The 111681-nt window shown below is 72.3% G+C and carries 109 protein-coding genes and 2 riboswitches (1 of these 111 only partly in view); of the genes, 56 read left to right on the top strand and 53 right to left on the bottom strand.

Annotation, left to right across the window (positions count from 1 at the left end):
- From ACFYZA_RS27840 to ACFYZA_RS27825, 4 genes are all read left to right on the top strand, one after another.
- Positions 1–378, top strand: partial view of a fumarate reductase/succinate dehydrogenase flavoprotein subunit gene (locus tag ACFYZA_RS27840; protein WP_388493335.1) — the 3' end only. It extends 2346 nt beyond the left edge of the window; 378 of the gene's 2724 nt are visible here — the last part of the coding sequence; its start codon lies beyond the left edge, outside the window; it ends in the stop codon at positions 376–378.
- 145 nt (positions 379–523) lie between these two features.
- A riboswitch (cobalamin riboswitch) is annotated at positions 524–579 on the top strand.
- Positions 580–659: 80 nt separating this feature from the next.
- Entirely contained in the window at positions 660–881 is a 222-nt protein-coding gene (locus ACFYZA_RS27835; RefSeq protein WP_161255878.1) for a CbtB-domain containing protein, read from the top strand.
- A 21-nt stretch (positions 882–902) separates the two neighbouring features.
- Positions 903–1658: a CbtA family protein gene (locus ACFYZA_RS27830; protein ID WP_388493333.1), complete on the top strand. Its 756-nt coding sequence runs from the start codon at positions 903–905 to the stop codon at positions 1656–1658.
- 245 nt (positions 1659–1903) lie between these two features.
- Positions 1904–3055 (top strand): hypothetical protein, encoded by a 1152-nt coding sequence (locus tag ACFYZA_RS27825; RefSeq protein WP_388493331.1) that lies wholly within the window; start codon positions 1904–1906, stop codon positions 3053–3055.
- An 18-nt stretch (positions 3056–3073) separates the two neighbouring features.
- Here the strand turns inward: ACFYZA_RS27825 and ACFYZA_RS27820 are convergent, their stop codons facing one another.
- The 4 genes from ACFYZA_RS27820 to ACFYZA_RS27805 form a co-directional block, all read right to left on the bottom strand.
- A complete protein-coding gene (locus ACFYZA_RS27820; protein ID WP_388493330.1) occupies positions 3074–3781 on the bottom strand; it encodes a M24 family metallopeptidase in 708 nt (235 codons plus the stop codon).
- Positions 3782–3835: 54 nt separating this feature from the next.
- Positions 3836–4612, bottom strand: a complete 777-nt coding sequence (locus ACFYZA_RS27815) for a class I SAM-dependent methyltransferase (protein WP_388493328.1) — start codon at positions 4610–4612, stop codon at positions 3836–3838.
- A 91-nt stretch (positions 4613–4703) separates the two neighbouring features.
- Positions 4704–5375 carry a pyridoxal 5'-phosphate synthase gene (locus ACFYZA_RS27810; protein WP_388493327.1) on the bottom strand — a complete coding sequence of 224 codons (672 nt, stop codon included), beginning with the start codon at positions 5373–5375 and terminating at the stop codon, positions 4704–4706.
- 175 nt (positions 5376–5550) lie between these two features.
- Positions 5551–6642, bottom strand: a complete 1092-nt coding sequence (locus ACFYZA_RS27805; protein WP_388493326.1) for a class I SAM-dependent methyltransferase — start codon at positions 6640–6642, stop codon at positions 5551–5553.
- A gap of 417 nt (positions 6643–7059) precedes the next feature.
- On the opposite strand from ACFYZA_RS27805, the gene ACFYZA_RS27800 reads away from it, so the two are divergent.
- Positions 7060–7653: a molybdopterin-dependent oxidoreductase gene (locus ACFYZA_RS27800; RefSeq protein ID WP_388493324.1), complete on the top strand. Its 594-nt coding sequence runs from the start codon at positions 7060–7062 to the stop codon at positions 7651–7653.
- A gap of 27 nt (positions 7654–7680) precedes the next feature.
- On the opposite strand, the gene ACFYZA_RS27795 is transcribed toward ACFYZA_RS27800, so the two are convergent.
- From ACFYZA_RS27795 to ACFYZA_RS27785, 3 genes are all read right to left on the bottom strand, one after another.
- Positions 7681–10482, bottom strand: coding sequence for a molybdopterin-dependent oxidoreductase (locus tag ACFYZA_RS27795; RefSeq protein ID WP_388493322.1), 2802 nt, complete (start codon positions 10480–10482; stop codon positions 7681–7683).
- A complete protein-coding gene (locus tag ACFYZA_RS27790; protein WP_382591334.1) occupies positions 10479–11312 on the bottom strand; it encodes an FAD binding domain-containing protein in 834 nt (277 codons plus the stop codon). The genes ACFYZA_RS27795 and ACFYZA_RS27790 overlap by 4 nt, the downstream gene beginning before the upstream one ends.
- A 209-nt stretch (positions 11313–11521) precedes the next feature.
- Positions 11522–12154 (bottom strand): SRPBCC family protein, encoded by a 633-nt coding sequence (locus tag ACFYZA_RS27785; protein WP_382591331.1) that lies wholly within the window; start codon positions 12152–12154, stop codon positions 11522–11524.
- 147 nt (positions 12155–12301) lie between these two features.
- On the opposite strand from ACFYZA_RS27785, the gene ACFYZA_RS27780 reads away from it, so the two are divergent.
- The 8 genes from ACFYZA_RS27780 (at position 12302) to ACFYZA_RS27745 (ending at position 20438) form a co-directional block, all read left to right on the top strand.
- Positions 12302–13438 carry a diaminopropionate ammonia-lyase gene (locus tag ACFYZA_RS27780; RefSeq protein ID WP_388493321.1) on the top strand — a complete coding sequence of 379 codons (1137 nt, stop codon included), beginning with the start codon at positions 12302–12304 and terminating at the stop codon, positions 13436–13438.
- Between the two features lie 267 nt (positions 13439–13705).
- On the top strand, positions 13706–14941 hold the full coding sequence (locus ACFYZA_RS27775) for an ROK family protein (RefSeq protein ID WP_388493320.1): 1236 nt from the start codon (positions 13706–13708) through the stop codon (positions 14939–14941).
- 54 nt (positions 14942–14995) lie between these two features.
- Positions 14996–15151 (top strand): hypothetical protein, encoded by a 156-nt coding sequence (locus ACFYZA_RS27770; protein WP_382591321.1) that lies wholly within the window; start codon positions 14996–14998, stop codon positions 15149–15151.
- 325 nt (positions 15152–15476) lie between these two features.
- Positions 15477–16550, top strand: coding sequence for an ABC transporter substrate-binding protein (locus ACFYZA_RS27765; protein ID WP_388493318.1), 1074 nt, complete (start codon positions 15477–15479; stop codon positions 16548–16550).
- A 5-nt stretch (positions 16551–16555) separates the two neighbouring features.
- Positions 16556–17404, top strand: coding sequence for an ABC transporter permease (locus ACFYZA_RS27760; RefSeq protein WP_388493316.1), 849 nt, complete (start codon positions 16556–16558; stop codon positions 17402–17404).
- Positions 17380–18177 (top strand): ABC transporter ATP-binding protein, encoded by a 798-nt coding sequence (locus tag ACFYZA_RS27755; protein WP_388493314.1) that lies wholly within the window; start codon positions 17380–17382, stop codon positions 18175–18177. The genes ACFYZA_RS27760 and ACFYZA_RS27755 overlap by 25 nt, the downstream gene beginning before the upstream one ends.
- Positions 18174–19517 (top strand): LLM class flavin-dependent oxidoreductase, encoded by a 1344-nt coding sequence (locus tag ACFYZA_RS27750; protein ID WP_388493313.1) that lies wholly within the window; start codon positions 18174–18176, stop codon positions 19515–19517. Before ACFYZA_RS27755 ends, ACFYZA_RS27750 begins: the two co-directional genes overlap by 4 nt.
- A 24-nt stretch (positions 19518–19541) precedes the next feature.
- A complete protein-coding gene (locus tag ACFYZA_RS27745) occupies positions 19542–20438 on the top strand; it encodes a TauD/TfdA dioxygenase family protein (protein ID WP_388493311.1) in 897 nt (298 codons plus the stop codon).
- A 90-nt stretch (positions 20439–20528) separates the two neighbouring features.
- Here ACFYZA_RS27745 and metE read toward each other — a convergent pair whose 3' ends face one another.
- Both metE and ACFYZA_RS27735 read right to left on the bottom strand, forming a co-directional pair.
- Positions 20529–22847: a 5-methyltetrahydropteroyltriglutamate--homocysteine S-methyltransferase gene (gene metE / locus ACFYZA_RS27740; protein ID WP_388493310.1), complete on the bottom strand. Its 2319-nt coding sequence runs from the start codon at positions 22845–22847 to the stop codon at positions 20529–20531.
- Positions 22848–22995: 148 nt separating this feature from the next.
- A riboswitch (cobalamin riboswitch) is annotated at positions 22996–23216 on the bottom strand.
- A gap of 61 nt (positions 23217–23277) precedes the next feature.
- Entirely contained in the window at positions 23278–24696 is a 1419-nt protein-coding gene (locus tag ACFYZA_RS27735) for a S41 family peptidase (protein ID WP_388493308.1), read from the bottom strand.
- Between the two features lie 188 nt (positions 24697–24884).
- On the opposite strand from ACFYZA_RS27735, the gene ACFYZA_RS27730 reads away from it, so the two are divergent.
- The 4 genes from ACFYZA_RS27730 (at position 24885) to ACFYZA_RS27715 (ending at position 28586) form a co-directional block, all read left to right on the top strand.
- Positions 24885–25427, top strand: a complete 543-nt coding sequence (locus ACFYZA_RS27730; protein WP_388493307.1) for an FABP family protein — start codon at positions 24885–24887, stop codon at positions 25425–25427.
- 167 nt (positions 25428–25594) lie between these two features.
- Positions 25595–26269 carry a DNA primase gene (locus tag ACFYZA_RS27725; protein WP_388493305.1) on the top strand — a complete coding sequence of 225 codons (675 nt, stop codon included), beginning with the start codon at positions 25595–25597 and terminating at the stop codon, positions 26267–26269.
- Positions 26262–27473 (top strand): SRPBCC family protein, encoded by a 1212-nt coding sequence (locus ACFYZA_RS27720; protein ID WP_388493303.1) that lies wholly within the window; start codon positions 26262–26264, stop codon positions 27471–27473. Before ACFYZA_RS27725 ends, ACFYZA_RS27720 begins: the two co-directional genes overlap by 8 nt.
- A 132-nt stretch (positions 27474–27605) precedes the next feature.
- Complete coding sequence (locus ACFYZA_RS27715; RefSeq protein ID WP_388493301.1) at positions 27606–28586, top strand: cation diffusion facilitator family transporter; 981 nt, start codon at positions 27606–27608, stop codon at positions 28584–28586.
- Positions 28587–28696: 110 nt separating this feature from the next.
- Here ACFYZA_RS27715 and ACFYZA_RS27710 read toward each other — a convergent pair whose 3' ends face one another.
- Positions 28697–29044 (bottom strand): PRC-barrel domain-containing protein, encoded by a 348-nt coding sequence (locus ACFYZA_RS27710; protein ID WP_161244365.1) that lies wholly within the window; start codon positions 29042–29044, stop codon positions 28697–28699.
- A 244-nt stretch (positions 29045–29288) separates the two neighbouring features.
- Here ACFYZA_RS27710 and ACFYZA_RS27705 point away from each other — a divergent pair, with 244 nt between their 5' ends.
- Positions 29289–29771, top strand: a complete 483-nt coding sequence (locus tag ACFYZA_RS27705) for a flavin reductase family protein (protein WP_382591286.1) — start codon at positions 29289–29291, stop codon at positions 29769–29771.
- A 57-nt stretch (positions 29772–29828) separates the two neighbouring features.
- Here ACFYZA_RS27705 and ACFYZA_RS27700 read toward each other — a convergent pair whose 3' ends face one another.
- From ACFYZA_RS27700 to ACFYZA_RS27690, 3 genes are all read right to left on the bottom strand, one after another.
- Positions 29829–30419, bottom strand: a complete 591-nt coding sequence (locus ACFYZA_RS27700) for a hydrolase (protein WP_388493299.1) — start codon at positions 30417–30419, stop codon at positions 29829–29831.
- Between the two features lie 174 nt (positions 30420–30593).
- Complete coding sequence (locus ACFYZA_RS27695; RefSeq protein WP_382591280.1) at positions 30594–31043, bottom strand: MarR family winged helix-turn-helix transcriptional regulator; 450 nt, start codon at positions 31041–31043, stop codon at positions 30594–30596.
- 197 nt (positions 31044–31240) lie between these two features.
- Positions 31241–31648 carry a DUF5997 family protein gene (locus ACFYZA_RS27690; protein WP_382591277.1) on the bottom strand — a complete coding sequence of 136 codons (408 nt, stop codon included), beginning with the start codon at positions 31646–31648 and terminating at the stop codon, positions 31241–31243.
- A 58-nt stretch (positions 31649–31706) separates the two neighbouring features.
- Here ACFYZA_RS27690 and ACFYZA_RS27685 point away from each other — a divergent pair, with 58 nt between their 5' ends.
- The 4 genes from ACFYZA_RS27685 to ACFYZA_RS27670 all read left to right on the top strand — a co-directional run bounded on the left by ACFYZA_RS27685 (position 31707) and on the right by ACFYZA_RS27670 (position 36532).
- A complete protein-coding gene (locus ACFYZA_RS27685; RefSeq protein ID WP_388493296.1) occupies positions 31707–32495 on the top strand; it encodes a LysR family transcriptional regulator substrate-binding protein in 789 nt (262 codons plus the stop codon).
- Positions 32496–32610: 115 nt separating this feature from the next.
- Positions 32611–33627, top strand: a complete 1017-nt coding sequence (locus tag ACFYZA_RS27680) for an NAD(P)/FAD-dependent oxidoreductase (protein ID WP_388493295.1) — start codon at positions 32611–32613, stop codon at positions 33625–33627.
- Positions 33628–33687: 60 nt separating this feature from the next.
- Positions 33688–34794, top strand: a complete 1107-nt coding sequence (locus tag ACFYZA_RS27675; RefSeq protein ID WP_388493293.1) for a hypothetical protein — start codon at positions 33688–33690, stop codon at positions 34792–34794.
- A 91-nt stretch (positions 34795–34885) separates the two neighbouring features.
- Positions 34886–36532, top strand: a complete 1647-nt coding sequence (locus tag ACFYZA_RS27670; protein WP_388493291.1) for a GMC oxidoreductase — start codon at positions 34886–34888, stop codon at positions 36530–36532.
- A 42-nt stretch (positions 36533–36574) separates the two neighbouring features.
- Here ACFYZA_RS27670 and ACFYZA_RS27665 read toward each other — a convergent pair whose 3' ends face one another.
- The 4 genes from ACFYZA_RS27665 to ACFYZA_RS27650 form a co-directional block, all read right to left on the bottom strand.
- Complete coding sequence (locus ACFYZA_RS27665) at positions 36575–37054, bottom strand: carboxymuconolactone decarboxylase family protein (protein WP_382591262.1); 480 nt, start codon at positions 37052–37054, stop codon at positions 36575–36577.
- On the bottom strand, positions 37051–38133 hold the full coding sequence (locus tag ACFYZA_RS27660; protein WP_388493290.1) for a dihydrodipicolinate reductase: 1083 nt from the start codon (positions 38131–38133) through the stop codon (positions 37051–37053). The genes ACFYZA_RS27665 and ACFYZA_RS27660 overlap by 4 nt, the downstream gene beginning before the upstream one ends.
- Before the next feature lie 89 nt (positions 38134–38222).
- A complete protein-coding gene (locus ACFYZA_RS27655) occupies positions 38223–38945 on the bottom strand; it encodes a class F sortase (protein WP_388493288.1) in 723 nt (240 codons plus the stop codon).
- Complete coding sequence (locus ACFYZA_RS27650) at positions 38932–39537, bottom strand: hypothetical protein (RefSeq protein ID WP_388493287.1); 606 nt, start codon at positions 39535–39537, stop codon at positions 38932–38934. The genes ACFYZA_RS27655 and ACFYZA_RS27650 overlap by 14 nt, the downstream gene beginning before the upstream one ends.
- Positions 39538–39924: 387 nt before the next feature.
- On the opposite strand from ACFYZA_RS27650, the gene ACFYZA_RS27645 reads away from it, so the two are divergent.
- From ACFYZA_RS27645 to ACFYZA_RS27625, 5 genes are all read left to right on the top strand, one after another.
- Positions 39925–40305 (top strand): peptidase inhibitor family I36 protein, encoded by a 381-nt coding sequence (locus tag ACFYZA_RS27645; RefSeq protein WP_382591251.1) that lies wholly within the window; start codon positions 39925–39927, stop codon positions 40303–40305.
- Between the two features lie 202 nt (positions 40306–40507).
- A complete protein-coding gene (locus tag ACFYZA_RS27640) occupies positions 40508–43696 on the top strand; it encodes an amidohydrolase family protein (RefSeq protein ID WP_388493285.1) in 3189 nt (1062 codons plus the stop codon).
- Between the two features lie 224 nt (positions 43697–43920).
- A complete protein-coding gene (locus tag ACFYZA_RS27635) occupies positions 43921–44601 on the top strand; it encodes an ABC transporter permease (RefSeq protein WP_382591245.1) in 681 nt (226 codons plus the stop codon).
- On the top strand, positions 44598–45272 hold the full coding sequence (locus tag ACFYZA_RS27630) for an ABC transporter permease (protein WP_382591242.1): 675 nt from the start codon (positions 44598–44600) through the stop codon (positions 45270–45272). The genes ACFYZA_RS27635 and ACFYZA_RS27630 overlap by 4 nt, the downstream gene beginning before the upstream one ends.
- Positions 45269–46207: an ABC transporter substrate-binding protein gene (locus ACFYZA_RS27625; protein WP_388493282.1), complete on the top strand. Its 939-nt coding sequence runs from the start codon at positions 45269–45271 to the stop codon at positions 46205–46207. The genes ACFYZA_RS27630 and ACFYZA_RS27625 overlap by 4 nt, the downstream gene beginning before the upstream one ends.
- Before the next feature lie 17 nt (positions 46208–46224).
- Here ACFYZA_RS27625 and ACFYZA_RS27620 read toward each other — a convergent pair whose 3' ends face one another.
- The 8 genes from ACFYZA_RS27620 to ACFYZA_RS27585 all read right to left on the bottom strand — a co-directional run bounded on the left by ACFYZA_RS27620 (position 46225) and on the right by ACFYZA_RS27585 (position 54659).
- Positions 46225–46917: an esterase/lipase family protein gene (locus ACFYZA_RS27620; protein ID WP_388493280.1), complete on the bottom strand. Its 693-nt coding sequence runs from the start codon at positions 46915–46917 to the stop codon at positions 46225–46227.
- 143 nt (positions 46918–47060) lie between these two features.
- Positions 47061–48221 (bottom strand): ABC transporter ATP-binding protein, encoded by a 1161-nt coding sequence (locus tag ACFYZA_RS27615; protein WP_382591233.1) that lies wholly within the window; start codon positions 48219–48221, stop codon positions 47061–47063.
- A gap of 95 nt (positions 48222–48316) precedes the next feature.
- Positions 48317–49813, bottom strand: a complete 1497-nt coding sequence (locus ACFYZA_RS27610; protein ID WP_388493277.1) for a sensor histidine kinase — start codon at positions 49811–49813, stop codon at positions 48317–48319.
- A 12-nt stretch (positions 49814–49825) separates the two neighbouring features.
- Positions 49826–50560, bottom strand: coding sequence for a response regulator transcription factor (locus tag ACFYZA_RS27605; protein WP_382591227.1), 735 nt, complete (start codon positions 50558–50560; stop codon positions 49826–49828).
- Positions 50561–50600: 40 nt separating this feature from the next.
- A complete protein-coding gene (locus tag ACFYZA_RS27600; protein ID WP_388493275.1) occupies positions 50601–51212 on the bottom strand; it encodes a hypothetical protein in 612 nt (203 codons plus the stop codon).
- 26 nt (positions 51213–51238) lie between these two features.
- Entirely contained in the window at positions 51239–52450 is a 1212-nt protein-coding gene (locus ACFYZA_RS27595) for an ABC transporter permease (RefSeq protein ID WP_388493273.1), read from the bottom strand.
- Positions 52447–53298: an ABC transporter ATP-binding protein gene (locus tag ACFYZA_RS27590; protein WP_382591218.1), complete on the bottom strand. Its 852-nt coding sequence runs from the start codon at positions 53296–53298 to the stop codon at positions 52447–52449. Before ACFYZA_RS27590 ends, ACFYZA_RS27595 begins: the two co-directional genes overlap by 4 nt.
- Positions 53295–54659: an efflux RND transporter periplasmic adaptor subunit gene (locus tag ACFYZA_RS27585; RefSeq protein ID WP_388493271.1), complete on the bottom strand. Its 1365-nt coding sequence runs from the start codon at positions 54657–54659 to the stop codon at positions 53295–53297. The genes ACFYZA_RS27590 and ACFYZA_RS27585 overlap by 4 nt, the downstream gene beginning before the upstream one ends.
- 277 nt (positions 54660–54936) lie before the next feature.
- Between ACFYZA_RS27585 and ACFYZA_RS27580 the strand changes: the two genes are divergently transcribed.
- Positions 54937–55557: a hypothetical protein gene (locus ACFYZA_RS27580; protein WP_388493269.1), complete on the top strand. Its 621-nt coding sequence runs from the start codon at positions 54937–54939 to the stop codon at positions 55555–55557.
- Between the two features lie 151 nt (positions 55558–55708).
- Here ACFYZA_RS27580 and ACFYZA_RS27575 read toward each other — a convergent pair whose 3' ends face one another.
- Together ACFYZA_RS27575 and ACFYZA_RS27570 are read right to left on the bottom strand one after the other, a co-directional pair.
- The gene (locus ACFYZA_RS27575; RefSeq protein ID WP_382591210.1) at positions 55709–57136 is read right to left on the bottom strand and encodes an alkaline phosphatase family protein; all 1428 of its coding nucleotides are present in this window, start codon (positions 57134–57136) and stop codon (positions 55709–55711) included.
- A gap of 198 nt (positions 57137–57334) precedes the next feature.
- Positions 57335–57820, bottom strand: coding sequence for an SRPBCC domain-containing protein (locus tag ACFYZA_RS27570; RefSeq protein ID WP_382591207.1), 486 nt, complete (start codon positions 57818–57820; stop codon positions 57335–57337).
- 165 nt (positions 57821–57985) lie between these two features.
- Between ACFYZA_RS27570 and ACFYZA_RS27565 the strand changes: the two genes are divergently transcribed.
- Positions 57986–58822 (top strand): enoyl-CoA hydratase/isomerase family protein, encoded by an 837-nt coding sequence (locus tag ACFYZA_RS27565; RefSeq protein ID WP_388493267.1) that lies wholly within the window; start codon positions 57986–57988, stop codon positions 58820–58822.
- A 13-nt stretch (positions 58823–58835) separates the two neighbouring features.
- On the opposite strand, the gene ACFYZA_RS27560 is transcribed toward ACFYZA_RS27565, so the two are convergent.
- Positions 58836–59750: an SDR family oxidoreductase gene (locus ACFYZA_RS27560; protein ID WP_388493265.1), complete on the bottom strand. Its 915-nt coding sequence runs from the start codon at positions 59748–59750 to the stop codon at positions 58836–58838.
- 239 nt (positions 59751–59989) lie between these two features.
- Between ACFYZA_RS27560 and ACFYZA_RS27555 the strand changes: the two genes are divergently transcribed.
- The 12 genes from ACFYZA_RS27555 (at position 59990) to ACFYZA_RS27500 (ending at position 72763) form a co-directional block, all read left to right on the top strand.
- Complete coding sequence (locus ACFYZA_RS27555; RefSeq protein ID WP_382591199.1) at positions 59990–60958, top strand: NADPH:quinone oxidoreductase family protein; 969 nt, start codon at positions 59990–59992, stop codon at positions 60956–60958.
- Complete coding sequence (locus ACFYZA_RS27550) at positions 60955–62136, top strand: acyl-CoA dehydrogenase family protein (RefSeq protein WP_388493262.1); 1182 nt, start codon at positions 60955–60957, stop codon at positions 62134–62136. Before ACFYZA_RS27555 ends, ACFYZA_RS27550 begins: the two co-directional genes overlap by 4 nt.
- Positions 62133–63233, top strand: a complete 1101-nt coding sequence (locus tag ACFYZA_RS27545; protein ID WP_388493261.1) for an acyl-CoA dehydrogenase family protein — start codon at positions 62133–62135, stop codon at positions 63231–63233. Before ACFYZA_RS27550 ends, ACFYZA_RS27545 begins: the two co-directional genes overlap by 4 nt.
- A 205-nt stretch (positions 63234–63438) precedes the next feature.
- On the top strand, positions 63439–65034 hold the full coding sequence (locus tag ACFYZA_RS27540) for an ABC transporter substrate-binding protein (protein WP_388493260.1): 1596 nt from the start codon (positions 63439–63441) through the stop codon (positions 65032–65034).
- Positions 65035–65057: 23 nt separating this feature from the next.
- Complete coding sequence (locus ACFYZA_RS27535) at positions 65058–66023, top strand: ABC transporter permease (RefSeq protein WP_382591390.1); 966 nt, start codon at positions 65058–65060, stop codon at positions 66021–66023.
- Positions 66016–66864: an ABC transporter permease gene (locus tag ACFYZA_RS27530; protein WP_388493257.1), complete on the top strand. Its 849-nt coding sequence runs from the start codon at positions 66016–66018 to the stop codon at positions 66862–66864. Before ACFYZA_RS27535 ends, ACFYZA_RS27530 begins: the two co-directional genes overlap by 8 nt.
- 38 nt (positions 66865–66902) lie before the next feature.
- On the top strand, positions 66903–67811 hold the full coding sequence (locus ACFYZA_RS27525) for an ABC transporter ATP-binding protein (protein WP_388493529.1): 909 nt from the start codon (positions 66903–66905) through the stop codon (positions 67809–67811).
- Positions 67804–68463, top strand: coding sequence for an ABC transporter ATP-binding protein (locus ACFYZA_RS27520; protein WP_382591184.1), 660 nt, complete (start codon positions 67804–67806; stop codon positions 68461–68463). The genes ACFYZA_RS27525 and ACFYZA_RS27520 overlap by 8 nt, the downstream gene beginning before the upstream one ends.
- 235 nt (positions 68464–68698) lie before the next feature.
- The gene (locus ACFYZA_RS27515; protein ID WP_388493255.1) at positions 68699–69556 is read left to right on the top strand and encodes a phosphatidylinositol-specific phospholipase C/glycerophosphodiester phosphodiesterase family protein; all 858 of its coding nucleotides are present in this window, start codon (positions 68699–68701) and stop codon (positions 69554–69556) included.
- 118 nt (positions 69557–69674) lie between these two features.
- Positions 69675–69869, top strand: a complete 195-nt coding sequence (locus ACFYZA_RS27510; RefSeq protein ID WP_382591178.1) for a hypothetical protein — start codon at positions 69675–69677, stop codon at positions 69867–69869.
- On the top strand, positions 69866–71041 hold the full coding sequence (locus ACFYZA_RS27505) for a winged helix DNA-binding domain-containing protein (RefSeq protein WP_382591175.1): 1176 nt from the start codon (positions 69866–69868) through the stop codon (positions 71039–71041). The genes ACFYZA_RS27510 and ACFYZA_RS27505 overlap by 4 nt, the downstream gene beginning before the upstream one ends.
- Before the next feature lie 150 nt (positions 71042–71191).
- Positions 71192–72763, top strand: a complete 1572-nt coding sequence (locus ACFYZA_RS27500) for a hypothetical protein (protein ID WP_388493252.1) — start codon at positions 71192–71194, stop codon at positions 72761–72763.
- A 17-nt stretch (positions 72764–72780) separates the two neighbouring features.
- On the opposite strand, the gene ACFYZA_RS27495 is transcribed toward ACFYZA_RS27500, so the two are convergent.
- The 3 genes from ACFYZA_RS27495 to ACFYZA_RS27485 form a co-directional block, all read right to left on the bottom strand.
- A complete protein-coding gene (locus ACFYZA_RS27495) occupies positions 72781–73173 on the bottom strand; it encodes a DUF779 domain-containing protein (protein ID WP_388493250.1) in 393 nt (130 codons plus the stop codon).
- Between the two features lie 104 nt (positions 73174–73277).
- Complete coding sequence (locus ACFYZA_RS27490) at positions 73278–74729, bottom strand: amino acid permease (RefSeq protein ID WP_382591166.1); 1452 nt, start codon at positions 74727–74729, stop codon at positions 73278–73280.
- Between the two features lie 158 nt (positions 74730–74887).
- Positions 74888–75844 carry a hypothetical protein gene (locus ACFYZA_RS27485; protein ID WP_382591163.1) on the bottom strand — a complete coding sequence of 319 codons (957 nt, stop codon included), beginning with the start codon at positions 75842–75844 and terminating at the stop codon, positions 74888–74890.
- Positions 75845–76315: 471 nt separating this feature from the next.
- Between ACFYZA_RS27485 and ACFYZA_RS27480 the strand changes: the two genes are divergently transcribed.
- From ACFYZA_RS27480 to ACFYZA_RS27470, 3 genes are all read left to right on the top strand, one after another.
- On the top strand, positions 76316–78520 hold the full coding sequence (locus ACFYZA_RS27480; protein ID WP_388493248.1) for an RICIN domain-containing protein: 2205 nt from the start codon (positions 76316–76318) through the stop codon (positions 78518–78520).
- Between the two features lie 87 nt (positions 78521–78607).
- On the top strand, positions 78608–80053 hold the full coding sequence (locus tag ACFYZA_RS27475) for a glyceraldehyde-3-phosphate dehydrogenase (RefSeq protein WP_382591157.1): 1446 nt from the start codon (positions 78608–78610) through the stop codon (positions 80051–80053).
- A 153-nt stretch (positions 80054–80206) separates the two neighbouring features.
- The gene (locus ACFYZA_RS27470) at positions 80207–81442 is read left to right on the top strand and encodes a PP2C family protein-serine/threonine phosphatase (RefSeq protein WP_388493245.1); all 1236 of its coding nucleotides are present in this window, start codon (positions 80207–80209) and stop codon (positions 81440–81442) included.
- Positions 81443–81565: 123 nt separating this feature from the next.
- Here ACFYZA_RS27470 and ACFYZA_RS27465 read toward each other — a convergent pair whose 3' ends face one another.
- The 4 genes from ACFYZA_RS27465 to ACFYZA_RS27450 form a co-directional block, all read right to left on the bottom strand.
- Positions 81566–81721: a DUF6131 family protein gene (locus ACFYZA_RS27465; RefSeq protein WP_388493243.1), complete on the bottom strand. Its 156-nt coding sequence runs from the start codon at positions 81719–81721 to the stop codon at positions 81566–81568.
- A gap of 119 nt (positions 81722–81840) precedes the next feature.
- On the bottom strand, positions 81841–82233 hold the full coding sequence (locus ACFYZA_RS27460; RefSeq protein WP_388493242.1) for a hypothetical protein: 393 nt from the start codon (positions 82231–82233) through the stop codon (positions 81841–81843).
- Between the two features lie 92 nt (positions 82234–82325).
- On the bottom strand, positions 82326–82697 hold the full coding sequence (locus ACFYZA_RS27455; protein WP_388493240.1) for a VOC family protein: 372 nt from the start codon (positions 82695–82697) through the stop codon (positions 82326–82328).
- Between the two features lie 47 nt (positions 82698–82744).
- On the bottom strand, positions 82745–83710 hold the full coding sequence (locus ACFYZA_RS27450) for an LLM class F420-dependent oxidoreductase (protein ID WP_388493238.1): 966 nt from the start codon (positions 83708–83710) through the stop codon (positions 82745–82747).
- 192 nt (positions 83711–83902) lie between these two features.
- Between ACFYZA_RS27450 and ACFYZA_RS27445 the strand changes: the two genes are divergently transcribed.
- Together ACFYZA_RS27445 and ACFYZA_RS27440 are read left to right on the top strand one after the other, a co-directional pair.
- The gene (locus ACFYZA_RS27445) at positions 83903–84124 is read left to right on the top strand and encodes a hypothetical protein (RefSeq protein WP_382591141.1); all 222 of its coding nucleotides are present in this window, start codon (positions 83903–83905) and stop codon (positions 84122–84124) included.
- Positions 84125–84282: 158 nt separating this feature from the next.
- A complete protein-coding gene (locus ACFYZA_RS27440; protein WP_388493237.1) occupies positions 84283–84963 on the top strand; it encodes an HAD family hydrolase in 681 nt (226 codons plus the stop codon).
- A gap of 121 nt (positions 84964–85084) precedes the next feature.
- On the opposite strand, the gene ACFYZA_RS27435 is transcribed toward ACFYZA_RS27440, so the two are convergent.
- On the bottom strand, positions 85085–86038 hold the full coding sequence (locus tag ACFYZA_RS27435; RefSeq protein ID WP_382591135.1) for an LLM class F420-dependent oxidoreductase: 954 nt from the start codon (positions 86036–86038) through the stop codon (positions 85085–85087).
- 323 nt (positions 86039–86361) lie between these two features.
- Here ACFYZA_RS27435 and ACFYZA_RS27430 point away from each other — a divergent pair, with 323 nt between their 5' ends.
- Positions 86362–86895 carry a type 1 glutamine amidotransferase domain-containing protein gene (locus ACFYZA_RS27430; RefSeq protein ID WP_388493235.1) on the top strand — a complete coding sequence of 178 codons (534 nt, stop codon included), beginning with the start codon at positions 86362–86364 and terminating at the stop codon, positions 86893–86895.
- 184 nt (positions 86896–87079) lie between these two features.
- Here the strand turns inward: ACFYZA_RS27430 and ACFYZA_RS27425 are convergent, their stop codons facing one another.
- Positions 87080–88174 (bottom strand): glutamate--cysteine ligase, encoded by a 1095-nt coding sequence (locus ACFYZA_RS27425; protein WP_382591129.1) that lies wholly within the window; start codon positions 88172–88174, stop codon positions 87080–87082.
- Positions 88175–88277: 103 nt separating this feature from the next.
- The gene (locus ACFYZA_RS27420; protein ID WP_382591126.1) at positions 88278–88823 is read right to left on the bottom strand and encodes an ATP-binding protein; all 546 of its coding nucleotides are present in this window, start codon (positions 88821–88823) and stop codon (positions 88278–88280) included.
- A 368-nt stretch (positions 88824–89191) separates the two neighbouring features.
- Between ACFYZA_RS27420 and ACFYZA_RS27415 the strand changes: the two genes are divergently transcribed.
- Complete coding sequence (locus tag ACFYZA_RS27415; protein WP_382591123.1) at positions 89192–89914, top strand: VOC family protein; 723 nt, start codon at positions 89192–89194, stop codon at positions 89912–89914.
- A gap of 90 nt (positions 89915–90004) precedes the next feature.
- Positions 90005–90877: a class II glutamine amidotransferase gene (locus tag ACFYZA_RS27410; protein ID WP_382591120.1), complete on the top strand. Its 873-nt coding sequence runs from the start codon at positions 90005–90007 to the stop codon at positions 90875–90877.
- A gap of 7 nt (positions 90878–90884) precedes the next feature.
- Here ACFYZA_RS27410 and ACFYZA_RS27405 read toward each other — a convergent pair whose 3' ends face one another.
- Both ACFYZA_RS27405 and ACFYZA_RS27400 read right to left on the bottom strand, forming a co-directional pair.
- On the bottom strand, positions 90885–91211 hold the full coding sequence (locus ACFYZA_RS27405; protein ID WP_382591117.1) for a plasmid stabilization protein: 327 nt from the start codon (positions 91209–91211) through the stop codon (positions 90885–90887).
- Positions 91212–91375: 164 nt separating this feature from the next.
- Complete coding sequence (locus ACFYZA_RS27400) at positions 91376–91606, bottom strand: DUF6479 family protein (RefSeq protein ID WP_382591114.1); 231 nt, start codon at positions 91604–91606, stop codon at positions 91376–91378.
- A 171-nt stretch (positions 91607–91777) separates the two neighbouring features.
- On the opposite strand from ACFYZA_RS27400, the gene ACFYZA_RS27395 reads away from it, so the two are divergent.
- The gene (locus ACFYZA_RS27395) at positions 91778–91960 is read left to right on the top strand and encodes a DUF6381 family protein (RefSeq protein ID WP_382591111.1); all 183 of its coding nucleotides are present in this window, start codon (positions 91778–91780) and stop codon (positions 91958–91960) included.
- Between the two features lie 69 nt (positions 91961–92029).
- Here ACFYZA_RS27395 and ACFYZA_RS27390 read toward each other — a convergent pair whose 3' ends face one another.
- The 6 genes from ACFYZA_RS27390 to ACFYZA_RS27365 are packed head-to-tail and all read right to left on the bottom strand — an operon-like array spanning position 92030 to position 95784.
- Positions 92030–93778, bottom strand: a complete 1749-nt coding sequence (locus ACFYZA_RS27390; protein WP_388493232.1) for a complex I subunit 5 family protein — start codon at positions 93776–93778, stop codon at positions 92030–92032.
- The gene (locus ACFYZA_RS27385; RefSeq protein WP_382591106.1) at positions 93775–94122 is read right to left on the bottom strand and encodes a sodium:proton antiporter; all 348 of its coding nucleotides are present in this window, start codon (positions 94120–94122) and stop codon (positions 93775–93777) included. Before ACFYZA_RS27385 ends, ACFYZA_RS27390 begins: the two co-directional genes overlap by 4 nt.
- Positions 94123–94144: 22 nt before the next feature.
- Entirely contained in the window at positions 94145–94900 is a 756-nt protein-coding gene (locus ACFYZA_RS27380; protein WP_388493231.1) for an MnhB domain-containing protein, read from the bottom strand.
- Positions 94897–95157 (bottom strand): Na(+)/H(+) antiporter subunit B, encoded by a 261-nt coding sequence (locus ACFYZA_RS27375; protein WP_388493229.1) that lies wholly within the window; start codon positions 95155–95157, stop codon positions 94897–94899. Before ACFYZA_RS27375 ends, ACFYZA_RS27380 begins: the two co-directional genes overlap by 4 nt.
- Positions 95150–95611 (bottom strand): monovalent cation/H+ antiporter complex subunit F, encoded by a 462-nt coding sequence (locus tag ACFYZA_RS27370; RefSeq protein ID WP_388493228.1) that lies wholly within the window; start codon positions 95609–95611, stop codon positions 95150–95152. Before ACFYZA_RS27370 ends, ACFYZA_RS27375 begins: the two co-directional genes overlap by 8 nt.
- The gene (locus ACFYZA_RS27365) at positions 95608–95784 is read right to left on the bottom strand and encodes a hypothetical protein (RefSeq protein WP_382591093.1); all 177 of its coding nucleotides are present in this window, start codon (positions 95782–95784) and stop codon (positions 95608–95610) included. Before ACFYZA_RS27365 ends, ACFYZA_RS27370 begins: the two co-directional genes overlap by 4 nt.
- Positions 95785–96221: 437 nt before the next feature.
- On the opposite strand from ACFYZA_RS27365, the gene ACFYZA_RS27360 reads away from it, so the two are divergent.
- Positions 96222–97349: an AI-2E family transporter gene (locus tag ACFYZA_RS27360; RefSeq protein ID WP_388493225.1), complete on the top strand. Its 1128-nt coding sequence runs from the start codon at positions 96222–96224 to the stop codon at positions 97347–97349.
- 136 nt (positions 97350–97485) lie between these two features.
- Here ACFYZA_RS27360 and ACFYZA_RS27355 read toward each other — a convergent pair whose 3' ends face one another.
- On the bottom strand, positions 97486–97890 hold the full coding sequence (locus ACFYZA_RS27355; RefSeq protein ID WP_382591087.1) for a hypothetical protein: 405 nt from the start codon (positions 97888–97890) through the stop codon (positions 97486–97488).
- Between the two features lie 267 nt (positions 97891–98157).
- Here ACFYZA_RS27355 and ACFYZA_RS27350 point away from each other — a divergent pair, with 267 nt between their 5' ends.
- Positions 98158–99258, top strand: a complete 1101-nt coding sequence (locus ACFYZA_RS27350) for a M20 family metallopeptidase (protein ID WP_388493224.1) — start codon at positions 98158–98160, stop codon at positions 99256–99258.
- 16 nt (positions 99259–99274) lie between these two features.
- On the opposite strand, the gene ACFYZA_RS27345 is transcribed toward ACFYZA_RS27350, so the two are convergent.
- Both ACFYZA_RS27345 and xylB read right to left on the bottom strand, forming a co-directional pair.
- On the bottom strand, positions 99275–99652 hold the full coding sequence (locus ACFYZA_RS27345) for an STAS domain-containing protein (RefSeq protein WP_388493222.1): 378 nt from the start codon (positions 99650–99652) through the stop codon (positions 99275–99277).
- Positions 99653–99955: 303 nt separating this feature from the next.
- Positions 99956–101437, bottom strand: coding sequence for a xylulokinase (gene xylB / locus ACFYZA_RS27340; protein ID WP_388493220.1), 1482 nt, complete (start codon positions 101435–101437; stop codon positions 99956–99958).
- Positions 101438–101668: 231 nt separating this feature from the next.
- Between xylB and xylA the strand changes: the two genes are divergently transcribed.
- Positions 101669–102838, top strand: a complete 1170-nt coding sequence (gene xylA / locus ACFYZA_RS27335) for a xylose isomerase (protein WP_388493219.1) — start codon at positions 101669–101671, stop codon at positions 102836–102838.
- Between the two features lie 86 nt (positions 102839–102924).
- Here the strand turns inward: xylA and ACFYZA_RS27330 are convergent, their stop codons facing one another.
- Together ACFYZA_RS27330 and thpR are read right to left on the bottom strand one after the other, a co-directional pair.
- Positions 102925–103746 carry a helix-turn-helix transcriptional regulator gene (locus ACFYZA_RS27330; RefSeq protein WP_388493218.1) on the bottom strand — a complete coding sequence of 274 codons (822 nt, stop codon included), beginning with the start codon at positions 103744–103746 and terminating at the stop codon, positions 102925–102927.
- Between the two features lie 63 nt (positions 103747–103809).
- Entirely contained in the window at positions 103810–104406 is a 597-nt protein-coding gene (thpR, locus tag ACFYZA_RS27325) for an RNA 2',3'-cyclic phosphodiesterase (RefSeq protein ID WP_388493217.1), read from the bottom strand.
- 152 nt (positions 104407–104558) lie between these two features.
- Between thpR and ACFYZA_RS27320 the strand changes: the two genes are divergently transcribed.
- From ACFYZA_RS27320 to ACFYZA_RS27310, 3 genes are all read left to right on the top strand, one after another.
- Complete coding sequence (locus ACFYZA_RS27320) at positions 104559–105872, top strand: alpha/beta fold hydrolase (protein ID WP_388493215.1); 1314 nt, start codon at positions 104559–104561, stop codon at positions 105870–105872.
- Between the two features lie 99 nt (positions 105873–105971).
- Complete coding sequence (gene ligA, locus ACFYZA_RS27315) at positions 105972–108059, top strand: NAD-dependent DNA ligase LigA (protein ID WP_388493527.1); 2088 nt, start codon at positions 105972–105974, stop codon at positions 108057–108059.
- A 360-nt stretch (positions 108060–108419) separates the two neighbouring features.
- Positions 108420–108998, top strand: a complete 579-nt coding sequence (locus ACFYZA_RS27310; RefSeq protein ID WP_382591065.1) for a hypothetical protein — start codon at positions 108420–108422, stop codon at positions 108996–108998.
- On the opposite strand, the gene ACFYZA_RS27305 is transcribed toward ACFYZA_RS27310, so the two are convergent.
- Both ACFYZA_RS27305 and ACFYZA_RS27300 read right to left on the bottom strand, forming a co-directional pair.
- Complete coding sequence (locus ACFYZA_RS27305; protein WP_388493214.1) at positions 108995–111070, bottom strand: phosphocholine-specific phospholipase C; 2076 nt, start codon at positions 111068–111070, stop codon at positions 108995–108997. The two genes, ACFYZA_RS27310 and ACFYZA_RS27305, sit on opposite strands and share 4 nt — an antisense overlap.
- A gap of 212 nt (positions 111071–111282) precedes the next feature.
- On the bottom strand, positions 111283–111444 hold the full coding sequence (locus ACFYZA_RS27300) for a hydrophobic protein (RefSeq protein WP_100576273.1): 162 nt from the start codon (positions 111442–111444) through the stop codon (positions 111283–111285).
- Between the last annotated feature and the right edge of the window lie 237 nt (positions 111445–111681).

The raw sequence follows: 111681 nt of genomic DNA, 5'->3' as shown, positions 1-111681 counted from the left end.
GCCGTGCGCGCCCCGGCCCCGGCACCGCTCGCCCCGCTGCTCGTCGACCCCGATCCGCTGGTCAAGGCGGCCGCGTTCGCCGCGCTCGCGTCGACCGGCTGCCCGCCCGCCTGCACCGGCCCTGCCACGCGCGCGCTCACCGATACCGCCTGGCAGGTCAGGGCCGGGGCCGCCGCGGCGCTGCGGGCGGCCGCTCCCGCCGAGGCCGTACCCGCCCTGGCGACGGCTCTGGCCGACCTCAACGCGGACGTCCGCAAGGCCGCCGTCCTGTCCCTGCTCGCCCATCGCGCCCATCCCGGGGCGCGCGGCGCACTGGCGACCGCGACCACGGACAACGACGCCGACGTCCGCGCGTACGCGGCCCGCGCGACCTCTTGACCCGATGAGGACCCACATGGCCGAAATGGGCCTTTCCGAGGGCGAGTTCCCGCCCGGCGCGAGAGGAAGATCACCCCGCCTGGCACGGTCTTGGCCAGTTCCCGGCCGCGCGGTACCTTCAGTCCGATACGACGACGCCAGAACGGAAGCCGGTGGAAATCCGGCACGGTCGCGCCACTGTGAACGAGTCGCCCCAGGAGAGGCGGATCGGAGTCAGACCCGTAGCCGTCGTCATGTGCACCACCGAGATGGGACGCGAACTCCCAGAGGAGGCCTCTGCCATGGCCCAGCACGTCGCCCAGCCGACTGCCACCACCCCCGCCCTTCCCGCGAAGCTGCCCCTGAGCGCCGTTGCCCCGTGGGCCGCGTTCTTCGGCATCCTGATGCTGGTCCTGCTGTACTTCGTCGGCGCCGAACAGGGCGCCACCTCCGTGGTCAACGGCGCGGGCGTCCACGAGTGGGTCCACGACGCCCGTCACCTGCTCGGCTTCCCCTGCCACTGACCCGAGGGACGCCGAACAGCCATGAACTCCGCAACTGTCAGAAACCTCCTCGTCCGGGGCATGCTCGCAGGCCTCGGGGCCGGCCTGCTCGCCCTCGTCGTGGCCTATTTCCTCGGTGAGCCCGGCGTCGACAGCGCCATCGGCTTCGAGGAGGCGCACGCCCCGGCCCACGAACACGAGGTCGAGATCGTCTCGCGGTCCCTGCAGTCCACCGCCGGTCTCGCCACCGGTGTCCTGGTCTACGGGATCGCCTTCGGCGGCATCGCCGCGCTCGCGTTCTGCTTCGCGCTCGGCCGGGTCGGCCGCTTCTCCCCGCGCGCCACGGCCCTGCTCCTGGCGGGGGCGGCGCTGCTCGCGGTGTACGTTGTGCCGTTCCTGAAGTACCCCGCGAACCCGCCGTCGGTCGGCGACCCCGACACCATCGGCAAGCGGACCTCCCTGTACTTCCTGATGATGGTGCTCAGCGTGCTGCTCGCGATCGCCGCGACCATCCTGGGCAAGCGCCTCGCACCGCACCTCGGCACCTGGTACGCCACGGTCGTCGCGCTGGCCGCCTTCGCCGTCGTGATCGGCCTCGCGTACGCGTTCCTGCCGGTCATCAACGAGGTGCCCGGCGACTTCCCGGCCACCCTGCTGTGGCGGTTCCGGCTCTCCGCGCTGGCCATCCAGGCCACGCTGTGGGGCGGACTCGGCCTCATCTTCGGCGAGTTGGCCGAGCGCCTGCTCAACCCGAAGCCGGCGGCCGCGCCCGCGGGGGCGGTACCGGCCGGCAACTGAGTCCGCGCGGGACACACAGGCGACAACCGAGAGGGCCCCCGAGCGATTCGGGGGCCCTCTCGGTTTCAGAGGGTGCCTGGCCGGCTCCGGGACCCCTTCCCCCGGCCCCGACCGGTAAATGTCGACTCGACCGGTATGTGTGGACAGGAAGCCGGAGGCGGCACGGCGGGCGGACGTGGTGCCGCTTGCATCGAGAGAGCCACGGAGCATACTGGTCGGGCCCCGATCACTCACAGAACGACTCCATGGCCAAAAACAGCACCTCCTCGACCACCGTCCCCGACACCGCGTGGCTGGGGCGCGGGCGCCACCTCGGGCCCGAGCCCGAGCGGGACGTCCGGCGCAACCTGATCGCCCTCAAGGCGGCCGGGGTGCTGGACGACTTCCTGGACCTCGACCCCGTCGAGGCGGCACGCCCCACCGTCCTGTATCCACGGGACGAGTCCGCCGACCCCGGCCCGTCGGCCCGTCGCCTCTTCGAGGCCCGCTGGCGGGTGGCCGACGACGTCACCGTGCGCGCACAGCTGACCACGTACGAACCCGAGAGCCGGCGCAAGGCCGACGAGGGCGTCACCTGGGTCCTGGCCGCCGAGGCCGACCGGGCGTGGGACGCGCACTGGCCCTCGCCCGCGACGATGTTCTGGCCGGACAGCGACCAGATCGACTGGGACCACGACACGGTGGCGAACCTGCGGCTGCGGACCACGAACCATCTGCCGAAGGACGACGACGAGCTGCGCCACCTGCTGCGGGACTGCACCCGCCAGAGCTGGTACATCCACGTCGTGGTGCACGAGGCGATGACGCCGGACGCGCGCGGACAGCGCCCGATCTCGGCCTTCCTGCCGTCGAGCCTGCGCCATCGGGTGATCGAGCACCGGGGCACACCGGAGCAGGCGCAGATCGCCGACCACGCGATGAAGCGCGAGCTGGGCGTACGGATGCCGCGCGGCGGCGCCGCCGTCCTGCCCACGGCGCCCCAGAGCCCCTGGTACGACGCGGACCGCTTCACCGTCCCCACCGTCTTCCTGGACGGCTCCGAACCGACCGAACTCCTCGACAGGATCCGGGAGTTCGCGGCCCTGCCGCAGCCCCTCGCGGCCGACGCGGAGCAGGCGCTGACCCGCCTGCGCAGGGGCTGGCACCTGCTCGACGCGCAGGAGGAGCTGGTCCACGCCCAGACCATGGTCGCCCAGTACGCCGAGGCGCTCGACGCCATGACCCACCAGCGCGACCTCTACCGCGAGGCGGCGGAGGCGGCCAACGCCGCCCTCGCCGAGGCGCCCGGCGCCGACAGTGCCCCCCGCCTCCCGGGCCCGAGGCCGGTCAAGACCGAGGCCTCGCCCCTGAGCGGCCTGACGAAGGCGTTCGGCCGCCTGCGGGGGCCGAACAAGTAAACCGGGGGCGGAGGCGGCTCACGCCAGGTCGAGCAGCTCCGTGTGCGAGCCGCCGAACCCCTGGTGCTCGTCGACCAGGTGGATCTCCAGGATCCAGTGGGCCTGCCCGCCCTCGTCGGCGGTCCGGCGCAGGGGCAGGTCGTTGCCCGGGGCGAGGTAGGCCTCGGGCCGGTCGGTGTCGGCGTTCGCCGGCGGGGTGACGTCCGCCAGATGGCCGGTGTGCCAACCGCCCAGTACCCAGCCCGCCTTGGTGGCCAGGGTCTGGGCCACGGTGTACAACTGGCTTCCGGTCATGGGCAGTTCGGCGTGGAAGGCCTCTCGGACCGCCGCGCTGATCTTCGGCAGATCGCCGAGGAGCCGGAGCCGGGCGGGATCCCGGCCGACAACTGCCGTACGGATGAAGCCGGTTCCGTAACCGGCGAACATCGGGCCGAGGTCGGTGATCACCATGTCGTCGGCCTCGATGACCCGGTCGTCCCCGGGCCGCTCGCCGCCGGACAGCACGCACCGCGGGCCCGACCAAACCAGCGGACGCGGCCGGTGCGGGAGCCGGGGGGACATCTCGCGCGCCAACTCCCCGATCCGGTCCGCCACTTCGCTCTCGAGCCACCCGGGAGCGATCAGCCCCCGCGCGGTCACCTCGGCGAACAGGGCCCGTGCGGCGCGCTGCCCCTCCACGAGCCCGAGAGCGCGCAGCCGCTGGTCCATCCGGTCGGGTACTGCCACGGTGCCGGTCCTCCGCTTCCTCTGCTCCTCGTACGGTTGCTCCTCGTACGGTGCTTACGGCATGGCCCGCACGATCACGAGCGAGCCCTCGTAGGCCGGCTGGTGGCGCAGGTGGCCGAACTCCTCGTCCCAGGCGCCGGAGGCCAGGTCGCGGCGCAGATCGGTGTCGAAGCGTTCGCGGGCCAGGTCGTCGACGAAGCTCCAGGCGGAGCAGGCCTGGCGGGCGGCCGGGTCGAGCAGTTTCTCGGGGCGGCCGTAGTAGGCCTCGTTGAAGCCGTCCGTGCAGTCGAGGGGGATGGGCACGGTCTGGACGGTGCAGTCGCCGCCGAGCGCGGCGGCCACCTCCTCGACGGCCGGGTAGCGGCGGGCCTCGGTGTCGAGGACCTCGGGCGCGTACCGGTACAGCCAGAAGTTCCGTACCAGCGCCGGGTCGCAGGTGAGGACGACCGCGGGGCCGCGGGTCACCCGTCGCATCTCGCGCAGCCCGGCCCGGACGTCCGACCACTGGTGCACGCTGAACAGCGTCATCGCCGCGTCGAACTCCCCGTCCGTGAACGGCAGGTTCTCGGCCACGGCGTCTATGGCGCGCACCAGCCGTGCGGGCCGCTGGGCCCGCATCGACTCCGAGGGCTCGACCGCCGTCACGGCGTGCGCCGCGTTCTCGTACGAACCCGCGCCGGCGCCGACGTTGAGGACGGTCCGGGCGTTGCCGAGCGCCTCGGCGATGCGCCGGGCGATCCGTTCGTCGGGGCGGCGGTAGGAGGAGTATCCGGATCCGATGGCGCCGTAGTCGACGTCTCCGGCGCTGCCGTCCTCGGTGCGTGTGGTCATGGGCTTGCCTCGCTTCGTGAGCAGGAACCGTGGAAGGGGTCCCGCGCGCCCCTCGGTTGTGCCGGGCGGGAGCGGGGGACCGACAGGGGTACTACGACCAGAGCCGGAAGCGCTCCCAGCCGTGCTCGGTCCGCTCGTACCGCAGCCGGGTGTGGACGCGGCTCTTGGCCGCCTGCCAGAACTCCACCTCCGTCGGAGCGAGGGTGTAGAGCGTCCAGGCGGAGTCGACGAGAGCCGGCTCGCCCTCGATCAGGGCGAGGGACTTCTCCAGGGCCTGGTCCCGTTCGACGGTGTCCGCGAGGTACTGGCTCTGCCGGCCGATGAGCGACTCGGCGCGGGCGGTCGTCGAGCGGCTCAGGAAGTCGGCCGCGTTGTCCTCGGCCGATCCGGGCGCCACGGCCCCGCGCAGCCGGATCTGCCGGCCGTGCTCGGGCCAGTAGAAGGTGAGCGCGGCCCGCGCGTGGACCGCCAGCTGGCGCCCCTTGGGGCTGAAGCCGTGCCCGGCGAACTGCCAGCCGCGGGCGTCGACTCCCTTGAGGATCAGGACGCGCGCGTCCGGGTCGCCCGCCTCGTCGACCGTGGACAGGGTCATCGCGTGCGGATCGCGCAGCCCGTCCCTCACGGCCTCGGCGAGCCAGCTGACGAACAGCCTCGTGGGGTCGGCCGGTGCCCGCTCGGGGTCGAACTCGGGAAGCGGCCCCGCGAACACCTCGATGCCCCGCAGCCACGCGCGGACGGTAGTGCCGTGATCCCCGTCGTCCATCTGTTGCCTCCTCCACGGGACACCTTCGAGGACCATCCTGCATCTGCGGCCGAAATTCGACAATTATCTGGCAGATGCTTGGGCGAAGGCCCAATGCGCGTGGCACATGCACCGTTGGATTTGGAGGTAGGGACAAGTGGCCGAGGGCATTTACGTGGCTTGTTCTCTCCCTCGGTCAGCCGACGAGGGTCGCGTGGGCCAGGAAGTGGCCGGTGGCGTCCTCGTACTCGTCCAGGCGCCAGCCCGTCGACGTGAGCGCCGGGCGCAGGTTGTGCTCGGCGAGCAGGTCCTCGGGGTCGAGGGGCCGGCCGTGCCGGGCCGCCCGCTCCGCGCGGCCGGAGGGGTGGAACAGCAGGAGCACGCCGTCGCGAGCGGCGACGCGGGCCCACTCGGCGAGGGCGGCGCGCGAGTCGGGGAGGTGGTCCAGGAGTCCCGCCGAGAAGATTCCGTGCACCGAGCTTCGCGGCACGGGAAGCCGGGTGCAGTCGGCGGCCAGCAGATGTCCGTGGTGGGTGCGGCCGTGCCGGGCGGCGGCGCAGAGCATGGCCGGTGTGACATCGACGCCGAGCACCCGGCCGTGCGGCCCGACCAGCTCCCGGAGCGCGGGCATCGCCCGCCCGGTGCCGCAGCCCAGGTCCATCGCCGTGGCGCCGGGTCGCAGCCGCATGCGGGTGACGGCGGCCGCGTAGGCGGGGGCCTGGTAGGCGAACCGCTCCTCCCAGGCGTCGGCCCGCTGGGTGAAGAAGGCGCGGGTGGTGGTGTGCTGGGCCCGCGCGGCCACCAACTGGGCGTAACGGAACAGGAGTTGCTCGGTCCGTTCGTCGAACGGGCCGCCCGGTGCGTGGTCCGGTCCGCCGGCGGGCCGCACGACCCACGCGCTGCCGCCGAGCCGGAAGGTGTGGGGCGGCGGCTCGGATCCGGCGAAGAGGGGGTCGGTGGCGGCGGCCGGGGTCGGCTCCATGCGTACGTCAAGGGTCTCCGTGGCCGCCGCCCGCGCCGCGAGGCCGGTCAGCAGCCCGGCGCCGGCGCCCAGGGCCAGGACCGGAACCTGCGCGGCGAGCGCCGCCCGCACCAGCGCCGGTGCCAGGGCGTCGGCCGCATCGGGGGCGTCCAGCAGGATCAGGCCTTCGGCGTCGCCGAGGCCGAGGGGCGCCGCCCCGCCCTCTGCGGACGGCACGCGCCGCAGGGTGAGGCCCGCCGCGACGAGCGCCCCGCTCACCGCCGCCGGGGTCTCTGCGGACGCCCGCTGCACGACGACCACGGCCATGGCCCACTCCTCACATTCGAGCCCATCCGGCCACACCGGTTGGCATCTACGCAAGGATGCGCCCACTCGATCCGCATATGCCAGACCATCTCTGGTGCTGAGATGTCGTGTCATGCCGGGGGCGGGAGCCGGGAAAACCGGGGGAGGGATCCTTAGGAGGCCCCGCGCCGAACCGCGAACGGCGTGGGGCCTCCTGCCGGGTGTCCCGCAGCGGCGAGAGCCACTCAACCGCCCCGTCCCGGTGGCTCAAGTGAATCAAGGCGCGGATCGGCTGGACTACTGGAGCAGGACACAGAAACAAGCCCCTGTGGCCGGGATGCGTACGGTCAATCATCCAAGAGGTGAACATGGCGTTCGAGGTAGCATTTGCGAGGCTCAGGGCTGCTTTGCTCTTGCTGTTGCCGGTGTGGAGGAAGGGTGAGGTGCGTGGCGGGGAGTGAATCGGTGCCCCCGGGACAGCGGGTGGTGAAGGGGTGGCCGGTTTCGCACTACGGGCCCGTGCCCCGGTTCCGTGCCGAGCGGTGGAACCTCCAGGTCTTCGGATCCACCGCGACGGGGGAGAAGTACACCTGGGACTTCGACGAGGTGATGGCGTTTCCCGCGGCCACGGTCACCACGGACCTGCACTGCGCGTCGGGCACCACGACCCTGGGCCACGAGTTCTACGGCGTACCCGCGTCCGTCCTGCTGGAACTCGCGCCGCCCGGCCCGGGGGTCACCCACGTCATGGCCTGGGCGGAGTACGGATACAACGCCAATCTGCGCCTCGCGGACTTCGCCTCGGAGCGGACCCTGATGGCCACCCACCACGACGGAGAGACGCTCACCGTCGAGCACGGCTTCCCGCTGCGGCTCGTCGTGCCGCACCTGTACGGCTACAAGGGGCCGAAGTGGCTGCGCGCCATCGAGTACATGACCCAGGACCGGCGCGGGTTCTGGGAGGAGCGGGGCTATCACAACCTGGCCGACCCCTGGACGGAACAGCGCCACTCGTACCAGGAGGACGAGTAGCGCTGCCGCACGGCCACCGGGCGGTGATCAGGCGCCGGCCGGCGCCCCCTCGAAGGCCGCGCGCCGCCGCTGGTCCATGGCGAGCCAGACCCGGTCCCGGGTGACCGGCAGCTCGGTGAACCGGACGCCGGTGGCGTCGCGCAGCGCGTTGGCGAACGCCGGGCCCACCGGGTTGAAGGGGCTCTCGCTCATCGACTTGGCGCCGAGCGGGCCGATGGCGTCGGTGGTCTCCATGAAGTGCACCTCGGTGCGCGGCACGTCCGCGTACTGAGGCAGGCGGTAGCGGCGGAACGCGGCGGTGGTGACCTCGCCCCGGTCGTCCACGCGCACGGTCTCGAAGAGCGTCGCGCCGAGGGCCTGGGCGACGCCGCCCTCGACCTGGCCGCGGCACTGCATCGGGTTCATGACCTTGCCCGCGTCGGCGGCGTGGACGCTGCGCAGGATCCGGATCTCGCCGGTGTCGGGGTCCACGGCGAGCCGGAACCACTGGGCGTTGAAGGCGACGGAGCGGGGCGTGCCGCCCCAGTGTCCGTCGGCGGCGATCTCCTCCTCGGCACCGGCCGCGACGGCCGCCTCGTGCAGCTCCTTGAGCGTCACCACGCGGCCCGCGCAGTCGAAGGCCTCCGCGCCGAGCACGCACAGATGACGGGCCACCCCGGTGTGCCGGGCGGCGAACGTCCGCAGCCGTTCGGCCAGCGAACCCGCGGCGAGCAGCACGGCCTTGCCGGCCACGACCGTGCCCGCCGAACCGAAGGCTCCGGTGTCGTGGCGGACGACGTCCGTGTCGGACTGCCGGACCGTGAGCCGGTCCTCGGTGGTGTTCAGGGCGCCCGCGGTGATCTGCTTGTGGACGGTGGTGGTGCCGTTGCCGAACTCGGCCGTGCCGACCGCGATGTCGTACGTCCCGTCGGAGAGCAGGGACACCCGGGCGTCGGCGTAGTGGCCGCCGGGCGGGCCGGTCGCGATCATCGCCATCGCCGTGCCCTGTCCGACCAGCCAGCCCTCGGGCGCCTTCGCCGCACTCTCGTCCTCGGCGAGTGCCTCGCGCACCACGTTCAGGCACTGGTCGAGCCCGTACGAGGCGATGTGCAGGTCCTCCTCCTCGCCGATCGGGCTGTGCATGGGCTCGCCGGGCCCGATGATGTTCTTCTCCCGGAAGACCAGCGGATCCATGCCGAGCCGGCGGGCCAGTTCGTCCATCACCGACTCCACGGCGAGGGTGACCTGGCCGAGGCCGTAGCCCCGGAAGGCGCCCGCCGGAACGACGTTGGTGTAGACCGAGAACGCGTCCACCTTCTTGTGCGGGGCGCGGTAGACGGCGAACGACTCGCCCACGCTGTGGAACATCACGGCGGGCCCGTGGTTGCCGTACGCCCCGGTGTTGGAGACCACGCGCATCTGGATCGCGGTCAGGACGCCGTCGGCGCGGGCGCCCACCTTGATGCCGATGGTGAAGGGGTGGCGGGTGGTCGCCCCGTAGAACTGCTCGGCCCGCGTGTACTCCAGCTTCACCGGGCGCCGCAGCTTCAGCGCGGCCAGCGTCACGATGTCCTCGGTCAGCATCTCCTGCTTGCCGCCGAAACCGCCGCCCACCCGTCCCGCCACGACCCGGACCTCGTCCTCGGGCAGGCCGTACAGGGCGCACAGGGCGCGACGGGTCAGGAACGGGGTCTGGGTGGAGGAGCGGACCGTGAGGCGCTCGCCGCTGCCGTCCTCCTTCGGTTCGAAGTACGCGACACAGCCGTGGGTCTCCAGGCTGGCGTGCTGGACGCGCTGGGTGCGGAAGGTCTCCTCGTAGATCACGTCGGCCTGGGCGAAGCCGTCCTCGGCGCAGCCGATCTCGCCGTGCACCTCGCCCGCCACGTTGTTCTCCACCCGGGCGATCCGGACCTCGGGTCCCTTGCCCTCGTGGATCACGGGGGCGCCCGGAGCCATCGCCTCCTCCGGGTCGATGACGTAAGGGAGTTGCTCGTAGACCACCTCCACCCGGCGGCAGCCCTCCTCGGCGGCCTGCTCGCTGTCGGCGACCACGGCGGCCACGCGCTGACCGACGTGGCGGACGGTGTCGTCCAGGACGCGGGTGTCGTCGGGGTCCTCGGTGGGGTGCTCGTGGCGGGCGGAGGAGTACAGGGTGTCGGGCGCGTCGTGGTGGGTGAGCACGGCGTGCACCCCGGGCACGCGGAGCGCCTCGGTGGTGTCGATGGAGGTGATGCGGGCGTGCGGGTGCGGGGAGCGCAGCAGCTTCATGTGCAGGAGGCCGGGCACCTCGACGTCGAAGGTGTACCGGGCGGTGCCGGTCACCACCTGGGGGCCCGCCGGCGCGCCGAGACTCTTGCCGACTGCCTTGCCCGCACAGGGGCGTTCGGTGTGCCGCACGCCGCGCACCGCGTCCTCGATGGCCCGGTAGCCGGTGCACCGGCAGATGTTGCCCTTGAACGCGCGGGGCAGGTCGGCGAGTTTGCCGTCGTCGTGCTCGGTGCCCTGTTCGGCTTCGAGGGCGGCCGTCGTCATCAGGAATCCGGCGGTGCAGAAGCCGCACTGGAAGCCCTGCGCGTCGAGGAACTTCTGTTGCACCGGGTGGAGTTCGCCCTCCGGCGAGGCGAGGCCTTCGACCGTGGTGACGCTGCGGCCCTCGGCCCGCACCGCCGGATACAGGCAGCTGTGGACCGGTTCGCCGTCCACATGCACGGTGCAGGCCCCGCAGTCGCCCTGGTCGCACCCCTTCTTCACGCCGAACCAGCCGCGCTCGCGCAGATAGGTGCGCAGGCACTGGCCGGCGCGCGGCTCGGTGTCGAAGCGCTGGTTGTTGACCTCGATGTCGAAGCTCATCGCACACCGTCCCTGGAGAGCTGAGTCAGTTCGTGGCGCACTTCCTCGGCGAGGCGCAGCCCCATGTGGTGCCGCCACTCGGGCAGTCCGTGGATGTCGTCGTACCAGTCGTCCTCGCGGACGGTCGCCTCGATCACCCGCCGCAGCTCCGCCTTGTCCGGCGGCAGCGGGAACCAGAAGCGGAACGGCCGTACGGTCGCCGCGCTGATCGTCACCGCCATCGACCCGTCGACCGGGTCGAGCGTTCCGATGACCAGGGCGCCCGAGCGGCCGAGCCCGTAGAGGGAGGCCTGCCGGAAGGCGGTGCGGCAGCCGAGGGCCCGCGCGGGCAGGGTGATCGAGCGGAACAGCTCGCCCTCCTGGAGGACCTTGCGGCCCGCGCCGGTGATGAAGTCGACGATCTTCACCGTGCGGGTCGCGCCGGTCTGCGACTGGAGCAGGCACGCGCCGTCGAGTCCGGCGGCCAGCGAGATCATGGGCCCGGCGGGCAGCCCGTTGCACAGGTTCCCGCCGACGGTCGCCATGTTCCAGATCTTGAACGAGGCGAGGAAGGCGCGGCAGCACTGCGCGAACAGGGGAGCGGCCCCGGCGGAGAACGTCCGCCCGAACCGGTACAGCTGGGCGATGGTGCAGGTCGCCGCGATCTCAAGGGATCCGTCCGGATCGAGGGTCAGCGGCTCCCAGCCCATCCGACTCAGATCGACCAGCCGCCGCAGGTGCGGCTGCGGCTCGGAGAACAGGTAGGTACCGCCGCCCAGCCATGCGTCCCCCGGCTGCCAGGGCTCGCGGAGCCGTGCGTCCCGCACGTCCGCCACCGTGTTCAGATCCATGTCTCCCCAACGCCCTTCGGCCGTGCCATCCAGGCCAGTGAAGCCCGGCGGTAAGGCCTAAAACGACTGGTTCAGCACACGGAAAACCCCTCTGTGGTGGGCGGCGTACTGGATGAATCACCAGGGAGGCGGGCGGCGCCTGGCCGAAAGGCGACGGCCGTTCGGCCGCCGCGCCCCAGGGGTGCGGCGGCCGGGTCCCGGCCGGTGGTTCAGCGGGGGCCCTCACCGCGGCGGGCCTCTGCGGCGGTCTTCAAGTCACGGAGCCAGCCTTCGAGGCCACCGCTGAGGAGCTCGGTCGCGGCGGGCACGTTGGCGTCGACCTGAGGACCGGTGTGGGTCTCCTCGGTGCGTACGAGGACGCCGCCCTTGACCTTGGTGAAGTTCCATACGTGGACGCCGTCGATGTGCAGGCCCTGGGCGTCCGCCGGGCCGGTCCAGCGGATGCAGGCGTTGTGCTTCATCTGCTGGACGGTCGAGGTGATCGTCAGGGTGGTGGCGGGAGTCGCGGGGTTGGCGGGCACGGGGGTGGTCCACCGGAAGGCCGCGCCCGGGCGCAGCGGCCCGTGGTAGAGCCGCTCCACGGTGGCGACGGGGGCCTGCCAGGACGGCCAGCGCCGCACGTCGGTCTGGAGCTTCCAGATGGTGCTGAGCGGTGCGTGGATCACGGTTTCGGTCCGGTAGCGGACGGCGGCCTCGGGGTCGACGCCTTTCCCTTGACAGGTAAGGGACTTGGCGGGCTGGGAGGCGGCTCCCGCGGGGGCCGAGGCGGCGCCGAGCACGGCGAGAGTGAGCGGGAGGGCGAAGAGGGCGGCGCGGGCGCCGACGCGGCGGGTGCTGGACATGTCGTATCCCCTTGGATTTAGAAGCTTTGTTGTTCGTTAGAAGTTCTAACACCCGCACGAAGACATCGTCAATAACCTTGGTGAGACCCTCTAACTGGTCGAGGCGGGCGCTGGACTGATCACGCGGTGGCACCGCACCCTGGTCGGGTGCCCGAGATCGCCTCCACCCTCCGCGTCCTGCCCCCCTCGCCCTGGACCGCGCGGCCCGGCGCCCGAACCGCCTGGCGCTGCGAACCCGCACCCGCCGAGGTGCGTGCCTTCCATGCCACGCTGCCGGACTACGCGCCCACTCCGCTGACCGAACTGCCCGCGCTGGCAGCCGAGTTGGAGGTCGGCCGGGTCTTCGTCAAGGACGAGTCCGCTCGCCTTGGACTGCCCGCGTTCAAGGCGCTCGGCGCGTCCTGGGCGGTCCACCGCATCCTCGCCGAACGGGCTGCCGGGGCCCGCCCGGGCCCGGTCACCCTGGTGACCGCCACCGACGGCAACCACGGGCGCGCGGTCGCCCGCGTGGCGCGCCTGCTCGGGCAGCGCGCCCACGTCTTCGTCCCCCGGGGCGTGCACCCACGGGCGGTGTCGGCCATCACCGCCGAGCGGGCGAAGGTCACCGAAGTCCCCGGGCCCTACGACGAGGCCGTACGGCTCGCGGCCGAGGCGGCCCGGGAGGCGGACGCGGTCCTGGTCCAGGACACCGCCTGGCCGGGTTACGAACGGATCCCGGGGTGGATCGTCGAGGGCTACTCCACCCTCTGCGCCGAGATCGACGAGCAGTTGACGGCCGCGGGCGCCGTCGCGGGACCCGGCCTCGTCGCCGTACCGGTGGGCGTGGGGTCCCTGGCCCAGGCCGTCGTGACGCACTACCGAAGCCGTCCCCGCGCGCAGGCGCCGGCGCTGCTCGCGGTGGAGCCGCAGGCCGCCGCCTGCGTTCTGGAGAGCCTCACCCGGGACGCGCCCGTCAGCATCACCACCGGCGAGACCAGCATGGCCGGGCTCAACTGCGGCACCCCGTCCAGCATCGCCTGGCCCCATCTGCGCAACGGCCTCGACGCCGCCGTCGCCGTGTCCGACGCCGACGCCGCCCGCGCCGCCGCGCGCCTCGCCGGACTCGGCGTCTCCTCGGGCCCCTGCGGCGCCGCCGGGCTCGCCGGCTCGCGGGCCGCGCTCATCGGACCCGGGAGCGGCCCACGCCGTACGGCACTCGGAATCGGTCCGTCCTCGGTGGTCGTACTCCTCAGCACCGAGGGCGCGGACGCCAACCCGCACTCCGCGCACGTGACGGCGGGCTGAGCGGGGGATCCGGCCGGCGCGCCTTCCGTCGGTGCCGGGCGCGGGGCGTCCGTACCGTGGGCGGCCTCTGGGCAGCGGCGGCCCGGTTTGCTAGCTTCGGGCCATGGTCCCGCAGGCTGAGAACTTCGCGTCGCGTCGCTATGTCGACCTGCGGCGCCAGGGCACGGCCACCTGTCGCCCCAGCTGAGGCGGCCGGGAGCAGCGAGTCCGGATCCGCCGAGTACGAGACGGCGCGGTGTCGGACCAGCTCCCCGAGGAAGTACCCCCATGTCCCGTTCAGCGGCCCCCCTTTCCCCGCTCGCCCCACCCCCCGGCCCGACACGGCGGGCCGCGGACGGCGCCCGGCGCAGGACCAGCGCCAGCGCGGTCCTGCGTTCCGTCCTGGAGCACGGGCCCGTCGCCCGCAGCACCATCGCCCGGCTGACCGGCCTCTCCCCGGCGTCGGTGACCGACCACTGTGCGCGCCTGGACGCGCTCGGCCTGATCCGCGAGACCGCCGCACCCCGGCGGTCGAAGGGCGCCGGGCGCCCCCATGTGCCGGTGGATCTGGACGCCGACCGGTTCGTGGCCTGCGGGGTGCACGTGGCGGTGCCGTACACCAGCGTCGCCCTGCTCGACCTGCGCGGCCGCGTGGTCGCCGAGCGGCGGCTCCCGCACGCCGCCGGCACCGATCCGGAGCGCATCCTGGCCAGCGCCGCCGAAGGCCTCGGCTCGCTCCTGACGGAAGCCGAGGGCCGGATACCGCTCGGCGTCGGGGTGGCGGCGGGCGGCTGGGTGGACCGGGACTCCGGGACGGTCGTGGAGCACGCCCTCCTCGGCTGGCGGGACGTCGCGGTACGCGACGTGATCGGCGAACGCACCGGCCTGCCGGTCCAAGTGGACGGCCACGCAAGGGCGTTGGTGAACGCGGAGAGGCTGTTCGGGCGGGCCCGGGGGAGCCGGAGCATGCTGCACCTGTTCGTCGGCAACGTCGTGGACGCCGCCTTCGCCACCCACGACGAGGTGCACCACGGCCCCCGTTCGCAGGCGGGCGCCATCGCCCATCTGCCGCTCGCGGGCGGTACCGAACCGTGCGAGTGCGGCCGGACGGGCTGCCTCCAGGCCGAGTTGAGCGAACGCACCCTGTGCCGCCGGGCCCGCGAGCACCACGTCATCCGCACCGCGAACCCCGTGCACGTGGTGCGGGCGGCGGCCGGCGGCGACCCGGTCGCCGTACGGCTCCTGGTGGAGCGGGCCGCCATGGTCGGAGCCGCGGCCCGGCTGCTGCTCGACGTCCTCAACCCGGAGGCCGTCGTCGTCACCGAGGTCGGCGTGATGCACCGGCAGGACTGCCTCGCCGCGCTGCGCGAGGCGGTGGGACGCCGGGACGCGCTGGTCGTGCCGAGCAGCTTCCCGGACTCGGTGCTCGCCGTGGCGGGCGGTTCGGTGGCGCTCGACGTGCTGTACCGGGACCCGCTGAGCGTGCTTCCGGTACCGGCCGGGAAATCGGGGGAGCCGAATTAATTCAGAAACTCCGAATGTTGACAGGGATTACGCGTGAACGCGAGGATTCTCGGCATGAGCAGCGCGCAGGAATTCTCCCCGGTGATCACCCGGTCGCGGCAGGTCCGCGACCGGAGCGCCGGTGTCGCGCCGACGCCATCGCGACCGGTCCTCCTGACCAGGTGCCGTTTCATCGACCTGATGCGGATCGGCCGCACCCTGTGTTGCTGATGTGCCGCTGTCGCTGACGCGCCCATGAATTGACGCGCTGAAGAAGGCGATTGAGCACGCCCACAGCTTCACGCGTCACGGACCTTCACGCGCGCCCACCCGCATGCTCCCCGTGTGCTCCCCGTGTGCACGCGTCGGCGTCCCGGCATCGCCGGATCCCGATGTCTCCGCGTCGTGCTCATGGACGGCTCGTGCGCATTCCGCCTTCTTCGCCGCGTCCGGCCTTTCGTGCGTCCGTTCCGCATTTCCCGCGCCCATTCCGTCCCCGCCCCGCCCGCGCGCGATTCCGCGCGCCTTCTTCCTCCTGCCATCACGGAGTCCTTCCATGCCACCAGTGTCCCCAGCCGTGCCCGGTGTCGACCGGCGGCTGTTCCTGTCCTCACTGCTCGGCGTCGTCGCCGCCGCCGGTCTCAGCGGCTGCGCGGGCGCCCACGCCGCCGACACCGTGACCAAGGGGGCCGCGTCCGCCCCGCTGTCCACCACCGTCCCCTCCGGTACCAGCCTGAAGGTCGCCTCGTACCAGGGCGTACAGCAACTCCAGTTCAAACTGGCCGGGTTGGACGATCTACCGTTCACCGTGTCGGACTGGGTGAACACCGGCGCCGGTCCCGACGTCATCAACGCCTTCCGCGCCAAGTCCCTCGACATCGCCAACAACGCGGGGATCCCGCCCATCCAGGCGCACTTCCAGGGCTACGACGCGAAGATCGTCGCGATCGGCATCACCCGCAAGCCCACCTACGTCTTCGCCACCAAGCCCGGCAGCGACATCAGGGACGTTCGGGGTTTCCGGGGCAAGAAGCTGGCCTTCTCGCAGGGGCAGGCGCAGGGCGTCGTCCTGCTACGGGCCCTGAAGCAGGCCGGGTTGACGCACGACGACGTGAAGCTGGTGCCGCTGACCAGCAATCAGTTCTTCACCGCGCTCCAGGCCGGCCAGGTCGACATCGCCCCGCTCGCCAACAGCCAGGCCCCCGCCTACCTCAAGCAGTACGGGCCCAAGGGCGCCCACACCATCACGACCGGCGTCGTCGACCTGCTCAACCTGCTGTGGGCCCCCGCCTCCGTGCTCGCCGACCCCGCGAAGGCGGCCGCGGTCGCCGCGTACGTCCCGCGCTGGGCCAAGGGCCAGGTCTGGGCCTACGAACACCCGGACGTCTGGAACGAGGAGTTCTACGTCAAGACCCAGAACCTCACGCTCGCACAGGCCCGGTCGATCACCGCACTCGCCAACAAGCCGCTCTTCCCGCCCAGTTGGGACGAGGCGGTGCGGTGGGAGCAGGAGACCGCGGACCTGCTCGCCGAGGGCGGCTTCGTCAAGAAGTTCCAGGTCGACTCGCTCTTCGACCGCCGCTTCGAGGGCCTCGCGGCCAAGGCCGTTCCGGCCGAGTACCAGAGGTGACGGCCATGACCACCACCGCGACGACACCCCTCGTGTCCCCGCCCGCCGAAGCGCCGGCGCCCCTCCGGGGACCAAGGCGCCGCGCACTCGCGCCCGGCAAACGGCTGCCCGCCGCGCGGCTGATCGGACCCGGACTCGTCCTCGTCCTGTGGGCCGCCGCGTCCGCCGCCGGGCAGCTGGACCCCGCCGCGATCCCGGCACCCTGGACGGTCCTGCGCACCGCCGGCCATCTGTGGAGCGACGGCACCCTCTCCACCGACGTACTCACCTCGCTGGAACGCGCCGGATACGGCTTCGCCCTCGGCCTGACCGCCGGAGTGGTCCTGGCCCTCGCGGCCGGGCTCAGCCGGGTCGGCGAGGCGCTGATCGACGGGACGGTCCAGCTCAACCGGGCGATCCCCACCCTCGGCCTGATCCCGCTGTTCATCCTCTGGCTCGGCATCGGCGAGACCTTCAAGATCGCGATCATCGCCATCGTCGTCTACATCCCGATCTACCTGAACCTGCACGCGGCGCTGTCCGGCATCGACCACCGCTATGTCGAACTGGCCGAAGTCCAGGGCCTGTCCAGGGTCCGCTTCATCCGGCAGATCGTCGTCCCCGGCGCGCTGCCCGGCTTCTTCGTGGGGCTCCGGCTCGGCGTGACCGGGTCCTGGCTCTCGCTGGTCGTCCTGGAGCAGATCAACGCCACCAGCGGCCTCGGCTACCTGATGTTCCAGGCCCAGAACTACGGCCGCACCGACATCATCCTCGTCGGCCTGCTGATCTACGGCGTCTTCGGTCTCATCTCCGACAGCGCGGTCCGCCTCGTCGAACGGAGGGTGCTGTCATGGCGACGCACACTGAGCAACTGACCACCGTCCAGGCCCCCGCGGTCCGGCTCGCCGGGCTCACCCGGTCCTTCGACGGCCGCACCGTCCTCGACGGCATCGACCTCGACATCCCGGCCGGCCAGTTCACCGCCCTGCTCGGCCACAGCGGCTCCGGCAAGAGCACCCTCTTGCGCGCCATCGCCGGACTCGACCACCAGGTCACCGGAAGCGGTGAACTGGCCGCCCCCGAGCGGGTGTCCGTGGTCTTCCAGGACTCCCGGCTGCTGCCCTGGCGCCGCGTGCTCGACAACGTCCTGCTCGGCACGGACGGCAAGGAGGCCGCCGAGCAGGGCCGGGCCGCCCTCGCCGAAGTGGGTCTCGCGGGCCGCGAGCGGGCCTGGCCCAACGAGCTGTCCGGCGGGGAGGCGCAACGCGCGGCCCTGGCCCGCTCCCTGGTGCGCCGGCCCGAACTGCTCCTCGCCGACGAGCCGTTCGGCGCCCTGGACGCCCTCACCCGCATCCGCATGCACGTGCTCCTGCGCGAGCTGTGGCAACGCCACCGGCCGTCCGTCCTGCTCGTCACCCACGACGTGGACGAGGCCATCGTCCTCGCCGACCGGGTCCTGGTGCTCGACCGGGGCCGCATCGGCCTCGACCTCACCATCGACCGCCCGCACCCGCGCTCGTACCGCGATCCGCTCCTCGGCGAATACCGCGAACGCCTGCTTGCCGCACTCGGCGTGACGGCACACGAGGAACGACACCACGACCGCACCCGTCAAGAGCGTGCCCACCACCAGGAGGACCCCCAGTGACCCGGCGCCAACTCCACCTCAACGCCTTCCTCATGAGCACCGGGCACCACGAGGCGTCCTGGCGGCTGCCCGAGAGCGACCCGTACGCGAGCGTCGACCTGAACCACTACCGCGAGCTCGCCCGCATCGCCGAGCGCGGCACCTTCGACTCGCTCTTCCTCGCCGACGGGCCGGTCCTGTTCAGCCACGTCGGCCAGCGCCCCGCCGGCGTTCTGGAACCGCTGACCCTGCTCACCGCGCTGGCGGTGGCGACCGAGCACATCGGCCTGATCGCCACCGCCTCCACCTCGTACAACTCGCCCTACAACCTGGCCCGCAGGTTCGCCTCCCTCGACCACGTCAGCGGCGGCCGGGCCGGCTGGAACATCGTCACCACAGCGGGCGCCGAGGCCGCCCGCAACTTCGGGCTCGACGACGAACCCGCCCACGCCACCCGCTACGAACGCGCCGCCGAATTCCTCGACGTGGCGCTCAAGCTCTGGGACAGCTGGGAGGACGACGTCGTCGTCGCGGACAAGGCGGCCGGTGTCTGGGGCGACGACGGCAAGATCCACCCGCCGCGCCACCAGGGGACGTACTTCAGCGTCGAAGGCGCGCTCAACGTGCCCCGCAGCCCGCAGGGTTACCCCCTGCTCGTGCAGGCGGGCTCCTCGCGGGACGGCAAGCACTTCGCCGCCCGCTACGCGGAGGCCGTCTTCACCGCCCAGCAGACGCTGGGGGACGCGCAGGCCTTCTACGGCGACCTCAAGTCCCGGGCCCGCGCGGCCGGCCGGAACCCCGACCACCTCAAGATCCTGCCCGGCATCGTGCCGGTCATCGGCTCCACCGAGGCCGAGGCGCGCGCCCACGAGCAGGTCCTGGAGGACCACATCGTCCACGAGCACGGCCTCCACCGCCTCGAACGGCTGCTGCACCTGGAGCCCGGAGTCCTCCAGCTGGACGCCCAACTGCCCGCCGGGCTGCCGCCGGAGAGCGCGATCGAGGGCGCGAAGAGCCGCTACACCCTGGTCGTGGAACTCGCCCGGCGCGAACATCTGACCGTACGTCAGCTCATCGGCCGCCTCGGCGGCGGGCGCGGCCATCTGACCTTCGCCGGCACGCCCGAGCAGGTGGCCGACGCGATCGAGAGCTGGTTCACCCTGGGCGCCGCCGACGGCTTCAACATCATGCCCGCAGTCCTGCCGTCCGGACTCGAAGCCTTCGTGGACCACGTCGTTCCCATCCTGCGCGCCCGTGGCCTGTTCCGCACGGAGTACGGCCCCCGGGGGACCCTGCGCGACCGCTACGGCCTGCCCCGCCCCGCCAACCAGCACACCCTCCCGGCCCTCAGCCGGGTCTGACCCACGCCCGAAAGGACCCCGCACATGTCCGGAATCGAGATCCGCAAGGTCACCGCGCACATCGGCGCCCAGGTGTCCGGCGTCGACATCGCCAAGCCGCTCGACGGGGAGAGCGTCGCCGCCCTGCGCGCCGCCCTCAACGAGCACAAGGCGCTGGTCTTCGACGACGTCGACCTGGACGACGAGGGCCAGCAGGCTTTCGCCCGCCACTTCGGCGACCTCACCACCGCCCACCCCACGGTGGCCGCCGTCGCCGGCGCGCCCCATGTGCTCCCCGTGGACAGCGAGCGCGGCCGCGCCAACCACTGGCACACCGACGTCACCTTCGTCCTCAACCCGCCGCAGGTCAGCACCCTGCGCAGCATCACCGTCCCGCCGTACGGAGGTGAGACGCTGATCGCCAACTCGGCGGCCGGGTACCGCGGTCTGCCCCAGCCGCTGCGGCTGCTCGCGGACAATCTGTGGGCCGAGCACACCAACGACTACGACTACGCGGTGCCGGACGAGGACGTCGACGACAAGAAGGCCGAGCAGCGCGCCCAGTTCACCTCGATCAACTTCCGCACCGCCCACCCGGTGGTCCGCGTGCACCCCCTGACCGGCGAACGCGGCCTGTTCATCGGCGGGTTCGCACAACGGATCGTCGGCCTTTCGGTCGGTGAGTCGCGCAAGGTCCTCGACCTGCTCCAGGCGTACGTCGTCCGGCCGGAGAACATCCTGCGCTGGCGCTGGTCGCCCAACCAGCTGGTCCTGTTCGACAACCGGATCACCCAGCACTACGCCATCGACAACTACGACGGGCTGCCGCGCCGCCTGAACCGCGTCACGGTCGCCGGTGACGTGCCGGTCGGCATCGAGGGCAAGGAGAGCTACTCGATCGCCGGTGACGCCTCGCACTACACGTCCGTCACGTCCGTATAGGGGAGCCGGCGGCGGGCGGGGCCAGGGCGGGGGCGACGTTCGGCGCCCCCGCCCCTCGGTCAGCCCGTGGCCGGGCGGTCAGCGGTCCCTTCAGCGCGGGGCCGGGAGCCGCCGGCGGGCCTCGCGGGCCGCCGCCGTCATCCGTTCGAGGGCCGGACGGACCTCGGCCCAGGAGCGGGTCTTGAGCCCGCAGTCCGGGTTGATCCACAGCCGGTCGGCGGGCACCGAGCGCAGGGCCCGGGTGATGAGGCGGGCCGTCTCGTCCTCGGGCGGGACGCGGGGCGAGTGAATGTCGTACACCCCCGGCCCGACCTCGCGCGGATAGCCCGCCGCCGCCAGCTCGTCCGCTACCCGCATGTGCGAGCGGGCCGCCTCCAGGCTGATCACATCGGCGTCCAGGTCGTCGATGGCGGCCAGGATCTCGCCGAACTCGGCGTAGCACATGTGGGTGTGGATCTGCGTGTCCGGCCGCACCCCGCAGGTCGTCAGACGGAACGCCTCGGTGGCCCAGGCGAGGTACGCGGGCCGGTCGGCCGCGCGCAGCGGCAAGGTCTCCCGCAGCGCCGGCTCATCGACCTGGATGACCGAAGTCCCGTTCCGCTCAAGGTCGTTGACCTCGTCCCGCAGGGCGAGGGCGACCTGGCGGGCGGTCTCGCCGAGCGGCTGGTCGTCCCGCACGAAGGACCAGGCGAGCATGGTGACGGGCCCGGTGAGCATGCCCTTGACCGGGCGGTCGGTGAGCGCCTGCGCGTACGCCGTCCAGCGGACCGTCATCGCCTCGGGTCGGGAGATGTCCCCGGCGAGGACCGGCGGGCGGACATAGCGGGTGCCGTACGACTGCACCCAGCCGTGCTGGGTCGCGAGGTAGCCGGTGAGCTGCTCGGCGAAGTACTGGACCATGTCGTTGCGCTCGGGTTCACCGTGCACCAGGACGTCGATGCCCGTCTTCTCCTGGAAGGAGATCACCTCGCGGATCTCGGCCTCGATCCGCTCCTCGTACGCCGCCTCGGCGATCCGCCCGGCGCGCAAGTCGGCCCGGGCGGTGCGCAGTTCACCGGTCTGCGGGAACGAGCCGATCGTCGTGGTGGGCAGCGCGGGCAGGCGCAGCTGGGCCCGCTGGGCGGCGGCCCGCTCGGGGTACGGCTGGGCGCGGCGGGAGTCGGCCTCGGTGACGGCGGCGGCCCTGGCGCGCACGGCCGGATCATGGGTGATCGCGGAGCTCGCGCGCGAGGCCAGGTCGGCCCGGTTGGCGGCCAGTTCGGCCGTGATGGTGCCGGTGCCCCCGGACAGGGCGCGGGCCAGCGTGGTGACCTCGGTCGTCTTCTGGCGGGCGAACGCGAGCCAGCGGGCGATCTGCGGATCGATGCCGCGCTCGGCGGCCGCGTCGAGGGGCACATGGAGCAGCGAGCAGGAGGGAGCCACGTCCACGCGGTCGGCCAGGCCGAGCAGGGTGGCCAGGGTGGAGAGCGACCTCTCCAGGTCGTTGATCCACACGTTGCGCCCGTCCACGACACCCGCGACGAGCCGCTTGCCGGGCAGCCCGCCCGCCGCCGCGAGGTCCGCCAGGTTGCCCGCGGCGGGCCCGGTGAAGTCCAGGGCGAGCCCGTCGACCGGAGCCTTCGCGAGCACCGGCAGGGCCTCGCCGAGCCGGTCGAAGTAGGAGGCGACCAGGAGCTTGGGGCGGTCGGTGAGGGCGCCGAGCTCGCGGTAGGCGCGGGCCGCCGCGTTGAGTTCGGCGGGGGTGCGGTCCTGGACGAGCGCGGGCTCGTCGAGCTGCACCCACTGGGCGCCGGCCGCGCGCAGATCGGCGAGCACCCGCGCGTACACCGGCAGCAGACGGTCGAGCAGGGTCAGCGGTTCGAAGTCGGCCGCCACACCGGGCGCGGGCTTGGCGAGCAGCAGATAGGTCACCGGGCCCACGAGCACGGGCCGCGCGGACAGACCGAGCACGAGCGCCTCCTTCAGCTGCCCGACCTGCTGGGAGGAGTCGGGGGTGAAGACCGTGTCGGGCCCCAACTCCGGCACCAGATAGTGGTAGTTGGTGTCGAACCACTTGGTCATTTCGAGCGGCGCCACGTCCTGGGTGCCGCGCGCCATGGCGAAGTACCCGTCCAGGGCGTCGGCCGCGAAGGCCGCCCGGTGCCGCTCGGGGACCGCGCCGACCATGACGCTGGTGTCCAGGACGTGGTCGTAGTACGAGAAGTCACCGGTCGGGACCTCGTGGATGCCGGCGTGGGTGAGCTGTTGCCAGACCGCCGAGCGCAGTTGGGCGGCGGTCCGCCTGAGCCCGGCGGCGTCGACGCGGCCCTTCCAGTAGCCCTCGATCGCCTTCTTCAGTTCCCGGTTCGGGCCTTGGCGGGGGTAGCCGTACAGGGTGGCGTGTGCCGCGGCTGCGGACTTCGTGGTCACGAGACTCTCCTTCGCGAGCTCTTCCATGGAGCGATCCCGGGACGGGACGAAGGACACGAAGGGACGACGACCGGGAGCACGGCCGGGGGGCCGCCTGCGGTGCGTACGCCGACCCGCCCTCGAGGTCACCGGAATCTCCGGGGGCGAACGGTCACCCACGGGCAGTGGCAGGTCTTCGGACTCGCGGGCGCGCCTCGTCACTGACGGGGCACCTACTGGCCGTCGCTTCCCGGACCCGGTCGGATCCAGTGCGTATGACGGCGGTCGTTCCCACTCACCGCTGCGGGGCAGTCCCGGATTCCCACCGGGTTCCCTCTTACGACGCATCCCGTCTGGCGGACGGGGCGAACCAGCTGCACCGCCAGCCTAGATCCTCGACCGCCGCCCCGGAAACCGCGTTCTCGCCCACCGGACGGTGAGGTGCGGCACGTCACGACGGGGTGAGCACCTGCCGGGCCAGGGTCAGCGCGGAGTCGCGCCCGTGGGCGAGGTCGTCCTCGGTGAAGACGGGGGTGCGCAGCCGGGGCGGGACGCCGGAGCCGTCGAAGGTGCGGCCGTGCTCGTCGAGGTACTTCTCGTTGGGCAGGATCACCGCCCAGTCCTTGGCCAGTGGCCGGAACATCACGTCGGAGAAGACCCCCTGGGTGTTCTCGCCGATGCGCGTCACCTCGGGGGCGCGGCCCATGAGCGCCTGCGCGAACGTCTCGGCCGCGCTGACCGAGCTGCCACTGGTGAGCAGCGCGACCGGCCCGGTCCAGCGCGGTGCCGCCGCCGGGTGGACGACGATCGGCTGGGGCCGGGTGAAGCGGGCCGGGTCGTCGGGGTCGTCGCGGGCCACCTTGCGGTACGCGGTGTACGCCCGGTCGGTGAGGCGCGAGGCGATCCGCAGCCCGAGCGCGTCGGACCCGCCGCCGTTGAGCCGGACGTCGATCACCAGGCCGCGCAGCGGACCGGCGCCCCGCGCCGCGTCGCGGGGGAGCAGCGCGTCCAGGGCACGGTCGAGCTCGGCCACCTGGTCCTGGAAGCTGCCGCTCTCCACGTACCCGTCGAAGGAGTCGACCCTCAAATAGCCGACGCCGCCCGGCAGTTCACCCACCACCAGCTTGCCCTGCCCGAAGGTCCTTGCCGGGGCGACGAGTTGGCGTTCGACGTTCGCCGCGGCGCGGGTGCGCAGGTCCGCGGTGGGCACCCGGGTGCCGGGCCGCAGGCCGAAGTAGACGGTCCTGCCCTGGTGGACGAGCGCCGTGTGGGCGTCGTGGAGCGGACGCATCATGTCGGTGAGGATCTGCTGGAGCCGGGCATCGGTGGTGTCCGGCGTGATGAGCGGACGGTAACGGTCCCTGACCGCCTGCCAGTTGATGCCCTTCGCGGCGAAGAACGGATAGTTCTCCGCGAAGGTCGCCCAGAACCGGTCGAACACGGCGAGCGGCCCCTCGGCCGCGGGCTGCCGACACCGCTCGGGCAGCGCGGAAAGCCGGGCCAGATGGCGTACGCCGGCCGCGTCGTCGAGCGCGAGCACCGCGTGCTCCCGGCCATCGGGCGTGAAGGTCATCGACGCGACCGAGTCCTCGCCGTACCGGATCGCCCCGCCCGCGCCGGGGCGTCCCACCTGCTGGGCCGTGACCGCACCCGGCAGGCAGCTGACGCGGGTGGTGTCATACGTCGTGAACCTGCCGTTCGCGACCGTCACCAGGGTGCCGTAGCCGTCCATCCGCCACACCCCGTCGAGCCGCCCGGGACCCGCCGCCGACGCGGGGGCCGCCCCGGCCGCACCCACGGTCATCGCCAGCGCCACCCCGATCGCCGCCGCCCTGGCCACCGTCCGTACGCCCGCCGCCCGTACATCCACCGTGTGCACCTTTCCCCGTCGTCCATGCTCGCCCTCGACGCTAGCGGCCGCCCCCGTGCCGCACATCCACCACGCCGGCCGGCCGTGCCCTCCCTGAGGAGGAGTTCTCCATGGTCAACAGGCACCTGCGGAGGATCGACGCCCTAGGCTGCCCTCTGGCATCAGCCCCGACCCCAGGAGCGCACATCGTGTTCGACCCCGCACCGGAGCACCCCTACCCCGACGCCACGCAGCCGGACGCCGCACCCGCCCCGCACGCCCTGCTCGTGCCCGTGCTCGGCTTCCTCGGTACCTGGCACGGCCGGGGCGAGGGCGGATACCCGACGCTGGACGGGGACTTCGCGTACGCGCAGGAAGTCACCTTCAGCCACGACGGCCGCCCGTTCCTGCGGTACGAGGCCCGGGCCTGGCTGCTCGACGCCGACGGCGCGCCGCTGCGCCCGTCGGCGCGCGAGAGCGGGTGGTGGCGACTCCAGGCCGACGGGCGGATCGAGGCCCTCATCACCCAGCCCACCGGCATCGCGGAGATCGCGGTCGGCTCCGCGACCGGAAAGTCGGTCGACCTCGCCACCCACGAGGTGGCCATCACCCCCACCGCGAAGCAGGTGGACGCCACTCGCCGTCGCTACGAGCTGACCGCCGAGGACACGCTGACCTACGCGCACGACCTCGCCGCGGTCGGCCGGCCGCTGCAACACCACCTCTCGGCCCGACTGCGCCGCCGCGGCTAGCGGGGGCCGGTACGGCCCGGCGGCGACGGGCCCACCTCCGCGACGCCCCGCCCCCTCGACTCCGCCTTCGCGGCCCGGGTTTGGCTCTGGCCATGTTGGCTACCCGGTGTGATGAGGCCTCCACAGGCTCCCCATCGCGAGACGGACGAGAAGAGGACAGGTCTGATATGAACAATCGGCTGGGATTGGGGCTCGCGGTGGGCGCGGGCTATCTGCTCGGACGCACCAAGAAGGCGAAGCTCGCCTTCGGCATCGGGACACTGGTCATGGGCAAGCGCCTGCAGCTGAGCCCGCGGGCGATCGCGGACTTCGCGGCGGCGCAGCTGGCCGACAACCCGCAGTTCAAGGAGATCGGCGACCAGCTCCGGGAGGACCTGCGCGGAGTGGGCAAGGCGGCCACGGGCGCGCTGCTCAACCGGCAGATCGAGGGAATCGCCGACCGGCTGCACGACCGTACGCTGGGTGTGCAGGACCGCATATCGGGCGTGGTCCCCGACGTGACCGGCTCGGCGCGGGACGAGGAGCCCGAGGAGGACGAGGAGGCGGACGAGCGGCCCGCCAGGTCGGCCTCCAAGTCGTCGTCCGGTTCCTCCGGCCGGGGCTCGGCCACGGGCAGGGCGTCCGGCCGGGGTTCGAGCCGAAGTTCCAGCAGGGCCTCCGACTCGGAGGAGGACTCCTCCGACAAGCCGCGCTCCACCGGCAGGACCGCCACCAAGTCCGCCTCCGCCAAGGCCACTTCGGCCAAGAAGGCCACCAAGACCGTACAGCGGACGGCCAAGCGGGCACCGGCCAAGAAGACGGCGAGCCGGCGCGGCGGCCAGGGCGGTGAGGACCGTGGCTGAGTCGAAGAACCCGCTGAAGCAGAGTCCCGCGGTCGACCACCTGAAGTCGGAACTCCAGGGCTATCTGCTCGCCCAGGGCGAGCGGCTCCTCATGGGTGTGGGCCACAAGCTCGGCGAGACCACGGGCAAGCTCAACGACATAGCCGAGGGCAACAGCCCCGGCTTCGCCAAACTGGCCCTCGAAGGCGGCCGCAAGGTCGCCGAGGGCAAGGGCCCGGTCCGGGCCGCCGTGGAGATGGGCGCCTCGCACCTCAAGGACAGCGCCAAGGAGATGTTCAAGAATCTCGGCGGCAAGCGCAAGAAGGGCGGCGGCGGCCGCAAGCCGACCGTCATCCTGGAGTCGGTGGACGTGGGCGTGCCGGTGCGCGAGGCCTACGACCAGTGGACCCAGTTCCAGTCGTTCGCCACCTTCGCCAAGGGCGTCAAGAGCGCCACCGTCGCCGACGACACCACATCGGACTGGAAGGTCAAGGTCTTCTGGTCCAGCCGCAGTTGGAAGGCGCACACCACCGAACAGGTGCCGGACGCGCGCATCGCGTGGACCTCCGAGGGCGCCAAGGGCAGCGTCAAGGGCGTCGTCACCTTCCACCCGCTGGGCGAGAACATCACCCGCGTCCTGCTGGTCATGGAGTACTACTCCAAGGGGCTCTTCGAGAAGACCGGCAACATCTGGCGGGCCCAGGGCCGCCGGGCCCGGCTGGACCTCAAGAACTTCGCGCGCCACATCGCGCTGCGCGGCGAGGCCGAGGGAGGCTGGCGCGGCGAGATCAGGGACGGCGAGGTCGTCGTCAGTCACGAGGACGCCGTGGCCGAGGAGGAAGAGCGCCAGGAGGCGGAGCGGTCCGGCCACGAGGACGACGAGGGCGAGCCCACGGACGAGACGCGGGACGAGGACCAGGACCTGGAGCGGGACGAGGACGAGCCCGAAGAGGACCAGGGCCCTGAACAGGAAGTGGAGCAGGAGGACCCCGAGGCCGAGCCGGAAGAGGAGTACGAGGACGAGGCCGAGGGCGACTTCGAGGGTGAGTACGAGGACGAGGAAGAACCTGAGGCGGAGTACGAGGACGAGCCGGAAGGGGAGGCCGTGGACGAGCCGGAAGGGGAAGTCGAGGACGACCCCGAGGCCGAGGACGACCCCGAAGAGGCCTCGTCCGCGCGCAAGCGCCGCTCCTACGCCGGCTCCCGGAGCGACAGCCGCCGGTGACCGGCCGCGAGCCGCCGCCTTGCGGACGGAGGGCGGTCAGCGACCTGCCTCCGCCCGCAAGGGGCCCCCTCCGCCGGACGGGCCTCGGCTGACGACTCATCACATACCGGGCTGCTACGAGGACATGGTGAAGTGACCGAAGACAAGAAGGACCGCAAAACCCGCCTGACCGTCCTCGTGGCGCTCGGTGCCAACCTCCTGATCGCCGCCGCGAAGGCGGCGGCCGGAGTCTTCGCCGGATCGCCCGCGCTGCTCTCGGAGGCGGCGCACTCGGTGGCCGACAGCATGAACGAGGTCTTCCTGCTCGCCGCGCTGCGCCGCAGCCGGCGCCCGGCCGACGAGCAGCACCCGTTCGGCTACGGCAAGGAGCGCTACTTCTGGTCCCTGCTCGCCGCCGTCGGCATCTTCGTCATGGGCGGCTGCTTCTCCTTCCTCCAGGGCATCGAGGCGCTGCGCTCGCACGAGCAGGAGTCCACCGGCGGTTACATCGCGGGCCTGTCCGTGCTGGGTGTGGCGCTGCTGGCGGAAGGCGGCTCGCTGCTGCGCGCCCTGTACCAGGTGCGCGGCCAGAGCGGCGGCATCGGCGGCGACCCGGCCCTGCGCACCGTCATCGCCGAGGACGGCACGGCGGTGCTCGGCGTGCTGCTCGCGGGCGGCGGCATGGCCCTGCACATGGCCACCGGCCAGGTCGTCTGGGAGGCCTCGGCCTCGCTCGCCATCGGACTCCTCCTGGTGTACGTGGCGTTCCGGCTCGGCAAGGACGCCCGTGAGCAGCTCATCGGCGAGGCCGTCGACCCCGAGATGCGCGACAGCATCCGGGCGTTGCTCGACGAGCAGCCCGAGATCGACAACGTGGCGAGTCTTCTGACGATGCGGCTCGGCCTCGACTCGGCGCTCGTCGCGGCCCGGATCGACCTGCGGCCCGGCCTCGAGAGCGAGGACCTGGAGCTGGTCTCCGAGCGGATCAAGGCGGCCGTGGTGAAGGCGTGGCCGGAGGCGGATCAGGTGTTCCTCGACATCACGGAGGAGCCGGCGGACCCGCCCGAGGAGGCGCGTGCGTCCGACGCGACGCGTGAACCCGAGGCGGCGCGTGAACCCGACCGCACGCGCTGAGCCGGACGACGGGGCGCTTCGCCGAATGCGGGGCTGCTCCCAGTGCCGGACCTTCAACATGCCGATGCCCGGCCGTAGTTGACGGCCGGGCATCGTGGTGAGAGGGCGCGTCAGTTGTGCGGGCGCCCGTAGTAACCGCCGACCTGCTCGTGGTAGGCCGGGTCCCCGAGGTGCTTCTCCTTGTCGAACTCGGGGGAGTTCTTGATCTGTTCCTTGGCGCACGCGACGTAGATCTTCTTCTCGGCCGGGTCGATGCGCGTGAGGACCCCGGCCGGCAGCAGGACGGACTTGCCGAAGATCCACGGGCCGGTGTCGACGACGATGTACGAGGAGCTGACCTCCTCCGAGTACTTGTCGACCTTGCCGATGCTTCCGTCGGTCGCTTCGACCTTGTAGCCGGTGAGGTCGGTACCCGGCTGGTACGCGGCTGCCTCGGGGTAGGCCCAGATGTTCGCCATGGTGGAGCGGTCCCTTCGTATGGACGACGGGTGAGGAGTGCGGACGGCGGGCACCGCTCGGTGCACGGCACCGCGTCCACGCAACGCCCGGGTGCCCCTGCCCCCCGCCGCCACACACGCCGGTCGGGCCGAGTCGGTTCTTTCGGCCGATCGGCCGGCCCGGCGCGTGCCCGGCGCATTCCACGGGGTACTTCCGTGGTCGGCGGTTCGCGGCCGCGGACGAAGAGGTGAGGAGCTGAGCGGTGTGACCGGCATGGATGAGTTCCTCGGCCGCCTCGACTACCCGATGTACGTCGTGACAGCGGCGGCGGGTGCGGAGCGGGCCGGGTGTCTCGTGGGGTTCGCCTCGCAGTGCTCGATCGAACCAGTGCGCTTCATGGTGTGGTTGTCCACTGCCAACAGGACGTACCGCGTGGCCAGTTCGGCCGAATTCCTCGCCGTGCACCTGCTGGGCCGCGCCCAGCACGACTTGGCCGAGCACTTCGGCGGCCGCACGGGTGACGAGGTGGACAAGTTCGCCGGCGTCGCCTGGCGCGAGGGCCCCGCCGGCACGGTCCTGCTCGACGCGGTACCGGCGTGGTTCGTGGGGCGCGTGGAGAGCCGCACGGAGGGCGGGGACCACGTCGGCTTCCTGCTCGCCCCGGCCGAGGCGTCGCCGGGGCCGGCGGACGGGCAGCCGTTCAGGCTGAGCGACGGCGAGGACATCGACCCCGGCCACCCGGCCTAGGCCATCCACCGGCGCGGGCGCCGGCCGGCCCCGCAGGACCTCAGGCCGTACGGGACCTCAGGCCATACGGGACTTGGCCAGGAGCTCGCCGATCTCCGCCGTGGTGCCGGACTCGCCGAGGCGGGGGAAGATCCGCTCGATGCTGTTGCGGTGGGCCTCGGCGTTCAGGTCCGTCATCGCGTCGGTGGCCAGGGTGACGTGGTAGCCGTGCTCGTGCGCGGCCCGGGCTGTCGACTCGACGCCGATGCTGGTGGCCACGCCGGTCAGCACGATCTGGGTGATGCCGCGGCGGCGCAGCTGGACGTCCAGGTCGGTGCCGTGGAACGCGCCCCAGTTGCGCTTGGTGACGGTGATGTCCTCGGGGTGTCCGGCCAGTTCGTCGACGATGACGTCCCAGCCCTGCGGCGGCTGCTGCGCGCCGCGCCCGGCGGCCTCCGTACGGCCCTGGGGGGCGTCCGCTCCGTCGGGCGCGAACGAGACGCGGACCAGGACGACGGGGAGCCCGTGCGAACGGAAGGCGTCGGCCAGTTCGGCCGAGCGGGCCACGACGTCGGCGGAGGGGTGCGGCTCGGTGGGCGCCGCGACGATGCCCCGCTGAAGGTCGATGACGACGAGCGCCGTGTTCTGGTCGAGCGTGGTGAGAGCCATGGTGGTGCCTTTCTTGCGCGTGCGTGAACCAGCATGCGTGAGCCGACAGGTGCGGAGCGGCGTGCGGGAACCAGCGTGCGTTGATCGCTCAACCGGCTTGGTATAAGGGCCAGTTGAGGTGGGATGGGTGATGGCTGTGAAGGGAGCGTCCCGACGTCCGGCCGGGGCCGGGGGTCATGGCTCGCCGAGGCGTTCGAGGAGGGCCATCGCCTCGGAGATGGTGGCGCGCTCCGCCTCCGTGTAGCGGTCCTGGAAGGCCTGGGTGAGCCACTCGGCGCGGGCCTGCCGGTTGCCTTCGGCGCGTTCGCGGCCCGCCTCGGTCAGGGTGACCAGCTGGCGTCGGCCGTCCTGCGGATCCTGGCTGCGCTGGATCAGACCCTGCTGGTCGAGCGCGGCCAGGGTGGCGGCCATCGACTGGGGCCGCACGCCTTCGATGGCCGCGAGGGCGCTGGCCGACGCCGCCCCGCCCTTCTCGACCAGGGCGAGCGCGGACACCTGCGAGGGCGTGAGGTCCTGCGTGTCCGCGACTTCCCGCAGTCGCCGCCGCAGCCGGCTGAACGCCACCCGCAGGTCGCGCGCCGCGCGGACGGCGGACACGGAGATGGCGTCGGGGGTGTCGTGCATGCCCCTCACCGTAAGTTCTTCAGTCCAGGCTGTCCAGTTTCAGCTGAACAGCCTGGACTGGACAGGCCGCCCCCGGCGACAGCCGGGCCTGCCGCTCGCCGGAGGGCACGCCTACGCACAGTGCCGCCGACCGGATGCGGGGCAAACGGTCGGCGGCACTGTGCGTACGGGTGAGGACGTCGGGACGCCCCGGTGGGTCAGGCGCGGGGGCCGTCGGCCTGGCGCGCGTCCTTCTCCTTCTGCTTCTCCTTGATGCGGACCGTTTCCTTGCGGACCTCGGCCTGGGTGGTGCGCTCCTTCTGCAGCCACTCGGGGTTGTCCTGCTTCAGCGCGTCGATCTGCTCCGTGGTGAGCGCCTCGGTGACCCCGCCCCGGGCGAGGCCCGCGATGGAGACGCCGAGCTTCGCCGCGACCACGGGCCGGGGGTGCGGGCCGGTGCGCCGCAGGTCCTGGAGCCACTGGGGCGGGTCGGCCTGCAAGGCGTTCAGTTCGGTACGCGAGACGACACCCTCCTGGAACTCTGCGGGGGTGGCCTCGAGGTACACACCCAGCTTCTTCGCCGCGGTCGCGGGCTTCATCGTCTGGGTGGTCTGGTGCGACGTCATGGTCCCAAGAGTAGCGAGCGTGTGCGATACCGCCGACCACGACCGGTAACCTGGCGGGGTGACAGGCTCGGAAGAACCCCCATCGTTCCGGCTCGCCTATGTTCCTGGTGTGACGCCGAGCAAGTGGGTGCGGATCTGGAACGAGCGGCTGCCCGACGTCCCCCTCATCCTCAGCACGGTCTCCGCGGCCGAGGCGCCCGACGTGCTGCGCGGCCGCGGCGCGGACGCCGGATTCGTGCGGCTGCCGATCGACCGCACGGGTCTCAGTGCGATCCCCCTCTACACCGAGACGACGGTCGTCGTGGTCCCCAAGGACCACCTCGTCGCGGCGGTCGAGGAGGTGTCGGCGCAGGAGCTGGCCGACGAGATCGTCCTTCACCCGCTCGACGACACCCTGGACTGGGAGCGCCCGCCGGGCCGGCCCGCGTTCGAGCGTCCCGCCACCACGGAGGACGCCATCGAACTGGTGGCCGCCGGGGTGGGCCTGCTCGTCGTGCCGCAGTCGCTGGCCCGTCTGTACCACCGCAAGGACCTCACCTACCGCACGATCACGGACGTCCCGGAGTCGCGCATCGCGCTCTCGTGGCCGGAGGCGGAGGTCGCTCCGGATCTGGTGGAGGAGTTCATCGGGATCGTCCGCGGCCGCACCGTGAACAGCTCCCGGGGCCGTACGCCCACCCCGCCCCAGCCGAAGCAGAAGCGCGCCGACAAGAGCGGCAGCCCGCGCAAGCCCGCCGCGGGCAAGACCGGCGGCAAGCCGGCCAGGGCCGGCGGCAAGAACGTGCGCGGTGGTTCCGGCGCCCCGAAGAGCGCCGCCAAGCGCGGCAAGCCCCGCCGCCGCCCGTAACCCCTCGGGCGGCAGGGATGGCGTTGCCATAACGGCGAGACGTTGCCGTAACGGCAAGAAATTTTGCCAGCAGGGCCGGACCGGGCGCAGCATCGCGGCATTGGAGGTGTCGCGGATGAACGAGCGAACGGAACGCGCCATGAACAGCACTCCCGAAGGCGGCCTGCCGGAGATCTACGACGCCGTGGTGATCGGCGGCGGCGCCGCCGGCCTGAGCGGGGCACTCACGCTGGGCCGGGCCCGGCGCTCGGTCCTGGTGGTCGACGCGGGGGAGCCCCGCAACGCCCCGGCCGCCGCGGTCCACGCCTACCTCGGCCACGAGGGCACCCCGCCCGGCGAGCTGCTCGCCGCCGGCCGGGCCGAAGTGCGCCGCTACGGCGTCGAGTTGAGGGACGGCGACGCCGTCGCCGCCGCGCGCGAGGACGACGCCTTCCGCGTCACCCTCGCCGACGGCGCCGGAGTGCGGGGCCGCCGGCTCCTGGTGACCACCGGCCTCGTCGACGAACTCCCCGCCGTGCCCGGGCTCGCCGAGCTGTGGGGGAGCGACGTGCTGCACTGCCCGTACTGCCATGGCTGGGAGGTTCGGGACCGGGCCATCGGCGTCCTCGGCACCGGGCCCCTCGCCGTGCACCAGGCGCTGCTGTGGCGGCAGTGGAGCGAGGACATCACGCTCTTCGTGCACACCATGGACGAGCCGGACGACCGGAGTCACGAGGAGCTGGCCGCCCGTGGCGTCCGCGTCGTCGTCGGCGAGGTCGCCTCGCTCGACACGCGTGAGGGACGCCTGACGGGCGTGCGTCTCGCGGACGGCACGCTGATGCCCCGTCAAGTACTGACAGTGGCAGGGAAGTTGATGCCCAGGGCAGGGGTGCTCTCCTCGCTCGGGGTCGAACCCACCGATCTGGAGATGGCCGGCACCGTCATCGGTGCCCACATCGCCGCCGACCCGACCGGTGCGACCGAGGCACCCGGTGTGTGGGTGGCGGGCAATGTCACCGGCCCGACCGATCAGGTCGTCGCGGCCGCGGCCGCCGGAGTGCGGGCCGGCGCCGCGATCAACGCCGACCTGATCGCGGAGGAGACCCGCGCGGCCGTCGCGGCCCGCCGGGCGCCGCACTCCGGGGCGTCGTAACCTTCCTGTGGCCGGGCGGGGGCAACGTCCGCCCGGCGTACGGGAAAGGAACAAGTCCAGGTGAGAGCAGTGTTCGGCGTCCTCGGCGCCGTCCTCGTGCTCGGGATCTTCTCCTCGGTGCTGCGCACCCTGGTGATTCCGCGGCCGACCCGGTCCAGCTTCACCCGGATCGTGCAGCAGGCGGTGCGGTGGCCCTTCCAGCGGTTGGCGGACCTGGCGCGCGGGGCCGAGACCAAGGACCGGGTGCTCGCGCCCGTGGCACCGCTGTCCATCGTGATCACCCTGATGGGCTGGCTGTTCTGCTTCATGATCGGCTACGGGCTGCTGGAAGCGGCGGTGAGCGGGCTCGGGCTGCGCGAGTCGCTCACCGAGTCCGGCTCCTCGCTGTTCACCCTCGGCTTCGCCGCCGGCAACCGGGCCTCACTGAATGCGATCGACTTCTGCGCGGCGGCCACCGGCCCGATCGTGATCGGCCTCCAGATCGGCTATCTGCCCACCCTGTACGCGGCCTGCCAGCGCCGCGAAACCGAGGTCACGCTCCTGCAGGCCCGCGCGGGCAGCCCGCCCTGGGGGCCGGAGATCCTCGCCCGGTACGCCCAGATCGACGTCGTCAACAGCGTCGGCGAGCTGTTCCGCAACTGGGAGCGCTGGAGCGCGGAGGTGGGCGAGAGCCACACCACGTACCCCGTGCTCATCCACTTCCGCTCCCCGAAGGCCACCCGCAACTGGCTGATCGCACTCCTTGCGGTGATGGACGCGGCCGCCCTGCGCCTCGCCTTCAACCCCTCGCATCCGCAGTCCGAGGTGCGCATGGCACTGCGCGCGGGCTTCGTCTGCCTGCGCGACATCGCCGACATGCAGGGCATCGCCTACGACCCCGACCCGCACCCCGACGGCCCGCTCGAACTCACCTATGAGGACTTCCTCGTCGGGGTGGCCCGGATGCGGGAGCAGGGCTATCCCACCGAGCGGAGCCCCGAGGAGGCATGGCCGCACTTCCGGGGGTGGCGGGTCAACTACGAGGCCCTTGCCCAGCGTCTGGCGCGGGACATCGACGCCGTCCCGGCACCGTGGTCGGGACCGCGCCGCACCGCGGTCGCCATCCGCACCCCGGTGACTCCGGTCGACCGCCGACCGGCTCCGGCGCCCCCGTTCAAGAGCGCGTAACAAGCCAGAAGTTACCTCTAGGTATGTAGTGACTTATCACGCCAGCGCCAGTAGAACCTGTTCTCACTCCATCGAGAGTGAGGAATGTCACATGAGTGACACTACCATGCAACATTCGGGTTCCCAGGGTGTTTCGCGGCGGAGATTCATCGCGGGAACAGGTTCTATTCTTGGCGCGGCAGCGCTCGTGGGTCACGGCTCGTCGGCCTTCGCGGGCACCAGTGCCAGGGCCGCCGCCATCGGCGACGGAGCCCACGTCCCGGCCCTCGTGATCGGCACCGGATACGGCGGCTCGGTCGCGGCCCTGCGCCTGGCCCAGGCAGGCGTCGACGTGCAGATGGTCGAGATGGGCATGGCCTGGGACACGCCCGGCTCGGACGGCAAGATCTTCTGCAACACGACGTCGCCGGACTACCGCTCGTACTGGCTGCGCACCAAGACCAAGCAGCCGCTGAGCAACTTCTTCGGCATCCCGATCGACCGGGACATCCCCCGCTACACCGGGATCCTGGACGCCGAGGACTTCAGCGGCATCACCGTCTACCAGGGCCGGGGCGTCGGCGGCGGCTCACTGGTCAACGGCGGCATGGCGGTCACGCCCAAGCGCGAGAACTTCGGCGCCATACTCCCGTCGGTCAACCCCGACGAGATGTACAACACCTACTACCCGCGCGCCAACGCCGGGCTCGGCTCGGGTCTCATCGACCCCGCCTGGTTCGACTCGGTGGACTGCTACCAGTTCGCCCGCGTCGGCCGCAAGCAGGCCCAGCGCTCCGGCTTCCCGTTCGTGTTCGTGCCCGACGTGTACGACTGGGACTACATGAAGCAGGAGTCGGCCGGGACGGTCCCCAAGTCGGCCGTCGCGGGCGAGATCCTGTACGGCAACAACTACGGGAAGAAGTCCCTGCAGAAGACCTATCTGGCCCAGGCGAAGTCGACCGGCCGGGTCGCCATCTCCCCGCTGCACAGGGTGACTTCGGTCTCGCCGGGCTCCGGCGGCGGTTACACCGTCGTCATCGAGCAGCTCAACACCAGCGGCGACGTCACGGCCACCAAGACCGTCACGGCGGACAAGGTGTTCTTCGCGGCCGGCAGCGTCGGCACCAGCAAACTCCTCGTCAAGCTGAAGGCCACCGGAGCCCTGCCCAAGCTCAACGGGGAGATCGGCCGAGGCTGGGGCGACAACGGCAACGTGATGTGCGGCCGGGCCAACTACATGTGGGATCCGACCGGCAAGGTCCAGGCGTCCATCCCGTGCGGCGGCATCGACAACTGGAACGCGGGAGGCGCGTTCGCCGAGGTGGCCCCGCTGCCGACCGGCATCGAGACGTACGCCTCGTTCTACCTGTCGATCACCAAGAACCCCAACCGCGGCACGTTCTCCTGGAACCCCACGGCCGGGCGGGTCGACCTGGACTGGCAGACCGCCTGGAAGCAGGCGTCCATCGACATGGCCAAGACGATCTTCGACAAGATCAACGCCACGGAGGGGACGATCTACCGCACCGATCTGTTCGGCGTCTACAAGATCTGGAACGACACGCTCACCTACCACCCGCTGGGCGGCGCGGTACTGAACAAGGCCACCGACAACTACGGTCGGCTGCAAGGGTATCCGGGCCTCTACGTCATCGACGGCTCGCTGATCCCGGGCAACACCAGCGTCAATCCGTTCGTCACCATCACGGCGCTCGCCGAACGGAACATCGAGAAGATCATCGCCGTCGATCTCAAGTGACGGCAGAACGCGGGGCCGCCCGGGACGCCGGGCGGCCCCGTTTCAGTGCGTCGGAAGGACGCACACGGAGTCGAGGCCGAGCACGTGGTTGAGCCGGCCGAACGCCAGCCACGAGCCGATGCTCATGCTCAGCTCCACGATCTCCACCTGGCTGTAGTGCGCGGTCATCCGCGCCCAGAACTCCTCGTCGAGCCCGTGGTGGTCCACTGCGTACCGCTCGGCGTACTCGGCCGCGAGCCGGGTGCGGTCGTCGAAGGCGTCGGTGGTGCGCCACTCGGTGACCGCGTCGGCGAACGTGTCCTCGACCTTCTCGCCGTCCCGGTCGGTGCGCCAGTCCAGGCAGAACTGGCAGCCGTTGATCTGCGCGATGCGCAGCCGGGCCGCCTCGAACTCCCGCAGCCCCAGAGTGGTGTGGGCGTAGACGGACAGGGAGAAGTTGGCGGCGGCCATGCCGATGCCGGGGACCATGTCGCCCCACACGTAACCGATGGGCTCCTGGCCCTCGGGGATGTCGATCCTCATCGTTGTTTCCTTCCGAGCCTGCCGACTGCCGGGCGCAGCGGGACGTCGAGCGCGTCGTAGAGTCCGGGCTCCGCCGCGGCCAGCCAGTCGATGGCGTTCACCAGACGGCCGACCGCCGTGGCGTTGCCGCCCGCCGAGCGGTTCTCGCCCTCGTCGGTCGCCTCGACGCTGACCTCGATGCGCGGGCGCCCCTCGATCACGACGCGGTGCGCCCCGTCGCCGCCGTCGGGCGGCGCCGGCCAGTCGGGGGCGCAGGAGGGGTGGATACGCGTGATGTGCTCGATGACGATGCGCGGCTCGCCCTCGACGATGCCCCGCACCTCGAACCGCACCGCGCCCTGGGTGCCCGCCTCGAAGGTGCCCATCGTGCGGGTGTTCACCGTGGCGTCCAGGGCGCGTCGCTGCAGGGTCTCGCGGATGTCGTCGAGCTCGACCCCCAACGCCCTTGCCATCAGACGGAGTTGGCCGCCCCACACCATGGTCGGGATGGAGGGGGCCAGCATCAGGGGCTCGTAGTCCATGGGGTGGCCCATGCCGATCAGATGGCGGACCGACTCCTCCTGGTCGTAGGTGGAGTAGTCGAAGATCTCCTGGCAGCGGATCGCGTCCACGGTGGAGCCGAGTCCGCTGATCAGCAGCGGCAGTACGTCGTTGCCCCAGCCCGGGTCCACGCCCGAGACGAACAGGGAGCCGCCGCCCTCGGCGACGGCGGCGAGCACCGGCTCCCGGAACTCCGGGGGCGCGCTGCGGTGGTCGTACAGCGGATAGAGGGCGGGGGTGACCACCACGGCCCCGGTCCGGACGGCCCGGGTGACGTCGGCCAGGGCCTCGTCGGGCCGGATGTCACCGGACGCCGCGTACACCACGGCGCGGGGCCCGGCGGCGAGGACGGCCGCGATGTCGTCGGTGGCGGTGACACCCAACTCGCCATCGACGCCTGCCAGTTGGGCGGCGTCGCGGCCCACCTTGGCCGGGTCGTGGACGAGGACCGCCGAGAGTTCCAGTGCGGGATGGGCTTCGACGGCGCGTATCGCCGCACGCCCGACATTGCCGGTGCCCCAGACAACCGTGGAAATCATGCGCGGAGGGTAGCGAGACGGACCTGAGGTTCCTAGTGCCGTGGCCGGAAAAGATGCGGTACTTCGGCCGTCCCGCTACTGGTGTCCCGCTAGGCCCGGTGACCTCGTGGCGCCTGGTGGTCCGCGGCAGTGCGGACCTGGGTCAGATGGGCGAAGACGACGAGGTTGCTCTCGTACCCCGTCTTCGTGCTGAACCGGCCGCCGCAGGTGATCACGCGCAGCTCCGGCCGGTCCGTCGGACCGTAGACCTCCTGGTCGGGGAAGTGCGCCTTGTCGTACGTCTTGACCTTGTCCACGGTGTACACGGCGACCCGGCCGTCCGCGCGGCGCGCCTCGACCGTGCGGCCGGGGCGCAGTGCCCGAAGGCCCGCGAAGACGGCCGGCCCGGTCCTGGTGTCGCGGTGCCCGACGGCCACGGCCGTCCCCAACTCGCCCGGGGACGGCCCGCCTTGGTACCAGCCCACCACCTTGGCGTCGTCCACGGGCGGGGTGGCGAGGCGGCGCTGGGCGTCAAGACCCAGGGCGATGACCGGCGCCTCGATGCCGAGGTGCGGAACCGCCAGCGACACCGCCGGGGACGGCGGCAGCGCGGGCGGCGCCGGACGCGACACCGCCGGGCCCCGGCTGTCGCCGGCCGACGTGACCGCCACCTCGGTGTCGCGGGGGCCGGCGGCCGCGGTCGCGGCGCCCTCGTCGTCCTGCGCCCACCAGACGCCACCCACCACCAGGGACAGCGTCAGTGCCGCCGTCCGCGTCAGGCGGTAGGCGCGCGTCCGGTGCCGGGTGAGGGGGGCGCGTCTACGCTGCGCCATCGGGGCGGCGGCGGAGGCGGCGGATGTAGAGCACTCCGGCGACCGAGACGAGGCCCACGCCCGCCACTGCCCCGGCCTGCGGGACACCCGCGGTCTCGGCGAGGCCGCCGCCGCCCGCGGGTACTCCGCCGTGCGGCACCGCCCGGTTGGCGATGGGCGTCTTGCACTCGACGTTGAAGACCTTCTGCTTGCCCGCGCCCTTGCCGCCGACGATGTTCCAGACGAGCTTGTACTGCCCGTCGGGCAGCGTCAGGGGCGTGGAGTGGCCGATGCCGGTGGCGAGTTGGAGGGTGCCGGTCAGGGACGCGCCGCCGGCCCTCGCGGGCTGGGGGCTGATCTGGTACGTGACGCCCTGGACGGTGTCGAAGTTGAAGGCGTCCAGGTAGAAGCCGCAGACCTTGGGCTCGTTGCGCTGGTCCGTGAACGGCGTGCCCATCGAGTGGATTTTGACGTCGCCGTTGTCGCCGGGCGCGGCGAAGGCCGTGGGCGCGCCCGTCAGGACGGTCCCCGCGAGGGTGAGTGCCGCGATGGTGGCGACGCGCGCACGCGGACTGGTGAGGGCCGGCAGGGTGCGAAGAGCTGGGGCAGGCATGTGCGTTCCTCTGGTTCGGGTGATTGTCATACAAATTGGATCTCTGGGTGACTCCCTTTCATGTCCGTGAGGGGCCGCGCACGCGCCCCGCCGTGCGCGCCGCCGGATATCACCCGTCCGCCCCAACGAAGTGATCGCGGGGCGCGTGGAGCGGGCCCCGGCGCACCACCGGAGTGCGCGCCTCCGTGCCCCCGCACCTGCCCGGTCGGCGTGAAATGCCCTGCTGGCGGGCTTGGCGCGACGAAATACTGGTCGGTGTTTTCGCGGGGCCGGCCCGGCGACGCGACCGTCCGGCCGTGCATTCTCGCGCCCACGCGGTCCTTTCGGTGGCCGGGCCCGACAGGCCCGGCCCGAGGGGGCCGCCGATGAGAAAGAGGTGTTCTTCCCATGCGCCGTATCCACTCGTTCGCCGTCGCCTCCGTGGCCCTGGCCGCCGCCCTGGGTGTCGTCCCCACCGCGACCGCCGCACCCGCGGCGCCCGCCCGCGCGGCGGCCTACAACTGCTCGCCGGGATACTTCTGCATCTACAGCGACTGGAACGGCAAGGGAACCCGCTGCCAGTGGTCGCAGTCCAAGCTGGCCAACACCGCCGACAACTGTTCCTTCATCCAGAAGGGCCGCAAGGTCCTGTCGGTGTGGAACAAGACCGGGCACCGCGTGCAGTACTACACCCAGACCAACTACCACGCGCGCGTCGGGTCCACCGAAGCCGGCAAGGGCGGCAACCTCCAGGGCAGCTACCAGATCCGCTCCTTCAAGCCCCAGTAGAGCAAGCCCCAGTAGAGCGAACCGTCCGCCGCTCCCCGACGGAGCGCCACCGGCTCGGCTGTGTCACGGTCCCGGAGGTGCGCATCACCTGACCGAAGGCCCAAGGGCGTTGACCCACACGGGGTTTGACGGTACGTCGTACCCGTTTGGCGGGAATGGCGGTGTTGCCCCTGCGCCACGCGGTGCGCGAGCGTGCTGTGCCATGGACCGTGACCACACCCCCACCCCCCTCTCGCTCTCCCGCCGTCAACTCCTCGCCGCCGCGGGCGCCGCCGGGGCCGTCACCGCCGTCGGTGCCGTGCCCGCCCCGGCCCTGGCCGCACAACGAGCCGGGCTCTCGCTGTCCTTCACCGCCTCCACCAACGGCGCCGCGAGCCTCTCGCCCTCGGGGGACCACCTGATCGCCGAGATCCAGGACGTCCTGTGGTCCCTGCCCCGCGCCGGCGGCAAGGCCGAGCCGCTGACCCCGGCCGGACTCGAACCCACCCGGCCCGTGCACGCCCCCGACGGCGAACTCATCGCGTTCAGCGCGTACCAGGGCGGCGGCTATCACCTCTGGACGATGCGGCCCGACGGATCCGAGGTGCGCCAGCGCACCGAAGGGCCCTGGGACGACCGCGGCCCCGCCTGGTCACCGGACGGCACGCGCATCGCCTTCTCCTCCGAACGCGGCGGCGACCCGGTGGCCGGCAGCCCCTACCGCATCCACGTACTCGACCTGCGCAGCGGACGGTCCACCCGCCTCACCGGGCTTCCCGGCCAGGGCGGGCCGCTCCAGGACGGCCCGTACGAGGACTTCGACCCGACCTGGTCGCCCGACGGCGAACGGATCCTCTTCGTCCGCGCGAAGGCCGTCACCACGCCCTTCGGGCTCAGCGTGGACGCCAGAACCATCGCCGCCGTCCCCGCACACGGCACGGGCGCGGTCACCGTCGAGCACACCGAGACCGAGAACGCCCAGGTCATGACGCCCGCCCTCGCACTCGACGGCCGCCGCCTCGCCCATCTGCGCACCACCGCCGCGCCCAACGCCTCCTGCGCCCTGGTCGTCGACGGCAAACCCGTCCCGGTCGCCGGGGACATCGCGCCGATGCCCCCGCGCTGGACGTCCGACGGCAGACTGCTGCTCACCCTGGACGGCACGTTCACCCTCGTCGACCCGGACGGGCCGGCCGAGCCCGAGTCCATCCCGTTCGAGGGGGTGCTGCCCGTCGAACGGCCGCGCTACCAGGTCAAGTCGTACGACCTCGGCGAGGAGCGCGTACGCCCGGTGCGCGGCATCCATCTGCCCGCCCTGTCGCCCGACGGCAGACGCATCGCCTTCGCCGCGCTCAACTCCCTTTGGATCGCGGACACTTCGGGATCCAAGCCACCGGAGCGACTGCGCCAGGCGGCGCCCACGGGCTATCTGCTCGGCCCGGTCTGGGCGCGCGACGGACGCTCGCTCCTGTACGCGGACGACCGCGACGGGCTGCTCGGCATCTACCGGCGCAACCTCGCCGACGGCACGGAGAGCGCGCTCGCGACCGGCGGCCGGGTGCATCCGGCGCTCTCGCCCGACGGCACGCGGCTCGCCTCGATCGACATGTCGGGGCGGCTCGTGGTGCGCGACCTCGGGAGCGGCACCGACCACGTTCTGGTGTCGGCGCTCGGCGCGGGCGGCCTGCCCGGCCGGCCCAGCTGGTCGCCGGACGGCCGCCATGTCGCCCTGTGCGACCGCAACCGGCTCAACCTGCGGTTCCGCGAGGGCTACAACGTCATCCGGGTCGTCGACACCACCACCGGCGCCGACCATCTGCACGCCGTGGCCCCGCACGTCTCCATCGCCGACCGCTACGACTCGGGGCCCGTGTGGTCGCCGGACGGGCGCTGGATGGCGGTCGTCGTCGAGTCGGCGCTGTGCGTCCTGCCCGTGGCGCCCGACGGCACCCCGCAGGGCGCTCCGCGCACCCTCACCACCGAACCCGCCGACCACCCCTCCTGGTCCGGCGACTCCAGGACACTGCTCTATCTGTCCGGCGCGCGGCTGCGGCTCATCGGCGTCGACGGCGGCGGCGCGCGGACCGTGCGCGTGGCGCTCGACCAGCGCAGGCCCGTGCCCGCCGACACGGTGGTGCACGCCGGACGGCTCTGGGACGGCACGGGTGAATCGGTGCGCGAGGACGTCGACATCGTGGTGCGCGCGGGCCGCGTCGCGGCCGTCGAACCCCACCGCAAGCGCGGGGCGCGGCGGGTCGTCGACGCCTCCGGACAGACCGTGCTGCCCGGGCTCTGGGACACCCACACCCACCCGTGGCAGAGCACCTACGGCGGCCGGCAGACGGTCGGCCAGCTCACCTACGGCATCACCACCGCCGTGTCGCTCGGCGGGTTCGCCTACGAACAGGCCCGCGTCCGCGAGGCCGTGGCCACGGGACAGCTCGCCGGACCGCGCCTGCTGACCACCGGGGAACTGCTCGACGGCTCCCGCGTCGCCTACAGCATGGGCCGCGCCCACCGCACCGAGGCGGGCCTGAGGCGCTCCCTCGAACGGGGCGCCGCCCTCGACTGGGACTTCGTCAAAACCTATGTGCGCGCCCCGAGTTGGCTGATGCGGGAGGCCGCGCGGTTCGCCCACGAGCGGCTCGGCGTGCGCTCGGGAAGCCATCTGCTCTCACCGGGCGTGGAGGTCGGCCAGGACCTGACGACCCATCTGCTCGCCACGCAGCGCGCCGAGTTCGGCCACGCCACCACCGCGACGGGGCGCGCGTACGAGGACGTCATCGAGATCTACACGGCGCGCGGCATCAACTTCGCGCTCATCATGACGCCGTTCACCTCGGCGCCGCTGCTGGGGTCGGACCCGGCCCTCGCCGACGATCCCCGCGTCACCACCGTGATGCCGCCCTGGGACTCGGCCGCCGTACGGCAGTCCGCCGGCGCCGCGCCCACCGCGCCCCAACTGGCCACGCTGCGCAAGGAGACCGATGTGTACCGCCGGGTGCTCGACGGCGGCGGCCTCATCGCCCTCGGCACCGACCAGCCGCTCGTGCCGGTCGGTCTCTCCCTCCACCTGAGTCTGCGCGCCCTTCACCTGGGCGGGTTCTCCCCGGCGGCGGCGCTGCGCACCGCGACCGTCCACCCCGCCCGGCTCTTCGGGCTCGACAAGGACCTCGGCACGGTCGAGCGGGGCAAGCTCGCCGACCTCACCCTCGTCGACGGCGACCCGTTCACGGACTTCGACTCCCTGGTGCGCACCACGGGCGTGCTGAGGGGAGGCGTGCCGTACACGACCGCCGATCTGGTGTCCGCCTTCCAGCCGCACGAGCGGCACCCGGCGGCGAAGGCCGAGGACTGGCTGGAGGTGGGCCGGCTCATGCGCCGCGAGGGCTGCTGCGACGCCGGACTGTGAGACCCCGGGGGCCGGGCCGTCCGCTCGGCCCGGCCCCGGGGTCCCGATGGTGCGACGGTCGGCCGAGGGCGGTTCTTCCCGGCCGGGCGGGCGCGCTCGACGTACCGGGGAGTCCCGGCCGCGTTCACCCTCGGCCTGCCCCTTACGCCCCGGTATCTCTACGTCTGCCCCGAACAGCCCACCAGGACGCGCGGCCGGGCGGGGCGGCGGGCTCCAATGAACGGGTGACCGCGCCTCCCGACGACTGCCTCGCGCGCAACGAGTGGATCTGCGGCGCGTATCTGTCGAGCCGTGCCCAGATCCTGTGGGACGCGGTCCTCCAGCACCTCCAGCTCACCGCGGTCTCCGTGGCGATCGGCCTGGTCATCGCCGTACCGCTGGCCATCGCGGCCCGCCGCTGGCGCTGGGCCGCTGGCCCCGTCCTCGGCATCACGACGATTCTCTACACCATTCCGTCGCTCGCCATGTTCTCGCTGCTCCTGCCGGTGTACGGGCTCTCCGCGTCGATCGTCATCGCGGGCCTGGTCCTGTACTCGCTGACGCTGCTCGTACGGAACATCCTGGCCGGGCTCAGGGCCGTACCCGAGGACACCCGGCAGGCGGCCCGGGGCATGGGGTACGGGCCGGTACGGCTGCTCCTGGCGGTGGAGCTGCCGCTCGCGGTCCCGGCCGCCATGGCCGGTCTGCGCATCGCCACCGTCTCCGCGGTCTCCCTGGTGACGGTCGGCGCCATCGTCGGCTACGGGGGGCTCGGCAACCTGATCTACTCCGGGATGAACACCTACTTCAAGGCGCAGGTGCTCACCGCCTCCGTGCTGTGCGTGGTGATCGCGGTCGCCGCGGACCTGCTGCTGCTCGGCATCCAGCGCCTGCTGACCCCCTGGACGCGGGCGGTGCCGTCATGAACACGCTCTCCGAGACCTGGTCGTGGCTCACCTCGGCCGCCCACTGGTCGGGCGAGAACGGCATCTCGCACCGGCTCGTCCAGCACCTGTGGCTCACCGCGCTGTGCCTCGTCCTGAGCTGCCTCATCGCGCTGCCCGTCGCGCTGGTCCTCGGCCACCTCGGCAAGGGCGGCACCCTCGCCGTCAACATCTCCAACGTGGGCCGCGCGGTCCCCACCTTCGCCGTCCTCGTGCTGCTCCTGCTGACCCCGCTCGGCAAGTACGGCGAGTGGCCGACGATCATCGCGCTGATCCTGTTCGCCGTGCCGCCGCTGCTCACCAACGCCTATGTCGGCATGCGAGAGGTCGACCGCGACGTGGTGCGCGCGGCCCGGGGCATGGGCATGACCGGAAGCCAACTCCTGTTCCGCGTCGAGCTTCCGCTCGCCCTGCCGCTGATCCTGACCGGGGTGCGCATCGCCGCCGTCCAGCTGGTCGCGACCGCCACGCTCGCGGCCCTGGCGGGCGGCGGCGGCCTCGGCCGGATCATCACCGCCGGGTTCAATCTCGCCTCGACGCCCCAAGTCGTCGCGGGCGCCGTCCTGGTGGCGGTCTTCGCCCTGGTCGTCGAGGGGCTCTTCGAGGTGGTCCAGCGCTTCGCGCCGCAGTGGGCGAGGGGCGGCTTCGGATGAGGCCGCGCCTGCTGCTCGCCGCCGTCGCCCTGACGCTGGCGACCGCCTGTGCCACCGGGCCGAGCCTGGAGAAGCAGGGCGCCGTCACCGCGCCGCCCGGCGACAGCAAGCACCTGACGATCGGGTCCGCCGGGTTCACCGAGAGTGACCTCCTGGCCCAGATGTACGCGCTGCTCCTCGACAAGGCGGGCTACCGCACGAAGATCCTCTCGGTGACCAACCGGGAGATCTACGAACCGGCCCTGGAGAGCGGCCAGATCGACGTCGTGCCGGAGTACGCGGCGACCTTCGCGGACTGGCTGAACGCCAAGGCGCACGGCGCCGACGCCGAGCCGGTCGGCTCGCCGGACCTGAACCGCACGATGACCGCCCTGCGTGCCCTCGCCACCCCGCGCGGCCTGACCGTGCTCGACCCGGGCCGGGGGGTGGACCAGAACGCCTTCGCCGTCGCGGAGTCCTACGCGCGTCAGCACCGGCTCAGGACGCTGAGCGACCTCGGTGCGGCGAAGCTTCCGGTACGGCTCGCAGCGGGCGACGAATGCGTCCAACGCCCTTATTGCGAGCCCGGGTTGAAGAAGACGTACGGCATCGACGTGACCGCCGTCGACCCCAAGGGAGTCGGCACCACGCAGGCCAAGCAGGCCGTCCAGAGCGGTCAGGACCAGATGGTCCTGACCACCACGACGGACGCCACGCTCGGCGAGTTCGGCCTGGTGCTGCTCGCCGACGACAAGCACCTGCAGAACGCGGACTACATCGTGCCGGTGGTCAACCGCTCACGGGCCGGCAGTAAGGGTGTGACGGGCGCGCTGGGCCGGCTCAACACGGTGCTGACCACGGCCGACCTGGCCTCCCTGAACGAGCAGGTCGACAGCTGGCGCCGGCTGCCCGAGGACGTGGCGAAGGACTACCTCAAGTCCAAGCACCTGATCTGACGCGCCGCCCAACTGGCCTACTGCTTGAGGAAGTTGAGCACTCCCTGAGCGGTGGGGGCGTCGGTCAGGAGGTCGTTGTGGGCGAGGCAGCCGGCGTCGGTGTTGACGGCGCCGGGCAGCGGCACACTGCTGTTGGGCAGGATGAACTCGTCGCAGTCCGACCAGGACGTCGCGTACTTCGTCGGGCCCGGGGTCTCGGCGCCGCTCGCCAGATGGCTCTCCACGTACGAGTTCGGGGTCATGTCCCGGCACCCCTGGTCCCAGATCGCACACGCCCAGGCCAGGCTCGTCCCGTGGTTGGGACCGCCGAGGGACACCCAGTGCCGCACCACGTTCGTGCCGCCGCCGAACTTCACGTACCAGCGGGTGGGGAGGCTGCCCTGGCTGTGCGCGACGATGTCGACCTGCGAGGATCCGGTTCGGGCGCGCACGGAGTCGACGTACGCGGCGAACTGGCCGGCCAGCACCTCGTTGGTCGACCGGCTGGAGTCATAGCCCCAGGCGAAGAGGTCGCCCTCGGGGTAACCGGCCTGCTCGAAGCGGTCCTTCATGGTGCCCCAGACGCCGGGGTCGGCGTTGCGGCCGTGCACGAAGACGACGGGGACCGGGGCGGCGGCCGCCGGGGCCGACTGGGCGGCGTCGGCGGCGGGGGCGAGCACGGTCGTGCCGGCGAGCAGAGCGAGCGCGGTGGCTGCGATGGCGAGGCGCATGGCGGCTCCAGCGGGGGGTGGGGTGCGGGGATGCCCCGTACGAGGGCTACCGGATGGTAACCACGCTCCCCGTGGAACGTAAGGGGCGGGCGGGCCCAACTTCGCGCAGCCTGAAGCGAGTTGACGACCCGGGACCTCGTTCCTTACGCGTCGGCGACCGAGTCGAAGTCGACCTCCGCCCGTTCCACCCCCTGCGCGTCCGCGTCCACCGAGCGGCGCAGCGCCTCGTGCAGCTTGGCGGGGGTGAGGACGCCGAGGAACCGGGCGCCGTCCACCACGGCGACCCAGCCCGCGTCGTACTGGAGCATCTCGCTGAACGCCTGCTTGAGCGGTGCCCCGACCGGCACCCATGCCTCCATGCGCCGGGCCAGGTCCGCGACCGAGCCGGTGCCCGCCAGGGAGAGCTCGTCGGCGGCGACCCAGCCGTGCAGCTCGCCCCCCTCGTTGAGCACCACCGCCCAGCGCGCCTCCTCGCCGCGCAGCCGGGCCGCGGCCGCCGCCGCGGGCTCGTCGAGCCGCACGACCGGCGGCTGTTCCAGGTCGTCCGGCTCCACCGTCGTGACCGACAGACGCTTCAACCCCCGGTCCGCACCCACGAACTGGGCCACGTACGAAGTGGCGGGCGCCCCCAGGACCGACGCCGGGGTGTCGAACTGCTCGATGCGCCCCGACCCGTACACCGCCATGCGGTCGCCCATCCGCACGGCCTCCTCGATGTCGTGGGTGACCAGGAGGACCGTCTTGCGCACGGTCGCCTGGAGGCCGAGGAACTCGTTCTGGAGGCGTTCGCGCACGACCGGGTCGACCGCGCCGAACGGCTCGTCCATCAAAAGCACCGGCGGGTCCGCCGCCAAGGCCCTTGCCACGCCCACCCGTTGGCGCTGGCCGCCCGAGAGCTGGGCCGGATAGCGCGGTCCGTACGTCGACGGGTCGAGACCGACGAGGTCCAGCAACTCGGCGGCCCGCGCCCGGGCCTTCGCCCGCTTCCAGCCGACCAGTGCCGGGACCGTCGCGGTGTTGTCGAGGACCGTGCGGTGAGGGAAGAGGCCGACCTGCTGGATGACGTAACCGATCCGGCGGCGCAGCTTGACCGGGTCGAGCGTGGCGATGTCCTCGCCGTCGACCAGGATGCGGCCCGAGGTGGGCTCGATGAGCCGGTTCACCATCATCATGGTGGTCGTCTTGCCGCAGCCGGACGGGCCGACCAGGGTGACCAGTTCGCCCTCCGCGACCTCGAAGGACAGGTCGTCGACGGCACGGGTGCCGTCCGGGTAGACCTTGCTGACCTGCTCGAACCGGATCATGAACCCACGCTAGGAGCCCTGGGCCCCGCCCGCACTCGGGCCGGGCCGGGGGAGTGGGGCCCGGGTGCGCGCCCGGGGCCCGAACCGGCGCCCGCTCAGGTCGCGGCGGGCAGCAGCACCCGGAAGACCGCGCCCTCGCCCGGCGCGGTCTCCAGCTCCACCCGCCCGTTGTGCGCCTGCACCAGCGCCGAGGCGATGGCGAGGCCGAGGCCCGCGCCGCCCCCGGTCTGCCGGCTGCGCGAGGCGTCCACCCGGTAGAACCGCTCGAAGACCCGGGCCGCCTGTTCGGGCGCGAGACCCGGCCCCGCGTCGGCGACCTCGATGAGGCCGCGGCCCCCGGCCGCGCCCACCCCGATGCGTACCGGGGAGCCCGAAGGGGTGTGCGCGACGGCGTTGCCGACGAGGTTCGCGACCACCTGGCGCAGCCGCGCCTCGTCGCCGAGGACCGGCGCCGGCCCTGGTGCGCCCTCGCCGCCGGGCCCGGTCAGGGTCACCTCGCGGGTCGGATCGAGCGCCCTGGTGTCGTGCAGGGCGTCCACCGCCAGGGTGCGCAGATCCATCGGGGCGAGCTGGAGCGGGCGCTGCTCGTCCATGCGGACCAGCGTGAGCAGGTCCTCGACCAGACCGCCCAGGCGTACCGCCTCGCTCTCGATGCGGGCCATGGTGCGCTTCACGTCGGCCTCGTCGGGGAGCGCCCCCATCCGGTACAGCTCGGCGAAGCCGCGGATGCCGGCCAGCGGGGTGCGCAGCTCATGGCTGGCGTCCGCGACGAAGCGGCGCATCTGCCCCTCGGACTCGGCGCGCGCCGCGAACGCCGATTCGAGCTGGGCGAGCATCCCGTTGAGCGCGCTGGTGAGCCGCCCGGCCTCGGTGCGCGGGGACGCGTCGGGCATGCGGTGCGAGAGCGGCCGGCCGGCCGCGATCTCGGCCGCCGTGGCCTCGATGCGCCGCAGCGGACGGAGCCCGGCCCCCACCGCGAACCAGCCCGCCACCCCGAGCAGCAGCGCGACGACGACCCCGATGATCTGGAAGGCCGTGGCCAGATGGCCGACCGTGGAGGACACCTCCTCCAGAGGCGCCGCCACCACCACCCCCGCGGGCAGCGCCGGATCGGCGTCGTCGACCGGAACGATCAGCATCCGCCAGCTGCCGCCCCCGTGGTCGCTCGGCACCTCGAAGGGCTTGCCGAGGCGGGCCCTGAGCGCCGCCGCGTCCATCACCGGCCAGGTCGGCCGGGGATCGCCCGCCGCGACCGGCTGGCGGAACTGCTCGGTGACCTTGCCGTCGTCCGACGCGAACGCGATGACGTACTGGCTGGGGAGCCAGGCCCGGCCGCCCCCCGTTCGGCCGGGCCTGGGTGCTGGGGTGCCCTCGACGCCGACCCGGTGCGCCACCGAGTCCCCGAACCGGTTCAGCTGCTGGTCCACCCGCTGGACCAACTGGCCGCGCACCGAGCTCAGGACCACGGTGTCGCTCACCGTGAGCCCCAGCGCCACCAGGGCCATGGCGAGCAGCACGAGCCGCGAGCGCAGCGAGAGCGCGGCGAAGCGGCGCGGCAGCCGGCCGAGCCGCGCCCGGATGTACCTCAGCATCGGGCGGACACCTCAGGACTGCGGGCGGCGCAGCACATAGCCGATGCCGCGCACGGTGTGGATGAGCTTGGGCGCGCCGTCGGCCCCGGAGTCGACCTTGCGGCGCACGTACGAGATGTACGACTCGACGATGCTCAGGTCGCCGCCGAAGTCGTACGCCCACACGTGGTCGAGGATCTGCGGCTTGGACACGACCCGGTCGGCGTTGGTCATCAGATAGGCGAGCAGCTTGAACTCGGTGGGCGAGAGGGAGACCGGCCGCCCGGCCCGCAGCACCTGGTGGCCCACCGGGTCGAGTTCGAGGTCGCCCGCCACGAGCCGGCCCTCGCCGCTCGGGCCGCCGGTGCGGCGCAGGATCGCGCGGATGCGGGCGATGAGCTCCTCCAGGCTGAACGGCTTGGTGACGTAGTCGTCGCCGCCCGCCGTCAGTCCGCTGATCTTGTCGTCGACGCCGTCCTTCGCGGTGAGGAAGAGCACCGGCAGATGGTCCGGACCCGACCCCGCGCCCGGCTCCTCGCGGAGCCTGCGCACCACGGCGAAGCCCGTCATGTCGGGCAGCATCACATCGAGCACCACCAGGTCCGGGCGCTCCTTGGCGACGGCGGCCAGCGCGTCGGCACCGGTGGCCGCCGAGACCACCCGGAAGCCGACGAAGCGCAGCGAGGCCGAGAGCAGCTCCCTGATGTTGGGCTCGTCGTCGACGACCAGCAGGCTCGCCTCGGGCACGGCTGCGTCCGTCGGGGCCATCGGGTTCCTCCTCGTGGCGGCGTGGGCGGTGGGTGCGCGGTCAGCCCCGGCTTCCGCCGAAGCCGCTCGCGCCGCCCTGGGTGACGGTGGCCGCCGCGACGTCCCCGGATGCATTCTGACTGCCGCGCACGGTCACCGTCTGGCCCGGCTGCAGATCGGACACCTTGCCGCTCTTGGCCTCGGTGACCTGGGTGCTGCCGGCCGTGGTGACCTTGACGACGTTGCCCTGGGCGTCGGTGACGTAGATGGTGGTGCCGTCGACGAGCTTCACCGTACCGATGGTCAGTCCGCCCGCCGCGCCCGGGCCCGTACCGGTGCCCTGCCGCTGGCCGCTCTGGCCGCCCTGCCCGGCGCCGAAGCCCTGGCGCTGGCCGGTCCCCGCGGCGCCGCCCCGGGCGGACGCGGCCGGGGCGCGCTGCGCCGAGGACGAGCCCTCGTTCTGGCTCTTCTCCACCAGGGCGCCCCCGGCGAACGCGAGGCCCGCCACCAGGCCGCCCGACAACAGCATTGTCAGCCACGGCAGTTGGGGCCGGGGCGGCGCGTTCAGCTCGGCCGAGATGTCCCGGGTGTCCGGTGGCTCGGCGAGGATGTCCTCCGGATCGCCGGCCTGCGTGGGGCCGGCGTTCTCCAAGATCTCGGCGTTGCCGAACATGTCCTCTCCCTGTCCGTACATGGGGTTCACTCGTGCCGCAGCGCTTCGATGGGCCGCAGGCTCGCGGCGCGGTTGGCCGGGTAGCCGCCGAAGAACAGCCCGATGGCCACCGCGATGGCGAAGGCTCCGACGACCGATTCGGGGATGATCACCGGCTTGATGCCGACGATCGTGAAGTGCGAGCCGATCAGGCCCGCCGCGACGCCGAGACCGCCACCGATCAGCGAAAGCAGGGTCGACTCGGCGAGGAACTGCCCGAGGATGACGCCGCGTGGCGCCCCGATGGCCTTGCGGATGCCGATCTCGCGGGTCCGCTCGGTCACCGTGACCAGCATGATGTTGGTGATGCCGATCCCGCCGACGAGCAGCGAGATCGCCGCCACCGCGCCGAGCAGCACCGTGAACGTCTTGTTGGTGTCCGCCTGCGTGGTGAGCAGGGAGGCCTGGCTGCTGACCCGGAAGTCGAGCGCGGTCGGGTCCTTGATGCCGTGCCGGCCCATCAGCACGGTGGTGATCTCGTTCTGCGCCTGGGTGGTGGCGTCGGCCGACTTGGCCTCGACGAGGATCTGGCCGATCGAACCGAACCCGGTGAAGGCGTTCTGCACGGTCGGCAGCGGCGCGATCACCACGTCGTCCGGGTCCTGGAAGCCGGTGCCGCCCTTGGTGGCGAGCACCCCGACCACCGTGAACGGCGTGCCCCCGAGCGTCATCTTCTTGCCGACCGGGTCCGCCGTGCCGAACACGTCGGTCGCCGTGGTCGAGCCGATCACGGCCACCTTGCGCGAGCCGAGCACATCGTCCGAGCTGAAGTAGTCGCCCTTGGTCACCTTGCTGTTGGACGCCTTGAAGTACGCCGGGTAGGTGCCGACGACCTGGCTCACCGTGTGCGAGGTGCCCTCGTAGAGCGCGCTCTGCGACGTGGTGGTCTCCGGGGCGACCGACTCGACGTGCGGCGCGGACGCCGGGTCGGCGAGCGCGCGCGCGTCGTCCACGGTCAGCGGCTTGGTGGCGGTGGCCGAGCGGGAGCCGCCGAAGCCGCCGCCCGAGGACACCGTGAGCGCGTTGGTGCCGAGCTTCTCGATCGAGTCCTTCACGGCCTGCGAGGAGCCGTTGCCCACCGCGAGAAGCACGATGACCGCGGCCACGCCGATCAGCACCCCGAGCATCGTCAGGGCGGAGCGCACCTTGTTCGCCGCGAGCCCGCCGAAGGCGAAGCGCAGCGTCTCGAAGGGGTTCACCGGGCGCCCCCGACCAGCGGGGCGCTGTCGCGCATCGCGGGCGGCGGCCCGTCGACGGGAGCCTGCCGCACATCGTCGACGATCCTTCCGTCGACCAGGCGGACGACCCGCTTGGCGTGCCGGGCCACCTCGTCCTCGTGGGTGATGAGGACGACGGTGCGGCCCGCCGCGTTCAGCCGGTCCACGACCGCGAGCACCTCCTCGGTGCTGTGGCTGTCGAGGTTTCCGGTGGGCTCGTCGGCGAGCAGCATCGCGGGCGCGGTGACCAGGGCGCGGGCCACGGCCACGCGCTGCTGCTGGCCGCCGGAGAGCTCGTTGGGCCGGTGGTCCATCCGGTCGGCGAGGCCCACCAGGGTCAGCGCGGCCTCGGCCCGCCGGCGCCGCTCGGCGGGCTTGACCCCCGCGTACGCCAGCGGCAGTTCGACCTGGGCGAGGGCGGGGGTGCGCGGCACCAGGTTGAAGGACTGGAAGACGAAGCCGATCTTGCGGTTGCGCACCAGCGAGAGCTGACGTTCGTCGAGTCCCCCGACGTGGATGCCGTCGAGCAGGTACCGGCCGGAGGTCGGCACGTCGAGGCAGCCCAGGATGTTCATCAGGGTCGACTTGCCGGAGCCGGAACTGCCCATCACGGCCACGAAGTCGCCCTGCTGGACGACCAGTTCGACCCCGAGCGCCGCCCCGCTCACCGGGTCCACGGGCCCGCTGAGCGCGTGGACCGCGGCGTCACCGTGACCGTACGTCTTGATCAGCGAGCGCACCTCGATCACCGGCGCCGGGGCCCAGGGCCCCTCGTCCGGCGCGGACTCGGGCAGTGCGGCCGCTCCGCGCGGCCACCGGAGCGGCGTCATCCGCGGCCACCCCCGCCGCCACCGGCGCGAGCGCCGCCGCCCGCGGTGCCGCCGCCCCCGCGCGTGCGCCCGGCGGTGCCGCCGCCGAAGCCGCCGGGGAAGGCGCCGCTCGGGAAGCCGCCCTGGCCGGTGGCCGACACGCTGGCCAGCTGTACCTGCTCGCCCTCGCTGAGCCCGCTGAGGATCTGGTCGGAGCTGTCGCCCTCCAGGCCCACCGTGACCGGGGTGCGCTCGGTGGTGCCGTCGGCCTTGACCACGGTCACCGTGCGGTTGGCGCCGGTGCCGGTCACCGCCGTGGTCGGCACCGAAAGGGCTCCGGACGCCTCGCCCGTGACGACCTGGATGCTCGCGCTGAGCCCGGTGCGCAGATCGGTGGTGGGGCTGGTGATGGCGAGAGTGGCCGCGTACTGCACGGCGCTTCCCGAGCCGCTGCTGCCGCCCCCGCCGGAGCCCGATCCGCTGCTGACGGGTAGTGAACTCACCGACAGGACCTTGGCGTTGAGAACGGTGCCGGACTCGGCGTTGAGGGTGACCGTCGCCGCCTGGCCGGGCTTCAGCTTGAGCGCGTCGGCCTCGGAGAAGTCCGCGGTGACCTGCATGCCGGACGGGTTGGTGAGCACCACGAACCCGGACAGGCCCGACGACGCCGACGAACTGGCGCTGTTGGAGCTGGAGTTGGAGCCGCCTCCCGAGCCGGTGCCGCTCGTGCCGTTGCCGCCGGTCCCGGTGACGGTGTCGCCCGTCTTCGCGGAAACGGACGCCACGGTCCCGGCCACCGGGGCGGTGAGCGTGGTGCCGTCCACCGCGCGCTGCGCGGCGTCCACCGCGTTCTGCGCCTGGGTGAGCTGGGCCTCGGCCTGCGCGAGCTGCGCCGGGTCGACCGTCGGCGTCGCGACGGGGGCGGACGCGGCATTGGCGCTGCCGCGCGTCGAGGAGCCGCCGGTGGAACCGCTCGCCGTGCTCGAACTCGCCTGGCCCTCCCGCACCTTGGTGAGGTTGGCCTGCGCCGCCGTCAGGGACGCCTCGTCCTGGGCCAGGGTCTCCTTGGCCGCGGTCGCGTCGACCTTGCCGAGGACCTGGCCGCGGGAGACCTTGTCGCCCGCCTTGACGTCGACCTCGGTGAGCCGGCCGCCGGTGGTGAAGTTCACCCCGGCGTCGCTCGGCGAGGCCAGCGCCCCGGACCCGGACACGGTGGCGAGGACCGTTCCCTTGGTGACCGCGACGGTCTTCTCGCCGGTCCGCGCGGGAGCGCTGTCGTGGCTGGTCACCGCGGCGTAGGCGCCACCGGCGCCGGCCAGGACGGCCACACCGAGCACCGAGTTGATCAGGACGGCTTTGCGCCGTCGTGGGAGCGCCTTCATGACGGCGGATCCTGGCCGCCCGCACTTTGGAACCCCTGGGAGCTTTCTGGGAGTTCCCTGGGAGCGCGAAGCCGGCCGGAACTTCGCATCAGGGACGTGCCGGTACGTACCGCACCACCTCCCGCGCCCCGGTGGTCCCTCGCGGGCCCCGACGCCCAGGGAACTCCCAGTCCTTCCCCCGGCGGCGCCCACCCTCGTGCGGTTCAGTCATGGGTCGCCGACGGCGTACACATCAGCGAAGCCGTCGTCCGCCCAACTGACCGAGGAGACACCGGACATGACCTGGACCAAGCGCAGGCCCGCCACCGCGCGTGCCGCGATCGCGGCACGGGCAGCGGTGTCCGCCGCCGCCGTCGCGGCGTGCGGCCTGCTCCTCGCGGCCTGCTCGTCCTCGGCCGCGAGCGGCAGCGCCCAGGCGAAGCCCACGGCCTCCGCGTCCGCCACGGCCAAGGGCATGGACGCCTACCGCCAGTGCCTGGCCCAGCACGGCGTCACGATGGCGCCGCGCCCGAGCGGCAGCGCACGGCCCAAGGGTGCGGGCAGGCCCAGCGGCGCCACCCGGCGGCCCGGCGGGGGAGGCGGCGGCTTCGGCGGCTTCGGGGGCGGGGCCTCCGCCGATCCGGCCCAGCGCCAGGCCGCGCAGGCCTGCGCGAGTGAGCGCCCGCAGTTCAACGGGCGGGGCGGGGGCGGTGCCGACAGCACCGCGATGAAGGCGTTCACCAGCTGCCTCAAGGACCACGGGGTGGTCCTGCCCTCGGCATCGCCGGGCGCCGGCGGCGGCATGCGCGGCCTCAACACCGCGGACCCCAAGTCCGCGGCGGCCCTCCAGGTCTGCAAGGCTCTGCTGCCGCAACGGCGTTCGGCCCCTCCGACCCCGTCCGCGAGCCCGACGGCCTGACCCCTGGCTTGGCATCTGCCTGCGGGCCGTGCGTGCTCGCTCGCGCGGTTCCCCGCGCCCCTGAGGCCTTGGGGGAGTTTGAGTACGAGCGCCGTTGAGGCGCGAACGGGGGTCTGGGGGCGGGGCCCCAGGGGCCCCGCCCCGCAGGGGGCTACACGTGCGGCCGGTGGCCGCGTTCCTGCTTGGGGAAGGACTGGTCCGCACCCGGCAGCGTCGGCTTCGGCAGAGTCGCCACCTCCCGCTTCGCCTCGGCCAACTGCTCCGCCGTGTCGTCCGGCAGCCGCGGCGGCTTGGGCGTACTGCTGTTGAAGCGGAACGCCGAGGTCAGGTCGCCGAAGGTACGGCGGCGCCACTGACTGATGTTGGGCTCCTTGACCCCGGTGAACTGCTCGAGGAACCGCAGCGCCGACGTGTGGTCGAAGGCCTCGCTCGCCACCCAGCCGCCGACCGTCCACGGCGAGACGATGATCGCCGGAACCCGGAAGCCACCGCCGATGGGCAGCCCGCCCACGAACTCGTCCGCCGTGCCCGCCTTCGGCGTCGGCGGCGGGACATGGTCGAACAGGCCGTCGTTCTCGTCGTAGTTGAGGATGAAGGCGGTCTTCGCCCACACCTTCGGGTTGGACGCGATGGCCTCGATCTTCTGCGCCACGAAGTCGGCCCCGGCGGCCGGCAGATAGTCCGGGTGCTCGGACTGGTAGCTCGTCGGCATGATCCAGGAGACGGCCGGAAGCCGGTCCGCCTCGGCGTCCTCCTCGAAGGTGCCCACGGGCTGCGGGCGCACCCCGCGCTCGTACAGCGCGGAGCCCGGCTTGGCGTCGCGGAAGCTCTGGAACTGCTCGAGCAGGTTGCAGCCGTAGTCGTCGTCCTGCTGGTAGACCTTCCAGCTGATCCCGGCGGCCTGGAGCCGCTCGGCGTACGTCGTCCAGCGGTACGGCGTGGGCGCGGTGTTGTTGAGCACCGGGCCGCCCTTCGTGCCGCCCGGGTCGATGCTGCCCGTCATCCAGTACAGCCGGTTCGGCCACGTCGGGCCGAAGACGGAGCTGTAGTAGTTGTCGCAGATGGTGAAGTTCTCCGCGAGCGCGAACTGGAACGGGATGTCCTCGCGCGTGTAATAGCCCATCACATAGGGCCCGTTGGCGCCGTCCGCCTTGCGGTGCGCGGGCAGCCACTGGTCCATCTTGCCGCCGTTCCAGGACTGGTGCTGCACCGCCCAGGCGTGGCTCGTGGACGGGATGGCCTGTGCGCTCGTGCTGCGCGTGTCCAGGTGGAAGGGCAGGAGATAGCCGCGCGGGTTCACCGCGTCCGGCTGGTAGAACACCGAGCGCCCGTTGGGCAGTTTGAGGGCGTTCGGATCGCTGAACCCCCGCACCCCCGACAGCGTGCCGAAGTAGTGGTCGAACGAACGGTTCTCCTGCATCAGCATGACGACGTGCCGCACGTCCCGCAGCGATCCGCTCCGGGGCGGTCCGGCGGCGACGGCCTTCTGGACACTGGGCGGCAGCAGGCTGAGGGCGGCCGCACCGCCGATCGCGCCGGCCGCCGATCCAAGGAGTCTGCGTCGTGTCAACTCGGCCATGAACGCCCCTTCCAGAGCTGTCGGTTGAGACCAGTGACGTGGACCTGCCAGTCAGTCTGGCTCTGTTCGATGTGGGGCGGTGGAGGCAACCGGTGAACTCGCGCCCAACGAAGGGCAAGGGCTTGCCCAAGCCCGGGCCCGAGCCTCACCGTCCCGCCGGACGGCCCTGCGCCAGGAGTGCGCCCCACAGCGAAGCCCCTAGGCCGGGTCCGCCGGGCCGGCGAGGATCTCGTCCTGGTGCGGTAGTACCAGGTCTCGCCATGCCGCTTCGGTGGCGGCGCGGGCGTGTTCGTCGTAGAACCCCGCCTGGGTGAGCCTCAGTCGTGTCCCCGCGCCGTGCGGGGTGAGCTCGACGGTGACCACCGTCTCCGCCCCGGCCGTGCCTCCCCGCCCGGTCACCCAGGTCAGTTCGACGAGCCGGTCGGGTTCGAGCCGCAGGAACCGGCCGTAGTGCGGGGCCCGGACCGTGGGCCCGCCCGGCTGCGGCGCGTATTCAGTCTCGAAGAAGAACGGCATGTTGACGCGGGGCGTCATCGCGACCGATCCGGGAGCCGCGAACCAGCGGTCGAACTGGTCCGTCCACGCGCGGTAGACGGCGTGCGGATCCGCCCGCATCTCGCGCTCGACGACGAGGCGGTGCGGCCGGTCGGACAGATCGGGGACACGGGAGGGGCCGCTGTTCATGGTGGCGGTGCTCCGTTCTGCACGGGGAGCCAGGACCGCGATCACCTCAAGGGGCCCGCGCTCGCGCCGGGTTGACGGCATGCGGTCTGGCACTGGTTGATCCATCGGACAGCGTCTAGTCTCGACGGGCCTGACGGGTAGTCAGCATAGGGAAGGGGAGAGGCGTTGATCGACACCCTGGACCGGCGGGTCGGCGAGGGCGAGGAACGGATCCGGCTCGATGTCACTCGTACGGGAATCGGCGTCCTCACCCTGTGCCGGCCCGAGACGCTGAACGGGTGGAGCTGGGAGGCCAGCCGTCAACTGGGGCTGCTCGCCGACCGGATCCGCTTCGACGAGTCGGTCAGGGTCGTCCTGCTGCGGGCCGAGGGCCGCGCGTTCTGCGCCGGGATCGACGTGACCGCCCCGGGCGGAGCCATCACCGGACGCTCCCCGGCCGAGCGCACCCACCGCTACTACGAGGGCATCCGCTGGGCCCATGAACGCTTCGCCGCCTTCGCGCGCCTTCCCCAGCCCGTGATCGCCGCGGTGCAGGGCTACTGCCTCGGCTTCGGCTTCGAGCTGGCCCTGATGGCCGACATCAGGATCGCCGCCGACGACGCCGTGTTCGCGCTGCCGGAGACCGGCATCGGGGTGGCCGTCGACGCGGGCGGCGATCTGCGCGTCGCCCGTGACGCGGGCGCCGGCTGGGCCAAACTCCTCGCGCTCACCGGCCGCCGCATCGACGCCGCCACCGCCGAACGCATCGGGATCGTTCAACAGGTCGTGAAAGGTGCCGAGTTGGAGGCTGCCGGCCAAGAACTCGCGGCCGAGATCGCGGCCAACGCACCCCTGGCCGTCCGGTCCGTCAAGCGGAACATCGACGCCTTCGCCGACGCGGGCCTGGCCGAGGCCCTGGACCGCACGGCCCTCGCCGCGGCCCTCACCCTCACCTCGGAGGACGCCCGTGAGGGCTACTCCGCCAAGGCCGGCCGGCGCCCTCCGGCCTTCGGAGGGACGTGAGGAGGCGGCCGTGCTACTGCCCGAACGGCCCGCGTCCGAGCTGCTCCCGCACGCTGTTCACCGGCGGCGTCACCAGGGCGCGCCGCTGCCAGTTGGCCCCGTCCACCACCAGGGTGTGACCGCTGATGAAACGGGCGTAGGGGGAGGCGAGGAAGGTGGCCGCCCAGCCGAGCTCGCGGGGCATCCCCACCCTCAACGCGGGCTGCCGCAGCGCCAGTTCTCCCTCGTCGGCGGCCCGGTCGAGGCCCGCGCGAATCGCCTCGGGCAGATCGCGGTGCGGCATCAGGCCGGGCACCAGGCCGTTGACCTGGATGCCGTACGGGCCCCACTCGACGGCCAGGGTCTCGACGAGATTGCGTACGCCCGCCTTGGCCGCCGCCGAGTGCGCGTGGCCCGGGCCGCCGGTCCAGGCGTACGAGGCGCCGATGTTGATCACCGAGCCGGGGGTGCCGGCCGCGAGGTGGCGGCGGCCGAACTCACGCGTCATGAACCACGTCCCGGTCAGCGTGATGTCGAGGACCGCGCGCCAGGCGTTCGGCGACAAGTCCTCCGCCGGAGAAGGGAAGTTGGCGGCCGCGTTGTTCACCAGGACGGACGGCGGGCCGAGCGCCGATTCGGCCGCGTCGAAGACCTCGGCGATGCGCTCCGGCTCCCTGATGTCGCACACCGATGTCACCACCCGCCCGCCGAGTCCGGCCAGCTCCTCCTGGGCGGCCCGCAGCCGGTCGGCCGAGCGGCTCACGATCACGAGGTCGGCGCCGAGCCGCGCGAACTCGGCGGCCATCGCCTTGCCGAGCCCCGAACCGCCCCCGGTGACCAGGACGACGCTGCCGTCGTACGTGCCCGGCGGCAGCGCGCACGAGCCGAGCGGGGGAGGCGCGGGCAGCCCGGGGTGCGGGGGCCGTGGCGGCGGTGCGGGGGCATCCATGGCGTATCTGTACCGGCTGGCACCGCAAACCACCATGGCCGTGCGGGGATCGGTCGTGCGGCGGCGGGAAGCTCCCCGCCGCCGAGGGGGAGGGCCCCCGGAGGTGCCGGCGCCCCCGGCGGGGCCCGATCCGGCGAGCCCTTTCCCTCGGGACAAGCGACCGCTTAGTATGCCCAGGAGCAGTGGAACGTACTCAGCGGTACGCAGCCGTATCGCGCCCGGCGTGTGGAGGCCCCCGAATGCAGGCATGGCGAGTGCACGAGAACGGCGAGCCGGGCGAGGTGATGCGGCTCGACGAGGTCGACCGGCCCGTGCCGGGCGCCGGCCAGGTGCTGCTGAGGGTGCGTGCCGCGAACATCAACTTCCCGGACGCGCTGCTGTGCCGCGGCCAGTACCAGATCCGGCCGCCGCTGCCGTTCACGCCGGGCGTGGAGGTCTGCGGCGAGACCGAGGACGGCCGCCGGGTGATCGCCAACCCCGCGCTGCCGCACGGCGGGCTCGCCGAGTACGTCGTCGCCGACGAGGCGGCCCTGCTGCCCGCGCCCGAGGCGCTCGACGACGCCGAGGCCGCCGCCCTGCACATCGGCTACCAGACCGGCATGTTCGGCCTGCACCGCCGCGGACACCTCCAGGAGGGCGAGACGCTGCTCGTGCACGCCGCCGCCGGAGGAGTGGGCAGCGCGGCCGTCCAGCTCGGCAAGGCCGCCGGGGCCCGGGTCATCGGCGTCGTCGGCGGGCCCGAAAAGGCGGCGGTGGCACGGGAGTTGGGCTGCGACCTGGTCATCGACCGGCGCGCGGACGACATCGTGGCCGCCGTGAAGGAGGCCACCGGCGGGCGGGGTGCCGACGTCATCTACGACCCGGTCGGCGGCGACGCCTACGCCAAGTCCGCGAAGTGCGTCGCCTTCGAGGGGCGGATCGTGATCGTCGGCTTCGCGAGCGGATCCGTCCCGGCGCCCGCGCTCAACCACGCCCTGGTGAAGAACTACTCGATCGTCGGACTGCACTGGGGCCTGTACGCGCAGAAGGACCCGGCCTCGATCGCGCGCTGCCACGAGCAGCTCACCAAGCTCGCCGCCGAGGGCGCCGTCAAGCCGCTCATCAGCGAGCGGGTCCCGCTGAAGGACGCGGCGGCCGCCGTGCAGCGCGTCGCCGACGGCACGACCACCGGCCGTGTGGTCGTCCTCCCGGACGGAGCCGCCCGATGACCGACGCCGCCGAACTGCGCACCCGCACCCGCGAGTTGCTCGCCGCGCACCCGCCCGGCGACACCGAGCCGCTCGACTTCCTCAAGGCCCGCTTCGACGCCGGGCTCGCCTGGGTGCACTACCCCGTGGGTCTCGGCGGCCTCGATGTGCCGCGCTCGCTCCAGGCCGTCGTCGACGCCGAACTCGCCGCCGCCGGGGCGCCCGACAACGACCCCCGCAGGATCGGCATCGGCCTCGGCATGGCCGCGCCCACCGTCCTCAAGTACGGCACCGAGGAGCAGAAGCGGCGCTTCCTGCGGCCGCTGTGGGTGGGCGAGGAGGTCTGGTGCCAGCTGTTCAGTGAGCCCGGCGCCGGCTCCGACCTCGCCGCGCTCGGCACCCGCGCGGTGCGCGACGGGGACGACTGGGTGGTCGACGGGCAGAAGGTGTGGACCTCCAGCGCCCATCTCGCGCGCTGGGCCATCCTCATCGCCCGCACCGACCCCGCGCTGCCCAAGCACCAGGGCATCAGCTACTTCATCTGCGACATGACCGACCCTGGCGTCGAGGTCAGGCCGCTGCGGCAGATCACCGGCGAGGCCGAGTTCAACGAGGTCTTCCTCACCGGGGTGCTCATCCCCGACGCCCACCGGCTCGGCGGGATCGGCGAGGGCTGGAAGGTCGCCCAGACCACCCTCATGAACGAGCGGGTCTCCATCGGCGGCATGCGCATCCCGCGCGAGGGCGGCATGATCGGCCCGGTCGCCCGCGCCTGGCGGGAGCGGCCGGAACTGCGCACCCACGACCTGCACCAGCGGCTGCTCACCCTGTGGGTGGAGGCGGAGGTCGCCAGGCTCACCGGCGAGCGGCTCCGCCAGCAGCTGGTGGCGGGCCAGCCCGGCCCCGAGGGCTCCGGCATGAAGCTGGCCTTCGCCCGCCTCAACCAGGAGATCAGCGGTCTGGAGGTCGAACTCCTGGGCCAGGACGGCCTGTTGTACTCGGACTGGACCATGCGCAGGCCCGAACTCGTCGACTTCACCGGCCGTGACGCCGGATACCGCTACCTGCGCTCGAAGGGGAACTCCATCGAGGGCGGCACGAGCGAAGTGCTGCTCAACATCGTCGCCGAACGCGTACTCGGCCTGCCCGCCGAGCCGCGCAACGACAAGGACGTCGCCTGGAAGGACCTGGCCCGATGACCGCCGAAGAAGCCACCCCGGACCTGCTGTACTCGGAGGCCGAGGAGGACCTCAGGGCAGCCGTGCGCTCCCTGCTCACCGACCGCACCGACACCCCCGCGGCCCTCGCCCGCGCCGAGTCGGACACGCCCTACGACCCGGAGCTGTGGCGTGCGCTCGGCGCGGGGATGGAGCTCGCGGGGCTGCTCGTGCCCGAGAAGCTCGGCGGCCAGGGTGCCTCGCACCGGGAGGCCGCCGTGGTCCTGGAGGAGATCGGCCGCTCGGTGGCCCCGGTCCCGTTCCTCACCAGCGCCGTGATCGCCACCGAGACCCTCCTCGCGCTGGACGCCGAGAACACCGAAGTGGCGTCACTGGTACGGGAGTTGGCGTCAGGGCACCGGACCGCGGCCCTCGTGGTGCCGTTCTCGGCGGGTCCGTACACGGTGCGGCTGCCCGGGGCGCTGACCGGGACCGTCTCGGCGGTCGCCGACGCGGCCACGGCCGATGTACTGCTCGTGCCGACGGGCGAAGGCCTGTACGCCGTCGACGCCGCCGAGGCCACGGCCGTCCCGCTCACCCCGCTCGACCTGACCCGCCCGCTCGCCGCCGTCACCCTCGACGGTCTGCGCGGTACCCTCCTCGCCGGGCCCGACGCCACGCTCGCGGCGGTCCGCCGAGGACTGCTCGCCGGGGCCGGACTGCTCGCCTCCGAGCAGCTCGGGGTCGCCGAGTGGTGCCTGGGCGAGACGGTGGCGTACACGCGGGAGCGCAAGCAGTTCAACCGGCCGGTCGGCTCCTTCCAGGCGCTCAAGCACCGGATGGCGCAGCTCTGGCTGGAGGTCGTCTCGGCGCGGGCCGCCGCCCGCAACGCCGCCGACGCTCTGGCGGCCGGCAGCTCCGAGGCGCAGCTCGCGACGGCGGTCGCCCAGGCGTACTGCGCCCGGGTGGCGGTGCACGCCGCCGAGGAGTGCGTCCAGCTGCACGGTGGCATCGGCATGACGTGGGAGCACCCCGCCCACCTCTATCTGAAGCGCGCCAAGTCGGCCCAGATCGCGCTCGGTTCGGCCGGCGAACACCGGACGGCGCTCGCCGGGCTCGTCGGCCTGCAAGCCCCCTGACGGCAGCCGGCGCCGACCGCGTTCCCCGGCCAACGGCGCGCGATCGATGACGGCGCGACCCGCCCACAGCAGCCGTCACCCCCGGCCCCGGCCCACGCCCCCCACGTGGACCGGGGCCCACCGCTTTTGACCAGCCCTTTACGTGCGGGTTTAATTGCGATTCGTTCGCAATAGCAGTTGATCTTCAGCAAGGGGTGTGGGCCGCATGACCGCCCGTTCCATACGTGCCACGGCCGCCGCCGTGCTGGCCGGGGTGCTCGCCATTGGCGCGGGTGCCTGCTCGAACCCCGGTGGCGGGTCGGGCGGGAGCGGGAAGAAGGACTCCGCGGTCGTCGGCATCGCGTACGAGCCCGAGACGCTCAGCCCGCTGCTCGGTTACGGCAAGGACGGCAACTCCAAGCTGTTCGACGGACTGCTCGCCTTCGACGCCGACATGAAGCTGCGGCCCGCGCTCGCCACCGCGCTGCCCGAGGTCGGCGCCGACCGCCTCACCTACACGTACAAGCTGCGCCAGGGCGTGAAGTTCAGCGACGGCAAGCCGTTCTCGGCCAAGGACGTCGTCTTCACCTACACCAAGATCCTCGATCCCAAGACCAACAACCCGTCCAAGGGCGAGCTCGACGCGGTGAAGTCCGTCGAGGCCAAGGGCGACGACACGGTGGTCTTCACGCTCAAGTACCCCTACGCCCCGTTCGCCGAGCGGACCGTGCTGCCGATCGTCCCCGAGCACGTCGCGGCCCCGCAGGACGTCAACTCCGGCGCCTTCTCCGGCGCCCCCGTCGGCACCGGCCCGTACACCCTCGTCAAGTGGTCACGGGGCGAGAAGATCACCTTCGCGGCCAACCCCACGTACTGGGGCGGCGCCCCCGCGGTGAAGAAGTTCACCATGGCGGTCATCAAGGACGACGACGTCCGCGCCACCCGGCTGCGCGCGGGCGACCTCGACGGCGCGATCCTGCCGCCGAACCTCGCCAAGACCTTCAAGGGCGACAAGGGCAAGAAGACGTACACCGCGAAGACGTACGACTACCGCGACGTCACCCTGCCCACCGGCAACAAGGTCGCCGGCGACACCGCCGTGCGCCGGGCACTCGACCTCGCCGTGGACCGCGAGGCCATGGTCGACCGCATCCTGGAAGGCGCCGGCAAGCCCGCCTACGGACCGGTGCCCACCGGCAGCGAGTGGTTCGCCGCCGGCACCGAGCGCGCCCACGACCTCGACCGCGCCAAGCGGCTCCTGGACGAGGCGGGCTGGAGGCCGGGCGCCGACGGGATCCGCGAGAAGGACGGCGTCAGGGCCGCCTTCCCGCTCTGGTACCTCTCGGGCGACAAGCTCCGCCAGGACCACGCCCTCGCGTTCGCCTCCGACGCCAAGAAGGCGGGCATCGCCGTCACCACCCAGTCCGGCACCTGGGAGGTCATCGAGCCCCGGATGAAGCAGGACGCGGTCCTCGCCGGCGGCGGCTCGCCGGGCGACCCCGACTTCGACCAGTACAACCTGCTCAAGTCCTCGCTCGCGGGCGACGGCTTCAACAACATGGCCTCCTACGCCAACCCCACCGTCGACAAGGCCCTCGACGACGCCCGCCGCAGCGGCGACCGGACCGTCCGCAAGTCGGCGTACGACACCATCCAGCGCGAACTCGTGAAGGACCCCGGCTACACCTTCCTCACGCACATCGACCACCTCTACGTCGTCAACGACACCTGGGACGGACTGTCCACACAGGTCGAGCCGCACGACCACGGACTCGCGTCCGGACCCTGGTGGAACGTCGAGAAGTGGGCGCCGAAGAAGTGAGCCGCCGCCTCCCCTGGGGGGCGATGGCCCGGATGACGGGACGGCGGATCCTGTCCGCCGTCCCCGTCCTGCTCGTCGTCACCTTCGGCGTCTTCGCGGTCGCCGCCGCCTCCCCCTTCGACCCCGTCAAGGCGTACGCGGGCACGGCCGGGCTCAGTGCCTCGCAGGCCGACCTGGACCAGCTGCGCGCCAACCTCGGCGTGGACCAGCCGCTCGTGCACCGCTGGTGGGACTGGCTCACCTCGGCCCTCACCGGTGACCTCGGCGACTCCAGCGTGCTGCGCCAGCCCGTCGCCGACGTCATCGCCGAACGCGTCGGCTGGTCGGCGCTCCTTGCCGCGACCGCCTTCGGCCTCGCGATCCTGCTCGGCACCGCCCTCGGCGTGCTCGCCGCACGCCGCCGGGGCGGCTTGCTCGACCGCTCGGTCAGCTCCGCCGCCTACACCCTCGAAGCCGCCCCGGCCTTCTGGCTCGGCCTGCTCGCCATCTGGCTCTTCGCCCTCAGACTCGACGCGTTGCCGGCCGGCGGCCTCACCGACACCGCGAGCGACACCGTCACGGCCGGACAGGTCATCAGCCATCTCGTGCTCCCGGCCGCCGTGCTCGGCATCTCCCAACTGCCCTGGTTCTTCCTGTACGTACGCCAGGGAGTCGGCGACGCGCTCGCGGAGGACCCGGTACGCGGGGCGCGCGCCCGCGGCCTCGCCGAACGCACCGTCCTGACCGGGCACGCGCTGCGCTCCGGGATGCTCCCCATGCTGACCCTGATCGGCTCCCGGGTGCCCGAGCTGATCACCGGCGCGCTGCTCGTCGAGACCGTGTTCAGCTGGCCCGGCATCGCCGCCGCCACCGTTCAGGCCGCGACCTCCGTCGACTTCCCGCTGCTCGCCGCGCTCACGGTGTTCGCGACCCTCGCCGTGCTCCTCGGCAACCTCCTCTCCGACCTCCTGTACGGACTCGCCGACCCGAGGGTGGGATTCGATGGCTGACGTGCTCGCCACCCGGTCGGCCCGGGCCGCGCGGGTGGGCGCCTCGGCCGCCGTCATGGCGGCCGTCGTGCTCGCCGTCCTTCTCGTACCGCCGCTCGTCCAGCTCGACGAGCAGGCCGTGGACCTGGCCCGCAAGCTTCAACCCCCTTCCTGGGGGCACCCGTTCGGCACCGACGACGTGGGCCGCGACCTGCTCCTGCGCTGTGTGTACGGGCTGCGGGTCTCGCTGATGGTGGGGGTCGTCGCGGCCCTCGCCGCCACGTTCGTCGGCACCGCGGTGGGCGCGGTCGCCGGAGCGTTCGGCGGCTGGACCGACCGGGTCCTGATGCGGCTCGTCGACACCTTCTCGTCCGTACCGCACCTGCTGCTCGGCATCTTCGTCGTGGCGATGTTCCGCCCGGGTGTCTGGCCGGTCGTGGTGTCGGTCGCCCTGACGCACTGGCTGTCCACGGCCCGCATCGTCCGCTCCGAGATCCTGTCGCTGCGCTCCCGGCCCTACATCGACGCGGCGATCTCGGGCGGCGCCTCACGATGGCGGGTCGCGGTGCGCCATCTGCTGCCCGGTGTGCTGCCGCAAGCCGGTCTCGCGGCCGTTCTCATGGTGCCGCACGCCATGTGGCACGAGTCCGCCCTGTCGTTCCTCGGCCTCGGGCTGCCCGCCCACCAGGCGAGTCTCGGCAACCTCGTGCAGGGCGCGCGCGGCTCGCTGCTCGCGGGGGACTGGTGGCCCACCCTGTTCCCCGGCCTCCTCCTGATCGTGCCCACCCTCGCCATCGCGGGCCTCGCCGGGGCCTGGCGGGAACGGCTCAGCCCCCGCCGCCGATCGGAGCTGATGCTGTGACCGCGCTGTCCGTACGGAACCTCTCCGTACGCTTCCGGATGCGGGGCGGCGGCCACATCGCCGCCGTCACCGACGCCACCTTCGACCTGGCGGCGGGGGAGTGCCTCGCGCTCGTCGGCGAGAGCGGCTGCGGAAAGTCGGTGCTCGCCTCCGCGCTGCTCGGCCTGCTGCCCGCCAACGCCACCCGCGAGGGCGCCGCGCTGCTCGACGACGGCACGGACCTGCTCGCCGCCGACGAGCGCTCGCTCGCCCGCACCATCCGGGGCCGGCGCATCGGCCTCGTACCGCAGAGCCCGGCCGCCCACCTCACTCCCGTACGCACGGTCCACAGCCAACTGGCCGAGGCCGTGAGGGAGTTGACGGACGTTCCGCGCCGGAGACTCGGGCTCGCGACGCGGGCCGCGGCGGGACGGGCCGCCTTTCCCAACGACCACCTCGACCGCTACCCGCACGAACTGTCCGGCGGCCTGGCCCAGCGCGCCGCGACCGCCCTCGCCCTCGTGGGGGACGCGCCCCTGCTGCTCGCCGACGAACCGACGACCGGCCTCGACCGGACCCTGGTCGAGCGTACGGCCGACGAACTCCGCCGTACCGTCGACGAGGGCCGGGCGCTCCTGATGATCACCCACGATCTCGCGGCGGCCGCCCGGATCGCGGACCGGGTCGCCGTGATGTACGCGGGCCGTATCGTCGAACTCGCCGATGCCACCAGGTTCTTCGGCGAGCCGGGTCCCCGGCACCCGTACGCTCGTGGTCTGCTCGATGCCCTGCCGGAACGTTCCTTCAGGCCGATTCCCGGTATGCCGCCGGAGTTGGGGGACCTCCCGGCGGGGTGTGCTTTCGCACCTCGCTGCGAGCGGGCCGACGCGCTCTGCGGCACCCAGCCGCGGTTCGACGGCCGGACCGCCTGCCACCACGCCCCTGCGGAGGACACCAGCCGTGCTTGAGCTCAGCAACATCACCGCCGGCTACGAGCGGGGCAAGCCCGTCGTGCGGGACGTGAGCCTGGCCGTGGCCCGAGGCGAGGCGGTCGGCCTGCTCGGCCCCAGCGGCTGCGGCAAGTCCACCCTCGCCAGGGTCGCCGCCCTGCTGCACCGGCCCGACGCCGGAACCGTCGTCCTCGACGGCACCACCGTCCACGACTACCGCCACCGCGCCCCACGGGCCCTGCGCACCACCGTGGGCGTCGTCTTCCAGTCGCCCCGGCTCTCCGCCGATCCGAGGCTCAGGCTGCGCGACCTGATCGCCGAGCCGCTCAAGGCGACCGGGCGGCGCATCGAGATCCGCGAGCGGGTCGACGAGCTGGCCCACGCGGTCGGCCTCGGCGGCGACCTGCTGACCAGGGGCGCCCACGAGGTCAGCGACGGCCAGCTCCAACGCGCCTGCCTGGCCCGGGCGTTGGTGCTGCGTCCGCGTCTGCTGATCTGCGACGAGATGACCGCCATGCTGGACGCCTCGACCACGGCCGCCCTGGTCGCGGCGGTCGAGGCCTACCGCCGCGAGACCAAGGCGTCGCTGCTGGCCGTCGGCCACGACCAGGTGCTCCTCGACCGCTGGTGCGACCGCACGGTCAGCTGGGCGGCGCCGGCCGCGGCGTGAGCGGCCGCATGCGGGCTGTGCCGGTCCGGCGGGCCCACCTGCGGCGGACGAGGCCCGTTGCCCGGGCCGGAACCCCGCGGAGACCGCGCCGGACTCTGTAACGCCCCGGACGGGTCCCGCGCCGGTCGGCGACGCGCAGGCGAAGGTCCGGCCAACTCCGGCTCGTCGCGCGCCGGTTGAGCGTGCCGCCCCGCATACTCGGTCGCGTCCGCCCGTCGTCCCCGGGAGCGCACCCATGGACCGTCCCACCCGCCGCACTGCCCTCGCCGCCCTCACCGCGGCCGTCGCCGTGCCCGCCCTGGCCGGCACCGCCCGCGCGGCCGGGCAGCCCTCCGGGCCCGCGCCCCTGCGCCGGACCCACGCGCACAACGACTACGAGCACACCCACCCCCTCTTCGACGCCCTCGCACACGGGTTCACCAGCGTCGAGGCCGACATCTTCCTCGTCGACGGACAGCTCCTCGTCGGCCACGACCCGGCCGAGCTCGATCCGATCCGCACCCTGGAATCCCTCTACCTGGATCCCATCCGCCGCCTGATCAGGGCCAACCACGGCTCCGTGTACCGGAACTGGGGGCACCCGCTCCAGCTCCTGATCGACATCAAGAGCGAGGGCGCGGCCACCTACCGCGAACTCGACCGGCGGCTGCGCCCCTACCGCGCCCTGCTCAGCTCGTACGACCACGGCCGGGTGCACACCGGGGCCGTCACCGCGGTCGTCTCCGGCGACCGGGGTGCCCGTGGGCCCATGGAGGCGCAGCGGGAGCGGTACGCCTTCTACGACGGGCGGCTCGACGACCTCGGGACGGCCGCCACCGCCTCCCTCATCCCGCTCGTCAGCGAGGCCTGGACCGACCACTTCACCTGGACCGGCGCCGGCCCCTTCCCCGCCGCCGAACGCGCCCGGCTGCGCGACCTGGTGGCCCGCACCCACGCGGACCGCCGGCGCCTGAGGTTCTGGGCGACGCCCGATGCGGCCGGACCCGAACGCGACGCCCTGTGGCGCGAGCTGTACGCGGCCGGGATCGACTGGTTCAACACCGACGACCTCGCGGGCCTTGAGGCCTTCCTCCGCCGCGCTCACACCGGGTAACGGGATCACGCGCAGTCAACACCCGTACGGCGGACATGTCTTGAGCCGGTCGGCGGCGTCTCCTCCGCCACACTGTCGCCCGAATGCCGCGAATCCGGCGCGGCGGAGGAGGCTCGTCATGGCTGTCTCGATCTCGGTGGTCCTGTTGCTGGTGGTCCTCGCGGCGATCTTCCTGAGGAGCGGCGGGCTCAAGCTCTCGCACGCCGTCGTCTGCGCCCTGCTCGGCTTCTTCCTGGCCGGTACGAGCATGGCGGCCACCATCCAGGACGGGCTCAACGCGACGGCGGGCGTGGTCGGTAGCCTCAAACCATGACTCAGGCCCGCCCGAAGATCACCGACGCGCAGCGGCGTGCCCGCCTCGGCGCCCGCCACCTGCTCTCCCCGGCCGCCCGTGCGAGCACCTCGGAGGCGGTCGCCGAGGCGGTGCTCGCGCTGCACGCCACCGACCCCGCGTCCGTGTACCTCTCCGTCGCGGCCCGCCTCAAGGAGCCGTCCGTGGTGGACCTGGAGCGCGCGCTGTACGAGGACCACACGCTGGTGCGGATGCTCTGCATGCGGCGCACGATGTTCGTGGTGCCGCGCGAGCTCGCCCCCGTCGTGGACGCCTCGACCGCGCGCGCCGTGGCCGCGCGCGAGCGCCGGAACCTGGTCAGGGACATCCAGGAGCAGCTCGGTTTCGGCGAGGGCTGGTTCGCCGAGACCGAGGCGGCGGTCCTGGCCGCGCTCGACGAGCGCGGGGAGGCGACGGCGGCCCAACTGGCCGACGCCGTACCGGACTTGAAGTCGAAGATCGTCCAGTACGAGGGCAAGCCGTACGAGGCGCGGCCCCGCATCACCAGCCGGTTCATCGGCGTGATGGCCGCGGAGGGCCGCATCAGGCGCGGCCGCCCGCTGGGCACGTGGGCGTCCAGCCAGTACCGCTGGATCCCCGCCGAGCCGCACCCCGAACTGCCCCTGGACGAGGCGAAGGCGCGGCTGGCCGCGCGGTACCTGGCGGCGTTCGGCCCCGCCACCACCGAGGACGTCAAGTGGTGGACGGGCTGGACCCTCACCGACACCCGCAAGGCGCTGGCCCGCACCGAGGCGGTGGAGGTCGACCTCGACCGCGGCCCCGGCCACGCTCTGCCCGCCCAGCTGGAAGCGCCCGCCGAGCCCGAGCCCTGGGTCGCGCTGCTTCCCGCGCTCGACCCCACGCCCATGGGCTGGCGCGACCGGGACTGGTACTTCGACGCCGGCCACAGGTCCGAGCTCTTCGACACCAACGGCAACGTCGGGCCCAGTGTGTGGTGCGACGGGCGCGTCGTGGGCGGCTGGACCCAGCGGGCCGACGGGGAGATCGTCACGGAACTGCTGGTGACGGACGGGGTGGGGCGGGAGGCCCGCGCGGCCATCGACGGCGAGGCGGCCCGGATCGCCGCGTTCTTCGCCGACGTGCGCATCAAGCCGAGCTTCCGCACTCCGCTGGAGCGACGGCTCGCCGGGTGAGGCGGTCCAACTGGGTTTCCGCGGGCCTGTGTTGCATGCTCATGAAGCAAACATGAAACAGCCTCACCTTCCATGGACAGTTGAGGCGGCCGGCCCTAACGTCCGGTGGCGGCGCGACGACCGTCGTATGTACGCACACCAAGGAGCCGCATGTCCCGCAGAGCGCTCGCCCGCGCACTGGCCCTGACGCTCGCCGTATCCGCGAGCACCCTCGTGGGCCCGGCCGGCGTCCGGGCCGCCGAGATACCCAAGGCCCCCGGCCACCGTCTGGTCAGCCCGTACGAGGGCGCCCCCGCGACCGCGCAGCCGGTCCCCGCGCCGGCGCCCGCCCAGAACCCGTTCATGGCGCCCAACGGCCGCAACGGCATGCACGGCGACTCCTGGGGGAGCGGCACCCACCCGTACTCCGGGCCGCTGGGCCGCGACCCCCAGGTCACCAGCGAGCAGATCGCACCGCTGGGCGGTGAGTGCGCGACCGCCACCTTCGACACGGCGGGCCGGCTCCTCACCGTCTGCGGCACCTTCCAGGGCTTCAAGCTGAAGCTCCTCGACCCGCACAGCCTGGCCACCCTCGCCGAGTACCAGCTGCCGCAGCGCTCCTCCACCGTCGAAGCGATCACCCGGCTCGACTTCGAGAAGATCTTCAAGGACACCTCGGGCGGCGCCTACTTCTACCTCGACAACCAGGACCGGGTGGTCCTCGCCGACTCCCGCCACCACATCCTGCGGATCGCGCACCACCAGGCGGCGGACGGCAGTTGGTCCTTCGCCGTCGACGACGACTGGGATCTCAGCGGCGTGGTCCCGCACGACTGCGTCAGCTGGACCAACCTCTTCCCCAGCGGCACCTGCGACCCCGTGACCTCGGTGATGCCGGACTGGCAAGGGCGCATCTGGTGGGTGACCCGGCTCGGCCGCGTCGGCACGGTCGACCCGGCGACCGGGGCCATCCACTCCACCCAGCTGGCCGGCGAGGAGATCCAGAACTCGTTCTCGGTGGCCGAGGACGGCGTCTCCATCGTCTCCGACCACGCCCTGTACAGCTTCCGGGCCGCAGCCGACGGCACCCCCGTCGTGCGATGGCGCCAGACCTACGACCGGGGGACCGGCACCAAGCCCGGCTCGGTGAACCAGGGTTCGGGCACCACCCCGGACCTGTTCGGCGACGGTTACGTGGCGATCACCGACAACGCCGACGACCGCATGAACGTCGTGGTCTACCGACGCGGCGACGACGTGCCCGACGGGCAGCGCGAGGTGTGCCGGATCCCCGTCTTCGGCTCCGGCCGGTCGACCACCGACAACTCCCTGATCAGCTGGGGCAACAGCCTCGTCGTGGAGAACAACTACGGATACGAGAACCTCACGTCGCTCACCTTCGGCCGCAGCGTCGTCGGCGGAGCCACCCGGATCGACGTGCGCGCGGACGGCAGCGGCTGCGACACCGTGTGGCAGAGCGCCGTGCGCTCGCCCTCCGTCGTGCCGAAGCTGTCCACGGCCAACGGGCTCGTGTACTTCTACGAGAAGGAGCCCAACGCGCTCGGCATCGACGCCTGGTACCTGACCGCCGTCGACTTCCGTACGGGCGCGGTCCGTTGGAAGAAGCTCACCGGAACCGGCCCCGCCTACGACAACAACTGGGCGCCGATCACCATCGGCCCGGACGGCACCGCGTACATCGGGGTCTTCAACGGCATCGTGGCCGTGCACGACCGGGGCTGAGGACGGGCGGCGGGCGCTCAGATCAGGCGCGACCGGATGAGGAACCGCACCCCTTCCGGCGCCTCCAGCGAGAACCCGCTGCCGCGGCCCGGCACCACGTCGACGATCAGCCGGGTGTGCCGCCACAGCTCGTACTGGCTCGTCGACATCCAGAACGGCACGGGCTCCTCGACGCCCTCCACCGCGAGGGAGGCGAGCAGGACGTCGGAGCCGCCGGTGCGGAACTCGCCGGCCGGATAACACATGGGCGCGCTGCCGTCGCAGCAGCCGCCCGACTGATGGAACATCAGAGGCCCGTGTGCCGCCCGCAGCGTGCGCAGCAACTCGCCCGCTGCGGGCGTGAGTTCAACGGCCCCGGGTGCTCCGGGCGTTGGAGCTGCGGCCGGCTCCGGTCGGTCCCCGGGTGTCATCTCTCCCTCGCTCCTCCGGACCGCGCGGCGGCCCCCTGCGGGCCGTGCCGCGCGGATCCGGCAACTCACCTCACCATGCCCGGGGTTGCGGGCGGGTTGCAACGTCAGACGAGGTCCATCGCGGCCACCTCGTCGGGGCTGCCGTAGCTGACCGGCCCCTGGAAGCGGTGACGTGCGGTCGCGAACCACCAGACGGTGGCGATGAGCAGCACCACGCCCAGCGCGATCGGCGCGTAGTTGAACGAGTCGACGGTGATCGGGGAGACCTGCGGCAGCATGAAGAGCACGCTGCTGAGCACGATCCAGATCACGGCGATCGCCGCGACCGGCCGGCCCCAGCGTCCCAGGTGCCAGGGGCCGGGCTGGAAGTCGTCCAGCCGCAGCCGCAGGAAGATGGGCACGCCGTACGCCAGGTACAGGCCGACCACGTTGACGCTGACGATGGCGGTGAAGGCGGTGTGCGACCACCAGCCCGGGATGATCAGCACGAGCGCGCAGACGGCGGCGAGCCACACCGCCTTCACGGGCGTACGGGTGCGCAGCGACACCGAGTGCCACCAGCGCGAGCCGGGCATGGCGCCGTCGCGCGAGAAGGCGAAGATCTGGCGGGTGTTGCTGGTCATGTTGGCCAGGCCGCAGAACAGCATGGCGCCGATCACGATCAGCAGGAGCAGCTTGGCGGTGCCCATGCCGAGCGCGTCGATGAGGATCTGCACGGGCGGTGCCGCCGCGCCGATCTCGGCCGCGTAGTCCCGGATCGCGTACACCAGGGCGAGCATCAGGACGAGCCCGGCCAGCGCCGAGTAGATGATCGCGCGCATGATGCCCTTGGGCGTGTTGACGGTGGCCTGGACCGTCTCCTCGGACATGTGGAAGCTGCCGTCGAAGCCGGTGAACGTCCAGCTCGTGACGAGCAGGCCGAGCATCGCGGCGTACAGGCCGTTGTCGAAGCCGGTGCTGTTGACGAAGTGCGTCGCGAACGAGACCGGCTGGTGCGAGGAGGGCTTCACGGTGAGCGCGACGACGATCACCACCATGCCGATCAGGAGCCACCACACGGAGATCCGGTTCACCACGGCGACCAACTGCACGGTGTAGGTGTTGGCGAGCGCCTGGAGCAGCAGGATCGCCGTGGCGATGCCGACGGTCTCCTGCGGGGTGCCCTCGTAGGACGGCCACTGCATGGTGATGAACGCCTGGATGAAGGTGGCGGCGGCGTAGTTGGTCGCGGCCGTGCCGCCGACCTGGCCGACGAAGTTCAGCCATCCCGTGTACCAGGACCAGGCACCGCGGTGACGCTTGGCGAGCTTGCCCGCCGAGAAGTACAGGGCCCCGCTGGTGGGGTAGGCGGAGGCGATTTCACCCATCGCGGCGCCCACGAACAGCACCATGACGGAGACGCCGATCCACCCGAAGATGAGAATCCGGGGGCCGCCGGCGCCCATTCCGAAACCGAATGCGGAGAAAATTCCAGAGATTATGTTGATGATGGTGAAGGATATGGCGAAATTGTCGAAGGCGTGAAATCTCCGGGTGAGCTTCCGGGGATATCCCATCGCATGCAGAGTGGCGTCGTCGTCCAGTGCCACGGATGTTTCCCGGTCTCGGCCGGGTGGGCGCGTACGGGATTTCTGATCGGACACAGTGGCAACCTTTCCTCGGGGATGAAAAGACGCGTGGGTCTCGTGGCCGGGCCGTCGTCGCCCGGTGGTGGTCAGGCGGGCGCGGGGGTCGGGAGCCCGCAGGAGCGCCTGGCCCTGGTCAGCTGTTCCCCGGGATCGCCGAACACGCTCCAGGGCATGCGCGAGGCGTAGGGGCCCATGGCCGTGAGGACTTCCCGTGCTTCGAATTCGCGCTTCGCCATGAACAGGGCGTGCGCGAGATAGGCGAGATCGAGGACCGGCGTGAAACGGTAACTCGCGGCCTGGGGAAACCAGTTGTGATAAATCCCGAGCGTTGTCGTGGTCCACTGGGGCTGCTGCCAGGTGTGATCGGCGAGCAGGGCCTTCGGGTCGTAGTCCTCGACGAGCGCGACCAGGGGAAGCAGGCGCAGCGCGGAGGTGGCGGGCGCCCGGTGGCTGAGGAACGAGGCGACGTCCCACCGCGCGCTCGCCGAACCGCCGTACCGGGTGAAGAAGCAGGCCAGAAACCGGTGGTGGGCCTCGCGGTGCCAGGGGTCGAGCCGCAGTACGTGGGAGAACATCTGCCAGGGCCCGGGCGGCGCGGTCAGGAGCCCCCGGGGGGCGGGGTCGCGGGGCCCGTCGATACGGGCCAGGGCGAGTTGGGCGGCCCAGGGGGTGGGATCCTGCGGCAGCAGTCGCGCCGCCCGCACGCAGGCCGCCTGTGCTATGCGCAGCAGGGCGTCGGCCCGCGAGTCGCCCGCGTCGGCCATCCGCAGCGCCCGGATCATCGCCACGCGCGCCCCCAACAGGGCTGCCTCCGGGCCGGGTTCCTCCGCCATCCAGCGTTCCGCGAGGTCGGAGTCGGCCGCCTCGGACGCCAGGACCAGCGAGCGGTGCGCCCTCAACTCCCAGTCCCCGCGCGCCTCTTGGAGCACGTTGTGGGCGCCCAGGTAGCGTCCGGCGCGCACGTCGGTGCACGCCCGTGCCAGCTCGCGATCGTCGGCCGCCGGATGCCACACGTAGTGTCCCTCGAACGAGCCGGCAGCCACGATCCTCTCCCCGTCCCCGCAGACCACACCCTGCGCCCTACGAATTCCAGCCATGCGGAATTACGCCGGAGCCCGAGCGCTTACGCAGGTTCACCGACAGCGACCCACACCTTACTCATCCTTTAGGCATATCGAAACTCGCCGTCCGGATTATCTGCTTCCGTGCCCATTGGGAAGCGGGCGGCGGCGCGCTTATTCATTGGCTTCGAGTCAGTTTTCGATGGCGCATTCCCGCCCCTGTCGCATGGGTATGCAGCTGGCATATGCCAGAACGTATGAGCGGTGCTCGCGGCGCGGCCCGGGCCGCGCCGCGAGCGTCCGGCGCCGTCACAAAAGTCCAAGCCCGGTCGACGGATGTCCGTGGACCGGCCCGCGCGGGGTGCACAGACTGCCCACCACGCGGTCGGCCATGCCGCCGGCGAGCGCCGTGCACCGCTCCCACACCCGTGGGCTCCACCCGAAGGAGTGCCCGTGTCCTCCCCCACCTTCAGAGCAGTCGCCGCGGCCGTGGGCGCCGCGGCTCTGGCACTGGCCGCCGCCGTGACGCCCCCGGCGGCGGCCGCGGCCCCCGACGCCACGTACACGATCAGCGTCGGATCGCCCGTGCCGTACGCACACCCGACGGACACCCCCGCCTCGCCGTACGTCGACAAGGACGGCACCTTCTACTTCCAGCAGTCGGCCGCCCTTTACGGGGCGAAGGACCCCCGGTACTGGGACTTCTTCACCGGTAGCGACATGGACAGCGCCACCCGGTCGAGCGCGATCAGCGACGCGGTGAACCCGGCGAACGCCAACGACAAGAACAACGACACCACTTGGCGCTGCAACAACAGCCCGACCGGCCTGGAAGCCACGTACGCCGTCGGCAACGCGGGTTACTCGCAGAAGAACTACTGCGATCTGTCCGGAATGTGGGTCGACCCGGACACCGGCGACTGGTACGGCCTGGTGCACAACGAGTTCAGCCCGGCGCCCTTCAACGACGGCATCCACTTCGATGCCATCGACTACGCGGTGTCCAAGGACCAGGGCCGCACCTGGACCGTCAAGGACCACGCCATCACCTCGCCGTACAGCACCAAGCGCGGCGACACCGCACAGTTCCCGCACGAGACGTACTCCTACGGAGACGGCGACCAGCGCCTGTTCGTCGACACTGCCTCGGGCTACTTCTACGTCTACTACGGCTCGCGGATCGTGGCGAAGGGCGGCAACTGGGAGGACAGCCTCGCCCATGTGGCACGGGCCCCCATCTCCTCGAAGATGGCCCGGGGATCCTGGCAGAAGTGGTACGACGGCCACTGGTCGCAGCCGGGTGTGGGCGGCCTGGAGAGCAACATGGTCCCCGTCGACGGCTCAAGTGCCAGCGGGTACACGCCCGTTGCGGGCGACTACAGCCCCGCCAACGCCGGCACCGTGAGCCAGCAGATCGCGGCGGGTCAACTCCCCTCCAAATCACCGCTGTTCGTCATGAACATCACCTACAACGCCTATCTCGGTCTCTACATCGGCGAGCCCGAGGCCGTCAACGGGACGGCTCCCCAGCGCTTCTACGCCACCGACGACCTGGCGAGCCAGAAGTGGCGCCTGATCGGCGACACCGGCGGCTACACCAACAACTCGTGGTACCGCTGGTTCCTCGACGGCGCGAACCGCACCAGCTCCACCATCGTCGGCAAGACCTTCCGCTCCTACTGCTCCATCGACTGCGGGGGCGGCGCGGACGGCGAGTACGTGGACGTCACCGTCGGCTCGTCGGCGCCCGCCGCGCCCCCGGTCGACGTGACCAAGTCCTACCGGATCGCCAGCGGCGACGGCCGTGTCCTCGCCCAGACCGCCGGCGGATCGGCCACCACCTCGGGTGCGTCGCCCACCGGATCGGCCCTGGAATCCTGGGTGTTCACCGCGAACGGCGACGGCTCCTACCGCATCGCCAACGCGTCCACCGGCCAGCTCCTCGGTGTGCCGGCCACGTCCAAGGCCGGTCGCGCCTGGGGCGCCAAGCCGACGGTCGCCGCCGGGACGGGCGCGCCCACCGTCGGACAGCAGTGGTTCATCGTCCCCGTGGCCTCCACCGGCTCCTACCGCCTCGTCAACCGCTTCAGCGGTCTGGTCCTCGGCATGTCCTCGGCGTCCGGCCGGTCCGCCGAGACCACCCCGACCCGCAGCTGGACGGACACCACGGGCAGCGCGGTCGGCGGCGCGAGGAGCGCGGCCGAGCAGACCCTCACCCTGACCCCCACCGGATCCGCCCCCGGCGGTCCCCTCGACGGCACCCACACCCTGACGGCCTCGGGCAAGTCCCTCGACAACCCCGGCCACTCGACGACCCCGGGCACCCAGCTCATCACCTGGGGCCCCAACGGCGGCGCCAACCAGCAGTGGACCCTCACCCGGCAGTCCGACGGCGGCTACCAGATCGTCAACGGCGAGTCGAAGCTGTGCGTCGACGTGAGCGGCGGCTCGGGGGCGGCCGGCGCCAAGGTGATCCAGTGGACCTGCACCGGAGGCGACAACCAGCACTGGCTCATCGCGGCCGCCTCGGGCGGCGGCTACACCGTGCGGTCCAAGTCCAGCGGGCTGCTGCTCACCACGGCGTCGGCGGCCGACGGCGCCCTGGTCACCCAGCAGCCCGCCGACGGCTCGGCACTCCAGCGCTGGGCCATCGGCTGAGGGACGGGCGGGCGGCGGGCACCACTTGAACGATCAAAATCGTGGGGGGTTAGCATATGAGCGCCGCCTAGCTCGAAAGATGAACCTGTGACTGTCAATGACGACTCGTTCACCAACTGGAAGAACCGCGAGGAGATCGCGGAGTCGATGATCCCCATCATCGGGAAGCTGCACCGCGAGCGGGACGTCACGGTCCTGCTGCACAGCCGCTCCTTGGTGAACAAGTCGGTGGTCAGCCTTCTCAAGACCCACCGATTCGCCCGCCAGATAGCCGGCGAGGAGCTCTCGGTCACCGAGACCCTGCCCTTCCTGCAGGCTCTGACCACCCTCGATCTCGGCCCCTCCCAGATCGACCTCGGCATGCTCGCCGCGATGTACAAGGCGGACGACCGCGGCCTGTCGGTCGCGGAGTTCACCGCCGGTGCCGTCGTCGGCGCCACCGGTGAGAACAAGATCGAGCGCCGCGAGCCGCGCGACGTCGTCCTCTACGGCTTCGGCCGCATCGGCCGCCTCGTCGCGCGGCTGCTCATCGAGAAGGCCGGCTCGGGCAACGGGCTGCGCCTGCGGGCCATCGTGGTCCGCCAGGGCGGCGAGCAGGACATCGTCAAGCGCGCCTCCCTGCTCCGCCGGGACTCCATCCACGGCCAGTTCCAGGGCACGATCACCGTCGACGAGGCGAACAGCACGATCATCGCCAACGGCAACGAGATCAAGGTGATCTACGCGGGCGACCCGTCGGAGGTCGACTACACGGCGTACGGGATCAAGGACGCCATCCTGATCGACAACACCGGCAAGTGGCGTGACCGCGAGGGCCTCTCCAAGCACCTGCGCCCCGGTGTCGACAAGGTCGTCCTGACCGCGCCCGGCAAGGGCGACGTGCCCAACATCGTGCACGGCGTCAACCACGACACCATCAAGCCGGACGAGCAGATCCTGTCCTGCGCGTCCTGCACCACCAACGCGATCGTGCCCCCGCTGAAGGCGATGGCCGACGAGTACGGGGTGCTGCGCGGCCACGTGGAGACCGTCCACTCGTTCACCAACGACCAGAACCTGCTGGACAATTACCACAGCTCCGACCGGCGCGGCCGTTCCGCGCCGCTGAACATGGTCATCACCGAGACCGGTGCCGCCTCCGCCGTCGCCAAGGCGCTGCCCGACCTGAAGGCGCCGATCACCGGCAGCTCGATCCGCGTCCCGGTGCCGGACGTCTCGATCGCCATCCTCAGCCTGCGGCTCGGGCGCGAGACCACCCGCGAGGAGGTCCTCGACCACCTCCGCAACGTCTCGCTCACCTCGCCGCTCAGGCGCCAGATCGACTTCACCACGGCGCCCGACGCGGTCTCCAGCGACTTCATCGGCTCGCGGCACGCCTCGATCATCGACGCGGGCCCGACCAAGGTCGACGGCGACAACGCGATCCTCTACCTCTGGTACGACAACGAGTTCGGCTACTCCTGCCAGGTCATCCGGGTCGTCCAGCACGTCTCGGGGGTCGAGTACCCGACCTACCCGGTGCCGGTCCTCTGACCGCACCCGCCCGGTGACCCGGAGGGCGACCCGATGCACACGGCATCCGGTCGCCCTCCGGCGTTCGCGGGCCGTCCGGCGGGCTCGTTCCGCCGATGCCGCCTATCGTGAAGAGCACAAGATCGAAGAGGCATCACGCGGGCAGGTGCATCTGTGAACGGGTCCGGCATCGACTTCGAGGCGGTCTTCCGGGCGCTGCCGGCCCCGGTGGCGCTGCTCACGACCGACCTCGTGTACGCCGACGTCAACGACGTGTTCCTGAGCACGACGGGCCGCCGCCGTGCGGAACTGGTCGGCCGCTATCTGTTCGACGTCTTCCCCGACAACCCCGGCGACCCGGGCGCCAGCGGGATGCGCAATCTGGAGGCGTCGCTGCGCCGGGTGGCCGCCACCGGCGAACGCGACGCCATGGCCCTTCAGCGCTACGACGTGGAGGACCCGACACGCCCCGGGGTCTGGGTGGAGCGGTACTGGAGCCCGGTGAACACCCCCGTGTTCGACGCGGAGGGCAAGGTGGTCCTGCTTCTGCACCGTGTCGAGGAGGTCACCGAACTCATCCGCGCCCGCGCCCGTACCGGCCCCACGGACGGCGAACGGACCAGAGTCCTGGAGGCCGAGCTGTACAGCCGGGCCGCCGAACTCCAGGAGGTCAACGAGCAGCTGCGCCAGGCGCACGCCCGTGAACACGAAGTGGCCCTCTCCCTGCAGGCCGCGATGCTGCCCGCGCCCGGGCCGCTCGGAGAGCGCCGTGCCGCCGTGCGCTACCTGCCCGCCGTCGGGGCCCTGAACGTGTGCGGCGACTGGTACGACCTGGCCGAGCTGGCCGGGGGCCGGCTCGCGGTCGCCGTCGGTGACGTGGTCGGGCACGGGCTTGCCGCGGCCGGGGTCATGGGTCAGCTGCGCAGCGCGCTGAGCGCCGCGTCACGAGTGGCCGAAGGCCCCGCCCAGGCCCTGGAAGTGCTCGGCCTGTACGCCCGTTCCGTGGCGGGGGCCGAGTCGGCGACCGCGTTCCTCGCCGTGATCGACTGGGACGGTCACACGCTCACCTACAGCAGCGCCGGGCATCTTCCCGCGGCGCTCCTGCATGAGGACGGCGGCGTGGAGTTCCTCGACGGCGCGACCGACCCGCCGCTGGGCGCCCGCCCCGAACACGTCGCCCGCCCGCAGGCCACGGCGGCTTTCATCGAGGGCGCGTCGCTCGTCCTCTACACGGACGGCCTCGTCGAGCGCAGGCACGAGGACATCGACACCGGTCTCCGCCGACTCGCGGGGTCTCTCGCACACCACCACGGAGCGGCTCCAGAAGCCCTGGCGGACGCGGTCCTCGCGGACCTGATCCCGGCCGGGGGAGCCACCGATGACACGGCCTTGATCGTCATCGGTCTCTAGGCCGCCCTTGACGTCAAGGGCGTACTTCCCGGACCGCACCCCTCACGGGTACGGCACGGGAAGCTCTCGTACGACGCGCCGGGCGGGCGGCACTCCATGGAGTGCGCCCGCTCCGGTCGCCGTCTACCAGTAGTGTCGCCGCCCGCCGACCGCGTGGCCGACGGATCCGAGGAGCCACAGGATGGCGCCTATGACCAGCAGAATGATGCCGATGGTCCACAGGATGGAGATGCCGGCCACGAAGCCGACGACGAGCAGGATGCTTCCGAGGACGATCATGATGTCCTCCGATCTGGCAGAAGGGTTCCAGCTCCTACTCACCAGAGTAGATCCGAGCCCGGCACAAGGGACCGGTCGCGCACGGCCAAATCTGTCCCGGCCGTCCGGGGGTCCGCCCGCTAGCCGTTCGACAGGCGGAGCTGGAGGTCGACCTCCTGGTCGCCCGCCGCGCTGCCCGCCGTCTCCACGGAGAAGGCCGCGGCGAGGGTGTGGCGCAGCCGTTCCACGGCCACCGGGCCGCCCTGGAGGTCGGCGGTGACGGGCCCCGCGAGCACCACTCCGGCGACGTCGGCCGGAGCGTGATCGGCGCGGAAGCTGCCGGTCCAGGTGGCGGGCCGCGGGCCCTCGCGGCGGCCCGGCACGTCGTTGTCGCGGTCGGAGTCGAAGTGGGCGGCGAGGACGTCGAAGACCGCGTCCGCGTCGGCCGCGGAGCACTCGCCGAGCATGACGTGCACCAGGTCGGGGGAGTCGGCCCCGGCGGCGGGGGAGGCCGGGGAAGCTGAGTCGTTCACGCTGTTCTCCGTGGTTGTTGCTGGGTGGGTGGATGTCGGGGTGAGGGGCCCGGTCCCCGGCGGGTGCCCGCGGGCTGTGCCGAGGCGCGGGGTCAGACGCGGCAGAGGCAGAAGGGGTGGCCTGCCGGGTCCGCGTAGACCCGGAAGCCCCGTTCGCCGCCCCGGTCGTCGAGGTCGAGCGGGGTGGCGCCGAGCGAGAGGACCTGCTGCTCGGCCGCGTCGATGTCCTGGACGTCGAAATCCAGGTGCGCCTGCTGGGAGTTGCGGTCCCCGCGCGGCCACTCCGGCGGGGTGTGGCCGGGCGCCCGCTGGAAGGCGATGCGGTGCCCGCCCGTGGCGTTCAGTTCGTACCAGTCCTCGTGGTCGTTCTTCACCTCGCCGCCCAGGACCGCCGCGTAGAACGCGGCGAGCGCCTCGGGGTCGGGGCAGTCCAGGGCCACGAGGCAGTAGGTCGCGATGGGCATGCCGGTCTCCTCGGATGTGTCGTCGATGTCGATGCGCCGATGTCGATTCAGAGTTCGCGCAGGGCGGGGAGCAGCTTCTTCTCCGCCCAGTCGATGAAGGGGAGTTGATGCTCGCCGCCGACCTGGATGAGGGCGATCTCCGTGAAGCCGGCCTCGGCGAAGGGGCGTACGGCTTCGACGAAGTGGTCGACGTCGTCGCCGCAGGGGATGGCCTCCGCCACGTCCCGCGGGGTGACGAAGCTGGTGGCTCCCTCGAAGGCGGAGGGGCCGGGCAGTTCCGAGTTCACCGGCCAGCCCGCGAACGCCCAGCGGAACTGGTCGTGGGCCCGGGCGATCGCCGCGTCCCGGTCGGGGTCGTAGCAGATGGGCAACTGCCCTACGCGGGGCTTGCCCTGGCCGCCGTGGCGGTCGAAGGAGTCGATCAGTTCCCTCTTGGGCTCGGTGGCGATGACGAGGTCCGCGAGCCGGCCCGCGAGCGAGCAGGACCGCTCGCCCGAGACGGCGACACCGATCGGCGGCAGCTCGTCCGGCAGGTCCCACAGGCGGGCGTCGGCGACGTCGAAGTAGGCGCCCTGGTGGTTGACCGTCTCGCCCGCGAACAGCGCGCGGATGATCTCGACGGCCTCTTCGAGCATGTCGAGGCGCACCTGCGTGGTGGGCCAACCGCCGCCCGTCACATGCTCGTTGAGGTTCTCGCCGGAGCCGAGGCCGAGCCGGAAGCGCCCCTGGGACAGCGACTGCATCGTCGCCGCCTTCTGCGCGACGACGGCCGGGTGGTAGCGGACCGTCGGACAGGTCACGTACGTCATCAGCGGAATCCGGCTGGTCGCCTGCGCCGCCGCGCCGAGGACGCTCCACGCGTACGGGGCGTGGCCCTGGGACTCCAGCCAAGGGAAGTAGTGATCGGACGTGACGGAGAAGTCGAAGCCCGCCCGCTCGGCCGCGACCACCCCTTCGACGAGGGCGCGGGGGCTCGCCTGCTCGGTCATCATCGTGTAGCCGATTTGCACCATATTTCACCCTTTGCCGAACCGCTCCAACCGAAACCTCCGCCTTCACCCGGCCGTCGGCACCCCGGGTACCCGATACGGCGGCGGCCACGCGGTCGGGAGCCGTTCGACGGGTCCCGGCGCGGGCGGCAGGTTTCGGTCGCGCGGGCCGGGCAACCCGCCCAGCAGGCACGGTCATCCCCGCAAGGAGTCGTCGTGGTCCTCGTAGCCGTTCTGCTGCCCAACCTGCTGCTGGTCGCCGTACTCGCCCTGGGCCGGTACGAAGAGCTCATGCTCGGCGGGGGTGAAGCCGCGTCGGAGCCACCGAAGCGGCACCTGGTCGCCGTGCCGGACCTGCCGGCCGCCGAGCCCACGCCGGAGCGGGAGGAAGCGACCGGGTACGGCCGGCGGACCGCCCGCGGCCGACACGCGGCATGACCCCCGGGCCGCGGCCACGAGATGTCGCGGGCCGCGAACGGCGGCATGATCGACGAGGGACGGCACCCCGGCACCGGCCCGGCGGTGCGTGAACCGGCGGCACCCTGGCAGTGAACGAGGCAGCACCCCGGCAAAGGCGGAACGAAAGGCATGAGCGCATGGCACGCGCGGCTCTGTTCGACGTCGACGGCACCCTCGTCGACACCAACCACCTGCACGTCGTCACCTGGTGGGAGGCGTTCCGCCAGTCCGGGCACGACGTGCCGACGCACGACATCCACCGCGCCATCGGACTCGGCTCGAACGACCTCATCGAGCGCCTGCTCGGCGAGGACCGCGACCGGGACGAGGACGAGGACGAGAAGCTCACCGCCGCGCACACCGCCCTGTACGGCACCTACTTCGAGCGCCTGCCCCCGCTGGAGGGCGCCCGTGACCTGCTGCGCCAGCTGGCGTCGCGAGGCTGGCGCATCGTGCTCGCCACATCGGCGGGCGGACCGGAACTGAAGGCGCTGCGCCGGGCCATCGACGCCGACGACGTCATCGCGGGCGTGGCCAGTGCCGACGACGTCAGCGAGGGCAAGCCCGCCCCGGACCCGGTGCACCGGGCGCTCGAACTGGCCGGGGCCGAGCCCTCGGAGGCGGTGTTCGTGGGGGACACCGTGTGGGACATGGAGGCGGCCCGATCGGCGGACGTACGCGCCATCGCCCTGCTCGCGGGCGGAATCGCCCGGGCGGACCTCGAAGCGGCCGGAGCGCAGGCCGTGTACGGCGACCCCGCCGAACTGCTCTCGCACCTCGACACCAGCCTCTTCGCCCAACTGGAGAGCACGGACTGACCCGGCCTGCCGGCACGGCCGCGCCGCCCGGCTCCCCTCGGCACCGCGATGCCGGCAGTGCGATCGGGTGGTGGGCGGCGCGGGCGAAGGTGTGCCGTGCCGCTGGCCGTCGTCCGGCCCGTCAGGCGAGCTGCGGCAGCACCTTGGTGCGGTAGAAGTCGAAGAAGCCCTGCTGGTCCTTGCCGATCTGGTTGATGTAGACGGTGTCGAAGCCCGCGTCCACGTACTCCTTGACCGCCGCCACATGGGCGTCCGGATCCGGCCCGCACGTGACGTTCTCGCGTACCCGGTCGGGCGTGACGAGCTCCGACGCCTGCTCGAAGTGGCGCGGGGTGGGCAGGATTTGAGGCAGTTCCCCGGGCAGCTGCTCGTTGGCCCACAGCCGGTGCGCGGTGCGGACCGCCTCTTCCTCGTCGGCGCCCCAGCAGACCTTGAGCCCGGCGTACACCGGCTTGGTGCCCCCGCCGCTGCGCCGGAAGCGCTCGATGGACGCGGTGTCGGGCGACATCGTGATGAAGCCGTCCCCGATCCGCCCCGCCACCTCCGCGGCCAGCGGCCCGAAGGCGGAGACGTCGATGGGCACGGGCTCGTCCGGGACGGTGTAGAGACGCGCGTTCTCCACCGTGTAGTGCTTGCCGTGGTGGCTGACCTGCTCGCCGGTGAAGAGCTGGCGCATCACCCGGACGGCCTCCTCCAGCATCTCCAGGCGGACCGGGGCCTCCGGCCACGAGTCGCCCAGGATGTGCTCGTTGAGGGCCTCGCCGCTGCCGATGCCCAGTCGGAAGCGCCCGCCGAGCTGCACGGCGCTGGTGGCCGCGGCCTGGGCGATCACGGCGGGGTGCGTCCGGATGATGGGGCAGGTCACCGCGGTCTCCACCGGGAGCGAGACGGCCTGGGACAGTGCGCCGATCACGGACCAGACGAACGGGGCCTGCCCCTGTTCGTCGTTCCACGGGTGGTAGTGGTCGGAGATCCACAGCGCCGAGAATCCGGCCTGTTCCGCCATCCTCGCCTGCTCCACCAGCTCGGCGGGGGTGTGCTCCTCGGTGGACAGGAAGTAGCCGTATTCCGTCATCGGAGACTCCTCGGGGGTGGTGAGCGGAATCCCTGTCCGGGTGGCCGCGGAACGGGCCGGGAAACGGCCCGGGTCCATGATTTCGGCGGCGGACACCGGCGCTCACACCAGTCACCCTAAGCGCGGCCGTGACCCCGCGCATGCCCGGGCCGAGGGGCACCGGGACCCGGCGGCCCGGCTGGCGGGGACGCCCCGGCTCGGGTAGCCGTAGAGGTGTGGACACCCAGGTCAGGGGTACGGGCGGGGGCGCGGACCGAGGGCAGCCGGAAAGGCATGACCCCGCACCGCTGTCCGCGCGGTGCACTGAGACAAGGAGCGACATCATGAAGGTGGCATTCCTCGTGGCGACGGAAGGCATCGAGCAGATCGAGCTGACCGAACCCTGGAAGGCCGTGGCCGACGCCGGCCACACCCCCGAACTGGTCTCCACCGAATCCGGGCGCGTCCAGGCGTACAACCACCTGGACAAGGGCGACACCTTCCCGGTGGACCGGACGGTCGGCGACACCGGCCCGGACGACTACGACGCGCTGGTCCTGCCCGGCGGCGTCGCGAACCCGGACGCGCTGCGCCTGGACAAGGACGCGGTCGCCTTCACCAAGGGCTTCTTCGATCAGGGCAAGCCCGTGGCGGCCATCTGTCACGCACCCTGGACGCTCGTGGAGGCCGACGTCCTGCGCGGCCGCACCCTCACCTCGTGGCCGAGCCTGCGCACCGACATCACCAACGCGGGCGGCACCTGGGTCGACGAGCAGGTCAAGGTGTGCACCGGCGGCCCCAACACCCTGATCACCAGCCGCAAGCCCGACGACCTGAAGGCCTTCTGCGCGGCCTTCCTCGACGCGTTCGGGAACTGACCCACCACGGAAGGCACCCCGCACGGCCGGGGTGCCCTACGCATGTGTGCCGCATGTGTGCCGCGAGGTTTCCCCGCCCCCACCCGTGGTAGTCGGAAGTGCGTTCCTTACGTACGAAGGGACGAAGGCGCCGGACGGGTTGGGACCATCAGCCGCCGGCGCCGCCCTTGTCCGGACCCTTCGGTCACGGGGCGGTGGCTTCGGCGGTGATGAGGTCGATCACGGAGGGGAAGCCGCCCTCGGCCAGGGCCTCGCGCTGGCGGTCGGCGCCGTTGCCCTGGCGCAGCAGCCGGTGGATGAGCGAGCCGACCTCGCGCTCGTCGCCGGACTCCTCCAGTTCCCGCGCGATGTGCTGGGTGAGCTGGCACAGGGTGTCGCCGGCAGGGCGCGGACGGCCCGCCGAGTCGATCAGGGTGCCGCCCAGGCCGTGCCGGGCGGCGTGCCAGATCGCGGCCTGCAAGAGCTCCGGCGCGCACTGCGGCTCGGGCTCGCCCGCCTTGTGCTCGCGCAGCGCGGTGGCCGCGAGCGCCCGGACGATGCCCGCGAACATCACGGCGTCGTCCGCCCTCAACTGCACGTCCAGACACCGCAGTTCGAGGGTGGGATAGCGCTCCGAGAGCCGTGCCTGCCAGTACAGCTGGCCGGTGTCCAGGATGACCTTGGACTCGACCAGGGCCCGGGTGCGCCGCTCGTAGTCCTCGAGGTCGTCGAACCGGGGCGGCGGACCGCAGACCGGCCAGCGGCTGAAGACCGGGGTGCGCCAACTCGCGAAACCGGTGTCCCGTCCTTGCCAGAAAGGGGAGTTGGCCGACATGGCGAGCAGCGTCGGCAGCCACACCCGGATCCGGTTCAGGACGGACACGGCGACCTCCCGGTCCGGCATCCCGACGTGTACGTGCATGCCGTTGATGAACTGCTCCTCCACCAACTGCGCGGCGCGGGCCCGCAGATCCTGGTAGCGCGGCTCGTGCGTCACCTCGGTGGGGGCGGAGCCGGTCAGCGGGGCCGCCGCGGTCGCCGCGAGCCGGCAGCCGTACCGCTCCGCCGCGGCGCCGATGGCGTGCCGCAGGCGCAGGAGGTGGCCGCCCACCTCGTCGAGGGACTCGCAGACCGGCGTGGCGACCTCGACCTGGGCCAGGAGCAGCTCGGGCTGTACCTCGCGCTCCTGCACCATGGGTTCGAGACCGGCGGCCGCACGCACCTCGTCGGACAGCGGTGCGGGCAGACCCGAGTCCGGGTCCACGAGCAGATACTCTTCTTCGACCCCAATGGTGATCACGAGATGTGAGTACCCGCTCCGGGCTGACCGTACGCGATGCCCGACGCACGGTCGGGCCGTCGTGACGGCGCTGCCCGGCACCGCCCGCCGGGGGCCCCGCGCCTCAGGCGTCGCTGAGGCACCGCGCGTCGGCCGGCTCGGCCCGCTCCGCCCGGGACTGGGGCCGGGTGTCGAACCGGGGCAGGGCCGGAACGCTCGCCGCCGCGGCGAGGGCGGGGCTCGGCGGCAGCGGGCGCAGGGGACGCAGCTCCTGGGGCTGAGCGGTCAGCGTGAACCACACGACCTTGCCGCCCGGCGTGTTCTGGGTGCCCCAGCTGTCGCTGAGGTGGGCGACCAGGGCGAGGCCGCGGCCTCGCTCGGCGAACGGCTGCGGGCCGTGCAGCCGGGGCAGCCGGGGGTCGCCGTCGGCGACGGACGCGGTGAGCTGTCCCCGGGCCCAGCGCAGTTCCAGGACGCACTCGTGGTCGCCCTGGGTGTGGCGGTGGACATTGGTGAGGAGCTCGGTCACGCCGAGGCTGACGGGCTGGATGATGCTCTCCAACCGCCAGTGACGAAGATGCGCGGCGACGATGCGGCGGACCTGGGGTATGCGGGCCGGCGTCGCGTCGAGGCCGAGCGTGTACTGGCGGGGACTGTCGATGGTGAACACTGCGACTCCCTTGTCGGCGGGAGCGGCTCGCCGGCCACTCCCACGTCCGCAGCCACGCGAGGACTACCAGAAGTAGCCGGTTGGGCACAGCGCGGATTCCTCCAGCATGACCCGTACGGCCGCATTCGCAACACGGGGCGGCGAGACCCCGAAGGAGCGGCCCCGAGCGCCCGTCACGGCGGGGCCGGCGGGCACCGACGGCTCGGCGGCGCGATAGTGGAGGGGGCTGTGGCCGGTGCGTCGGCCCTGTGATCGGCCCGCCGGAACTTCTGGAAGCGAGGGCTTTCGTGACGCCCCCATCAACTGACTCCACCGCCCGACTCGGCTCCGGGGCACCGGTGTTCGGCGCCCCGTGCTGGGTGAGCCTGATGGCCCGCGACCTGGACGCCGCGCTCGATTTCTACGGCGAGGTGATGGGCTGGACCTTCGGCCCCGTCAAGCTCGGCGACGAATTCCGGGTCGCGCTGGCCGGCGGGGCGCCGGTCGCCGGCATCTCCGCGCTGGCCTCGGCGTTCCAGGTCGCCGTCGCCTGGACCCCGTATTTCGCGGTCGAGGACGCCGATGTCACCGTGTCCCGCATCCGCGAGCGGGGTGCCACGGTCGCGGTCGGCCCGGTCGCGGTGTATACGGGCCGGGGAGCGCTGGCCGCCGACCGCGACGGGGCGGTCTTCGGGATCTGGCAGGGCCCGCTCGTCTCGAACTGGGAGAGCTGGCGCGACAGCGCTCCGGCCTGGACCCGGCTGCACACCCGGGACGCGTTCGACGCGGCGATCTTCTACGGCGAGGTCCTGGACTGGGCCTGCGGCCGTCCTGGCTGCTGCGATGTCCGCTACGAGCGCGACGAGGTCGTCCTGTGGCACGGCGGCCGGGTCGTCGCCCGGCTGACCTCCGGTGCCGTCGGGGCGGCCCCCGACCCGAACCTGCGGCCGCACTGGCACACGCACTTCGCCGTCGACGACCCGCACGCACACGCCGAACGGGCCCGCGCGCAGGGCGGCACCGTCCTCGCCGAAGGCACCTCGCCCACCGGCCCCTGGGCGCGCATCAGCGACCCCGACGGCGCCACCTTCACCCTCAACGGCAAGGGATAGCCGAGCCCGCGCGTTGCGCCGTCCCGGCCGGCGCGGCACGATGCCCGGGCGGGGGCCCGGGTCCGGTACCGATCGTGGAGGTGGCCTTCGATGTGCCGACTGTTCGGACTGAGCAGCGCTCCGCGCCGCAGTCACGCCACGTTCTGGCTGCTCGACGCCCCCGACAGCCTCGCGGTACAGAGCCACCGCGATCCGGACGGTACGGGCCTCGGCTACTTCGACCCCGACGGTACGCCCGAGGTGCGCAAGGCGCCGGACGCGGCGTACCAGGACCGGGACTTCGCCCGCGAGGCCCGCCGGATCAGCTCGACCACCTTCCTCGCGCACATCCGTCTCGCCTCCACCGGTGGCCTGACCGCCCCCAACACCCACCCCTTCGAGCAGGAGGGGCGGCTGTTCGCGCACAACGGCGTCGTCGAGGAACTGGCAACGCTGGAAGCCCACTTGGGGCCCGACATGTCACTGGTGCGGGGCGATACGGACTCCGAGCGGGTGTTCGCGCTGATCACCCGGGAGATCCGGGACGGCGGCGGGGACATCGGCGCCGGCATCGAGCGCGCCATTCGCTGGATCGCCGCCCAACTCCCCCTGTACGCACTCAACTTCGTCCTGACCACCCCGGGCGAGCTGTGGGCCCTGCGCTACCCCGACACGCATGAGCTGTACGTGCTGGAGCGCGAGGCGGGCGGCCCGCACGGGACCCGGCACCTGGACCACAGCGGAACGGCCGGCCGGATGCGCGTCCACTCCGAGGACCTCGCCGACGTCCGGGCGACCGTCGTCGCCAGCGAGCGCATGGACGAGCATCCCGACTGGCGGCTGATGGAGCCCGGCGAGCTGCTCCACGTCACCCCCACCGGCCGCGCCGACCGGCGCCTCGTGCTGCCCGGCCCGCCGGCCCGTCCGCTCCGGCTGGCCGACCTGACCGACCGGGCCGCCCACTCGCAGAAGGCGGGCGGGTGAGCCGCGGTCAGCGGCCGAGTGCCTTGCGCAGCTGCTGCTTGTTCATCGACGAGCGGCCCTCGATGCCGCGCTTCCTGGCCTCTTCGTAGAGCTGGTCCTTCGTCGGCCCCTGGGCGCCGCTGTGCGAGCGCTCGCCGCCGCGCTGGTAGGCCGACTTCTTGTCCTGCGTCGACGTCCTGCTCGCCGTTCTGGACTCGCCCGAGCGCGCGCGCTCCTTGTTCACGGTCCGTGCGGCGATCTCCTTCGCGCGCTTGGCGGAGGCCCCGCGGTCCTCGGCGCTCTCCTTGATGTGCTCGTACTGGCGCTCCCGCTTGGGGCTCGAACCTGCCGGCATGACGTCTCTCCTCACTTCCGCGACCCCGGCCTGCCTGGGGTCCGCGCGGACTGTCCGGGTACGGCCCGGCGCCGCTCGGGAGCGGGCCGCGGCCCGTGTGTCAGTTCACTGCGACGTGTCACGGAACGCGACATCAGTGCGTCTGGGCGGGTGAGCCGGATCCCCTAGGCGCGGTGCTCCGGATCCGTGGGCTCCCGGCCCTGCGAGGCCTCGGGCGGCTGCCAGGAGTCCGAGCCCGGCTGCGGTTCCTGGGGCGGCATCGGCTTGCGGGCCGTGCGGCGGCTCCCGAACCAGAAAGCCGCGATCAGGACGGCGACGATGATGACGCCCACGCCGGTGAACAGCCACGTCGTCGAGGACGAGGCAAGTGTCTGTGAAGCAGCGAAACTGGTCATGAAAAGCGCCTACCCCCTCAGTGACCCGCCTGACACCGAGTTGCCGACGACTTCCGGCATCCGGCCCCTACGTCCGACGTGCGCTGACTGTGGGTGACGGCTCGGGATGCGAGGGTCTCGGGGCGCTGTTTCCCTGGGGGTATCCGTAACCCCCCATGTGCAGGAGTGATCATGAGCGTCGCAGACGAGTTCGGTGCCCGTGCGCAGCAGATGCGTGAGAAGGCGGAGCAGCTGGAGCAGGCCGCCGAGCGTGCCTCGGACCCGGCGGAGCGCCAGCGTCTGAAGGACAAGGCCCACCGGCTCAAGGAGCAGAGCAGGATGCAGGGCGACAGCACCGGCATCGACCCCATGTGAGCTCCGGCTCGCCACGGCCGCGGCGGCTCCTCGCGCACCAGCGGGAGCCGCCGCGACGCGTTCGCCGGGTCAGCCGGTCAGGACGCCCGGCAGGGCGAGAGCGCCGAGCAGGGCCGTGCCCACCAGGAGCCAGGCGATGTAGTCGCCGATGTGGCCGGAGTGCAGTCGGCGCAGCGGCCACATCCAGGCGTGCGGCTCCCGGCCCGGCGGGCCCTGGACCGCCGCTCCGGCGAGCGCCGCGCCCAGCGCGGCCGAAGCGGCGCCCAGGAGCAGGCCGGTGAGCGTCCAGTGCGGTGAGTACGTCGACGCGGCGCCGAAGCCCCGGCCCACCGCCCTCGCGAGCCCCGGCACCAGGCCCACGGCGAGCGATCCGGCGAGCAGCACGGCCGGGACCGCGGTCATCGTGACCGGCACCCGGCCGATCCGGCCCTCGGTCTCGGGCTCCTCGCCCCCGCCGCCCGTCTCGTGCCCCGGGTCGCTCGGCGGCATGGGTCCGAGCCCGAAGAACACCCGCGCCGCGACCCGCAGCACCGCGCCCGCCGTGACGGCGGAGACGGCCACGAACAGGACGGTGAAGCCGATGCCGCCCGCCTCCTCGACGACCGACTTGCCCAGCCCCGTACCGAAGGGCGGAAGCCCGGCCAGGGCCAGCGCGCCCGCCAGGAACAGAGCGGCCACGACGGGCAACTCCCTTGCCCTGCCGTGCAGTTCGTGCTCGTCCACGCTGCCGTACCGGTCGAGCAGGATCCCCGTGCAGGCGAACAGGGCGGCCTTCGCGCCCGCGTGGCCGAGGACGTAGAGCGCCACACCGTCGGTCGCCTGGGGCTTCATCAGGCCGATGCCGACCAGGAAGAGACCGGTGTGCGCGACCGTCGAGTACGCCAGGAGGCGTTTGATGTGGCGCTGCTGCCAGCACATCAGCGCGCCCACGAGTGCGCCCAGGGTGCCGAGCACCAGGAAGGCGCGTCCGGCGTCGGGTGCGGGCACCCCGCCGGGCCCGGCGAACACCGTCGTGCAGACCCGCCATACCCCGTACAGGCCGAGCTCGACCATGACCCCGGAGAGCAGCATGCACACCGGCGTCGGGGCCACCGCGTGGGCGTCCGGCAGCCAGAAGTGGAACGGCAGGGCGGCGGCCTTGACCAGGAGGCCGGTCAGGACGAGGGCGAAGGCGGCGAGCACCAGCGCGTCGGGCCCGCCGTGCGCGTCGAGCTGCTGCCCGATCCGGCGCATGTTGAGCTCGCCGGTGCGCGCGTACAGCAGCACGATTCCGGTCAAAGTGGCGTACGCGCCAAGGGAGTTGAGCACTCCGAAGGTGAGCGCGCCCTGGACCGCCTTCTTCTCCTCCACGCGGTAGCCGGTCAGGGCGTACGCGACCACGCTCATCAGCTCGAAGAAGACGAACGCGTTGAAGAGGTCCCCGGTGAGCGCGAATCCGCACATGCCGGCCTGGAAGAGCAGTACGAGCGCGGGGAAGGACCCCGCGTGCCGGCGCGGCGGCTCGTCGAAGTAGTGCCAGGCGTAGGCGAGGACGGCGACGACCAGGACGGAGACCAGCGCCGCGAGACCCGTCCCGGGTCCGTCGCCGACCAGGGCGATGCCCACGCCCTCGCCGCCCTCGGGGCGCCAGCCGCCGACCCATTCGACGGCGTCGGGCGAGGAGTTGAGCAGCAGCGCGATCGTGAGCCCGGCGGTGGCCGCCGCGACGGCGCAGCCCACCGACTCGGCCGCGATGCGCGGGAGCCGCCGCCCCGCCGCCACCAGGACGGCGGCGCCCAGCAGGGGCAGGGCCACGACCAGGGGAAGCAGTTGGTTCATCCGCGCAGCTCGGAGAGTTCGTCCGGGTTGACCGTGCCGTGCCGCTTGGCGACCTGTATCACCAGGGCGAGCAGCAGGGCGGTGACCGTGGCGCCGACCACGACGTCGGTGAGCGCCAGGGCCTGGACGACCGGGTCCACCAACGGCCGCGCGCCCGGCTTCACATCGGAGAAGACCGGCGCCGTGCCGCCGTCGCGGTACCCGACCGCGAGCAGCAGGACATAGGTGGAGGACTGACAGACCGTCAGGCAGCCCACGGCGTGGACCAGATGACGGCTCGTGGCCAGGCCGTAGCAGCCGACCAGGAAGATCCAGCCGGCCACCAGATACGGAACCGCGTTCATCACGGTCGGTCCACGCCCCCGTTCATGATTGCTTCCCTTCCTTCCGTGCGGGCCCCTGCTCGATCTCGACGGCCTGGTCGAGGAAGCGGGCGAGCAGCACGACCACCGCGGCGGCGACCTCCATGCCGACCGCCGCGTTGAGCAGCGGCACCGTCCCGCCCGAGGCAAGGGTGTTGAAGGTGCCCAGCGGCAGGGTGTTGGCGAGGAACGCGGAGCCGCCCACCAGCCCGGCGATGCCGAGCACGACATAGGCCGCCTCGCCCACCGCGTCCGCCACTTCGTACTGGCCGACCGGCCGCAGGCGTTCCAGGGCGCGGTAGTCCGCCCCGATGTACAGCAGGTGCAGGGCGGTGGCCAGGACCACCCCGCCCTGGAAACCGCCGCCGGGGCTGAGCTGGCCGTGCGCGATGACGTACAGGCCGCAGAGCAGGGCGACGGGCAGCATGATCCGCGCGTAGCGGCGTACCGGGGGAGCGATCCTGGCCGGGGCGGGCGGCACCTCGCGTTCGTCGCGGGTCTGGCGCAGCAGGACGACGGTGCCGAGCACCGCGCCGAACAGGATGCTCTCCTCGCCCAGGGTGTCGAAGGCCCGCAGATCGAAGTTGACGGACGAGATGACGTTCGCGGTGTGCCGGGAGAGCGCGGCCGCCACCGCCCGCTCGCCGTAGGGGTGCCGCTCGCCGCCGAAGCGCGGCAGCCGCACGTAGGCGGCGACGAGGAGGACGGCCACCGCGAATCCACCCGTGGCGAGCACCCACATGCGCAGGCGCCGGCTCATCGCTCACCCTCCTCGCGCTGCCCCCGACGGCGTACTTTGCGTACGGAGAGCAGGATGAGCAGCGGGGTCAGAGCAGAGCCCACCGCGAGCTGGGAGAGGCCCACATCAGGTGCCTGGAGGACGGTGAAGAGCACCGCGAGGGCCAGTCCGAGCACCGCGAGCACCAGGGCCTGGCGGGCCGGATCGCGCACCACGACGGCGGCCGTCGCCGAGGCGGCGACGAGCAGCAGCGAGATCAGGGTCAGGGCATCAGTCACGGTCGGCCGCCGCTCCCTTGGGGAAGCCGCCCGACAGCGCCCGGGAGGCGATCACGTTTCCGGCGACGAGCAGTGCGCCGACCAGGACGAGCTTCACCGTCGCGCGGCCCGCCCCGGTGTCCACGCACATCGCCACCACGACCACGAAGGCGGCCGAAGCGGCCGCCACTGTGAGCGGATTGGCGTGCGGCGGATCGTCGTCGAGGTCCTCGCCGAGCAGCCGCGCGTACACCAGCGTGCCGGCCGGGCCGAGCACGGCGAGCACCAGCGCGAGATCGACATAGGACGGCCGGGCGTACGCCTGCGAGAGCAGCAGCATCACCAGGCACACCACCGAGGTGCCGAAGTTCTGGGCGACCACCCGGCGTTCGAGCGGGCCGGTGGCCACGCCCCACACCACGGGGCCGAACCCCGCGGCAAGGAGCACCGTCGCCGCCACGAGCCAGCCGTTCACGAGTCCCTCATCGCCCGGCGCGCGGCCCGCGCGGCGACCGCCGCGAGGAGGGCGGCCCCGGCCCCGACGAAGCATTCCAGTGGGTCGATCGTGCTGATGAGCACGAGCCATCCGCCCGTCAGAAGCACCCACCACGCGAGGATTTCGCCGGTGGCGGCCACTGTTCGCCCCATCCCCGTATCCCTCCACGCCCGCGCCTGGTCCGGCTGTCCCACCCGCCGCGACGGGCCTGTTCATGAAAGCACCGCCGACCGGCGCGCTCCCGACGGCGCGCTGCCGGTGCCTTCGGCGAGCACCCCTGGTGACCGGCCCGTCGGCGGGCATCCAGTACCCGGCATCCCCGGTGCCAATCGCCCGGCCCGGTCATGTGCCCGTCATCCGGATGGCGGCCCAGGGAACCGGCATACAAGGCCGGCACCGGGATACCTGGCTAGGGTCGGAGGCGGAAGAGTCCGGCTCCGGCGCCCGCCGCCGTCGTGCCGCGCGGGGGCGGTCACCACCCGGGGTGGCGGCGCACGGAGACCCCGTCCCGGCCTCGAAGAGAGGTACTGGCAGATGGACCCGTCGCACGTCTGCGCCTCAACCGCACCGGGCCGGCCCGGAGGCCGTGATGACCACGCCCCCGCCTGAGCGCGGCGGCGACCCCGAGCCCGCCGAAGCGACCCCCGGGGGGCCCTCGGCCACGGGCGCACGGTCCCGTGCGACCCGGATCGTGTTCGGCAGGTCCTGGCTCTCCAGCGGCTTCGGCCTCGGCCTGGGCGCGACCCTCGCGTGGCTGACCGTCCAGACCGTCCTTGAGGTCGGCAGCCTCCTCACCCTGCTGCTCCTCGCCGTGTTCATCGCGCTCGCCCTCGAACCGGTCGTCGCCTGGCTCACCCGGCACCGGCTGCGCCGGGGCTGGGCCGTGCTCGTGGTCATCATCGTGCTGCTCGCGCTGTTCGCGGGGTTTCTCGCGCTGGTCGTGCCCCCGGTCACGGACGAGGTCAACGCACTGATCAAGGCGGTGCCCGACTGGCTGAAGCAGCTGCGGAACCACGACTCGGCGCTCGGCAGGTTCGAGGACCGCTACCACGTCCTGCAAAAGGCCAAGGACCAGTTCTCCAACGGCGGGGCGGCGGGCCTGGCGGGCGGTCTGCTCGGCGCGGGACGGGTGGTGGTCGGGGCCGTGACCTCGGCCGCCGTCGTCATCGTCGTGACGATCTACGTGATGGCGTTCCTGCCGTCGCTGAAGCGCTTCTTCCTGCGCTTTGTCGCGGCCCGCAAGCGCCCGCACGCCCAGGAGGTCACCGACGAGATCCTGATCAGGGTGGGCCGCTACATGCTCGGCAACGTACTCACCTCGGTGATCGCGGGGCTCGCCACCTTCATCTGGTGCGTGGTCACCGGCGTCCCCTATCCGGCGGCGCTGGGCGTGTTCATCGCGCTGATGGACCTGATCCCGATCGTGGGCACCACGATCGGCGGCCTCGTCGTCAGCCTGGTGGCGCTCTCGGTGTCCTTCCCCGTGGCCCTGGCGACAGCAGGCTTCTACGTCGCGTTCCGGGTCGCCGAGGACTACCTGATCGTGCCCCGCGTGATGAAGTTCGCCGTGGACGTCCACCCGCTGGTCACGGTGGTGGGCGTGCTGTTCGGCGGCGCGCTGCTCGGCATCGTGGGGGCCCTGGTCGCCATCCCGGTCGCCGTGGCGATCGGCCTGATCCTGGACGAGCACGTCTTCTCCCGGACCGACGCGTCCTGAGCCGCGGTCTCGTGGGCCGTCGTGTCCAGAGTCGTGGTCTCGTGGGCCGTCGTGTCCGGAGCCGTGGTCTCGTGGGCCGTCGTGTCCCGGGTCCGTCGTAGCGCGGGCCGGAGGGGCCGCCCGCCCGAACGGGCCCTCAGATCCTGGTCTCGCTGTATCCGCACACCCACGTCAGGGCGTCGTGCACACCACGGGTGAAGTCCCGGGCGCCGGCCTGGGTGGTGGGGTCCTCCAGCTGGACGACGGCCGCGTCCACCTCGGCAGTGAGCAGCGGCAGGTCGGGCGGCGGGCGGCGGGCGGAGGTGCCCGTGACCGGCGCGCGGTCGACGCGGCCCATGGCCCAGCGGTACGCCGCGGCCACGCCCAGGGCGTACTGGGCGGGTGCGTCGGAGCGGTTGGTCAGGTACTTGAGCGCCAGGTCGACATCGCTGGGGGACCGGACGCCGATCAGCGCCGCCCCGCCGTCCGGCACGGCCCGGTTCTCGGAGCCGTCCGGCGCGAACCGGTTCTCGGATGTGGTTCCGTCCTCGGGTGCGGTCACTTCACTCACCTCTTGCTTGCGGGTCGTCGCCGTTGTGGGGGTCCATGGGGGCGGGTACCCACTGAGCAGCACTATCGGCACGCCCACGACGGCCTTTCGGGCCGCCGGCGGTCCCGCCCGACCACCATGCTGTACGCCGAGACCGCCGTCGGGGCGGCCCGCTCGGCCAGATGGGTCACCCGCGGGGCACGGTATGGCGCGTGGGGCGCGAGGGTGGCCGGAACCCTGCCCCGGAGCCGCCGTTGGGGTACCCACTAATCTGACCGCATGACGATGCACAAGGCCGTCCCGGTGGGCGTGGACGCGATGATCGAGGACCTCAGGACGCTCGTCGAGGTCGAGTCGCCCTCGCGCGACCGCGAGGCCCTGGCGGCATCGGCCAAAACCGTCGCCGCCTTCATCGAGAACCGCCTCGGCGGCCGTGCCGCCCTCGTCGAGAGCGCGGCCGGGCCGCACGTCCACTGGTCGGGCGGCGGCGACCCGTTGGTGCTGATCCTCGGCCACCACGACACGGTGTTCCCGCTCGGCACCCTTGAGCGGCGCCCGTTCAAGGTCGAGAACGGGCGCGCGACCGGCCCCGGGGTCTTCGACATGCTGGGCGGTCTGGTGCAGGCCGTCCACGGACTCGCGGCCCTTGAGGACCGGTCCGGCGTCGAGATCCTGGTGACCGCCGACGAAGAGGTGGGCTCCCACGCCTCGCGTGCCCTCATCGAGGAACGGGCCCTGGCCTGCGGTGCGGTGCTCGTCTTCGAGGGGGCCGCCGACGGGGGCGGCCTGAAGACCGGCCGCAAGGGCTGCGGCACGTTCCGGGTCTCCATCACGGGCCGCGCCTCACACGCGGGGCTCGAACCGGCGGCCGGGGTCAACGCCCTGGTCGAGGCGGCCCACCAGGTGCTGGACATCGCGGCTCTCGGCCGCCCGGAGATCGGCACGACGGTCACTCCGACCGTCGCCGCCGCCGGAACCCTCGACAACGTCGTGCCCGCCCACGCGACCGTCGTCGTCGACGTACGCGTCGAGTCGGCCGGGGAGAAGGCCCGGATCGAGGCGGCCTTCGCGGCACTGGCCCCGCATCTCGCCGAGGCCGAGATCACGGTCGAGGGGGCGGTCGGCCGGCCTCCCATGCCCGAGTCGGCATCGGCCGAACTCTTCGCGCTGGCACGGGAGTTGGTGCCCGGCATCGAGGGCGTGGCGGTCGGCGGCGGCAGCGACGGCAACTTCACGGCGGCGCTCGGGGTGGCGACGCTCGACGGCCTCGGCGCCGTCGGGGGCGGTGCCCACGCCGATCACGAGTATCTGGTGGTCGACACCATGGCCGAGCGCGCGAACCTGGTCACCGGCCTGGTGACGGCCCTGCGGAACCGGTAGCGACGCGGGCCCCGGGTCAAGGGGTGCGGTGCGCCTGGTCGGCGTCGTCCGCCAGGGCTCGGGGGAGTGCGTCGAGCATGGTGAACGAGCCGTCCAGGCGGACGATCCGCAAGATGTGGGACACCCGGGGCGTGCCACGGATCAGACGCAGCACACCGCCCCGGTACGCCACGTGCTCGCGTACCGCCAGCAGCAGTCGGATCCCCCCAGCGTCCAGGAAGGTCACCGCACGCAGATCGAGCACCACATCGGCGGCGGACAGCCGGACCAACGCATGGACGCGGGGCCCGAGTTCGCGATGGGCCAGCATGTCCAGTTCGCCGTGCAACTCGATGATGACGGTGCCCCCAACGGTGCGGGTCCGCAGCCAGAAGGCCAGTTCGTCAGCGCTCACGTCGCGCCTGCCTGTCTCTTGTTTCCCGGTGCCTGGATGCCGCCCCCGACATCCGGAATGCCTTACTCCCCGTAACCGCTTGATGGGCTGGGAAGTGGGGGCCGAACCGAAAACCCCCTGGTAATCCTCATGCCCCGACGATCTGGGAAACTCACCTGTGTGACGGTCTGTAATGGAACGAGTTTCGGACAACATGCCGAACACGCGTCCGGGGAGGGTGAATCGGTCCGCGCGAGTCCGCTGAGCGGTTGCCGAAGCGCCAACTCCCCATAGGAAAAGCTCCAGTTGGGGCATGGCGTCGCCTCAGCGGCCGGCGAACAGGGCGGGCGCCGCCCTGTCGAGCACCCCGCTGATGCGGTCCCACGCCTCCATGTCGCGCTCCACCGGCGGGAGTTCCCTGCCCCGGCCCGCTCCCCAGTCCCGGGCGAGCGTCACCGGATCGGCGCCGGTGGCGGCCGACGCGGCGAGCGCGGCGGCGCCGACGGCGACCAGCTCCGTACCCGTCGGGAGCACGAGGGGGCGTCCCGAGAGCCGACGTACCGTCTCCACCCAGGTGCGCCCCTGGGCGCCGCCTCCGACGAGACGCAGTGGCCTGGACGTGGCGGCGGCCGACGTGGGGTCGAGGCCGCATGCGCTCAGCACCTCGTCCAAGGCGCGCAGGACCGTGACGGCGGCACCCTCGTAGGCGGCGCCGAGGAGCTGCTGGGGTGTGGTGGCGTGGCGCAGACCGGTGAGCAGCCCGGACGCGCCCGGGAGGTCGGGGGTGCGCTCGCCGTCCAGATAGGGCAGGAGCACGGCCTCGCCGCCGGGCGCCGCGTCGTCGCGGTCGAGACCGAGGAGGGTGGCGATCCGGTCGACGGCCAGCGTGCAGTTGAGGGTGCAGGCCAGCGGGAGGTGGTTTCCGTCCGCCGAGGCGAAGCCGTTGAGCGCCGGATTGGTGGGCCGGGTCCGGGTCGCCGCGAAGACCGTGCCGGAGGTGCCCAGGCTCAGTACGGGGTGGTCCAGGAGGCCGGCGCCGCCGAGCCCGAGTCCCACGGCCGCGCTCATGTTGTCACCGGTGCCGGCGGCCACGACCGTGGTCGCGGGCAGCCCGAGCGCCTCGGCGGCCTCCGGGGTGAGGGTGCCCACCGTGGCGCCGCCGGTCCGGGCGACGTGGGGCAGCAACTCCGGCCCGATCCCGAGCAGTTGGAGGATCTCGGTGTCGTACGTGCCGGTGGCGGTGGAGTACCAGCCGGTGCCGGAGGCGTCGCCGGGGTCGGTCGCGGCGACGCCGGTCAGCCGTTCGGTGAGAAAGTCGTGGGGCAGCCGGACCGCGGTGCAGCGCTCGGCCGTGGACGGCTCGTTCTCGCGCAGCCACCGCCACTTGGCGGCGGTCACCGCCGCGACCGGAACGGATCCGGTGCGGGCGGTCCAGGCCTCCGGGCCGCCCAGTGTCGCGGCGAGGGCCGCGGCCTGCGGGGCCGAGCGGGTGTCGTTCCACAGCAGGGCCGGCCGCAGTGGCCGCCGGTCGCGGCCCAGGACCACCAGGCCGTGCTGTTGCCCCGCGACCGCGATGCCGCGGACGGCGGACGCGGGCGCCCCCGACTCCTTCAGCCCGGCCGCGACGGCATCGCACAGCGCGTGCCACCACTGCTCCGGATCGCTCTCGCGGGCCCCGGCCGAGCCGGTGACGCGGTGCGGGGAGCGGCCGACGGCGAGCGTCCTTCCGGTGACGGCGTCGGCGAACAGGGCCTTCGTGGACTGGGTGGAGCTGTCCACGCCGATGACGACCGGGCTGTGCGGCATCCGGGCACCTTTCTGCGGGTCTTGTGAGTCCGATGGGGACCCGGTTGACGCGTGAGTCATTTGGCTGAAGCGGGAACAAAACCACGATCCAGCCAACTGGGACTGGCGTGCCAAATTAGACGAACGACCGGGGTTACGGAAGCCGTGGCCGTCGTGCAGTATTTGGTAAGGGAAAAAACAAATAGATCCGGCCGAGTTGCCGGACGAGCCCGCGAGAAGGTGGCGACGAGGATGACGGAACGCTTCACACCGACCCCCGAGGACAAGTTCTCCTTCGGGCTGTGGACCGTCGGCTGGCAGGGACGCGACCCGTTCGGGGACGCGACACGGGCCGCCCTCGACCCGGTCGAGTCGGTCCGGCGGCTCGCCGGTCTCGGCGCGTACGGCGTCACCTTCCACGACGACGACCTGATCCCCTTCGGCGCCTCGGACGCCGAGCGGGAGTCGCACGTCAAGCGGTTCCGGCAGGCGCTCGACGCCACCGGCCTGGTCGTGCCCATGGCCACCACGAACCTCTTCACCCACCCAGTCTTCAAGGACGGCGCGTTCACGGCCAACGACCGCGACATCCGGCGGTACGCCCTGCGCAAGACCCTGCGCAACATCGACCTGGCCGTGGAGCTGGGCGCCCACACCTACGTCGCCTGGGGCGGGCGCGAGGGGGCCGAGTCCGGCGCCGCCAAGGACGTGCGCGTCGCACTGGACCGGATGAAGGAGGCCTTCGACCTGCTGGGCCAGTACGTCACGGAACAGGGCTACGACCTGCGCTTCGCCGTCGAGCCCAAGCCCAACGAGCCGCGCGGCGACATCCTGCTGCCCACCGTCGGCCACGCCCTCGCCTTCATCCAACGCCTCGAACGCCCGGAGCTGGTCGGCGTGAACCCCGAGACCGGGCACGAGCAGATGTCCGGCCTCAACTTCACCCACGGCATCGCCCAGGCCCTGTGGGCGGGCAAGCTCTTCCACATCGACCTCAACGGCCAGTCCGGCATCAAGTACGACCAGGATCTGCGCTTCGGGTCCGGCAATCTGCGTGACGCCTTCTGGCTCGTGGACCTGCTCGAAACCTCCGACTACACGGGCCCCCGGCACTTCGACTTCAAGCCGCCGCGCACCGAGGACATGGCCGGAGTGTGGGCGTCGGCGGCCGGGAACATGCGCAACTACCTGATCCTGAAGGAGCGTTCGGCCGCCTTCCGCGCCGACCCCGAAGTGCGCGAGGCGCTGCGCGCGTCCCGCCTGGACGACCTCGCCCGCCCCACCGCCGAGGACGGCCTGGCCGCGCTGCTCGCCGACCGGACCGCCTTCGAGGACTTCGACGTCGAGGCGGCGGGCGAGCGGGGCATGGCCTTCGAGCACCTCGACCAGCTGGCGATGGACCACCTCCTCGGGTCCCGCTGAGGCATTCGCTGGGCGGAGACCGGGGCATCCCGTGGCCGCCGGTCCTGCCAAGGGGCGGCATCCTCAAGGCGGTTCGGGAACCCGAGTCACCGTGAAGTGGCGTGCACCGAACCGAGGAGGCTCAGCGCCTGGGCCGAGGGGGAGCCCGGTTCGGCGTGGTAGACCACGAGTTGCTGCCCGGGCGCCTCGCGTACGTCGAAGGCGTGGTAGGTGAGGCTCAACGCCCCCACCTGCGGGTGGAAGAACTCCTTGGCGTCGCGGGTCTTGCCGCGTACCGCGTGGGAGTCCCACATGCGGCCGAACTCCGGGCTCCGCTCCGTGAGTTCGGAGACGAGCGCACGCAGGCGCGGGTTGTCCGGTTCGAAGCCTGCCGCCTCGCGCAGGTTGGCCACCGTCGCCTGCGCGGTCCACTCCCACCGGCTGTAGAAGTGCCGGGCGGCTGGGTCGAGGAAGGCCATCCGCGCCAGGTTGTCCGGGGGCTCGAAGGGCGAGTACAGGGCATCGGTGAGGGCGTTGGTGGCCAGCAGGTCGAGGGCCCGGTCGACCACGAACGCCGGGGTGTTGGGGTAGCCGTCGATCAGCCGGCGCAGCGCCGTACCGACCGCCTGCGGAGCGCGCACGGCGTCGTGACCGGGGACGGCACCCGTCAGCCGGAACAGGTGTGCCCGGGAATCCGGATCCAGGCACAGGGCGCGGCTGAGGGCGTCGAGCACCTGCGGTGAGGGGTTGCGCTCGCGGCCCTGTTCAAGCCGGGTGTAGTAGTCCGCGTTCACACCGGCCAGCACGGCGACCTCCTCGCGGCGCAGTCCGCTCACCCTGCGCGGACCGTAACTCGTCATCCCGACGTCCTCGGGCCGCACGGCCGACCGGCGTGCGCGCAGAAAGCTTCCCAGGTCGTTGTCGGTCATGTGGCTCAGGTTACGGCGGCGCGGTGCCGGGCCGCCTGGGTGTGCCGCACCCAGGCAGGCCGGTCAGGGCGCCGCCGGGGGCTCGTCGCCGAAGTCCCAGGCCGCGACGTCCCGGTAGTGGATCGGCCCCGGGCCCCGGCCGATGTTGCTGGCGACCAGGTGCAGGCGCGCGGCCGGCCACGGCCGGCCGATGAATCCGGCGAGTTCGGCGGCCGCCTTCACCACGCTGAAGGGGTCGTCCCGACGGGATCTGGCCAGGGTGAGGTGCGGGCGCGGCGGCCGGTCCTCGAAGGCGATCCCACAGTCCCTGACCACCCCGCGGACATCGGCGGTGAGCCGGCGCAGCCCGTCGAGCTCCCCCTCGATCCCGCTCCACAGGACCCGCTCGTCGAAGTGCCCGCCGCCGCGCAGGGAGAGCCGCAGGGGCCGGCGCCCGGCCGCGAGCTCGCCGAGCGGCCGCCGCAGCAGCGCGACGGCGGTCGCCGGCAGTTCGCCGAGGAACGCCAGGGTGATGTGCCAGTCCTCGATGCGGTTCCAGCGCAGCCGCGGGTACGCCTCGTACGCGGGCCGCAGTGCTCGCGCCAGTTCGTCCTTGGCGTCGTCGGGCGGGGCCAGCGCTATGAACACGCGGACGGTGGCGGGTCGGGTGGGATCGTTCACGTAGCACTTCGTACACCACCGGCGCTCGCGTCGGTGAGCCGCCCTGCGGGGACGGGACCGGGGACGTCCTGCGAGATCATGCACGTGCACCCGCTCCACCGAGCACAGCTCCGTGCGCGTACCCGCCGCACCCCTACCGACCGAGGAGTCCCATGTCCGTCGTGATCCGACAGCCGGGCGTCGTCCTGACCGACCACCTCTTCCAGGTTCCGCTGGATCACGCCGCCCCCGGGGGCGAGCGGATCGAGGTGTACGCCCGTGAGGTCGTCGCGGCCGGCAAGGAGCGCGCGGACCTTCCGTGGCTGCTCTACCTCCAGGGCGGCCCCGGCGGCCGGGCGGCCCGGCCGGTGGGCCGGGACACCTGGCTCGACCGGGCGCTCGACGACTACCGCGTGCTGCTCCTCGACCAGCGCGGCACCGGACGCTCGACCCCCGCGACCCGCCAGACGCTGCCCCTGCGCGGCGACGCGGCCGCGCAGGCCGCCTACCTCGCCCACTTCCGCGCGGACTCGATCGTCCGCGACGCCGAGCTGATCCGGCACGCGCTGCTCGGCGAGCGGGGCCGGTGGAGCCTGCTCGGGCAGAGCTTCGGCGGGTTCTGCACGCTCACCTATCTGTCGCTGGCGCCCGAAGGGCTGCGCGAGGCGATGGTCACCGGCGGCCTCGCGGGCCTGCGCAGCAGCGCGGCCGACGTCTACCGTGCGGCCTATCCGCGCGTGGCCCGCAAGAACGCCGCTCACTACGCGCGCCATCCGCAGGACGTCGAGGCCGTGCGGCGCATCGCCGAGCACCTGCTCGCGGCGCCCGCCGAACTGCCCGGCGGCGGGCGGCTCACCGTCGAGGCCTTCCAGTCCCTCGGCCTGATGCTCGGCAGCGGCAACGGGTCCGACCTGCTGCACTACCTCCTGGAGGACGCCTGGGTCCGGGGGAGCGGCGGCCCCGAGCTGTCCGACACGTTCCTGGCCGGGGTCCAGTCGAAGCTCTCCTTCGCGGACGGCCCGCTCTACGCCGTACTGCACGAGTCCGTCTACGGGCAGCGGTCGGTGGACCCGGGGCCGACCGGGTGGGCCGCCGAGCGGGTGCGCCCGGAGTTCCCCGGCTTCGACGCGGCCAAGGCCCTCGCGAACGGCGCCCCGGTCCAGCTCACCGGCGAGATGATCTACCCGTGGATGTTCGAGACCGACCCGGCGCTGCGCCCGCTGCGCGAGACCGCGGACCTGCTGGCCCGGCGTACGGACTGGCCCGATCTGTACGCACCTGACGTCCTCGCGGCCAACGAGGTGCCGGTGGTGGCCGCCGTCTACCACGACGACATGTACGTGGACACCGCCGACTCGCTGGCCACCGCCGAAGCGGTACGCGGGCTGCGGACCTGGGTGACCAACGAGTGGGAGCACGACGGCCTGCGGGTGAGCGGTGGCAGGGTCCTGGACCGGCTGATCCGCATGGCACGCGGCGAGGCGTAGCCGAAGCGGGTTCGGCGGGCGCGGAGTTACGGGTCGGCGGCCGACCCGCGCAGGGGCGGAATGGTGGCTTCCGGGGCGTTGTCAGTGGTGACCGGCAAGATGTTCGACATGACGACACCTGCCGCACTCCTCGCTGATGACACCGCCTATGCCGAGGCGGTGGAGACCGCGGTCAAGGCCGCGGCCGCCTACTACGCCACGGGCGAGAGCGCGCTGGACGACGAGGCGTACGACCGCCTGGCGCGGGCCATCGCCGCCTACGAGGCGGAGCACCCCGAGCGGGTCCTGCCGGGTTCGCCGAGCGGGAAGGTGGCAGGAGGCGCGGCGCAGGGCGATGTGCCGCACACGGCCGCGATGCTGTCGTTGGACAACGTGTTCTCGCCGGAGGAGTTCACGACGTGGGCCGCCTCGGTGGAGCGCCGCATCGGGCGCCCGGTGGCCGGGTGGAGCGTGGAGCCCAAGCTCGACGGACTGGCCGTCGCCGCCCGCTATGTCGACGGACGGCTGGCCCGGCTGATCACCCGGGGCGACGGCAGGGCCGGTGAGGACGTCTCGCACGCCATCGGCACGATCGTCGGCCTGCCCGAGAAGCTCGGCGAGCCCGCCACCCTCGAAGTACGCGGCGAAGTCCTCATGACCACGGGCCAGTTCGAGCAGGCCAACACGGTACGGACCGCCCATGGCGGTGCGCCGTTCGTGAACCCCCGCAACGGAGCCGCCGGTTCGCTGCGGGCCAAGGACCGCCCGTACACCGTCGAGATGACCTTCTTCTGCTACGGAGCGCTCGCGCTGCCCACCACCGATCCCCAACTGGCGGAAGAATGCGGCGAGTTGACACACAGCGAAGTGCTCGCCCGGGTGGCGGCACTTGGTGTCCACACGGCCGCGGGCACGGCGGTACCGCCGCGTACGGCGTCCGGTGTGGAAGAGGTGCTCGGACGGGTGGCGGAGATCGCCGGGCTGCGGGCGGAACTGCCCTTCGGCATCGACGGAGTCGTCATCAAGGCCGACAGTGCCGCCGACCAGCGGGACGCCGGGTCCGGCACCCGCGCCCCGCGCTGGGCCATCGCCTTCAAGCTGCCCGCCGTGGAGAAGGTGACCACGCTCCTGTCGGTGGAATGGAACGTGGGCCGCACCGGCATCATCGCGCCCCGCGCCGTGCTCGAACCGGTCCGGATCGACGGCTCCACCGTCACCTACGCCACCTTGCACAACCCGGCCGACATCACCCGCCGCGATCTGCGCATCGGCGACCACGTGATGGTCTACAAGGCCGGCGACGTCATTCCCCGCATCGAAGCTCCCGTCGCCCATCTGCGCACCGGCGCCGAGGAGCCGATCGTCTTCCCCGAGGTGTGTCCGCAGTGCGGTTCCGAGATCGACACCAGTGAGCAGCGCTGGCGCTGTGTCCGGGGCCGCGACTGCCGGGTGGTCGCCTCGATCTCCTACGCCGTCGGGCGCGACCAGCTGGACATCGAGGGCCTGGGCACGACGCGCGTCGTGCAACTCGTCGACGCGGGCCTGGCCAAGGACGTGGCCGACCTGTTCACGCTGACCCGCGAGCAGCTCCTGAGCCTGGAGCGCATGGGCGAGACCAGCACCGACAACCTCCTCGCCGCGATCGACGCCGCCAAGCGCCAGCCGCTCGCCCGGGTCCTCGCCGCGCTCGGCGTGCGGGGGACGGGGCGCTCCATGTCGCGCCGCATCGCCCGCCACTTCGCCACGATGGACCATCTGCGCGCCGCCGACGCGGAGGCGATCGAGCGGGTCGAGGGCATCGGCGCGGGCAAGGCCCCGGTGATCGTGGAGGAGCTCGCCGAACTCGCGCCCCTGATCGACAAGTTGACGGCCGCCGGGGTCAACATGACGGAGCCCGGCGCCACCCCGCCGCCGGCCGCGGGCGAGGAGCCCGCGCCGTCCGATGCCGCGGGCCCCCTGGCCGGCAGGACGGTGGTGGTCACCGGTGCGATGACGGGCAGCCTGGAGAAACTGTCCCGCAACCAGATGAACGAGCTCATCGAGCGCGCCGGCGGCAAGTCCTCGTCCAGCGTCTCCAAGCGCACCTCGCTCGTCGTCGCCGGGGAGAAGGCGGGCTCGAAGCGGGCCAAGGCCGAAGAGCTCGGCATCCCCCTCATGACCCCGGCCGAGTTCGCGGAGCTGGTCGCCGACCAGCTGGAAGAGGAGTAACGAGCACTCCCCGGCAGCTGCCCCGGGCTCGGACCGGCCGAGCGGCGTGGGCCGCGCTCAGCCCGGCGGACGCAGGGTCTCGCGGGTGGCCGTATCGACGACCGCGCGGTTCCCGACGGGTTCCCGCAGGGTCGTGCCGATGTCCCTGATCATGACGAGCGCCGGACAGACCTCGCCCGCCCGCCTGGTCGACCTCGGCCTCAGGGTGAGGCCAGGACCGCCGCAGATGCGACGGGCAGGAAGGGCACGTCTGTCCCCACGTGTCCGGTCTGGGCGTTCACCGGTTGCCGGGAGGGCTGTTCGGGCATTCTCGGTGGGGTGGGCCGCATCGCGGCCGCCAGCACCCTGGGGAGGAGTGCCATGGAGTGGGAGAGCGATGAGTTCGGGGCATCGCACGCGGGGCGCGCGGCGGCGGCCCTGGCCGACGGCAGTGAGCCCGAGCCGATGTACTTCGACGCCAACAGCGGCCCCTTCGGCTACACCACGAGTGACTGGTGGGTCTACGACGGCACACTGCGCGCGCCGCTCGCCACCCATCTGCGGGGCGTGTGCGCCTGCGGCTGGCGGGGCAGCGGCCTCTACCGGATCGACTGGTCCCAGGTGGACGAGGAGCGGCCGTACGACACCGAGACCCCCGGCCCCTACGACGACTGGAAGGACCACATCCAGCACGTCGAGGCGCGCACGGTGCCCGTACCGGCCGAACTGGACGATCTGGTCGCCCAGTTGGACATGCGCCTGAGCTCCCTGGCCGACGACGCGCCGCTCGCCGCGCTGCGCGTCGTCGCCGCCCTGGAGCGCCTCACCGGCCGGGTCGGCATGGTGGCCGCGTTCCACACCCGGGCCGATGAGGTGCCCTGGGAATCGGTGGGCCAGGCCCTGGGCCTGACGGAACAGGAAGCCCGCTCCCGCGTGGCGTCCTACCGCTATCGCTCCTAGCGGGCGGCCGGGCCCGTCGTGCCCGCTGTCGCCGACAGGCGCAGCGGAGCGGCCGCCGCGCCCATCGCGGGGTCGGTGACGGACGTGGTGCCCGTCTCGATGTGCCCGGCGAGCCGGCGCAGGAAGCCGTCGGAGGTGTTCGCGGTGACCGTCAGGTCGTACCAGCCGCTCGCCGTGGCGAAGGAGGCGGCGACCGGGGCGGTGACGGTGGTGTGGGCCGGAACCGGAAACGTCCAGGGGCCGCCGGTCGCGTACGCGTTGTCCTTGACCGTCACCGTGGCCGGGCTGGCGCCGGAGTTGGTGAGGGCCAGCCGCACCTCGCCCCGGGCCGTGTCGTACGTGGCGGCGGCCTCCACCGAGGCGGCGGTGCCGGCGCAGGCGGTGACGCGGTTGCCCACGAATCGGCGGTGGAAGCCGTTGGGCCCGTACAGGGACAGGTCGTAGGCCCCGGTGCCCGCCGCCCAGTAGTCCGAGACGGTGGCCCCGGCGCCGACCGTGTACAGCCAAGGGCCGTCCGTGCGGTAGGCGTTGGGGTAGATCGAGAAGGTCACGCCCGCCGTGCCCGTGTTGGTCATGTCGATCCAGAACTTGCCGCCCGCGCAGTCCGTCCTGCCGCTCGCGTTCGGCTGCCACGGGAGTGCCCGTGCCGGCTTGGTCCCCGACTCCTGTACGGGGACGGCCTGTTGGGCCGGGATCTTGGGTGCGGGCAGCGTGGAGCACTGGGTGTTGGCGCCGGAGACGTAACCGCTCGTGTCGGGCAGCGAGGGCCAGGACGGGTCGGTCGTGCCGAAGCCGAACGCCGAGGTGAGGTCGCCGCTGACCGCCCGCCGCCAGGCGCTGATGTTGGGCTCGTGGACGCCGAACCGCTGCTCGAGGAAGCGGATCACCGAGGTGTGGTCGAAGACCTGGGAGCAGACGTAACCTCCCCTGGTCCAGGGCGAGACGACGATCAGGGGGACGCGCGGGCCCATGCCGATCGCCTTGCCGCCGGATATCTCGCCGGCCGTGCTCACCGAACTGAGGCCCTGGGTGGAGGAGGCGGGCGGGATGGGCGGCGGCACGTGGTCGAAGAAGCCGCCGTTCTCGTCGTAGTTGAGGATGAAGGCGGTCTTCGACCAGGTGCTTCGGTTCGCGGCCAGGGCCGCGAGCAGCCGGGCGGAGAGGTCCTCTCCCCAGGCGGGCTTGTAGTTGGCGTGCTCGGACTGCGCGGCCGGCGCGATGATCCAGGACACCTGGGGCAGGGTGCCCGCCTCGATGTCCTTCGCGAAGGCGGTCACGAGGTCGGGGACGGTCGCCATGCCCTTGTCGTGCAGGGCCGAACCCGCCTTCGCCTGCTTGAAGTTGGCGAACCAGGCGAGCGCGTTGTCGTCGAAGTTGTCGCTCTGCTGGTAGATCTTCCAGCTGATCCCGGCCGCTTCGAGGCGCTCCGCGTAGGTGGTCCAGGTGAACCCGGCCGACGGCTCGGTGTTGTCGAGGACGGCGCTCTGGCCCACGGACAGGCCGTTGGAGCCGGTGAACAGGTGCAGCCGGTTCGGGTTGGTCTGGGTCAGCGTCGAGCAGAAGTAGTGGTCGCAGACGGTGAACGCGTCCGCGAGCGCGTAGTAGAACGGCAGGTCCGCGCGCTTGAAGTAGCCCATGCCGAGGCCGGGCGTGCGCGCGGTGTTCCAGGCGTCGTACTTGCCGCCGTGCCAGATGGCCGTGTCCACCGGATAGCTCATGGCGGGCGCGTCGGCGCAGATGGCGCTGGTCGTCGCGGTGTCCATGTGGAACGGAAGGATGTGGCCGTCGGCGTTCGCGTACGGCTGGTGGAACACGGACTTGCCGCTCGGCAGGCCGATGGCGTTGCGGTCGGCGAAGCCCCGCACGCCCTTCATCGACCCGTAGTAGTGGTCGAACGCCCGGTTCTCCTGCATGAAGACGACGACGTGCTGGATGTCGTCGAGGCTGCCGCCGCCGGCCGTGGGCGCGGCCAGCGCCTGCTGGAGGGAGTCCGGCAGCGCGGACAGCGCCGCCGCGCTGCCGGTGGCGCCTGCCGCCATGCTGATGAATCTGCGTCGGGACACGGGACCCATGGCACTCCTTGGGGTGAGGGCAGCCGACCGCACGGGGCCAACTGACCTACGGGGGAGGGGAGTTGACGGAACGGCCGTACGACGAGGGTGTCTGTCGTACGGCCGTCGCGTCTGCGCATGAGCCTGGTGCCACCGGGTGGCCGCCGGTCGCGGGTTGCCTGTCCGGGATCGGAACAGGCCTTGAAGACTGGGCTAGTCCCGTTATTGGTCCGTTACCAGCGATACCAACGGCCACTGCCGTTCTTCGGCCGGGCGATGAAGCCGATCAGCCACAGGACCAGCACGACGATCGCGATCCACCACAGGATCTTCAGGGCGAATCCCGCACCGAAGAGGATCAGTACCAGAAGCAGGACGAGAAGCAGCGGGACCATCGTGATCAGCCTCCAGGTCGTCGGGTATCGCCCATTGTGCGGCGGTATGCCCTGTCCCGCACTCCGTGATCCTTTACGCGGTACAGCAGGAGCCGGCCCGGCCCGGGGTGCGGAAGGTTCAGGAGGGCCGGCCGGCCGAGGCGGTGCGGCCGTCGTACAGGGCCGAGCGTCCCTCGCTCCACGCGGCGAGGAGGTGTCCGGCCAGGCGGTCCTCGACCAGTCCTGTGGCGTCCGCGC

Source organism: Streptomyces sp. NPDC001828 (assembly GCF_042892175.1).
Lineage (GTDB): Bacteria > Actinomycetota > Actinomycetes > Streptomycetales > Streptomycetaceae > Streptomyces.
The sequence above is the reverse complement of the archived record's forward strand: the minus strand, read 5'-3'. Positions and strand labels throughout refer to the sequence as shown.

Bases quoted from the DNA above. Each gene is read 5' to 3' on its own strand.
- ACFYZA_RS27745 (WP_388493311.1), top strand. From the start codon at position 19,542: ATGTCCGGAATCGAGATCCGCAAGGTCACCGCGCACATCGGCGCCCAG.
- ACFYZA_RS27495 (WP_388493250.1), bottom strand. From the start codon at position 73,173: ATGACACCCGGGGACCGACCGGAGCCGGCCGCAGCTCCAACGCCCGGA.
- ligA (WP_388493527.1), top strand. From the start codon at position 105,972: ATGTTCGACATGACGACACCTGCCGCACTCCTCGCTGATGACACCGCC.
- ACFYZA_RS27505 (WP_382591175.1), top strand. From the start codon at position 69,866: ATGACTCAGGCCCGCCCGAAGATCACCGACGCGCAGCGGCGTGCCCGC.
- ACFYZA_RS27760 (WP_388493316.1), top strand. From the start codon at position 16,556: ATGACCACCACCGCGACGACACCCCTCGTGTCCCCGCCCGCCGAAGCG.
- ACFYZA_RS27400 (WP_382591114.1), bottom strand. From the start codon at position 91,606: ATGACCAGTTTCGCTGCTTCACAGACACTTGCCTCGTCCTCGACGACG.
- ACFYZA_RS27700 (WP_388493299.1), bottom strand. From the start codon at position 30,419: ATGGCTCTCACCACGCTCGACCAGAACACGGCGCTCGTCGTCATCGAC.
- xylB (WP_388493220.1), bottom strand. From the start codon at position 101,437: ATGCCGCACAGCCCGGTCGTCATCGGCGTGGACAGCTCCACCCAGTCC.
- ACFYZA_RS27540 (WP_388493260.1), top strand. From the start codon at position 63,439: ATGACCGCCCGTTCCATACGTGCCACGGCCGCCGCCGTGCTGGCCGGG.
- ACFYZA_RS27550 (WP_388493262.1), top strand. From the start codon at position 60,955: ATGACCGACGCCGCCGAACTGCGCACCCGCACCCGCGAGTTGCTCGCC.
- ACFYZA_RS27830 (WP_388493333.1), top strand. From the start codon at position 903: ATGAACTCCGCAACTGTCAGAAACCTCCTCGTCCGGGGCATGCTCGCA.
- ACFYZA_RS27610 (WP_388493277.1), bottom strand. From the start codon at position 49,813: ATGCTGAGGTACATCCGGGCGCGGCTCGGCCGGCTGCCGCGCCGCTTC.
- ACFYZA_RS27805 (WP_388493326.1), bottom strand. From the start codon at position 6,642: ATGGCCGTGGTCGTCGTGCAGCGGGCGTCCGCAGAGACCCCGGCGGCG.
- ACFYZA_RS27430 (WP_388493235.1), top strand. From the start codon at position 86,362: ATGAAGGTGGCATTCCTCGTGGCGACGGAAGGCATCGAGCAGATCGAG.
- xylA (WP_388493219.1), top strand. From the start codon at position 101,669: ATGACGGAACGCTTCACACCGACCCCCGAGGACAAGTTCTCCTTCGGG.
- ACFYZA_RS27455 (WP_388493240.1), bottom strand. From the start codon at position 82,697: ATGCCCATCGCGACCTACTGCCTCGTGGCCCTGGACTGCCCCGACCCC.
- ACFYZA_RS27640 (WP_388493285.1), top strand. From the start codon at position 40,508: ATGGACCGTGACCACACCCCCACCCCCCTCTCGCTCTCCCGCCGTCAA.
- ACFYZA_RS27710 (WP_161244365.1), bottom strand. From the start codon at position 29,044: ATGGCGAACATCTGGGCCTACCCCGAGGCAGCCGCGTACCAGCCGGGT.
- ACFYZA_RS27435 (WP_382591135.1), bottom strand. From the start codon at position 86,038: ATGACGGAATACGGCTACTTCCTGTCCACCGAGGAGCACACCCCCGCC.
- ACFYZA_RS27795 (WP_388493322.1), bottom strand. From the start codon at position 10,482: ATGAGCTTCGACATCGAGGTCAACAACCAGCGCTTCGACACCGAGCCG.
- ACFYZA_RS27775 (WP_388493320.1), top strand. From the start codon at position 13,706: ATGTCCCGTTCAGCGGCCCCCCTTTCCCCGCTCGCCCCACCCCCCGGC.
- ACFYZA_RS27695 (WP_382591280.1), bottom strand. From the start codon at position 31,043: ATGCACGACACCCCCGACGCCATCTCCGTGTCCGCCGTCCGCGCGGCG.
- ACFYZA_RS27660 (WP_388493290.1), bottom strand. From the start codon at position 38,133: ATGATTTCCACGGTTGTCTGGGGCACCGGCAATGTCGGGCGTGCGGCG.
- ACFYZA_RS27600 (WP_388493275.1), bottom strand. From the start codon at position 51,212: ATGTTCGGCAACGCCGAGATCTTGGAGAACGCCGGCCCCACGCAGGCC.
- ACFYZA_RS27525 (WP_388493529.1), top strand. From the start codon at position 66,903: ATGCGGGGCGGCGGCCACATCGCCGCCGTCACCGACGCCACCTTCGAC.
- ACFYZA_RS27560 (WP_388493265.1), bottom strand. From the start codon at position 59,750: ATGGATGCCCCCGCACCGCCGCCACGGCCCCCGCACCCCGGGCTGCCC.
- ACFYZA_RS27500 (WP_388493252.1), top strand. From the start codon at position 71,192: ATGTCCCGCAGAGCGCTCGCCCGCGCACTGGCCCTGACGCTCGCCGTA.
- ACFYZA_RS27440 (WP_388493237.1), top strand. From the start codon at position 84,283: ATGGCACGCGCGGCTCTGTTCGACGTCGACGGCACCCTCGTCGACACC.
- ACFYZA_RS27330 (WP_388493218.1), bottom strand. From the start codon at position 103,746: ATGACCGACAACGACCTGGGAAGCTTTCTGCGCGCACGCCGGTCGGCC.
- ACFYZA_RS27580 (WP_388493269.1), top strand. From the start codon at position 54,937: ATGACCTGGACCAAGCGCAGGCCCGCCACCGCGCGTGCCGCGATCGCG.
- ACFYZA_RS27310 (WP_382591065.1), top strand. From the start codon at position 108,420: ATGGAGTGGGAGAGCGATGAGTTCGGGGCATCGCACGCGGGGCGCGCG.
- ACFYZA_RS27790 (WP_382591334.1), bottom strand. From the start codon at position 11,312: ATGGATCTGAACACGGTGGCGGACGTGCGGGACGCACGGCTCCGCGAG.
- ACFYZA_RS27670 (WP_388493291.1), top strand. From the start codon at position 34,886: ATGAGTGACACTACCATGCAACATTCGGGTTCCCAGGGTGTTTCGCGG.
- ACFYZA_RS27405 (WP_382591117.1), bottom strand. From the start codon at position 91,211: ATGCCGGCAGGTTCGAGCCCCAAGCGGGAGCGCCAGTACGAGCACATC.
- ACFYZA_RS27645 (WP_382591251.1), top strand. From the start codon at position 39,925: ATGCGCCGTATCCACTCGTTCGCCGTCGCCTCCGTGGCCCTGGCCGCC.
- ACFYZA_RS27585 (WP_388493271.1), bottom strand. From the start codon at position 54,659: ATGAAGGCGCTCCCACGACGGCGCAAAGCCGTCCTGATCAACTCGGTG.
- ACFYZA_RS27620 (WP_388493280.1), bottom strand. From the start codon at position 46,917: ATGCGCCTCGCCATCGCAGCCACCGCGCTCGCTCTGCTCGCCGGCACG.
- ACFYZA_RS27385 (WP_382591106.1), bottom strand. From the start codon at position 94,122: ATGAACGCGGTTCCGTATCTGGTGGCCGGCTGGATCTTCCTGGTCGGC.
- ACFYZA_RS27625 (WP_388493282.1), top strand. From the start codon at position 45,269: ATGAGGCCGCGCCTGCTGCTCGCCGCCGTCGCCCTGACGCTGGCGACC.
- ACFYZA_RS27465 (WP_388493243.1), bottom strand. From the start codon at position 81,721: ATGATCGTCCTCGGAAGCATCCTGCTCGTCGTCGGCTTCGTGGCCGGC.
- ACFYZA_RS27350 (WP_388493224.1), top strand. From the start codon at position 98,158: ATGACGATGCACAAGGCCGTCCCGGTGGGCGTGGACGCGATGATCGAG.
- ACFYZA_RS27765 (WP_388493318.1), top strand. From the start codon at position 15,477: ATGCCACCAGTGTCCCCAGCCGTGCCCGGTGTCGACCGGCGGCTGTTC.
- ACFYZA_RS27410 (WP_382591120.1), top strand. From the start codon at position 90,005: ATGTGCCGACTGTTCGGACTGAGCAGCGCTCCGCGCCGCAGTCACGCC.
- ACFYZA_RS27770 (WP_382591321.1), top strand. From the start codon at position 14,996: ATGAGCAGCGCGCAGGAATTCTCCCCGGTGATCACCCGGTCGCGGCAG.
- ACFYZA_RS27680 (WP_388493295.1), top strand. From the start codon at position 32,611: ATGAACGAGCGAACGGAACGCGCCATGAACAGCACTCCCGAAGGCGGC.
- ACFYZA_RS27530 (WP_388493257.1), top strand. From the start codon at position 66,016: ATGGCTGACGTGCTCGCCACCCGGTCGGCCCGGGCCGCGCGGGTGGGC.
- ACFYZA_RS27665 (WP_382591262.1), bottom strand. From the start codon at position 37,054: ATGAGGATCGACATCCCCGAGGGCCAGGAGCCCATCGGTTACGTGTGG.
- ACFYZA_RS27650 (WP_388493287.1), bottom strand. From the start codon at position 39,537: ATGCCTGCCCCAGCTCTTCGCACCCTGCCGGCCCTCACCAGTCCGCGT.
- ACFYZA_RS27810 (WP_388493327.1), bottom strand. From the start codon at position 5,375: ATGGACGACGGGGATCACGGCACTACCGTCCGCGCGTGGCTGCGGGGC.
- ACFYZA_RS27815 (WP_388493328.1), bottom strand. From the start codon at position 4,612: ATGACCACACGCACCGAGGACGGCAGCGCCGGAGACGTCGACTACGGC.
- ACFYZA_RS27545 (WP_388493261.1), top strand. From the start codon at position 62,133: ATGACCGCCGAAGAAGCCACCCCGGACCTGCTGTACTCGGAGGCCGAG.
- ACFYZA_RS27395 (WP_382591111.1), top strand. From the start codon at position 91,778: ATGAGCGTCGCAGACGAGTTCGGTGCCCGTGCGCAGCAGATGCGTGAG.
- ACFYZA_RS27575 (WP_382591210.1), bottom strand. From the start codon at position 57,136: ATGGCCGAGTTGACACGACGCAGACTCCTTGGATCGGCGGCCGGCGCG.
- ACFYZA_RS27510 (WP_382591178.1), top strand. From the start codon at position 69,675: ATGGCTGTCTCGATCTCGGTGGTCCTGTTGCTGGTGGTCCTCGCGGCG.
- ACFYZA_RS27305 (WP_388493214.1), bottom strand. From the start codon at position 111,070: ATGGGTCCCGTGTCCCGACGCAGATTCATCAGCATGGCGGCAGGCGCC.
- ACFYZA_RS27655 (WP_388493288.1), bottom strand. From the start codon at position 38,945: ATGGCGCAGCGTAGACGCGCCCCCCTCACCCGGCACCGGACGCGCGCC.
- ACFYZA_RS27825 (WP_388493331.1), top strand. From the start codon at position 1,904: ATGGCCAAAAACAGCACCTCCTCGACCACCGTCCCCGACACCGCGTGG.
- ACFYZA_RS27365 (WP_382591093.1), bottom strand. From the start codon at position 95,784: ATGGGGCGAACAGTGGCCGCCACCGGCGAAATCCTCGCGTGGTGGGTG.
- ACFYZA_RS27605 (WP_382591227.1), bottom strand. From the start codon at position 50,560: ATGGCCCCGACGGACGCAGCCGTGCCCGAGGCGAGCCTGCTGGTCGTC.
- ACFYZA_RS27300 (WP_100576273.1), bottom strand. From the start codon at position 111,444: ATGGTCCCGCTGCTTCTCGTCCTGCTTCTGGTACTGATCCTCTTCGGT.
- ACFYZA_RS27535 (WP_382591390.1), top strand. From the start codon at position 65,058: ATGGCCCGGATGACGGGACGGCGGATCCTGTCCGCCGTCCCCGTCCTG.
- ACFYZA_RS27785 (WP_382591331.1), bottom strand. From the start codon at position 12,154: ATGTCCAGCACCCGCCGCGTCGGCGCCCGCGCCGCCCTCTTCGCCCTC.
- ACFYZA_RS27555 (WP_382591199.1), top strand. From the start codon at position 59,990: ATGCAGGCATGGCGAGTGCACGAGAACGGCGAGCCGGGCGAGGTGATG.
- ACFYZA_RS27835 (WP_161255878.1), top strand. From the start codon at position 660: ATGGCCCAGCACGTCGCCCAGCCGACTGCCACCACCCCCGCCCTTCCC.
- ACFYZA_RS27630 (WP_382591242.1), top strand. From the start codon at position 44,598: ATGAACACGCTCTCCGAGACCTGGTCGTGGCTCACCTCGGCCGCCCAC.
- ACFYZA_RS27515 (WP_388493255.1), top strand. From the start codon at position 68,699: ATGGACCGTCCCACCCGCCGCACTGCCCTCGCCGCCCTCACCGCGGCC.
- ACFYZA_RS27615 (WP_382591233.1), bottom strand. From the start codon at position 48,221: ATGATCCGGTTCGAGCAGGTCAGCAAGGTCTACCCGGACGGCACCCGT.
- ACFYZA_RS27725 (WP_388493305.1), top strand. From the start codon at position 25,595: ATGAACAATCGGCTGGGATTGGGGCTCGCGGTGGGCGCGGGCTATCTG.
- ACFYZA_RS27390 (WP_388493232.1), bottom strand. From the start codon at position 93,778: ATGAACCAACTGCTTCCCCTGGTCGTGGCCCTGCCCCTGCTGGGCGCC.
- ACFYZA_RS27380 (WP_388493231.1), bottom strand. From the start codon at position 94,900: ATGAGCCGGCGCCTGCGCATGTGGGTGCTCGCCACGGGTGGATTCGCG.
- ACFYZA_RS27320 (WP_388493215.1), top strand. From the start codon at position 104,559: ATGTCCGTCGTGATCCGACAGCCGGGCGTCGTCCTGACCGACCACCTC.
- ACFYZA_RS27690 (WP_382591277.1), bottom strand. From the start codon at position 31,648: ATGACGTCGCACCAGACCACCCAGACGATGAAGCCCGCGACCGCGGCG.
- ACFYZA_RS27490 (WP_382591166.1), bottom strand. From the start codon at position 74,729: ATGGGATATCCCCGGAAGCTCACCCGGAGATTTCACGCCTTCGACAAT.
- ACFYZA_RS27590 (WP_382591218.1), bottom strand. From the start codon at position 53,298: ATGACGCCGCTCCGGTGGCCGCGCGGAGCGGCCGCACTGCCCGAGTCC.
- ACFYZA_RS27755 (WP_388493314.1), top strand. From the start codon at position 17,380: ATGGCGACGCACACTGAGCAACTGACCACCGTCCAGGCCCCCGCGGTC.
- ACFYZA_RS27570 (WP_382591207.1), bottom strand. From the start codon at position 57,820: ATGAACAGCGGCCCCTCCCGTGTCCCCGATCTGTCCGACCGGCCGCAC.
- ACFYZA_RS27360 (WP_388493225.1), top strand. From the start codon at position 96,222: ATGACCACGCCCCCGCCTGAGCGCGGCGGCGACCCCGAGCCCGCCGAA.
- ACFYZA_RS27415 (WP_382591123.1), top strand. From the start codon at position 89,192: ATGGCCCGCGACCTGGACGCCGCGCTCGATTTCTACGGCGAGGTGATG.
- ACFYZA_RS27450 (WP_388493238.1), bottom strand. From the start codon at position 83,710: ATGGTGCAAATCGGCTACACGATGATGACCGAGCAGGCGAGCCCCCGC.